The following is a 110,087-nucleotide window of genomic DNA, read 5'->3' as shown; positions in this document are numbered from 1 at the left end:
GGCCACTCCCTATTTCCTGCCGACCTGGGGCGTTCGGCGTGCCTTGCGCCGAGCGGCGGGGCGCGGCGTGGACGTGCGCTTGCTGCTCACCGGGCCCCGCACCGATCACCCGTCCGTGCGCTACGCCGGACATCGGTATTACCCGCGTTTGCTGCGTTCAGGCGTACAGATCTTTGAATACCAGCCGTGCTTCCTGCACCTGAAGATGGTGCTGGTGGACGACTGGGTAAGCATCGGCTCGTGCAATTTCGATCACTGGAACCTGCGCTTCAACTTGGAAGCCAATCTGGAAGCACTGGACCCCGAGCTGACCCAGGCGGTGGTGGCGAGTTTTACGGCGGATTTTGCCCAGAGCCAAACGGTGAGCCTGGAGGCGTGGAAAGCCCGGCCATTGTGGCGACGGGTCAAGCAGCGCGTCTGGGGGTGGATAGATCGGTTGGTGGTGAACTTGCTGGACCGGCGAGGCTAGCAAGAACACTGAGATCAAATGTGGGAGGGGGCAAGCTCCTCCCACATTTTTTGACCGGGTCAGGCTTAGAGCAGTTCGAAGCTCTGTTGCTGTACATCCTGAGAGTCCAGGCCGATCTGCACATTGAACTCGCCCGGTTCAGCGGCGTACTTGAGCTGTGTGTTGTAGAACTTCAAGTCGTCTTCGGTGATGGTGAAGTGCAGCGTGCGCTCTTCACCGGCCTTGAGCATGACTTTCTGGAAGTTCTTCAACTCCTTGATCGGGCGGATCATCGAGCCGGCCACGTCCTGGATATACAGCTGCACCACGGTTTCGCCGTCGACCTTGCCGGTGTTTTTCACGGTGACGCTGGCGTCGAGCTTGCCGGTCTTGTTCAGGGTGGTGGACGACAGGGCCATGTCCGACAGGCTGAACGTGGTGTAGCTCAGGCCATAACCAAACGGAAACAGCGGCCCGGTGGTGTCATCGAAGTACTGCGAGGTGTAGTTACCCGGTTTGCCGGGTGTGAAGGGGCGGCCGATGGTCAGGTGGTTGTAGTAGGTCGGAATCTGCCCTACCGAACGTGGGAAAGTGATCGGCAGTTTGCCCGACGGGTTGTAGTCGCCGAACAGCACATCCGCAATTGCATTACCGCCTTCGGTGCCGGCGAACCAGGTTTCCAGAATCGCATCGGCCTGTTGGTTCTCTTCCAGGATCGACAGCGGGCGGCCGTTCATCAGCACCAGGACCAGCGGTTTGCCGGTGGCCTTGAGCGCCTTGATCAGGTCGCGCTGGCTTTGCGGGATGTTCAGGTCGGTGCGGCTCGACGACTCGTGGGACATGCCACGGGACTCGCCCACTGCGGCGACGATCACGTCGGCCTGCTTGGCCGCTTGGACCGCCTCGTCGATCATGGCCTGGGGCGAGCGCTTGTCATCCACCACTTCCGGCGCATCGAAGTTAAGGAAATTGAGGTAATCGACTACGGCTTTGTCGTTGGTGATGTTGGCGCCGCGGGCGTAGATCACTTTGCCTTTTTCACCGATCACGGCGTTGAGGCCGTCCTGCAGAGTCACCGATTGCGCCGGGCGGCCGGCGGCGGCCCAACTGCCCATCATGTCGATAGGCGCCTTGGCCAGTGGGCCGACCAGGGCGATGGTGGCGGATTTCTTCAGGGGCAGGGTGTCGTTGTGGTTCTTCAACAGCACCAGGCTGCGACGGGCGATGTCGCGCGCCTCGGCGCGGTGCAGGCGGCTGTCGGCATAGGTGTCGACCGGGTCGTCCTCGGCCTTGCCGATGCGCAGGTACGGGTCCTTGAACAGGCCCATGTCGTACTTGGCGCCTAGCACTTCGCGCACGGCGTTGTCGATGTCGCTCTGTTCGATCTCGCCGGACTTGAGCAGTCCCGGCAGTTCTTTGCCATACAGCGAGTCGTTCATGCTCATGTCGATGCCGGCCTTGATCGCCAGCTTCGCGGCTTCACGCCCGTCCTTGGCCACGCCGTGTTTGATCAGTTCGAAGATCGCGCCGTGGTCGCTGACGGTCAGGCCCTTGAAGCCCCAGTCCTTGCGCAGCAGGTCGTTCATCAGCCAGGTGTTGGCGGTGGCGGGCACGCCGTTGATCGAGTTGAGCGCCACCATCACACCGCCGGAACCGGCCTTGATCGCGGCGTGGTAGGGCGGCAGGTAATCCTGGTACATCTTGACCGGGCTCATGTCGACCACGTTGTAGTCGCGACCGCCTTCCACCGCGCCGTACAGGGCGAAGTGCTTGACGCTGGCCATAAGGCTGTCGGCATTGGCCGGGCTGGTGCCCTGGAACGCCTTGACCATCACTTCGGCGATGCGCGAGACCAGGTAAGTGTCTTCGCCGAAGCCTTCGGAGGTGCGGCCCCAGCGCGGGTCGCGGGAGATGTCGACCATCGGCGCGAAGGTGATGTCGAGGCTGTCGGCGGCGGCTTCCTGGGCGGCGATGCGCCCGGAGCGGCCGATGGCATCCATGTCCCAGCTGGAGGCCAGGGCCAGGCTGATTGGGAAAATGGTGCGGTGGCCGTGGATCACGTCGTAGGCGAAGAACATCGGGATCTTCAGGCGGCTGCGCATGGCCGCGTCCTGCATCGGACGGTTTTCCGGGCGGGTGATGGAGTTGAACGTGCCGCCGATGCGGCCGGCGGCGATTTCCTTGCGGATCAGCTCGCGGGGCATTTCGGGGCCGATGCTGATCAGGCGCAACTGGCCGATCTTTTCATCCAGGGTCATCTGCTTGAGCAGGTCGCTGACGAAAGCGTCCTTGTCCTTAAGCGCAGCAGGCTTTGTTTCTGCCCATACGGGGTGACTGGCCAGAGTGGCAACAAGGCCGAGCAAACACAGCTTTTTCATGAATATCCTTTTTCGGCTCACTGCACAGCGCTTGCGCTGATCGGCCAAAATGTGGGGAGCGTCTATTGTTGTTCGGGTGTTGTTCAGATAAATGCAGCACACTCTGAACTCTTATTCGCGCTGGGCATCTTTGTAGCTGATTGGCTCGATGCGTACCAGTGGTGGCGGATTATGCCCCAAGCGCGCGGTTTATAGGGCAGGTCATCCAATTCCATCCAGTTTGGGCAGGAGATACACCATGCAAGCAGCACAGGTTAACCGCTGGGGCCTCAAGGCCGCGGCTCTGCTATTGATCAGCACGGTGCTGAGCGGTTGCGGCATCAACAACATTCCCACCCTGGACGAGCAGGCCAAAGCAGCCTGGGGCCAAGTGCAGAACCAGTACCAACGTCGTGCCGACCTGATCCCCAACCTGGTGGAAGTGGTCAAAGGCTATGCCGCCCATGAGCAGGACACCCTGACCGCCGTGATCGAAGCGCGGGCCAAGGCCACGTCGATCCAGGTCGATGCCAGCACCCTCGACAACCCGGAAAAACTCAAGCAGTTCCAGCAGGCCCAGGACGGCTTGACCGGTGCCCTCAATCGCTTGATGGTGGTCTCCGAACGCTACCCGGATCTGAAAGCCAACCAGAACTTCCTGGCCCTGCAATCTCAACTGGAAGGCACCGAAAACCGCATCGCCGTGGCGCGCCGCGACTTTATCCAGGCCGTGCAGGCGTACAACACCGAGATCCGCACCTTCCCGGGCCGCCTGTGGCACAGCGTGATGTACAGCGATTTGCCGATCCGCGCCACGTTCGAAGCCACCAGTGTCGATGCCGATAAAGCGCCGCAAGTGAAGTTCAAATAAGGCTGCACTGAGGTGTCGATGCGTTTATTAAGGATAGGCCTGGCGCTGTGGCTGTTGGCCTGCGTGGGCGTGGCCCAGGCGGCGTTGACCTTCCCGGCGCTGACCGGGCGGGTGGTGGATAACGCCCAAATGATCGACCCGGCGGTGCGCGCGCAGTTGACCCAGCAGTTGCAGGCGCTGGAGCAGAAGAGCGGCGATCAGATCGTGGTGGTTACCGTACCCGACTTGCAAGGCGTGCCGATCGAGGACTTCGGTTATCAATTGGGGCGCCAGTGGGGCATCGGCCAGAAGGGCAAGGACAACGGCGCGCTGTTGATCGTTGCCCGCGATGAGCGCAAGTTGCGCATCGAAGTCGGCTACGGCCTGGAAGGTGTACTGACCGATGCGCAGTCCTGGGTGATCATCAATCAGGTGATCGCGCCCAAGTTCAAGGCCGGCCAGTACAGCCAGGGCATCAGCGACGGTGTGGCCGCGATGATCCAAGTGGTCGGCGGTGAACCGCTGGCGGTGCCCGCCCATGTGGCGGATGGCAACTTTGCCAAGGATAATCCGCGGCTCTCCATTGGCCTGTTCGTGTTGCTGATCGGCGTGTTGTGGCTGTGCAATCGCTTGGGCCTGCCGGTGGGCGCGATCCTGTTGGCGATCCTCAGCAGCAGCGGACGCGGCGGTGGCGGCGGCGGAGGGGGCGGTGGTTTCCGGGGCGGCGGCGGTGGCTTCGGCGGCGGCGGGGCCTCGGGCGGATGGTAATGACAATAACGAGAAAAGAGCATCTACAACCATGGCACTACTGAGTGAACACGAACAACGCCAGGTCGCCGAAGCGATCGCCCGGGTCGAGCAGCAGACCGACGCCGAGCTGGTGACGGTGCTGGCCGCCCGTGCCGATGACTACGCGTACATCCCGTTGTTGTGGGCCAGCCTGATCGCCCTGGTGGTGCCGGGCGTGGTGCATTACCTGTCTGGCTACCTGACCATGTACACCTTGCTGTTGGCGCAGTGGGCGACGTTCATTGTGCTGTGCCTGGTGTTTCGCTTGCCCAAAGTCACCACGCGCCTGATCCCACGCTCGGTGCGGCATTGGCGCGCGTCCAACCTGGCGCGTCGGCAGTTTCTGGAGCAGAACCTGCACCACACAGTGGGCAGTACCGGGGTGCTGATTTTTGTCAGCGAGGCTGAGCGCTACGTGGAAATCCTGGTGGATGAAGGCATTTCCAAGCGCCTGGACGACAGCCGTTGGGACGCCATCGTCCAAGCCTTCACCCAGCAGGTCAAACAAGGCCAGACCCTGGCCGGGTTCATTGCCTGCATCGAGGCCTGTGGCGAGTTGCTCAAGGTGCATGTGCCGGTGACCCAGGCGCGCAATGAACTGCCCAATCGCCTGGTGGTACTTGAGTAGCCCAAACACCGCGATCAAAAAGTGTGGGGGCTTGCCCCCGATGGCGGCGTGTCAGCTGGCTCATCCATTACTGAGCCGGCCTGATCGGGGGCAAGCCCCCTCCCACATGGCGCTGTGCTGAGTGAGCGAATTGTGTTGCAAAGGCCAGGTTTGCAGCAGTCCAGCGCCACCCCCAACACCAAGCCCGGCACAGATAAAACTGTGGGAGGGGGCTTGCCCCCGATGGCGGCGTGTCAGCTGGCTCATCCATTACTGAGCCGGCCTGATCGGGGGCAAGCCCCCTCCCACATGGCGCTTTACTGAGTGAGCGAATTGTGTTGCAAAGGCCAGGTTTGCAGCAGTCCAGCGCCACCCCCGACACCAAGCCCGGCACAGATAAAACTGTGGGAGGGGGCTTGCCCCCGATGGCGGCGTGTCAGCTGGCTCATCCATTACTGAGCCGGCCTGATCGGGGGCAAGCCCCCTCCCACATGGCGCTGTGCTGAGTGAGCGAATTGTGTTGCAAAGGCTAGGTTTGCGGCAGTCCAGCGCCACCCCCGACACCAAGCCCGGCACAGATAAAATTGTGGGGGCTTGTCCCCTCCCACATTTAGCCCCAGCAGTGTTCAAGTGCAGTACCGTTGATCAAATAACTCCGTGCCCTGAGCCTCCATCCCCCCTAAAATGCCCGGCATTCCCAGCCCGAGGCGTTTTTGTTCATGTCCGTCACCGCTCAACCCGCCCGCCCTGCGCCGGATCATCACGCCCAGTTCATCGAACTGCTCGGCGAAAGCCTCGCGCACAATGCCTTTATCAAGCTGGTGCTGGCCAAGTACGTCGGTGACGAAGCCGAGCTGCAACGGCTGATCATCAAACCGGTGACCGTCAAGGAGCAGGCGTGCCTGTCCTTTGTGTACCGCTACAAAACCCGCGACATCACCAAGAACCTGCCCCTAGCCGAAGGCGTCGCGGCCATTGCCGCACTGTTGCCGACGTCGTTCAAGAACGCGCACTTGCTGGCGCTGACCGACGAAGCCCAGCTGGAATACAGCAAGAAGAACAAAAGTTCGCTGTTCAAGAGCAAGCCGCAGCAACTGCGTGAGGCGCCGTCGGCCGAGCATAACCGCGAAAAAAATCGCTTCCTCGACCTGAGCCGGCCGTTTCTGGCCGACCTGGGCGTGACCGATGCCAAGCAGGCGCTGATCCCATCGATGTCGCGCAAGTGGAAGCAGATCAACAAATTCATCGAGGTGTTCAGCCATGCGCTGACCTCGTCGCCGCTGAAACTCGATCAGCCGGTGCGGGTCGCCGATTTCGGTTCGGGCAAGGGCTACCTGACGTTTGCCATCCACGATTACCTGCGCAATACCCTCAACGCTGAAGCCCAGGTCACCGGCGTCGAACTGCGCGAAGACATGGTGACCCTGTGCAACAGCGCGGCTGCACGCCTGGAACATCCCGGGCTGGTGTTCAAATGCGGCGATGTGCGCAGCGTGGCGCCCAGCGAGCTGGACGTGATGATCGCGCTGCACGCCTGCGACATCGCCACCGACTACGCGATCCACACCGGCATCCGTTCCGGCGCATCGATCATCATGTGCTCGCCGTGCTGCCATAAGCAGATTCGCCTGCAGATCCAGAGCCCGGCGCTGCTCAAGCCGATGCTGCAATACGGTCTGCACCTGGGCCAGCAGGCGGAAATGGTCACCGACAGTCTGCGTGCGCTGTTCCTCGAAGCCTGTGGCTACGAGACCAAAGTGTTCGAGTTCATCTCGCTGGAACACACCAACAAGAACAAGATGATCCTGGCGGTCAAACGCGCCGAGCCGGTGGATAACGCCTCGTTACTGGAGAAAATCCAGGCCCTCAAGGCGTACTACCACATCACCGAGCACTGCCTGGAAACCCTGCTGCGCGCGGATGGTTACCTGGGCACCCGCCGTTAAACTGCGCTGGGCTTGGGCACTGGCGCAGGCTGCACCGCTGTCTTGCGCCCCAGCATCACCGTCACGATCACCCCGCAGGCGAACACCCACGTGATCGGCTCGATCTGTTCGCCGAAGAACAGCGCCGAGAACGCAATGGTGAAGAAGATCTGCAGCAGTTGAATCTGGCTGACCCGTGCGATGCCGCCCATGGCCAGCCCGGCGTACCAGGCGAAGAAACCGAGGAACTGCGAGAACAGCGACACATAGCCGAACGCCCACCAGGTGCGCGCCGAGATCGCGCCCTGATGCTGCGCCGCCAGGTACCACACCGGGCCGATCAGCAACGGTGTCGACAGCACCAATGCCCAGCAGATCACCTGCCAGCCGCCCATCTCCTTGGCCAATCGGCCGCCTTCGGCATATCCCAAGCCGCCCACGGCAATGGCGCCGAGCATCAGCAGGTCGCCGGCTTGAATACTGCCGGCGCCGGTAATCAGCGCATAACTGAGCACCAGCCCACTGCCCAGCGCTGCGCAGGCCCAGAAGGCTTTGGACGGTCGTTCATGGGACAGCCACGCCGCATACAGCGCCACGCACAAGGGTTGCAAGCCGTTGACCAGCGCACCGTGGGACGCCGGTAAGGTTTGCATGGCCCAGGCCGACAACACCGGAAAACCCAGGATCACCCCGGCGATCACCAGGCCCAGGCCGCGCACTTGACGCCAAGTGGGCCAACGCTCGCGGCGCCACAGCAACAGCGCTGCCGCCGGCACCGCAGCGAATAACGCGCGGCCCAGGCCGTTGAGCAACGGGTGCATGTCCTGCACCACGATGCGGGTGAAGGGCAGGGTCAGGCTGAAGATGATGACGCCCAGCATGCCGAGGGCCATGCCGGTGTTTTCGCGCGAACTCATAAGGGGGGGCCGGAATCAAGAGAGCTTCATGGAATGCCCATCTAGCCACAACCCCCGCCGATCAAGGGCCTACAGCTGCGTGCGGATTTATCCGTACAGTTGTTCAGAAAAAACGCGTGACGCTGATCTTCGCATCGCGGCCCTTGGTGTAGGCCCGGTCGCCGCTCAGGGCCGGGCGGTAGTTATTGTTGAACATATTGTCGAGGGTGAAGTTGACTTCGGTGCCCTTGAGGTAAGCCTGCTGCGGTTTCCATTTGGCGAACAGGCCCTGGGTGTTGTAGCGCTTGTTGTTGTATTGGTCGTAAAAGGTATCGCCGACGCTGCTGCCGGGGCCGCCGGAGTATTTGTCGCTGGGCAGGCGGTCGGTGGCGCCGATGAACTGGCCCATCCACCCTACTTGGGCATCCCACGCCGGAATATGGGTGCCGAGCACCAGTACCCATTTGGTCGGCGGGATGTCCCGCGCCGATACGTTCGGCCCCCAAGGGTTGGTGTAGGCGCCTTCATGCTGGCCGGTGGTGTAGGCGTAGGACACCGAACCGAACAGGTACGTGGAGTTATAGAACGATTCCACCTCGAAACCCTTGATGGTCACGCCGCCGATATTGCGGTAGTTGGATATCGGCCCCGGCGGGCAGGCCGTGGAAATCGTGCCGCCATTGATTGCCTGGTTCTGGCAGCCGACGCCGGTGGCCTTGAAGATTTCGTCTTCGACTTTGTTGTGGAACAGCGTGGTACGCACTTGCAGACTGTCGTCCTGGGCGATCAGGTTATCGAAACTGGTGATGTTGCCCACGGTGATCGACGTGATGCGTTCCGGGTCCAGATCGACGCTGGTGGCGGTGCGACTGCCCACGCCCTGCACTTCATATTGTTCGTCGATCACCGGGGCGCGCCAGGTCTGACTCCAGTTGGCGAACAGCCCGACCTGCGGGGTGACGGTCCAGAACACCGCCAGACGGGGCGACCAGCCGGTGTAGGTGCGGTCGCTGTAGTCATGGCCGACTGCCGGGTTGGGGTTGCTGTAGTACGGCGCATCGTTGGCCTCGCCACGGTTGCGCACATGGTCGTAGCGCAAGGACGGAGTGACCGTCACGTCGCCAAGGGTTACCGCATCCTGAATGAAGAAACTGTTGGTATCGACCTTGCCGTGAGGCATGAAGCCCGGCTGGAAATGCCCGTAGTTGTAGCGCGGCGTGTTGTAGGTGGCGCCAGGCATCCACATCTCGGTTTCCCGCGTGTGTTTGCGGATCTGCGTGCCGACGGTGACCGCGTGCTGCAGCGGCCCGGTGTCGAACAGGCTGACGTTGCGGATGTCGAGGTTTTTGTCGGTGTAGGCGGTGTCCATCCGGCGCCCGCCGCTGGCCAGTTGGAAAAACGCCGTGGCGGTGCGCTCGTCGGTTTGCTCGGTGTCGGACTGCGAATATTTGACGGTCAGATCCACCAGCGGGTTATCCAGGGGCTGGTATTCGTACTTGCCGGACCAAGTGGTGTCGACCGTATCGCGGTTGGCCAGGAAACGCTTCAACGCGCCTTCGTAGCCATAGCGGTCAATATTGGCCTGGGTCGGTGGCGTGGGGTAGCTGGCGGCGGAAAAGGGCGTCCAGCGATCGCTATGGGAACGCGAGTAGGACAGGCCCACGCTGTGTTCATCGGTGAAGTGCGCATTGACCTTGAACAGCTGCCCGTCGACGTTCTGCGCAGAGTTGGGCAGGCGCTGGGGGTTGATCGGGTACTGGTTATTCTCGTTGGGCAACTTGCCGGCAACCTTCATGTCGTCGCCATCGCGCTTGGTCAGGTAGGCCAGGGCGTCGAAACGGCCGTCGTCGGTGCGACCGAACACGGCACTGCTGTAGACCTGCTCGTGGTCGTTACTGGAGTAACCGTACTTGAGCATCGCGCCGCTGTTGCGACCGTCTTGCAGCAAGTCCGGGGCGTCCTTGGTGGTCATGTTGACCGTGCCGCCAAAGCCGCCGTTACCAGTGAAGGGCGAGTTGGGGCCTTTCTCTACTTCGATGCTCTTGATCAGCTCAGGCTCGATAAACACCGTGCCCTGTTGGTAGCGTTCGAAGCCGCTCTTGGTGGCGCCGTCGACGGTGAGCGGCACGTCTTCGGCATCGCCGAAACCGCGAATGTTGATGGTCTGGCCACCGGGTTTGAGCGAGCCACCTTGGCTGACCCCGGGCAGGGTCTGCAGCAGGCTGGGAATGTTATTGGCTTGGTAGCGCTCGATATCCGCCTGGCTCAAGGTGGAGCGGCCGACGGTGCTGGAGTCGACTTCATTGCCGGTGCCGATCACGCTCAGGGCTTCCAGCTGGATGGCGCCGCTGGTGGTGGTCCTGGCCTCTTCGGGTTTGACCACGTAAGTGCTGCCGACTTTGATCAGGATGAACTCGCCATTGGACAGCAAGTTGCGGATTGCCGTCTCTGCGCTGTAGTCACCGTTGAGTGCCGGCGCCTGCACGTTCTTGAGCTGGGCCTCGTCGAACAGCAACTGGATTTTGGTCTGCTGCGCCACTTGGCTCAGGGACGCGGCCAACGGCTGGGCGGGCAGGTGCAGGGTGAACGATTCGGCCTGGGCGCCGAGGCTGAATGCCAGGCAGGTGACGGCAAGGGTCGGTCGAAACAACGGCAGAGCAAGGCAAGGCGCGCGAAACATGAAATCCCCCAGGGTGGCTAAATGGCCAAAAAGGCGTGCGTATCAAACGCAGACGGGAGGAAGACGGGGCTGCAGAAAAAATCCACACATGCGAATGCAAAATATTCTCAAGTGTGGCGCTCTGCGGATTAACGGTTCGGTTCGATCCTGATCGCGCCGTCGGCCAGGATCACGGTTTTCACTGGCAGCAGCGCGGGCAGGGCGTTGAGTAGCGCATCGGGGTCATTCACATCCAGGTTGCCCGATACCTTCAACTGCGCCACCGCCTGACTGACCTGCAACGGTGCCTGAGGGCGGTACAGGCTCACTTCGTCGATCAGGCTGGCCAGCTCGCGATTGCGAAACGCCAGGTGCCCGCTGCGCCAGTCCGCCACCGTTTCGTCGGTGAGGGAGGATTGCACCAGCGTGCCTTTGGCGTAGTTGTAACCGGCGCGTTGCTGCGCCCCGAGCATGGCGACCGGGCTTTTGGCCGTGGGTTCGAACGCGACCTGACCGTGGGCAACGCTGACCACCAGTTGTTGCGGGCTGCGGCGCACATCGAAACCGGTGCCGACCACCCGCACGCGGGCTTCCCCCGCCTGCACGAACAATGGCCGTTCCTTGTCGGCGGCCACTTCGATATACAGCTGGCCCTGATCCAAGTGCACGATGCGCTGGTGGGCGCTGAAGTCCACGCGCAGGCGGGTGTTAGCGTTCACGTACAGCGTGCTGCCATCCGGCAGGTTCAGGGTGCGCGTGCCTTTGGCTTGGGCCGCCACCTGGGTGTGATACAGCTCGCGGGGCGCGCCGAGGTGCGTCGCCATCACCGCGCACAACACGGCGGCGGCCACCGCCAGCGCCGGACGCCACGGGGACGATTTACGGGGCGCCAGCGCCACGGGTTTGTTCAGTTGCTGCAATTGGGCCAGGTCGGCCCACAATTGTTCGAACTCGGCATAAGCACGGGCATGTGCTGGCACCGCGTACCAGGCTGCGAAGGCCTTGCGGTCGGCACGGCCGGTGTCTTCACGGTTGCGTGCAAACCAACTGGCGGCTTGGGCATCGATGGAATCGCTGGCTTCGATATCCAGGCTGTCGGTGTCGCTCAGGCGGTTCATTCTGGCTGCTCCGTGCCGGGGTCGTGTTGAAGGCGTCGCTTGCAATGCAGCAGGGCAAAGGCAATGTGCTTTTCCACCATGCTGGTCGAAATGCCCATGCGCTCAGCGATCTGCGCCTGGCTCAGGCCTTCGAAGCGGTGCAGCATAAGGGCTTCTCGTCGGCGGGGCGAGAGTTCGGCGAGGACTTCTTTCAACTGTTCCAGGCGTTGCAGGCGCAGGGCGGCGGCCATGGGTTCGTTTTGCTCGTCGGTGAGTGCCTCGCAGGGCTTGTCGGCTTGTTCGCCATGCACGCTCTGGCGCACCTTTTGTTTGCGCCAGTGGTCACGCAGCAGGTTGCGCGCCATCTGGAACAGAAACGCCCGAGGCTGCTCGACCTTGGCTCGGTCGCGGTAATCCAGCCATTGGGTGAACACGTCCTGAGTCATGTCCGCCGCGTCGCTGACGTTGTCGGTGCGCTTGCGCAGGAAATGCAGAATGTCTGCATAAAACCCGCGAAAGGCATCGGCCGACAGCGGGTCGGGCTTGGGACGAGACATGGATATCCTTCTTGACGACGTAGGCTGTGGAAAACGTCGCGAATGATATCGAGAACTATTGTCATTTGTCTCCAGGTAAATACCAGACGCCTGTTCAGGCTGGCAATACGGGGTGCTTAGCCTTTACTCCTACGAGCTGGTAAACGAAATCCCACTTCGAAGGAACACAATCATGGCTGGATGGTATGAGTTGAGTAAAAGCAGCAACGGGCAGTTTCGTTTTGTGCTGAAGGCGGCGAACGCAGAAACCATTTTGACCAGCGAGCTTTACGCCACCCGCAGCGCTGCAGAAAACGGCATCGCTTCCGTGCAGACCAACAGCCCGCATGACGAGCGCTATGAGCGAAAGCTGGCCCAGAACGGTAAGCCGTACTTCAACCTTAAGGCGGCCAATCACCAAGTGATTGGCACCAGTGAGCAGTACTCTTCAGAAGCGGCGCGGGACCAGGGTATTGCCAGCGTCAAGAGCAATGGCCCAAGCACCACGATCAAGGACAAGACCTGACGTTTGCAGAGGTATAGCCAACGCCCCGGCTCGCAGGAACCGGGGCGTTTTGATTCAAACGGCTTCCAGCAAGCCCTTGAGTTGATTGCGTGCGTTATCGCCCAGCGGGAACACCGGTAACCGCGGGTCTCCCACCTCCAAACCGGTCAAGCCCAAGCCCGCCTTGATCGTCGCCGGCAGCCCGCCCTTGAGGATGAAGTCCAGCAACGGCAACTGTTGATAGAACAGGGCCTGCGCCTGGCTCAGGTCATTGGCCAGCACCGCGTCATACAACGCCAGGTTCAGCGCTGGGATCAGGTTCGGCGCCGCCGTGCACCAGCCCTTGGCGCCGGCCACGAAGGCTTCAAGCGCCAGTGGGTTGCAGCCGTTGTAGAACGGCACATCGCTGCGACGGCGCAGCTGATGCATGCGCTGGATATCGCCGGTGCTCTCCTTGACCATGGTCACGTTGTCGACCTGTTCCACGATACGCAGGATCAAGTCCACCGACATGTCCGTACCGCTGGTGGCCGGGTTGTTGTAAAGCATGATGGGCACGCCGATGCTGGCGCCGATCGCGGCGTAGTGGGCGAGGATTTCGGCTTCGCTGAGTTTCCAGTAGGAGGCAGGCAGCACCATCACGACGTCGGCGCCATGGGCTTCGGCGTAGCGCGCGCGGCGCACGGCTTTGGCGGTGGTCAGGTCGGACACGCTGACGATGGTCGGCACGCGTTTGCCGACTTTTTCCAGGCTGTAGGCGCTGACTTCGTCCCACTCGGTGTCGCTCAGATACGCGCCTTCTCCGGTGCTGCCCAAGGGCGCGATGGCATGCACACCGCCGGCGATCAAGCGGTCGATGGAGCGGCCGAGCGCGTCGAAGTCGATGCGTTGCCCATCGGCACTGAACGGGGTGATGGTGTAGCCGATGATGCCGTGAATGTTGAGGCTGGACATGGGAATTCTCCGGTCAAAAAGGGGGGCTTCAGTTCAGGCAATCGACGTGCTGGCGCAGGGTCTGCCGTGCGTAGTAGTTGAACGCGGCGCCGTGGCGCTTGGGTTTGGAGATCCAGTCATGGGCCTCGCGCCCCAGTTCCGGCAAGATCGGTTGGATCGTCCCGGCCGCCATTGCCAGCAACTGCAACTTGGCCGCGCGTTCGATCAACTGCGCGATCACGCAGGCCTCCTCGATGGCTGCCCCGGTCGACAACTGGCCGTGGTGCGAGAGCAGAATCGCGCGCTTGTCCCCCAGGGCCGTGGTGATGATTGCCCCTTCCTCATTGCCCACCGGCACACCCGGCCAGGTTTGCAGGAATGCGCAGTCGTCGTACAGCGGGCAGAGGTCCATGTGCGAGACCTGCAACGGCACTTCCAGCATCGACAGCGCGGCAACATGGGTAGGGTGGGTGTGGATGATGCAATTCACATCCGGGCGGCCACGGTATACCCAGGTGTGAAAGCGGTTGGCCGGGTTGGGAATGCCGTGGCCTTCCAGCACTTCCAGGTCTTCGTTGACCAGCAGTAGGTTGCTGGCGGTGATCTCGTCAAACCCCAGGCCTAACGGCTGGGTGTAATAGGTGCCTGGCATTGGTCCGCGTGCGGTGATCTGCCCGGCCAGGCCGGAGTCGTGGCCATGGTCGAACAGGATGCGACAAGTGAGCGCCAGCTTTTGCCGGTCGGTCCACGTATTATCCGCCAGGGTGTTTTGCATCTGGGTCAGTGCATGCTTGACCAGTTGGTCTTTGGGGAGCGCTAATGTCTTGGCCATATCGGTGTCCTTTGAGGGTTGCAATGGACGTCGGATTTGCTGGTCTCCCGCTGCTCGCAAGGTCGTTGGGTGAACGCAAATGACACTAAAGATGCTATATGACACAAAGTGTCATTGGCAAGCACGGCTCATCGTTTCCTGCATGGATTAAACGCAGCGCATGTCTATCCGTTTGAAATTATTGAGAAAAAAACTTGGCGTTACGTTGGAGACCCTGGCGGAAAAGTCCGGGATGACCAAAAGTTACCTGTCCAAGGTGGAGCGCGGGCTCAACACGCCGTCCATCGCCGCCGCGCTGAAATTGGCCAAGGCCCTCAACGTGAACGTCGAGGAGTTGTTCAGCGAGGAGCGCGCAAGTCTCGACAGCTACAGCCTGGTGCGCAGCCATGAGCGCCCCGACACGTCACCGGGCTATGCCGTGCTTGCCCACCAGGTCAGCGAACGCAGCCTGTTGCCCTTTATCATCTACCCGCCCGCGGAGTTCTCCGACAAGACCTTCAAGGAACACGTGGGGGAAGAGTTTCTGTTCGTGCACGAAGGCCAGGTGGAAGTGGATTTCATGAACGAACGCGTGATCCTCGAGCGCGGCGATGCGCTGCATTTCAACGCGCAGAAGCCGCACCGCATCCGCTCGGTGGGGCCGGTGCAGGCGCAGCTGTTGGTGGTGGTTCACAGTACTGATGAGTGAGGTTCTTGCAGTAAGCAGGGCTGTCCCGCGCTGGACCGCGAAATGGCTCCCAAGCCAAGCGCCCGCCAGGTAACCACGTTGTCTGGAGTGGGGCTGCTCCACAGCCCAGCGCAGGGCAAGCCTGCTCATCACAGCGTACGCATCAGCCTTTGAGATGTGTGTAGAGTCCTGTGTCAGCCAGCTCATGGGTAACTGACACGCCGCTATCGGAGGCATGGGTATCTACATCTCTTCGGTGAAAACATCACCAGAAAAATGCGGTTTTAGTGGTGAGCAGGCTTGCCCTGCGCGAGGCAAGCCCGTTCACCACAACGCTATAGGGCCGCTTTAGGATATCTATGTCTCCACGGGGACCGACAACGCCGAGTTACCCAATGCATGGGTGCGCGCCGCATAGAACTTCAGCGCGACTCCAGTGCCGTCGAACAACTGCGAATACCGGCGCTTCTGCTGACGAATGAACCCTTCACTGCGCCCCGACACCGAGATCGCCAATGTGCTGGGGCGGGCGTGGCGAATCGCGTCCACCAGGTGGCTGTCCTGCGTGCCCAGCTCGTGGCCGAAGACGCACAACGCACCCTGATGGTTGAGCAGTTGGGCGTAACAGTACGACAGGTAATCCGAACTGCGGATGGTCTTGAGCTTCTCCTGAACGCTGCCTTCGCTGACGAACAGCGGCACATCGTCCAGGGTCTTGAGGGTGTTGTTGATCGCGAAACTGCTGAGCAGGGTGCTGTCGGTACTCGGCAGTTTGCGCGCGGTGCCGTCGAGGTTGCGCACCAGATGCAGGCCGCCATGCAGGTAGAGGATACGCGTGGCGTCGGTGCGGGTGTCACGTAGATCGAAGCAAGCTTCGGCGCCGCGAAACAGGTCATCGATGCCCGGGGCGTGCAGGATCGCCCAATAGTTGAGCAAGTCGTAATTGCTGGTGAACACCGTGGGGTAGCGGGCCAGCTCGCCATTGATCGCCGCCAGGGTCGAGGGCTGCACCAGGCGCCATGGGATATGCACGGCGTGGATGGTATTGATCAGCGCTTCCTTGATCGCGTAATAGCGATTGCGTGGCGCGGCTGAGCTGACTGCCAGCGCTTTGTTGACCCGGCTGGTGGTTTTCAACGCGCCCAGGGCTTGCTCGAAGCTGCGGGTCTGTAACGCATCAAACACACTGAGTTCGGAGGCGCTCAAGGGTTTTTCTTCGACGGTGCGGGCGTTTTCGAACAGTGAGTCGTAGGCAAAGTCTTCCCAGATCGCCCGGCTGGCGCCGTTGCCGATCAGTATCGCGCTGAAGTCGTGGGTGCTACCCAGCGCGCTCCAGTCTTCAAGGTGGGCGTCAATATCCTGGAAATCCTTCATTGCGGCGGGTCTACTCAAAATCGGCTGGGCGGTGACTTTATCACGAGCCGGCGTTGATCTTGATCAAGGTGCGCCAGGCGGCTGAGGTTGATGCTGTACCTATAACGTCATCCGAGGATTCGCCATGAGCAGCACTTTCTTTATTCCCGCCGTCAACATCATGGGCACCGATTGCCTCGACGAAGCCATGAACGCCATTCGCAACTATGGTTTTCGCAAGGCCCTGATCGTCACCGACGCAGGGCTTGCCAAGGCCGGCGTGGCCGCGATGATCGCCGAGAAACTGGCGATGCAGGACATCGACTCGGTGATCTACGACGGCGCCAAACCCAACCCCAATGTGGAAAACGTCGAGAAAGGCCTGGCGCTGTTGCAGCACAGCGCCTGTGACTTTGTGGTGTCCCTGGGCGGCGGCTCGCCCCATGACTGCGCCAAGGGCATTGCACTGTGCGCCACCAACGGTGGGCATATCGGCGACTACGAAGGTGTCGACCGATCCAGCAAACCGCAACTGCCGCTGGTGGCCATCAACACCACCGCCGGCACCGCCAGCGAAATGACCCGGTTCTGCATCATCACCGACGAAACCCGCCACGTGAAAATGGCCATTGTCGACCGTAACGTCACGCCGCTGCTGTCGGTCAACGACCCATCGCTGATGGTCGGCATGCCCAAGGGCCTCACTGCCGCCACCGGCATGGACGCCCTGACCCACGCCATCGAAGCCTACGTGTCCACTGCCGCCACGCCGATCACCGACGCTTGCGCGATCAAGGCCATTGAACTGATCAGCGCCAACCTGCGCCTGGCCGTACGTGACGGCAGCGACAAAGTTGCGCGGGAGAACATGGCCTACGCGCAGTTCCTCGCCGGCATGGCCTTCAACAACGCGTCCCTGGGCTTCGTGCACGCCATGGCGCACCAGTTGGGCGGTTTCTACGATCTGCCCCACGGCGTGTGCAACGCGGTATTGCTGCCTCACGTACAAAGCTTCAACGCCAGCGTCAGCGCCAAACGCCTGAGCGACGTCGGCCGCGCCCTGGGCGCCGATACCCAAGGCGTCAGCGATGAAGAGGGCGCCCAAATCGCCATCGCCGCCATCCGCAGCCTGGCCCACGACGTGGAAATCCCCGCCGGCCTGCGCGAACTGGGCGCCAAGTTGCAGGACATTCCCCTGCTGGCCACCAACGCACTCAAGGACGCCTGCGGGCTGACCAACCCACGCCGGGCCGATCAGCGTCAGATTGAGGAGATCTTTCGCAGCGCGTTTTGAGAGGGGTAGGCGTAAGCCGCAAGCGTTAAGCTATAAGTTGCCAAGGTGTGATACTTACACTGCGATCACTATGTGGTTTATAGCTTGCGGCTTAACGCTGAGGTCCCTTTATGAGAGTTCTGTTATTCGGCGCCACTGGCATGGTCGGCCAGGGCGTGTTGCGCGAGTGCCTGCTGGCGGCGGATGTGCAGGAGGTCGTCGCGGTTGGCCGTACGCCGCTGCCTCAGGTGCATGGCAAGCTGCATCAGGTGTTGCACGCCGATATGCTGGATTTCCAGCCGTTGGAAAATCTGTTGCAGGGCTTCGATGCGTGTTTCTTCTGCCTGGGTGTTTCTTCGGCGGGCATGAGTGAAGCGCGCTACACCCATCTGACTTACGACCTGACCCTCGTCGCCGCCAGTACCCTGGCGCGGCTCAATCCGCAGATGACGTTTATCTACGTGTCCGGCGCCGGCACCGACAGCACCGAGATGGGCAAGTCGATGTGGGCGCGGGTCAAGGGCAAGACCGAGAATGCTTTGCTGCGCTTGCCGTTCAAGGCGGTCTACCTGTTCCGCCCCGGGGTCATTCAGCCGTTGCATGGCGTGCGTTCCAAAACGCCGCTGTATCAGGCGTTCTACAGGCTGTTCGGGCCGTTGCTTTCGCTGGTGCGTCGGATAAAACCCGAATGGGTAGTGAGCACCGAGTCATTGGGGCGTGGGATGCTGGCGGCGGTACGCCATGGCGCGCCGCAGGCAGTGGTGGAACAGGCCCAGATCCAGCGTCTGGCCAGCGAGCGTGTGTGATGTTGCACAAGAGCCTGGTGCGGCGCCTGGACCTGATCACCCTGCAGCTATTCGTCGCGGTGTTCGAAGAGGGCACGCTGACCCGCGCCGCCACTCGTGAAGCCATCGCAGTGTCCGCCGCCAGCAAACGCTTGATGGAATTGGAGCAGGTGCTCGGAGTCAGTCTGTTTGTGCGCCGGGCCAAAGGCATGGAGCTGACGGCAGCCGGCGAGACCCTGCTTCACCATGCGCGCAGGATGCTGTTCAACGTCGAAAAAATGGGCCTGGAGCTGGGCGAACACAGCCATGGTGTGCGCGGTTATGTGCGGATGCTGGCCAATCTGTCCGCGATCATTCAGTTCCTGCCCGAAGACCTGCGGGATTTTTCCGAGCTGCACCCTGAAGTCAAAACCGATCTGGAAGAGCGCCCCAGCAACGGCGTAGTGCAAGGTGTACTGGACGGGGTGGCGGACCTGGGAATCTGCTCCTGCGACACCGACACCAAGGGCCTGCCCAGCGTGACCTATCGCCACGACAAACTGGTGGTGCTGATGCCGGCCGATCATCCGCTCGCGGCCCGGCCGGCCCTGGCGTTCGCCGACACCCTGGGCAGCGATCACATCGGCCTGCACGCCGCCAGCTCGATCAACATGCGCACCCATGCCGCCGCGCGCGAGGCTGGCCAGATGCTGCGCCTGCGCATTCATGTGCCGGGGTTCGATGCGATGTGTCGCATGGTCCAGGCCAAGATGGGCATCGGCATCCTGCCGCGCAAAGCCTATGAGCTGTTCGGCCGCCCGCTGGGCCTGCACGCCGTGGCGCTGACGGACGCCTGGTCGGACCGCAGTCTGATCCTGGTCGTACGTGATGAAACACAGTTGTCGCCCGTCAGCCGTTTACTGTTCGACTACCTGAGTCTCTCAGTGCCTTCCCTGGAGCGGCCTGACAGCCTAGTCCTACGGAAAAATCCCTGAGCGTTCGCGTTTAACGAACGTTCCTTGCCAACTGACGGTTGGATTTCTCCCGCGGCGGTCCTCTAGCCTTGGTCACTATTCCAAGAATAAGAGGGACTCCCGATGACGGCTCCACTAAGCGGAATCAAGGTGATCGAGATCGGCACGCTGATCGCAGCGCCGTTTGCCGCGCGGCTGATGGCAGAATTTGGCGCCGATGTGATCAAAATCGAATCCATGGGGCAGGGCGATCCGCTTCGCAAATGGCGAAAGCTGCACGAGGGCACTTCGCTGTGGTGGTACCTGCAATCGCGCAACAAGAAGTCCCTGGCCCTGGACCTCAAGTCCAGTGAAGGCCTGGACCTGATCAAGCAACTGCTCGGCGATGCCGACGTCCTGATCGAAAACCTGCGCCCCGGCGGCCTGGAAAAACTCGGCCTGGGCTGGGAGGTGCTGCACGCGCTGAACCCTAAGCTGACCCTGGTGCGCATCTCCGGCTACGGCCAGACCGGGCCGTACCGTGATCGTCCGGGCTTTGGTGCCATCGGCGAGGCCATGGGCGGCATTCGCTACACCACCGGCAACCCGGAATCGCCTCCGGCGCGGGTCGGGGTGAGCCTCGGCGATTCCCTGGCCTCGTTGCATGGAGTGATCGGCGCGTTGATGTCGTTGCTGCGGGTCAAAACCGGCCAGGGCGAGGGGCAGATCGTCGATGTGTCCCTGGCTGAAAGCGTGTTCAACGTGATGGAAAGCCTGGTGCCGGAATACGACATGCTCGGCCATGTGCGCGAGCGCAGCGGCGGTGCGTTGCCTGGCATCGCGCCATCTAATACCTACCCGACCGCCGACGGTGCCTACGTGGTGATCGCCGGCAACAGCGACCCGATCTACAAGCGTCTGATGCACGCCATCGGCCGCGCCGACCTGGCCGACGCGCCCGAACTTGCTCACAACGACGGCCGCGCCGCCCAAAGCGCCGTGCTGGACGCGGCCATCACCCGCTGGACCAGCAGCCAGCCCATCGACCGCGTGCTCAGCGCCCTGGAGGCTGCCGAAGTGCCGGCCGGTCGCATTTATTCAGTGGCGGATATCGTCAGTGATCCGCACTACCAGGCCCGCGACATGCTGCTCGATGCCCAGTTGCCCGGCGGTGTGTCGGTGAAGATGCCAGGCATCGTGCCCAAGCTCTCGCAAACCCCCGGCGGCGTGAATTGGCAGGGGCCCGCGCTGGGTCAGCACACCGACGAAATCCTCGGCAACCTGGGCTTGGGTGGTCCTGATATCCAACGCTTGAGAGATTCGGGGGTGGTGCAATGATCCAGCGTTATGACGACCCGTTGATCGTGCAGGAAGTGTCGCCGCGCGATGGCCTGCAGATCGAGCCGACCTGGGTCGAGACCGCCGATAAGATTGCCTTGATCGATCAGTTGTCCCTCGCCGGTTTTTCCCGCATCGAAGCCGGCTCGTTCGTGTCGCCCAAGGCCATCCCGGCGCTGCGCGACGGCGAGCAGGTGTTCCAGGGCATCGAACGTCGGCCGGGGGTGATCTACGTGGCGCTGATCCCCAACCTCAAGGGCGCTCAGCGTGCTATCGAATCCCGCGCCGATGAATTGAACCTGGTGATGTCCGCCAGCCAAACCCACAACCTGGCCAATATGCGCATGCGCTGCGAAGCGTCCTTGGCGGCGTTCGCCGATGTCGCGCGGTTCGCCGCCGAGCATCCGGTACGTCTCAACGCCAGCATCGCCACCACCTTTGGATGCCCGTTCGAAGGCAAGATCGACGAAGACCGGGTGCTGCAGATTGTCGAGGCGTACCAGACGCTGGGTATCCAGGGCATCAGCCTGGCCGACACCACCGGCATGGCCAACCCACGTCAGGTGACGCGCCTGGTCAAACGCGTGTTGCAGCGGGTTTCTGCGCGGGATCTGACCCTGCATTTTCATAACACCCGCGGCCTGGGCCTGTGCAATGTGCTGGCGGCCTATGACGCTGGCGCGCGTCGCTTCGATGCGGCGCTCGGCGGCCTGGGCGGCTGCCCGTTTGCGCCGGGGGCGTCGGGCAATATCTGCACTGAAGATTTGGTCAACCTGTGTGATGAAGTGGGCATTCACACCGGTATCGACCTGCCGCACCTGTTGCAGTTGTCCCGGCGCTTGCCGGCGCTGCTGGGTCACGAATTGCCCGGCCAGGTGGTCAAGGCTGGGCGTAATTGCGACCTGCATCCACCACCGGCGTACACCGCCGCGTTGTAACGCTACACCAGACAACAAAAACAATCGGACGCCGTAGAGCGATCCGCTGGGAGAAAACAATGAGCACCAATACAGTAGAGACCGGCGCGCGCCCGGTCGGTGATGTCGATCCGGTCAAAGCGGTGGTTCACAAGGTTGCGTGGCGCCTGATGCCGCTGATCATGGTGTGCTACCTGTTCGCCTTTTTCGATCGCATCAATATCAGCTTCGCCAAGTTCCAGCTGCAGGCCGACCTGGGCCTGAGTAACACCGCCTACGGTCTGGGCGCGGGGCTGTTCGTGATCGGCTACGTGATCTTCGAGGTGCCGAGCAACATGATGCTGTACCGGGTCGGCGCGCGCCGCTGGATCGCGCGGATCATGGTGTCCTGGGGCCTGGCCACGGCGGCCATGGTGTTCGTCACGGCCGAGTGGCAGTTCTACGCCCTGCGCTTTCTGATCGGGGCGATGGAGGCCGGGTTTGCCCCTGGCGTGCTGTATTACCTGACCTTGTGGTTTCCCCAGGACTTCCGTGGGCGTATCACCTCGATGCTGTTTCTCGCCTCGGCGTTTTCCGGGCTGGTAGGCGCGCCGTTCTCCGGCCTGGTGCTGGAGCATATGGACGGCGTGCTGCAAATGCGCGGCTGGCACTGGCTGTTCCTGCTCGGCGGTCTGCCGTGCGTGGGGCTGGCGTGGATGGTACTCACCCAATTCAAGGACCGCATTGAGGATGCGCCCTGGCTCAGCGCCGAAGAGAAAACCTTGCTGGCCAGCCGCATCGCGGTGCACGAAGTGCACAAGAAAGGCTCGCTGCTGCAAGCCTTGCGGATTCCCGGATTCCTGATGTTGGGACTGATCTACTTCCTGATCCAGGTGGCGTCCTACGGCCTCAACTTCTGGGCGCCGCAATTGATCCGCAGCGCGGGTATCGAAAGCGCGGTGGTGATCGGCCTGCTGACCGCCATTCCGTATATCTGCGGGGCTATCACCATGGTGGTGGTGGGGCGTTGGTCGGATGCCACCGGCGAGCGGCGCAAGTTCGTTAGCGGCTTGGTGGTCATGGGCGCGGTCGGGTTTTTCTGCGCGGGCATCTTCGATGATCAGCAGGTGTTTCTGATTATAGCGTTGGGCCTTTTGGGCGCCGGCATCATTGCCTCGATCCCGACGTTCTGGACCTTACCGCCCAAATTGTTGGCCGGTGCCGGGGCGGGCGCGGCGGGCGGGATTGCGCTGATCAACACGCTGGGGCAACTGGGTGGGATCGTCAGCCCGGTGATGGTGGGACGCATCAAGGACATCACCGGCAGCACCACGCCGGCGCTGTATGTGATCGGCGTGTGTGCGTTGATCGCCGCTGCGTTGCTGATGTGGGGCCTGCCGCAGAAAATGCGCACGTCCGACAAGCGCTGACGCGGGTTCACGCGGACGCCAGCGCTTTGGCTGGCGCGCCGCCGAACTGAATCAACGCCACACCCCCCATCAGCAACAACGCCCCGACCACCCGGGGCGTTGTCAGCTGACGCTCTGCCAGACCGAACAGGCCGAAGTGGTCGAGCATCAGCGAGGCCAGCATCTGCCCGGCCAACGCCAGCGCGACAAACCCCGACGCGCCCAATTTGGGCAGCAGCATCAGTGCCAGGGAAATAAAACACACACCAAAGGCACCACCGGCCCACATCCACAGGGGCGCCTGGGTGATAAAGGCCAGGCTCGGCAACGGTAGGCGCAGCGCCAATATCACCGGCAGCAGCACCCCAATGCTCACCAGCAGCGAGGCCAGCGTGGCCCACAGCGGGTGGCCGAGGCCGCGCCCGAGGTTGGCGTTGATCGCGCTCTGAAATGGCACCACCGCGCCGGCGATCACGGCCAGCACTATCAGCCCAAGCCAATGCAAAGGGGTCATCTCGAATCTCCTGAATGGTTTCGCTGGACTCTAGGGTATTCGTCACGCAAATTTAAATTCCAAGTTCTTATGATGAGCATGCAGCTGATGAATGATCTGCGTCGCATCGACCTCAATCTGCTGGTGATCCTCGATGCGTTGCTCACTGAGCAGCACGTCACCCGCGCCGCCGAGCGCCTGCACCTGAGCCAGCCGGCGGTCAGCCATGCGCTGGCGCGTTTGCGCGATGTACTGGATGACCCGTTGCTGGTGCGCCAAGGCGGCACGCTGGTGCCCACGGCCCGGGCCCTTGAGCTGGCTACGCCGCTGGCCGAAGCCTTGGCACAGGTGCAGGCGCTGCTGGCACCGAATCAATTTGACCCAGCATCGGCCAAGCGCCGGTTTCGCGTGGCGATGTCGGACTACAGCGCGGCGATTTTCCTACCGAGCCTGGTGCGCACTTTGCGCAGCGAAGGGCCCGGTATCGATCTGCAAATCGTGCAAACCAGCCGCGAAGGCATGGTCGACGGCATACTCAACGGCGACCTCGACCTGGCCGCCGGTGTGTTCCCCGATATCCCTGGGGAACTGCGCACCACGGCGCTGTTCGATGAGCACTACACCTGCCTGATCGATCGCGACAGCCTGCCGGACAACGCCACGCTCGACCTGCCCACTTACCTGGCACGCCCCCACGTGCTGCTGGAAATGCGCGGCAGCGGCACCCCGGAAATCGAGCGGGCGCTGAGGGCGATCCGCCAGCGCCGACATGTGGCGATCAGCCTGCCGCACTGGGGCGTGGCGCCCCAGTTGATCCTGGGCACGGACCTGATCCTGACGGTGTCTGCCCGTGGCGTGCAGAACGTTGATCATCGGCAATTGCTCACCCTGCCACCGCCGTTCGCTATTCCATCGTTTGCCTTCGAACTGGCCTGGCATGCGCGGCGGGGCGGGGATACGGGGCTGCAATGGCTGATTGGGCGTATACAAGCGGTGGTGGGTTGAGATCCGCTCGTTTCATAATCTGCGCTCGCACTGTTGGATCTTGCTCAAGCTATTGCGCCGAGGAAATATCATGCTTTCTGGCTTCAACCACCTGACTCTGGCCGTCACCGACGTGCCGCGCAGCGTCAATTTCTACCATGATGTGCTGGGGCTTGAGCTTGATGCCACGTGGGATAGTGGCGCGTATCTATCATTGCCGGGGTTGTGGTTGTGCCTGTCCCTCGACAGCTCATGCGGGTCGGAGCCGGCTGCGGACTACACGCATTATGCGTTCTCGGCTGAGCCTCAGGGGTTCACCGCGCTGGTCGAACGTCTGCGTACCGCCGGTGTGCAGGAATGGCGCGATAACCGCAGCGAGGGCGCCTCGTTCTATTTTCTCGACCCTGACGGCCATAAGCTCGAAGTCCACGTCGGCGATCTGGCGTCGCGCCTGCGAGCCTGTCGCACGCGGCCTTATACCGGCATGACGTTTTACCCGTAAGGCCGGAACGTGCAAAATCCTTGCACCCTTCACTGATCAGAGTCGCGCCATGACCCCTTCCTTGCTGCTCGCTGTGCTTGCTTCGGGTTTTATCTACGGGATTACCCCTGGCCCCGGTGTACTGGCCGTGTTCGGCATCGGTGCCGCCCGTGGTCGGCGGGCCGGGGCGGGTTTTTTGTGCGGGCATTTGCTGGGTGACGTGGTGTGGTGCAGCACTGCGTTGATTGCCATCGTCGGTGCGCGGGAGGTGGGCAGCAGCGCCTTCGATGTGCTGGGCGTGCTCAGCGGTGCGTATCTGTTCTGGCTGGGCTGGCGCGCGATTCGCACCCAGCGTCGCAGCAGCGATGCTCCCGAGGGCGCGGCGCGGCATCCGTTCTGGCACGGCATTCTGTTCGGCTTGACCAACCCCAAGGCCTACCCGGTGGCGGTGGCCACCTTTACTGCGTTGTTGTCCAGCCGTGCCGAGCTGCTGACCTGGTCGATGCTGCCGTGGTTGATCGTGTTGAGTTTTATCGGCGGGTTGCTGGCTTATGGGATTCTGGTCGGCGTGGTCGGCGCTCACGGGGTGCGCACCCTGTACCAACGCCATGAAATCCTTATCACCCGTCTCTGTGGCGTGATGTTTATCGGCTTCGCCATTAACGCACTGGCCCATGCCTTGCCCGGCTTGTTTGGCAGCAAAGCGGCCTGACGAGCCGATGACCGTTCGTCGCACTGGTAAGTTTTTTCTAAACCTTTACTCCTGTGAAAATTCGAATTCAGGGCGGGGCCTGTGCCCCGCCCTAATTTTTGCTCTGGAGGAACCCATCATGAGCCGCATGGCTATCCGGTTACGCACCGCCAGTTTCGCGATGCTGCTGGGCCTCGGCGCCAGCAGTGCTTTCGCCCAGTCGCCTGCCGAATTCATCGAGAAGGCGTCGGCCAAGGGCATGGCCGATATCGAAACCAGTCGCATGGCCCACGCCAAAACCTCGTCCCAGGAAATCAAGGACTACACCATCGAAGTCATCAACGAGCGCACCCTGGCCAATCAGCACCTGGCGGCGATTGCCAAGAAGCTCGATCTGCCTGTGGCCCCGCGTGAACAGATCGTGGATAAAGCCGAGACCTTGATGCCCGAACTCAAGGACGGCGACTCTTTCGATGCCGCCTACACGGCCCAGCAGGTCAAGGAGAACGAAGAGGCCATCGCGCTGTTCAAGCAAGAAGGTGCCGCCTCGGATGTACCGGAAATAAAAGCGCTGGTGGATGAAACGTTGCCACGCTTGGAAGAGCGTCTGCAAAAGGCCCGCGCGCTGGCCTCGACCTATGGCAAAGGTCATCAAGGCGATGGTTGAAACCTAAGCCTGAACCGAAAAACGGCGGCTGGATCACATCCGGCCGCCGTTTTTTTATGCCTGATTCAGGTCGGTTTTACTCGGCGCCGCATCGTCGGCGGCGTGCCCGCAGCTGCTGTTGAGATTCATCGAGGCCGTTTTGCCGATGCTGCGGTATTCCTGGCGCAGTTTTTCCAGCTCTTTGCGGTCAAGGCCGTCCAGGCTCAGTACGGCATTCTGTGCATCCTTGGTCACCCGCAGCAGTTCGTCGATCTTGATGTGCAGGATGTCGTTATCGCGGTTTTGCGTATTCTGAATCAGGAACACCATCAGGAACGTGATGATGGTGGTCGATGTGTTGATGATCAGTTGCCAGGTGTCGTTGTAATGAAAATACGGCCCGCTCAGGCTCCATAGGCCGATCAACGCGACCGCCGCGTAGAACGTGCGCGCGCTGCCCGCCCAGCGAGACAGAGATTGGGAGACTGCAGAGAATTTCATGACCGGTTTCCTTAAAAAATACAGATGATGAAATTCAGACCGCAGCCGCGCTCTAAAATTTATTTTTACAATTTTGCGATTGAATGCAGCGGAGTACTTGTCCGACACGTTTTCGGAGTGGGCCTACGGTTCCCTGCTGCCAGGCACTCAAGACTGGGCTTTTCCACCGGATATGTCCCATGCACCTCGATGCCCCTTGTGACCTGCACACACTCTATCGCCGCACCGAAGATTATTTTTTTGCGCTGTTATGCCTGCTGCATCGGCGCTTCAGTGCCGATACCTGCGCCTATTTCACCGCGCAAAAATCAAGCCCGTTTAACGTCATGTTTATCCGTGTCGGTAGCCACACGCCGGATGACGCAATGGGGGCCGCCCTGGACCTGATGCGCCATACCTCGCTGGAAATCCGTGCGGTGCTTCACGAGCAAAAGGTTGCGGCTCTTTACGAGGTGCTTACGAGCCTGGGTTTTCATGCGGCTGAAACGACGACCGCGATGGTTTTGCGACTGTCGGACTTTGTATCGTTGCCAAGTGAGCGCGCAGAGCAAGTGGGGCTAACCCGGGATTTGAATGAATGGATCGTTCCGGTGGGCAATGCGTTTTCGCTGGCGCCCGAGGTGGCGGCGCATTATCAGGCGCGGCATCAGCAAGCTCTGGATACGGAGCAAGCCCTTTATCACTTCAGCTTGTCCACCGAAGGGCAGATCCGCTGTTCGTTGACGTTATCCATGTGCGAAGGCGAGGCTCGGCTTAGCGATGTGGCCACCCTGGCGGATGTTCGGGGAAAAGGGTATGGCACTCGATTGATTCAGGCGGCCCTGCTTCACGCCGCGAGTCTGGGGGCTCAACGATGCTTTCTGGAGGCTACAGCGAGTGGCATTTCGGTGTATCGAAAGCTGGGGTTCGAACCGTTATACAACTGCCAGGCCTTTGTCCGAGGGCCCATCTTGCCCGCTTGATCAGAAGCTCTTTGTTGTCTGGCCGCGATCCTCAAGGGCCAACAGATACTGCTTGGCCTCCAGCCCGCCGGCAAACCCGGTCAAACCGCCTGACGCACCGATGACGCGATGGCAGGGGGCGATGATCGAAATGGGGTTTCGACCATTGGCCGCGCCCACGGCGCGTACCGCGCTTGGGTTGCCGATTTGCTGGGCGATCTGGCTGTAGCTGCGGGTTTCGCCGAAAGGGATGGTCAACAGCGCCCGCCACACCTGCTTCTGGAAGTCGGTGCCGGTGAACTCCAGTTCCAGCTCGAACCTATCGCGCCGGCCCGCGAAGTATTCCGTCAACTGGCGCTTGGTTTCCAACAGCACCGGGTTGTCGTCAGCAGCGCGTAACTCGCCGAGTCGAACCCGATTGGCGCGTTCGGTTTCCCACAAAATGGCACTGAGCTTGTCGTGGCGGGCCACCAGGGTGAGCTGGCCGACGGGGGAGGGCATGAACATGTAGTCGTAGGACATAGGCGAACTCCTGGGAGGGCGACAGTTTAACGGCGCATCCCAACAGTAGCGCCAGCAGACTAAGCAGGCACTACGTTTCTTGCGCTCGAATTTGCGCCCCTCTAGAAATTCCAATACACCCAGTTGGAGTAATAGGGGGCTACGTACCACCAGGCGATCAGGAACGGCACCTTCACTATCGTCGGTTGCCCTACGGCAAACAGCGAGAGGGTATTAAGCACAGTGACGACCAGCGCAAACAGGCTGGCGCGCCGGCTGGCGTGGCGTCTGGCAAATCGTACGCCATACACCGACCCCGCAAGGGAGGCCAACACCAGTAGCAGCCCAAACGGCACCGGCAACCTCAGGAACGATACCAGCAAGGGCAGCACCACCACCCAGCCCACCACCTGATGCAGGATGGGCCTGGGCGTGGTTTGTGGGTATTCAGGCATGGCGGTCATCTTGCTTCCGGGGGCAGGGGTGGCATCATCCTTACCGGAATCTTTCAGCGCATCCAGATTTTTCCGAATGTGAGTGACCGCTGCTAGAAGGTCGCCTCCAGGGAAAACCGCACGCGCAACGCTTCGATGGGCCCATCGCGTACCCCGCACATTTCGTCATGGGCGCACTGTTGCACCAGCACGCAGGGGAAGGGTGCCACGCCTTGCAGCAGGTCGCGCAAGTGTGTGGTGGAGCGGATACGCAAAGGCTGGCCGTCCTCGCCCAACAACGTCATCTCGCCGTGAACCAGCCTGATGCGTGCCACATAGAAACCGCCCTCCAGCGACAGCAATTCCAGTTCGCGGACTTCGCCTTTTGCAGCCACATCCGACAGCATTTGCATATTCATCATTCATCCCCACGCCTGTCAGGCAGGCTGAAAAACCCGTTTATTGGCGACGGAAAAACAGCGTGACCTGGCCCCATTCCACGCCGAACTTGGACATGCTGGAGCGGTTGATCAGGGTGTCTTCGTCCATCAGGTACATCCAGTCGTCGAAGCTGACTTCATACACCGAACCGTCCACCGGCAAGTTGAGCCGATAGCGCCAGCGCAACGCGTTGCCCGCCACCTCACCGATCGCCTCGCCGACCACATCGCCGGCGCGCCCACGCCAGCGCCCGGGGCCGTCCGGGGTGAGTGTCCATACGCGACGCTGGCGGGTGCCATCGCTGTACACGAAGCGCTCATCGAGAATCAGCTGGTTGCCCTCGCGCCGGCTGTCGATCTGCACTTCAAAGCGCTTGGCTACTTCGCCGGAACGTTTCTCGAAAATGCCCCAGGCCTTGACCGGCTTGCTGAAAAAACGCTCCAGATCCAGCTTGGGTTGCTGATCGGCATAGTGATCCACCCCCACGCCCGTGCAACTGCACAGACTTGCGACCAGCAATAGAGAAACCAGTAAACGCACCATGGCGGGGCTCCGTGATCGTGCGAGGCGAAGTGCCCCTATCGCCATTGATACTTGTACAAAATAATTGATTTGTACAGGTTTGCGCTGCGTCGTGATGCGCAAAGGTCGCAAGATCGGGTGGTATCACTGAATTTCGCCCATAAAAAAACCGGCCACCAAGGGCCGGTTTTCTTATGCACCCCCGTCAGCAACGGCGTGACGGGGAGCGAATCTGAGTGGAGCGGGTGAAGGGAATCGAACCCTCGTTATCAGCTTGGGAAGCTGGAGTAATGCCATTATACGACACCCGCTCAGAGCGGCTGACTTTGTACCAGATGTGCGCTGGGATTTGAAGTTTTTCTTTGGAAAATGTGCAGGTTGCGTGCATCTGTCGAGGTGACGAACGGGCTTCTTGCCGGCTTACCATGGCGAACACGTGCGGTCGCCATGGTAAGCCGGCAAGGCTTCTGCGGTTCAGAGTGCGAACGCATGTTGCGTTTGGCCTCGGTCGTAACGCGGCCGGTTGATGCGCTGCTCCGGTTTCAAGAAACCCACCACGGCGTCACGGCTGTCCCGACACGCGGCTTTGTGTTCCATGTCCAGAAAGTGACCGGTGGCCTGGATGCTGCTGAAGCTGCTGTTCTTCACGTATTGACCGAACAGCCTGGCATCGTCGGCGCTGGTGTATTCGTCCCATTCGCCGTTGACGAACAGCACCGGAATGTCGATCTGCTTGGCCGCCTTGAGGTAGCACAACCGGTCGCTGTCGAGCACTTGGCTGATGTGGAAATGCATCTGCCCGTATTCATGCTCGGCCAGGCTGCTCACATGCTTGTGGTTGAACCGTTTGAACAGCGAAGGCAGGTGTTTGCCGATGGTGCTATTGACCAAGTGGCCGACGCGGTCGCGGTCGAGGTTACTCAGGTAATCGACGCCGCGTTCCAGGTAGTCGCGCATGGGCGCATTGATCACCGGTGAGAATGAGCTGATCACGGCTTTTTCCACCCGGCGCGGGCGCTGGGAGAGGGCGACCAGGGTGGCGGCGCCGCCCCAGGAAAACGACAACACATGTTCGGCGGCGAAGTGCTCGATCAGCTCCAGCAGGATCTGGCCTTCGACGTCCTTTGTGAGCATATGCTCATGGCGGTTATGGAGTTTGGAACGGCCGGCGTAGGGTTGGTCGTATAACACCACATTGAATTGCGGGTGCAGGCTTTTCACGGTTTGGGCGAAGGATGCCGTGGTGGCCATCGAGCCGTTGACCAGAATGATGGTCTTTGCAGCGGCATCCGCGCGATAGAACTCCGTGTAAACCCGATACTGACCCTGTATATCCAACACAGCGATTTCTGGCCTCATGTCGTAAGACTCCTGGCAAGCGGGTAGGGCGCGCAGAACACTCTGCACGAGCTTTGTGACAGGTAGGCATACGCCTGGAAAAGGAAGGCCCATGTCGGTCCGATAACGGCTGGCCGGCGGGTGTTGTTATGGCGGGCAGTTTGCCTGGAGGGCCCGTGGATCAAGCGCGGGCAGGGCAAGGTGGGTCTTGGAGGTTATAGGCGACTCGTCAGTCATATTGCGGCTGACGGTTTGATTCAAGCAGCAGACTTCGAATGCCGCAAGGCGCTCAAATAGGTTTTTGCAGTCCCCGGCTGAATGGTCGTCAGACCTGTCTGATTTCTGCGTCGGTCAATGCCCGGTACTCCCCCGGCGCAAGGGTCGCGTCCAGCACCAGCGGGCCCATGCGCTCACGATGCAGGTCGATCACTTTATTGTCGAAATGCCCGAACATGCGTTTGACCTGGTGGTAGCGGCCCTCGACGATGCTCAACCGCGCGGTCCTCGGCCCCAGCAGCGTCAGTTCGGCGGGTTGGGTGGTGAGGTCTTCGAAGGCAAAGTACAAGCCTGCGGCGAACGTCGGCGCGTACTCGGGGCCGATGTCCTGTTGCGTCTCGACCCGGTACACCTTGGGCAACTTGGTCTGCGGTTGGGTCAGCCGGCGCGACCATTGGCCGTCATTGGTGATCACCAGCAAGCCCGTGGTGTTGAAGTCCAGCCGCCCGGCAATATGCAGCTCGCCCTTATCCGGCTCATCGAGCCAATCGAGTACGGTCGGGTGTTCAGGATCCGACGTCGCGCTCACACAGCCCCTGGGTTTGTGGAGCATGAAATAACGCGCCGGTTTGCCCGCCTGCAGCACCTCATCGTCCAGGCATACCCGGCTGAATTCGCGCACTTCATGGTGAGGATCGCTGACGGCAACGCCATCGACCCGGATCCGCCGCTCCACCAGTAACAGGCGTACTTGTTTTCGATTGAAGCGCGGCAGGTTGCTGAGGAAACGATCGACACGCATCAGGATCGCTCGGCGTCGCGCAACTGTTGGTCGACCTGGGCACAGCGCGGGCAAAGGCAGGCTTGGTTACGCAGGGCGTCCGGCAGGGCTTGCAGCACCGCCGGATCGATGGTGACGCTGTAGCACCAGCAGGCTTGGTCGACGCGGCGAGGGTCGGCCAGGGCGCAGTCGTTGCGGGCGCCGCAGGCGGGGCAGAGGGTGGGCGTGGTCATCGGTCGGTTCGGGCGGTATCGGGCAAGGAGCCGGTCCATTCCGGCGTGCCTTGCACGATACAGGGCCGACCTTGCCTCGGCTACTCAGAGCTGGAACTTGCTGACCAGCACATTGAACGAGGTAGCCAGGCGCGACAGGTCCTGGCTGGAGGCATTGGTCTGGTGCGCGCCGGCCGCTGTCTGAGTGGACAGGTCCTGAATGTTAAGCAGGTTGCGATCCACTTCACGGGCCACCTGGGCCTGTTCTTCCGATGCGGACGCAATGACCAGATTGCGTTCGTTGATCTTGGCCACGCTGGCGGTAATGCGTTGCAGCGCTTCACCGGCACTTTGCGCCAGGGTCTGGGTATTGTTGGCCCAGGTCAGGCTCTTGTTCATTGCCGCCACCGCGCCGTCGGCGCCCACCTGCACTTCGCCGATCATTTTTTCGATGTCGACCGTGGAGGTCTGGGTGCGATGGGCCAATGCCCGCACCTCGTCGGCAACCACCGCAAAACCGCGACCCTGCTCACCGGCCCGCGCCGCCTCGATGGCAGCATTGAGTGCCAGCAGGTTGGTCTGGTCGGCGATGCTGCGGATCACATCGATCACCTTGCCGATCTCGCGCACCTGGTTGGCCAGGTCGACGACCGATTGCGTCGAGTCGTTGATCTCCACCACCATCGACGACATGCCGGATACCGCCTGCTCCACCTGCTGGCGGCCGTCTTCGGCTTCGGCGGTGGCCTGGCGCGAGGCTTCGGAGGTGGACACGGCATTGCCGGCCACTTCGTCCACCGCGGCGGTCATCTGGTTGACGGCGGTGGCAGCCTGTTGGATCTCGTCATTCTGACGGGTCAGGCCACGGGTGCTTTCATCAGTGACCGCACTCAGTTCTTCGGCGGCCGAGGCCAGTTGATCCGAAGCATTGGCAATTTCCATCAGGGTGCTTTTCAGGCCGCCCTGCATGTCCGACAGTGCCATCAACAGTTGCCCGGCTTCGTCGGTACGTTCGGTGAGGATGGCGCGGGTCAGGTCACCACTGGCAATGCGTTGGGCGCTCTGCACCGCTTGTGCGATGGGGCGGGTGATCAAGCGCGTAATCAGCACGCCCACGGTGATGGCGATGATGAACGCCAGTACGATGCCACTGATCATCCACGTCAAGGCGCTGTTGCGCAGCTCGTCGGCGGCGATGGCGCCTTCTTTGATCTGGCGGTTGTTGGACTCGATGATCACGCGGATCAATTCGCGGGCCTGGCGGAACAGTTCGTTGTTGGTGGTGTTGAGTTCAGCCCGAGCCTGATCGATCTTGCCGCTGTCGAGCATCGCTGTAATGCGTTCGGCACTGCTGATATAGCTCGGCAGCACTTTATCCAGTTTGTCACCCGCTGCCCGTTCGTCATCTGCCAGTGGCGTTGCGCGGTAGGTGGCGTAGGCATCCTGGCTGCGCTTGAGTTCGTTGGCGATGTCTTGGCGTACGCGGTCGCGGTCTTGCTGGGACACATCGCCCTGGCTGGCGTCCATCAGGCGGTACAAGCCTCGGTTGTGCGCGACGATCCCATTGAGGGTGGCGGCCGTGGTGCTCACAGATACAAGGTTGTTGGAAAACGTGAGTTCCAATGCCGTGGAGAGCCTGACCACGCCCTTGATACCCAGCAAGCCAACCCCGAGGGTGACCAGCGCACACAGTAAAAATGAAAGCAGCAGCTTGGTTGAAATTTTCATGGTTCGAATCCGGGGATGTTAGCGAAGGATGCACGCTAGAGCCTCCCTGGCTGTGCGCGACATCATAGTGACATCATGGTAAAGCGAAGAGTTTCAACATCCAAAAATTAACTGAAACGTTAAAGCTCAACATTGGATTCGAGCTGCGGAAGGGCAGCGTCCATAGGCAGTTAACAGAGGCGGCCTAGGTGTATCAAGTTGTTACAGGAACGCACCAGATTCCGTTTTTGATGTCAGATACTTCGTCATTCAGTGAAAGCTGAATGCCGCCCTTCAGCGTCGCTGAAGGTGCTCTTTCGCGGTCCCAGGAGGCCGCCATGTATCGACGAATGCTGCTCAGCGCTTTACTCGGTCTGACCCTTTCCGCTTGCGTGCCCTATTACGAGGGAGGCCAGAGCTACTACCGTTCCGAGGTCTATACCTCACCCGCGCCGACGTACTACTACGGGGGCGGCTCGGTGTATCAATACCGGCGTGATTACTACCCTGCGCCCCGTTACTACGCACCGGCACCGCGTTATTACTCTGCGCCGCGCTACTACCAGCCGGCCCCGCGCTATTACTCTGCGCCGCGTTACTACCCGTCCGGGCCGCGCGCCGGCTACCGGCCTTATCCCAATCAGGGCTGGGGGGATCGCGGTGGGCATGACCGTCGAGGCGACCGTGGCGATCGTGGTGGCGGACGCGGCGGTCATTGGTAAGTTTCCCACTATCGAGCGGCGCATCTAGCGCCGCTTTTTTTCGCCTGCCGTTTGTCGGAACTGTCATATTTGACAGGTATCCTCCGCGCTCCAGATGTATTTCACTCACAGGGATCAGAGTGCCGGTCAGGCATGGAGCGTCCAGTGATTAAGCGATCGATCTGCCTGCTTGTGGTGATGACCTGCGGCGTTATGCACGCGAACGCGAAGCAGGGGTGTCCGTACGCGTCCTCCGTTCAATTAAAAGAGGGGCGTTTCCAGGTGCGCGATGGGCAGCTCCTGTGGCAAAGCCCGAAAGTTAAACAACTGGATTTCGTCAGCGGATTCGTCGGCGCATTGTTCATCCCTGCCCAGGGACAGGCGCGGGAAAACGGCTACGTTGAAAAGTGCATCTACCGAACCAACGGCGATCAAGTAATTGCACTGCGTTATGGCGGCTCGGAGGAGGTCGACAGCGTGTCGCTGACCAGCAGTCTGCATTGGCGCCTGGCCAAGGATCCCTTCGGCCAGGACGTGTATATCTGCGATGACAGCCAGCCCGATAACTGCTCCTTCACCATCGACCGCTCCAAGCGCTGAGCTGTCAAAAATCGGAAAGGTCTGCCAGAGGATGCCTACCTTCCCACGCCTTGTTGAAGTGCGCCTGCACCACGGCGTCCGGGATCGCATTGATATCCGGCCAGTGCCAATGAGGCGTCTGGTCCTTGTCGATCAACCGCGCACGCACGCCTTCGGCGAATTCCGGGTGACGGCAGCAATTGAGGCTGAGGGTGTATTCCATCTGGAACACCTGGGCCAGGGACAAATGCCGCGCGCGCTGGATCTGCTCCCACACCAAGTGCGCCGTCAGCGGGCAACCTTCACTCAACGTTTTGCCCGCGCGGTGGAACAGCGGGTCGGCATGCTCGCGCAATGCACTCAGGGCGCGCCACGCACAGCGCACATCGCCCACGTCCAGCCAAGCGTCGATCTGCGCGCGACGCGGCAGCCATTGCGCGTCGGGTTGCTGGTCGTGCGCCTCCTGGGCCAGGGCCTTGAGCAGGCTGTTGAGCTGCATCGCGGTCTGTTCCTGCCAATTCAATTGCAATAGGCCCTGGAGCAACTGATCTTGCTGGTCGTCCCGTAGGAAACGGTCGGCCAAACCCAGGTCCAGCGCATCACGCCCATTGATATGCGCTCCGGTCAGGCCCAGAAACAAACCGAGTTTGCCCGGCAGGCGCGACAGGAACCAACTGGCCCCCACGTCCGGGTACAGGCCGATGCTGATTTCCGGCATGGCCAGCCGGCTGCTGGGCGTGACGATGCGCACCGTCGCGCTTTGCAGCAGGCCCATGCCGCCGCCCAGCACATAACCGTGACCCCAGCAGATAAGCGGTTTGGGGTAGGTGTGCAGGCGATAGTCGAGGCGATATTCGGCGGCAAAAAACTGTGCGCCAAGGGCGGGTACTTCGCCCGGGTGTTCAAGGCACGCCTGGGCCAGGCTGCGTACCTCGCCACCGGCGCAGAACGCCTTGGCGCCGTTGCCGCGCAGCAACACACAGACGATTTGCGGGTCTTTGGCCCAGGCCTCCAGGCGGTCGCCGAGGGCCAGGATCATCGGCAGGGAGAGGGCGTTGAGCGACTTTTCAGCGTCCAGGCTGGCGATGCCGATACGGGCACCGCCGCTGCCGGTGAGTTCTTCGAAGTGCAGATTCATCGTGACCTCAATCGAGAAAGTGAAGGATCAGTATGATCCTTTGGTGGGAAAGTGCCGGTGGTGTGTCAGATCAATTGACAAGCGGGGGCGGCTTTCCTAGGGTTCGCCTCATTCTTTTTTTACAAGACACTTCAACGATGACCGACGGCGACCGCATCAAACTCGAACCCAGCTGGAAACACGCCCTGCGCGATGAGTTCGACAAGCCCTACATGGCCCAGCTGCGCGAATTCCTGCGTCAGGAGCATGCCGCCGGTAAACAGATCTACCCGCCTGGCCCGCTGATTTTCAACGCCCTCAACTCCACGCCGCTGGACAAAGTAAAAGTGGTAATCCTCGGCCAAGACCCTTACCACGGCCCCGGCCAGGCCCATGGCCTGTGCTTCTCGGTGCAGCCGGGGGTGCCGGCGCCGCCGTCGCTGGTCAATATCTATAAAGAACTCAAGCGTGACTTGAACATCGACATTCCCAACCACGGCTACCTGCAGAGCTGGGCCGAGCAGGGCGTGCTGATGCTCAACACCACCATGACGGTGGAGCGTGCCAACGCCAACGCCCATGCCGGCAAGGGTTGGCAGTTCTTTACCGACCGGATTATCGAAGTGGTCAGTGAGCACCAGCTGCACTTGGTGTTTCTGCTGTGGGGCGCCCACGCCCAGAGCAAGCAGAAACTGATCGATGCCACCAAGCATCTGGTGCTGACATCGGTGCATCCGTCGCCGCTGTCGGCGTATCGCGGGTTTATCGGTTGTGGGCATTTCAGCCGCGCTAACAAGTTTCTTGAGCAGAGCGGCGAAACACCGATTGAGTGGCGATTGCCGCCACTCTAAGGCCAAGCCTATTCAAAAGGTGGGAAGGTTTAGAGGGTTTCTGGCTGACGATTCCAATACCTGAACAACGGCTCCGCCAGAAACAGCACAAACAACAAGCGCATCACCTGCATCGCCGTCACTAGCGGCACTGACAGTTGCAGGGTTTCGGCCGTAAGACTCATCTCGGCAATGCCACCCGGCATCATGCCCAGGGTCAGCGAGCGCAGGTCCAAGTGGGTGAGGGCGCTCAGGCCCACGGCGGCCAGGGTCGCCAGCGCCATGGTTAGAGCGGTGCCGACTAAAGTACGAGCCATGAACGATGGCGCGCGACGGAAGAACTGACGGTTGAAATGGCAACCCAGGCCGCTGCCGATCAGCCATTGGCCGATCTGGCTACCGCCGTCGGGCAGGCCGATATGCAAATCCCAGACAACGCTGGCGGTCGCGCTGACCAATAACGGGCCGAACAACCATGGGTTTGGCTGACGCAGGCGCTGCCAAACCCAGGCCACCAGGGCTCCCAGCGCAAACAGCATCGCCAGCCAGGCCCAACTCACTGGTGCCGGATGAAACTGCGGCGCGCCGCCCCCCAGCACATACTTGAAGATCGCCGGTACGCACAGCACCACCGCCAGCACGCGCAGGCTCTGCCCCGCCGCGACACGGCTGAGCACCGCGCCGTTGCGTGCGCCGAGGTTGACCATCTCACCGGACCCGCCCGGCATGCTGGAGAAAAACGCGGTGGCGCGATCTTCACCGCTGCGGCGCATCAGCCACACGCCCACCACGCTCGACAGGCTGGTGACCAGCGCGCCGAAGAAGATCAGGCCGAAGTGGCTCATCACCTGCTCGATCACCACTGGGGTGAAGTGCAGGCCGATGCCGATCCCCACCACCCATTGGCCGCATTTACGCCCGCCGGGAATCTCCGCCAACTGCCAGGGCGTGATGCAACGCACCAGAATGATCGCCAGCAACGAGCCGACCATGTACGGCAATGGCCAGCCGATCAGGCTGGCCAGGTAACCGCCGGCCAGGCCGACCAGCGGTGTTCCCCACCAATGTTTAAGGGTGACCTCAGACATTGGCCACAGCGCGGCGCTGTTGGGCGCGCTTACGCCAGATCCGCAGCAGCGGCACGAACAACATGATCGCGGTCAGTACCCAGACGCCAAAGGTGATCGGGCTCGACCACAGAATCTCCAGTGCACCGTTGGAGATCGACAGCGCACGGCGCAGGTTCTGCTCCATCAGGCCGCCGAGGATAAAGCCCAGCAGCACCGGCGACAGCGGGAAGTCCAGCTTGCGCAGGATGTACCCGAAGATGCCGATCCCGACCATCAGGAACAGGTCGAAAGTGGTGGCATGCACCGCGTACACACCGATCGCGGTGATGATGGCGATCACCGGCACCAGCGCCCAGTTCGGCACGGCGAGGATGCGCGTGAAGATCCGGATCATCGGGATGTTGAGGATCACCAGCATGATGTTGGCGATAAACAATGAAGCGATCAGGCCCCAGACAATGTCCGGTTGCTGTTGGAACAGCAGCGGGCCGGGGGTGATGTTGTACAGCGACAGCGCGCCGATCATCACCGCAGTGGTGCCCGAGCCGGGTACGCCCAGGGTCAGCATCGGCACCAGAGCGCCGCAGGCGGATGCGCCGATCGCGGTTTCCGGCGCGGCGAGGCCGCGCATGTCGCCCTGGCCGAACTTGCCGCTGGCACCAGCCATGCGTTTCTCGGTCATGTAGGCCACGGCCGATGCCAGCGTTGCACCGGCGCCCGGCAACACGCCCATGATGAAGCCCAGCAGGCCGCAGCGGATATTCACCACGAATACCGACGCCGCTTCCTTGACGTTGAACATCATGCGCCCGGTGGCCTTGACCGCTTCCTGGCCACGGTGGGTTTTTTCCAGCAGCAACAGGATCTCGCTGATGGAGAACAGGCCCAGCACCAGCACGACGAATTGGATGCCGTCGGTGAGGTGGATGTTGTCGCCGGTAAAACGGTACACGCCGCTGTTGGCATCAATGCCGACCGCCGACAGGAACAAGCCGATCAACGCCGCGACGAAGGTCTTCAACGGCTTGTCACCGGCCATGCCGCCCAGGCAGACAATCGCGAACACCATCAGTACGAAATATTCCGCCGGGCCGAAGGCAATCGCCCATTTAGCCAGCAGCGGCGCAAACAGCACCATGCCGCAGGTGGCGATGAACGCACCGATGAACGAACTCCATGCCGACAACGACAGCGCCACACCGGCCAGGCCTTTGCGGGCCATCGGGTAGCCGTCCAGGGTGGTCATTACGGTGGAAGCTTCGCCCGGGATGTTAAGCAGGATCGAACTGATCCGGCCGCCGTATTCGCAGCCCAGGTACACCGCCGCCAGCAGGATCAGCGCCGATTCCGGCGGCAGGCCCAGGGCGAACGCGATGGGGATCAACAGCGCCACACCGTTGATCGGGCCCAGGCCCGGCAGCAGGCCGACCACGGTGCCGATCAACGTGCCGCACAGCGCGGTCACCAGGTTGTAAGGGGACAGCGCCACGCCGAAGCCCTGGCCCAAGTAGCCAAAAGTATCCATATCAGTTCTCCAGAACGTCGAGCAGGCCAAGGGGCAACGGCACATCCATGACCTTATCGAACAGCAGGTACAAACCGATGGCCATCAGGGAGACGATCACTACGCTGGGCATCCAGCGGCCGCCGTACAGGCGCGCCATCGGGATGCCGATCAGCATGCTGCTGAGGATGAAACCCAGCGGTTCGAAAGTGGCGGCGAACACAATCAGCAGGACCACGCAGAGGCTGATCTTGATCAGGGTTTCGCGATCCAGCGCCGGTTCTTCTTCGGTGTGCTTGGTGGCCTGCGGGCGAATCAGCATGTAGATCAGCGCCAGGCTCATCAGCCCGAGTATCAGCAGCGGGTAGGCGCGGGGCCCTACCGGCTCGTAGGAAAACGACGCCTGATAGGGCCAGGCCATCAGCGCCAGACCGGCACAGGCCAGCAGCAGCGCGGCCGCGAATATGCGTTGTAAGAGCATGTTGAACTCCTGGGCCATGCCTGGGGTTTTGCCAGGCATGGCCGCGCGACAGAGGGGGCGATTACTGGATCAGGCCGAACTCTTTGGCCAGCACTTTGTAGTCAGCCACCTGTTTCTTCACATAGGTGTCCAGCTCCGGGCCGGTCATGGCAAACGGGAACAGCTCGCGCTGGTCACGCAGCTTGGCGAACTCTTCGGAGGCCAGCAGTTTGTCGAACGCGTCTTTCCACCAGGCGTACTCGGCATCGCTGACTTTTGGCCCGAGGTAGAAGCCGCGCACCACTGGCCACACGATGTCGTAGCCTTGCTCTTTGGCTGTCGGGATATCCTTCATTTCCGGCTCGTCCAGACGCTGCTCGGAGAACACCGCCAGCAGACGCATGTCGCCGCTGAGGATGTGCGGCATGGAGTCGGAGATGTCGGTACTGCCCACTTGAATATGACCACCAAGCAGGGCCGTGGCGATTTCACCGCCGCCTTCGAGGGCCACATAGCGCAGCTCGCGCGGGTTGATCCCGGCGGCTTTGGCGATCAGGGCGGTTTGCATCCAGTCCTGGCTACCGACGGTGCCGCCGGAACCGATCACCACGCTGCCCGGATCTTTCTTCAGGGCTTTGACCAAATCATCGAGGGTCTTGTAGGGCGAATCGCTTTTTACCGCGATGGCGCCGTAACTGGTGCCGACCGCGGCCAGCCAACGTACGGCGCTTTCATCGAAACGCCCGAACTTGCCCTGGGCCAGGTTCAGCAGCGAGCCGCTGGACCAGGCCACCAGCGTACCGGCATCCGCCGGACGCTGGGCGACCACGGCGTTGTAGGCCACCGCGCCTACGCCGCCGGGCATGTAGGTCACGCGCATCGGTTTGCTCAGCAATTTTTCGTTGACCAGTGCGCTTTGCGCCAGTTTGCAGGTCAGGTCGAAACCACCGCCGGGGGAGGCCGGGGCGATGCATTCCGGGCGCTTGGGCTCGTCAGCGGCCAGCAATTGACCGGCGAACAACATGCAGCCGGCGGTGAGGGCCAATTTACGCAATGAAAGGGTCATGAGTGTCTCCGTCGTTTTTGTTATGAGGTTCTACTGCCAGGCACTGCTTACCAGAGCGCGACGCTGTAGCTGACCAGCAGGCGCATTTCATCCGCATCGCGGGCTGAATAGTTGGAGCGGTAAGTGGCGTTACGCAGGCGCACGGCCACGTCCTTGAACGTGCCGGTCTGCACCACATACTTGATCTCGCTGTTACGCTCCCATTCTTTGCCGGTGTCGCCGTTCCTGAGCTTGATGTTGTCACCGGACAGGTAACGGCTCATGAAACTCAGGCCTGGGATGCCCAGCTTGGCGAAGTCGTAGTCGTAGCGCGCTTGCCAGGAACGTTCCTCGGCACCGGCGAAATCGTTGATCTGTACAAAGTTGACCAGGTACGGGTCGCTGCCATCCACATACGGAAAGGCACTGTCACCGGACATGTGCTGGTAACCGGCGCTGAGCTTGTGGCCGTTGAGGGCATAGCTGAACAGACCGTTGAGGGAGGTGTTGTCGATCTTGCCGCCTCGGGCGCTGCCGGTGTCGTCGCTGATGGCCAGGCGCAGGTCGGCGCCGAAGGTGCCTGGGCCCATCGGGCGCGCGGCCACCAGGCCAAGGAAGTGTTGACGGTAGACATCATCGAGTTGGGCGAAGTGGTAGCTGCCGGTGATCTTGTCGGCGAATTTGTAGTCCACGCCGCCGAAGTTGAAGTGCTTACCGGTAGCCCCGCTGAGGAAGCGGCTGTTCTTGTTATTGAGGGCGATATCTTCGTAGTTGGTATCGTCGCGGTCCTTGGCTTTATCCAGGCGGCCGCCGGTGAATACCAGATTCTTGAATTCCTTGGACGTCAGCAACCCACCATTGAAGGTCTGCGGCAGAATGCGCCCGTCGTTGGGTTTGAGGATCGGCAGCTCGGGCATTAGCGCACCGATTTTCAACTCGGTGGCGGAGATTTTTACTTTGCCGGTCAGGCCCAACTTGGAGTATTCGTCGGCGGCGCGGCCGTCATCATGGGTCGGCAGCAGTCCGGTGCCGGTGCGGTCGGGGCTGGAGTCGAGCTTGATCCCGAGCATGCCCAACGCATCCACGCCAAAGCCCACGGTGCCATCGGTGTAACCCGACTGCAGGTTGAGCATAAAGCCCTGGGCCCATTCGTCGCGCTTGGATTGCTGGGCACTGGTGCCGTCGCGAAAGTCGCGATTGAAGTACATGTTGCGGGTTTCCAGGGTCGCGCTGCTGTCTTCGAAGAAGGCGGCTTGGCTGAGCGGCGTGAAGCCGGCAAGGGCGGCGGCGCTGGCAAGGGTGGTTTGGGTCAGGCGGGAAAAACGAACAGACGGACGAGCCTGGGGCTGTGTCGACAGCATGGTGATGCACTCCGATATTGTTTTTATTGTGACGAAAACGCATCGAGGCGTTTTTCGGGCACTGCGGATCAGGCAGCTGGGTGGGCAAGGCTCACCGTGAGCTGGATGCTAAAGCGCGAAGCTTTCACTAACCTTTCAGTCACCTTTCAATGTTTTCGGGCTTCACAGGGCACCGGGCGCCTGTAAACTCCCCGCCAAAGCGTGGCATCGACCACTCCTGAATGAGGCAGAAAACCATGCGTGTCCTTCTGGTTGAAGACCATTTGCAACTCGCCGACAGTGTGGCCCAGGCGCTCAAGAGCACGGGTTTGACCGTCGACGTGCTGCACGACGGCGTTGCCGCCGACCTGGCCTTGAGCAGCGAGGACTACGCGGTGGCCATCCTCGATGTGGGGCTGCCGCGCATGGATGGTTTCGAGGTGCTCGCACGTTTGCGAGCCCGTGGGAAAAATCTGCCGGTGCTGATGCTGACCGCGCGAAGTGACGTCAAAGACCGTGTGCATGGCCTGAACCTGGGCGCCGACGACTATCTGGCCAAGCCTTTCGAACTGACGGAACTGGAAGCACGGGTCAAGGCCCTGTTGCGTCGCAGCGTGCTGGGCGGCGAGCGCCAGCAAACCTGCGGCGTGCTGGTGTACGACTTGGACACCCGGCGCTTCACGTTGGGTGGCGAACTGCTGACATTGACCTCTCGGGAGCAGGCGGTGCTTGAAGCGCTGATCGCGCGTCCGGGCCGGGTGATGAGCAAAGAGCAACTGGCCTCCCATGTGTTTGGCCTGGACGAGGAAGCCAGCCCCGATGCGATCGAAATCTACGTGCATCGCCTGCGCAAAAAACTCGATGGGCAACCGATCGCCATCGTGACGTTCCGCGGCCTTGGCTACCTGCTGGAAGCCCGCGATGCATAAGCCCAGCAGCCTGCGCTGGCGCCTGCTGTGGAACCTGGCGCTGTTGCTGGTGCTGTTGATGTTGGCCAGCGGCATGAGCGCCTACTGGAACGGTCGCGAAGCAGCCGATACCGCCTACGACCGTACGCTGCTGGCGTCGGCACGAACCATCGCGGCCGGCCTGACCCAGGTGGACGGCACTCTCAGCGCCAATGTGCCCTATGTGGCCCTGGACACCTTCGCCTACGACAGCGCCGGGCGCATTTACTACCAGGTCAACGACATCGATCAGAAGCTGATATCTGGTTACGAAAACCTGCCCGGCCCGCCGCCCGGCACACCGCGTACCGATGATTACCCGGCCCTGGCGCGTTTCTACAACGCCAAGTACCAGGGCCAGGAAGTGCGGGTGGTCAGCCTGCTTAAAGCGGTTTCCGAGCCGAACATGAACGGTATGGCGGAAATCCGCGTGGCCGAGACCGACGAAGCAAGGGTCAGCATGGCCCGTAGCCTGATGGCCGATACCCTGCTGCGCCTGGGCATGCTCGCGATCGGTGCGTTGCTGCTGGTGTGGTTTGCCGTGAGCGCCGCGCTCCGCCCGCTGGATCGTCTGCGTAAAGCCGTGGAGGAGCGCCAGCCCGACGATCTGCGGCCGTTGCCATTGGTGGAGGTGCAACATGAATTCGGCCCGTTGGTCAGCTCACTCAATCACTTCACCGAGCGCCTGCGCGGGCAATTCCAACGCCAGGCGCAGTTTATCGCCGATGCGTCCCACGAACTGCGCACTCCGCTGGCAGCACTCAAGGCCCGTCTGGAGTTGGGGTTGCGCGTCGAAGACCCGGCGACCTGGCGCAGCACCTTGGAAACCGCGGCTCAGGGCACTGATCGCCTGACCCATCTGGCCAATCAGTTGCTGTCCCTGGCGCGCATCGAGAACGGCGCCCGGGCGATTGCCGAAGGCGGCGCGCAGTTGTTGGATCTGAGCCAGTTGGCCCGCGAACTGGGCATGGCCATGGCGCCCCTGGCCCATGCGCGCGGCGTGGCCCTGGCGCTGGAAGCCGACGAGCCGGTGTGGCTGCGCGGCGAACCGACACTGTTGAACGAACTGCTGAGTAACCTGGTGGACAATGCCCTGGCGCACACGCCGCCTGGTGGCAACGTGATTCTACGGGTGATGGCGCCGGCGGTGCTGGAAGTGGAAGACGATGGCCCGGGCATCCCGCTGGATGAGCGGGATCGGGTGTTCGAGCGGTTCTATCGGCGTAGCCAACAGGGCATGGGCTCGGGCCTGGGCTTGGCGATTGTCGGGGAAATATGCCGGGCGCATCTGGCGCAGATCAGTCTGCATGACGGCGAGCGCGCTGGGTTGAAAGTTCGGGTGAGTTTTATCGCCGGTTGATCAGTAGAACATCGAACGCGCTTCATCCAGCTCTGCGCGCAGGCTGTCGCTATAGGGGTCTACGCGCAGCTTTTTCATCGCGGGGATCTCGGAAACTACCACGTTTGCCAGAGGGTGATGGGTGCCGCGATGGCAGTACAGCACGGCAATTTGCACCAGATCGATATAGTCGAGACGGTCGGAGTCGCGCTCGAAGTTCAGGTATTGCCCCGGCAGTTTCGCCAGCATCTCGGGAAAGTCCCAGCCGCTGAGTAACTTGTCGCCCAGCTTAGGGTGGATGCTGTCGATCACATGATTGAGGCTGACCGGGTCTGCCAGCAGCTCGTAGTGGTCTTCGGCGTAGGTGAGAATCGGCAGTACGCCGATCTGGTGCACCAGGCCACCGAGGGCCGCTTGGTCCGGCTTGAGCTGGCTGTGGCTGCGACACAAGGCATAGCTCACGCCCGCCACTTCCAGGCTGCGGCGCCAGACGTCGCGCATTTTCTGTTCGACGACTTCGGAGCGGGCGTGAAAGATCTGCTCCATCACCAGGCCAATCGCCAGGTTGCTGCTGTAATTGGTGCCCAGCCGCGTGATGGCGGTGTGCAGGTCGGTGACTTCCTGCGTGGCGCGCAGCAGCGGGCTGTTGACCACTTTGATCAGGCGCGCGGACAGGGCGGTATCGCGACCGATCACTTTGCTCAAGTGGCTGATGCTGATTTCCGGGTCTTCGGCGGCCTGACGAATCCCCAGGGCCACTTCCGGTAATGTCGGCAGAACCAGGTCATCGTTATCGATGGCCTTGACCAAAGCCTGTTGGACTTTTTCCGCCAGCTTGTTCATTCATGATCTCTAGGGTGTTGCAAAAAAGTACGGCGACTAACGCTGGATCTCTCGATCACGGTCGAGGGTATAAGGCAGGTCAAGCAGTTGCAGACCCGGGCCTTCAAGCATGCCTAGATGCACATCGCCACTATCGGCAGCTTCGGCTTGCAATACGGCCAGAAGTTCAATGACCTGGTCAGCTTTTGCTGCGATCACCACTTCACCGATCGAGCTGTTGTGGCTACGCGAAAACAGAGGAGTGCCTGGCTCGGGCATTTGCGCCGAATCAAGGCTTAAGCGGTACAAGCGGCGCTTGAGTTTGCCCAGGTACTGCATACGCGCGACGATTTCCTGGCCGGTGTAGCAGCCTTTCTTGAAACTCACACCGCCCACGGCTTGCAAGTTGAGCATCTGCGGGATGAACAGCTCGCGGGTTTGCGCCATGACTTGGCCGATACCGGCGCGAATCTGGCCCAGCAGCCATTCATTCAGATCGGCAGAGTCAAGGGTTGAACTCAATTGGGCTTTGACGGCGTCGGCTCGATCCGAAGGTACCCAGAGTTCGCTGCGGCCGGGTGAGACCCGAATGGCGATCAAGTGCTCATTGCGGGCTACGCTGTCGGTCTCGGCCGGTAGCTCAAGCCCGAGGCTGGCCAGGGCCGAATCCGCATTCACCAGACCGAAGCGGACCCAAGCGGCACTTTCGTCGGTCAGCTTGGACTTGGAGAACACCGCGTATTTTTTCAGGTCGGCCAGTTGCGGTTCCAGCAGCTCGGCCGCCATCGCCAGCAACACCCCATCACCTTGCAACAAGATGCGAAAGCTCGACTGCATGCGCCCTTTTTGCGTGCAGCGCGCGCCCAGGCTGGCCTGGGTATCACTCAGGTAATTGAGGTTGCAGGTCAATTGGCCCTGCAGGAATTTGGCAGCATCGGCGCCGCGGACGGCGAGGACACCTTCGTGGATCAGGGGGCAGAAGAAAGCAGAGTCAGCCATGGTTCATCGCAGGTCAAAAAGTCATGGGTGCATCATAGAGGGGCGCCCGGCAAATGGATAGTTTCCGTAGGGGCGACCAAAGCCGACTGTTCCACTGCTGTCGGGCCTGTATACTTGCGCTCTATTTGAGGAGCGCTCCATGGTCGAAGATGTAGAACTCAATCGCCTCTACTGGCACAGCCGTCGCGGCATGCTTGAGCTGGATGTGTTGCTGGTGCCTTTCGTCAAAGAGGTTTATTCCACCCTTAATGAAGTGGACCGCAAGGTGTATGTGCGTCTGCTGGAGTGCGAAGACCAGGATATGTTCGGCTGGTTCATGGAGCGCGCCGAGTCGGACGATCCGGAACTGCAGCGGATGGTTCGGATGATTCTGGACCGTGTCCAGCCTAAGTAATCGCTTCGAATGCCGCTGGCAGCCGTCACGGCGGCTGCTGGCGGCGTATCTGTTCGCCCAACTGTTCGCGTTGGGTGCGTTGGCATTGATTGATCTCGCTTTCTCAACTCTGGCGATAGTGCTGTGTCTGGGGCATGCCGCCTGGGTGTTGCCGCGACACATTCTGTTGTCACACCGTTCGTCGATTCGTGGCCTGCGACGCGATGAGGACGGCTGGCAATTGTTCAGTGAGCAGCGTGGCTGGCACGCCGTGCAGTTGTGTCCGGACAGTCTGGCGTTGCCCCTGATTGTGGTGCTGCGATATCGGGTCAAGGGGCAGTGGTGGGCGCGTTCGATCTGTGTGCCCAAGGACGCGCAGGCGGCGGATACACACCGGCGCCTGCGGGTACGCTTGAAGTTCAGCCGGCGTAGGTGGCTGGCACCAGGATAGTGTCGCGGGCTTCGGGGAGCATCTGCGGGTAGTCGAGGGTGTAATGCAGGCCTCGGCTTTCCTTGCGTTCCATGGCCGAGCGGATCATCAGCTCGGCCACCTGGGCCAAGTTGCGCAACTCGATCAGGTCACGGCTGACTTTATAGTTGCTGTAGAACTCGTCGATTTCATCCAGTAGCAACCGCACCCGATGTTGTGCCCGTTGCAGGCGCTTGTTGGTGCGCACGATGCCCACGTAGTCCCACATGAAGCGCCGCAGCTCATCCCAGTTGTGGGCGATGATCACGTCCTCGTCCGAGTCGGTGACTTGGCTGGCGTCCCAGCGGGGCAGGGCGGCCGGCACCGGAATTCGTGGCAGTTGCTCAAGGATATCCGCCGCCGCTGAGCGGGCATATACGAAGCACTCAAGCAGCGAGTTGCTAGCCATGCGATTGGCACCATGCAGGCCGGTGAAGCTGGTTTCACCAATGGCATAAAGGCCGGGTACGTCAGTGCGGCCATGCTGGTCAACCATTACGCCGCCGCAGGTGTAGTGCGCGGCCGGTACGACGGGTATCGGGCCTTTGGTGATATCGATATTGAAGGCCAGGCAGCGCTCGTAGACGGTGGGGAAGTGCGTCTTGATGAATGCCTCGGGTTGATGGCTGATGTCCAAGTAGACGCAGTCGATGCCCAGGCGCTTCATTTCATGGTCGATGGCGCGGGCGACGATATCGCGCGGGGCCAGTTCGGCTCGGGGGTCGAAGCGCTGCATGAAGCGTTCGCCGTTCGGCAGTTTCAAGTGCGCGCCTTCGCCGCGCAGCGCTTCGGTGATCAGGAAACTCTTGGCCTGCGGGTGATACAGGCAGGTCGGGTGGAACTGATTGAACTCCAGGTTGGCCACTCGGCACCCCGAGCGCCAGGCCATGGCGATGCCATCGCCGCAGGCGCCGTCAGGGTTGCTGGTATAGAGATAGACCTTAGCCGCGCCGCCCGACGCGAGAATGGTGAAGCGCGCGCCGTAGGTGTCGACCTCGCCGCTGCCGCGGTTGAGCACGTAGGCGCCGAGACAGCGCTCGCCTTCCAGGCCCAGGCGCTTTTCGGTGATCAGATCGACGGCGACGCGTTGCTCCAGCAGTTCAATGTTGGGGCGTTGACGGGCCTGATCCAGCAATGTCCTGAAAATAGCCGCGCCGGTAGCATCGGCGGCATGAATGATGCGGCGATGGCTGTGGCCGCCTTCACGGGTCAGATGGAACTCGAAGCCGCCGTCGTCGGCGCTGGCGTGTTCGTCACGGGTGAAGGGTACGCCTTGATCGATCAGCCATTGGATCGCTTCGCGGCTGTGCTCAACGGTGAAACGCACCGCTTCTTCATTACACAGCCCGCCACCGGCGTTGAGGGTGTCTTCGACGTGGGACTGCACCGTGTCGGTGTCATCCAGCACGGCGGCAACACCGCCCTGGGCCCAGAATGTCGAGCCGTTGGCCAGGTCGCCCTTGCTCAGTACGGCGATGCGCAGGTGGCTGGGGAGGGTCAGGGCAAGACTCAATCCGGCTGCGCCGCTGCCAATCACCAGAACATCGTGTTGAAACTGTTGGCTCATTTGAAGGATTCCGCAAAAAGCGATCCAAGGGCTAGTGGCGCTGACGGGACGCCTGGATCGGCGAATCAAAGGGTCACACGGCCCACTAGTATATAGAGGGGGGGAGCGGCACAATAGCCAGGCATTCGTGGCAATGTGAGATTACGGTGCGCGGCTTGGGTATAATCCGTCGGTTATTGGATTGGGAACTTTTTGCATAAGCCCCGACTCAATAGCAGGTTGCCCGAAAGCTGGGAAAACGTTGAGTTTATTGGCCCGTCGGGAGCATTGGACGCGTCAGGAAACCGACGACAAGATTATTCGCGCAGCCGGCGTTGCCCGCGCTGCGTTTTTCGTGTGTGCCAAATCAGTGCATGCCGGAAACTTGCTTGGAGGGGGAGAACTTTTGCGAAAAGTCCGAGTCTATGTTTGCAAGCCTGATCGTTTAGTTATGCAAGCCTCCTTCAAGTACAACGAGGAGTGTTCATGCTAACCCAGGAAGAGGATCAGCAGCTGGTCGAGCGCGTACAACGCGGCGACAAGCGCGCATTTGATCTGCTAGTGCTGAAATACCAGCACAAAATTCTCGGGTTGATCGTGCGGTTTGTGCACGACACCCATGAAGCGCAGGACGTTGCACAGGAGGCCTTTATCAAGGCGTACCGTGCACTCGGTAATTTCCGCGGTGACAGTGCGTTTTATACGTGGCTGTACCGCATCGCCATCAACACGGCGAAGAACTATCTGGTGTCTCGCGGACGCCGCCCACCAGATAGTGATGTAAGTTCAGAAGATGCAGAATTTTACGATGGTGATCACGGCCTCAAAGATCTCGAGTCGCCGGAGCGTGCATTGCTGCGCGACGAGATCGAAGGAACCGTTCATCGCACAATTCAGCAACTGCCAGAAGATTTGCGTACGGCGTTAACTTTACGTGAATTCGACGGTCTGAGTTATGAAGACATTGCGAGCGTCATGCAATGTCCGGTGGGGACTGTTAGGTCACGGATTTTCCGGGCCCGGGAAGCCATCGACAAAGCCTTGCAACCGTTGTTGCAGGAAAACTAAAGACAGCGGCGACAGCCAAGAGAGGAACCGCCATGAGTCGTGATGCCCTGCAGGAATCGCTGTCCGCAGTGATGGATAACGAAGCGGATGAACTGGAACTTCGTCGAGTGCTCAACGCGTTCGATGATGCCGAAACCCGTGATACCTGGTCTCGTTACCAAGTCGCTCGGGCGGTGATGCACAAGGATCTTCTAATCCCTCGTCTGGATATTGCTGCGGCCGTTTCTGCCGCGTTGGCTGATGAAGCCGTTCCGGCAAAAGCTGTTCGCGGTCCGTGGCGTAGCCTGGGTCGCCTTGCGGTTGCTGCCTCGGTGACTGTTGCCGTGCTGGCGGGTGTTCGTCTTTACAATCAGGACGAAATTGCCGGTGCCGAACTGGCCCAGCAGACTCAGCAACCGGTCATGGCCGGTCCTCAAGTTAAAGGTCCGGCAGTATTGGCCGGCTACAAGGAAAGTTCCGACGCCGCCGGCCCTATGGCCAACGGTGTATTGCAGGGGCAATCCGGTTGGCAGGATCAGCGTCTCCCAGGTTACCTGCGCCAACATGCACAGGAATCGGCCCTGAAAGGCACTGAAAGCGCATTGCCGTACGCTCGCGCCGCTAGTCTGGAAAACCGTTGAACCGCTAAGGAGCTATATGCGCGCCATACCGCTCCTTACGCTTTTGCTCAGTGGTTGGTTGGTACTTCCCGCCCATGCCGATGAAGCCCAAGAGTGGCTGAGTCGACTTGGGCGCGCAGAGCAGCAGCAAAGCTTTGAAGGTACGTTCGTGTATGAACGTAACGGCAGCTTTTCCACCCATGACATCTGGCACCTTGTCCAGAATGGACAAGTCCGAGAGCGGCTTTTGCAGCTTGATGGTTCTGCTCAGGAAGTGGTGCGAGTGGATGGCCGCACGCAATGCGTGAGTGGCACATTAGTCGCCGGCCTTGGCAATTCTCGAGAAGCCCCTTCCCGCGCGCTCGATCCCTCGAAACTCAATCAATTCTATGAACTGGCCGTGATCGGAAAATCCCGTGTTGCTGGCCGTGACGCTGTGATTGTGTCCATTACCCCCCGTGACCAATACCGCTACGGATTTGAGCTACATCTGGACCGTGAAACGGCCTTGCCGCTCAAATCGTTATTGCTCAACGATCAAGGGCAGTTGCTGGAGCGCTTCCAGTTCACCCGCTTGAATACATCGACTCTGCCTGACGATCGCAACTTGCGGCCGAGCAAGGATTGCACGCCTATCGGAGCGGTAAATGACAGCCATTCAGAGGTACAGCCGACCCAAGCTTGGCACTTGGAGTGGTTGCCACCGGGGTTTGAATTGACGAGCGCCACTGCGCGAGCGGACACCCGCACCAAGACCACCATCGACAGTTTGATGTATGAAGATGGTCTGGCGCGATTTTCGGTATTCCTTGAACCCATCAGTGAGGGGGGCGTGACGGAAAACCGTACGCAGCTAGGCCCCACTGTTGCGGTCTCCCGTCGCTTGAATACGGTTGACGGTGAAATGATGGTGACGGTTGTTGGAGAAATCCCTATCGGTACCGCCGAGCGTATTGCGCTTTCGGTGCGCAGTGAAAAAAAGGCAACCGCTAAGCCCTTGCCGTGAGTTGTTAATCCTATGTTCATCCTGACCTTTCAATTTACAACCACTCACGCTTGTTTGCCGAGAGTATGAAATGTCTGGACCAGGATTTTCACTTGCAAAAAACGTCAATCTTTTTTATAGGTCAGAGCTTGTCGGCTCTGGCCTTGTTTTGTTCGCGGAACAAAAACGGCGGTCGCAGTTTCCGGCGTTTCTTGAACCCTGTCGCTCAACCCTGCTCGTCGTAACGGGAGCTGTATGTCGATACCTCGTTTGAAATCCTACCTATCCATAGTCGCCACGGTACTGGTGCTGGGTCAGGCTGTGACCGCGCAAGCGGCTGAGTTGCCTGACTTCACCCAATTGGTTGAGCAAGCCTCGCCGGCCGTGGTGAACATCAGTACCACGCAAAAGCTGCCTGATCGCAAAGTGTCGAACCAGCAGATGCCGGACCTTGAGGGCCTGCCGCCGATGTTGCGTGAGTTCTTCGAGCGTGGCATGCCACAGCCGCGTGCGCCCCGGGGGGGCGGCGGTGGTCAACGTGAAGCTCAATCTCTGGGTTCGGGCTTCATTATTTCGCCGGACGGCTACATTCTCACCAATAACCATGTCATCGCCGACGCAGACGAAATTCTCGTCCGCCTGGCCGATCGCAGTGAGCTCAAGGCCAAGTTGGTCGGTACCGACCCACGCTCCGATGTGGCCTTGCTGAAAATCGACGGCAAGGACCTGCCTGTGCTGAAGCTGGGCAAATCCCAGGATCTGAAGGCCGGCCAGTGGGTCGTCGCCATCGGTTCTCCATTTGGCTTTGACCACACAGTCACCCAAGGCATCGTCAGCGCCATCGGTCGTAGCCTTCCTAATGAAAACTATGTGCCGTTCATCCAGACCGACGTGCCGATCAACCCGGGTAACTCCGGCGGCCCGCTGTTCAACCTGGCTGGCGAAGTCGTGGGGATCAACTCGCAGATCTATACCCGCTCCGGTGGGTTTATGGGCGTATCGTTCGCTATCCCGATCGATGTGGCCATGGACGTATCCAATCAGTTGAAAAGCGGCGGCAAGGTCAGCCGTGGTTGGTTGGGCGTAGTGATCCAGGAAGTGAACAAGGATTTGGCTGAATCCTTCGGCCTCGATAAGCCGGCGGGTGCGCTGGTGGCGCAGATCCAAGACGGTGGCCCCGCCGCCAAGGGTGGTCTGCAAGTTGGTGACGTGATCCTGAGCATGAATGGCCAGCCAATCATTATGTCCGCCGACCTGCCGCATTTGGTCGGCGCACTCAAGGCTGGCAGCAAAGCCAAGTTGGAAGTGATTCGTGGCGGCAAGCGCCAGAACGTTGAGCTGACTGTCGGTGCGATTCCTGAAGAAGGCGCCACCCTCGATGCCCTGGGCAACACCAAGCCAGGCGCCGAGCGCAGCAGCAACCGTCTGGGGATTGCCGTAGCCGAGCTGACGGACGAGCAGAAAAAAGCCTTCGACCTCAAGAGCGGCGTGGTAATCAAAGAGGTGCAGGATGGGCCCGCTGCGTTGATTGGTCTGCAGCCGGGCGACGTGATCACTCACCTGAACAACCAGGCGATCGAAAGCACCAAGCAATTCACCGATATCGCCAAGGCGTTGCCGAAGAATCGTTCGGTATCGATGCGTGTCTTGCGTCAGGGCCGTGCGAGCTTTATCACCTTCAAGCTGGCCGAGTAACCCGCCAGCTCAATAAAAAGCCCCGCTTTCGTTTAACGAAGGCGGGGCTTTTTTGTGGGTGATGGGGTTAGCTCATCATGCCTTTGACCAGTCTTTCCTGCTCGATCAACTCACGCTGGCGTGCGTCGATACGTGACGACAGTGGGAAGTTGTTGCCGGCGCGACGCTTGGCAAAGTCCAGTTGCTGAATGGCCTGCTGGAAATCGCCCACCAGTGCGAAGTATTCGGCACGAGCCTGGTGCAGGCCGATGATGTTGCCGGACAACCCGCGGGTCTCCGCGACCTGATACCACACATCCGGGTCATCCGGGCGCGATTTGAGCAGCCCATCCAGCGCCTTTTCCGCATCGGCGGTGCGATTCTGCTTGAGCAGCAGGTCGACCCGAACTTGATTCAGCGGGTAATTGCTGGGGTATTGGGTCAACATCCTATCTGTGCGTTGCTGGGCGTCGGGCAGGCGGTTGTTGATGATGTCCAGCTCGATCTGCGCCAGGTTGTAGGTGATGTCGTTGGGTGCCTTGGCCAGCAGCGGCGCCAGGTTTTCCCGTGCTTCCTTGAGTTTGGTGCCCTTGATCTGCGCGATGGCCAGGCCGTAGCGCGCTACATCGTTCTTTGGGTTCTCGTCGAGTTGCGCCTGGAAGCGTTTGGCGGCGAGGCCAGGGGTGTCTTCGTATTTCAATTGCACCCGTGCACGTATCAATTGGTAGCGCAGGCTGTCTTCCTTGCCGCCTGGTTTGGCCTGTTCGGCACGGTTACGGGTGTCGGCGATCCGTGACTCAGTTACCGGGTGGGTCAGCAGGAATTCCGGCGGTTTGGCATCGAAGCGGTATTGGCGCATCAAGCGCTCGAACATGGTCGGCATGGAGCGTGGGTCATAACCGGCTTTTTCGAGATTGACGATACCGATGCGGTCCGCCTCTTGTTCGTTCTGCCGGGAGAAACGACGCTGCTCTTGGATCGCGGCGGCCTGGGTGCCAGCGATCGCTGCGATGCCAGCATCGCCTGCGCCCGCTGCGGCAGCAATAATGCCGCCCAATAGCGCAGCCATCATCGGCACCTGCATGCGCTGTTGCGCTTCAACGCCTCGTGCGAAGTGGCGTTGGGACAAGTGCGCCAATTCGTGGGCCAGCACCGAGGCGTATTCTCCTTCGGTCTGGGCGTTGAGAAACAGCCCGCCGTTGACCCCAATGATCCCACCCGGTGCGGCAAAGGCGTTCAGTTGCGGGCTGTTGATCAGGATGAATTCCAGGCGCCGGTCGTTGACCTGGCTGGTCTCCACCAGTTTGTAGACACTGGTCTCGACATAATCCTTGAGTTGCGGGTCGTTGAGTTGCGACACCTGGCCCCGCAAGTACGCCAGCCAGGCGCGGCCCAGTTGGTACTCCTGCTGCGGCGAGACAATGGCAGAACTGGCGTCGCCCAGCGACGGCAGGTCATCGGCGAAGCCTGGGGAGGCCAGCAGGCAAGCCAGCGTCAGCAGGGTAGGGCGCAAAAAATTCATGCACAGGGCCTTTCGACAAAGAGCTTACTGTAGCCGGACACTGAGCTTCGGACCAGATATTCTAAGCACCCCCGAACGCTTGACCCGGAGTAAACCTATGACCGACACCGTCGCTTTTGACGCCGAACTTGATGCCAGTGGGCTCAATTGCCCGTTGCCCTTGCTCAAGGCCAAGTTGGAGCTCAACCGAATGGCCAGCGGTGCGGTGCTCAAAGTGATTGCCACCGACGCGGGCTCTCAGCGTGATTTCCGCACATTTGCCAAACTGGCTGGGCACACCCTGTTGCACGAAGAAGACGCCGCCGGTGTGTACCGTTACTGGTTGCGCAAGGCCTGAACCGTTTGTTCCCACAGCCCGAGGTTGATTGATGTTCAAAGTGTTACGTGACTGGATTCAGCGCTACTTCTCCGATGAAGAGGCGGTGGTGCTGGCGGTCTTGTTATTCCTGGCCTTTACGGCGGTGTTGACCTTGGGTGGCATGCTGGCTCCGGTGCTAGCGGGCATGGTGTTGGCGTATCTGATGCAGGGATTGGTGACGACGTTGGAGCGCCTGCGCGTACCCGGCGGGGTAGCGGTTGGGTTGGTGTTCGCGTTGTTCATGGGCCTGCTGGTGGTGTTTATCGTGGTGGTGTTGCCATTGCTCTGGCATCAGCTGATCACGCTGTTCAACGAATTACCGGGGATGCTAGCCAAGTGGCAATCGCTGTTGCTCCTGTTACCGGAGCGTTATCCCCATCTGGTATCGGATGAGCAAGTGCTGCAGGCCATCGAAGTGGCGCGCGGTGAAATCGGGAAATTCGGGCAATGGGCGCTGACGTTCTCCCTATCCAGCCTGCCGTTGCTGGTCAACATCATGATCTATTTGGTACTGGTGCCGATCCTGGTGTTTTTCTTTCTCAAGGATCGCGTAATGATCAGTCGCTGGGTACGCAGCTATCTGCCGCGGGAGCGGGCGTTGATTACCCGTGTGGCGCAGGAAATGAACCGGCAGATCGCCAACTACATCCGTGGCAAGGTGATCGAGATCTTTATTTGTGGCGGTGTGACCTACATCGCCTTCATCGCCCTGGACCTCAACTATGCCGCGTTGCTGGCATTGCTGGTCGGCGTGTCAGTGGTGGTGCCGTATGTGGGCGCGGTGGTGGTGACGGTGCCGGTGACGTTGATCGCACTGTTCCAGTGGGGCTGGAGTGATCAATTCATCTACCTGATGGCGGTGTACGGGATCATCCAGACCCTGGACGGCAACGTACTGGTGCCGCTGCTGTTTTCCGAAGCGGTCAACCTTCATCCGGTGGCGATTATCTGCGCGGTGCTGCTATTTGGTGGGCTGTGGGGGTTCTGGGGGGTGTTCTTTGCAATACCCCTGGCCACGCTGTTCAAGGCCGTGCTGGATGCCTGGCCGCGACAGGAGCCGGTGGTGGCGCCGCTGTTGTAGGGGCGAGCAAGCCCGCCCCGCAGCGTTTGCTCAGGCCTTGTTCAAGGCTTGGGCGGCGGCCAGGACGGCATCTACATGGCCTGGCACTTTGACGCCCCGCCATTCCTGACGCAGCACGCCATTTTTGTCGATCAGGAAGGTGCTGCGATCCACTCCCAGGTATTCCTTGCCGTACAGCTTTTTCAGCTTGATCACATCAAACAGCTGGCAGACTGTCTCATCTTTGTCGCTGATCAGCTCAAAAGGGAACTGCTGCTTGGCCTTGAAGTTCTCGTGGGACTTCACGCTGTCGCGCGACACGCCGAATATTTCCGTATTGGCTGCCTGGAACGCCGCGTGTTGGTCACGAAAACCCTGGCCCTCGGTGGTGCAGCCTGGTGTGCTGTCCTTCGGATAGAAGTAGATCACCACTTGCTTGCCCTTGAGGGCGGCCAAGCTGAAGGTCTGGCCACTGGTGGCCTGGGCTTCGAAGTCGGCTACGGGTTGGTCGATGACTACCGCCATGGGTACTTCCTTACATTGGGTTCTGTGGGCGCCACGGTTCGATCAGGGCGTCGAGGTTCAACGCATCGGCGAAATCCAGGAACTGATCGCGCAGCCAGCTGATCTGCACTCCAGCCGGCAAAGTGACGGTAAAGGTGGCGTTGAGCATGGTGCCGCCGGTCTGGGGCGCCTGGTAGGTGTCACAGGTCAGGTTCTCCAACTCGACGTTATGGTCGATGAAGAACTGGCACAGTTCATTGACGATGTCCGAGCGGTAGGCCGAACTGACGTAGGCAACGTATGGCAGGGCCTGTGGGCGATTCTCCAGAGCGGCGCTGCGTACCACATTAACGGTGAAATCATGCTTCTTGGCCAGGCCCGGCAGGCCAGTCTCCAGGCGCGCCAGAGCGTCCCAGCTCCCGGAGATCTGCAACACCAGGGCGCTGCACTCGCCGTGGCGGGTCAGGCGAGAGGTCACTACGGCGCAGCGGTTTTCATGGCTGGCGCGGCACAGGACGTTGGTCAGCTCCATGGGGTTGGCGCCGAGGGCACTGATAACAAGGAATTGTTCGCGAACTGTGGGGGTGGACATGCAGCCTTCCTAAAGCGATGAGCGGTCGATACCGAGAGGGCCGTATCGATCAAAGGATCAAGGGTAGCGAAAAGCGTCGCCAAGGGCTAGGAGGTGGCGTTTTCATTGCGTCGTTCTGCGGTTTTCAGTGCTCGTCAAACCGTGCTCAGGCCCGATGATGGCGTTGATCGATGTTTAGTTGCGTCAGAACGCATCCTCACGCGGTACTTCGCTTGTGCAAGCATCTTGGCGCCAGTACCATTACGGCTCTCTTTTTCCGGCAGGAGCGGTTGCATGATTGCGGGCAGTATGGTGGCACTGGTCACACCCATGGATGCACAAGGTCATCTCGACTGGGACAGCCTGGGCAAACTGGTGGACTTCCACCTGCAAGAAGGCACCAACGCGATCGTTGCGGTCGGCACCACGGGTGAATCGGCCACGCTCGATGTGGAAGAGCACATCCAGGTCATCGAGTTCGTGGTCAAGCGCGTTGCCGGTCGTATCGCGGTCATCGCCGGTACGGGCGCCAATTCGACGCGTGAGGCGATCGAACTGACCAAAAACGCCAAGAAAGCCGGTGCCGATGCCTGCTTGCTGGTGACCCCGTACTACAACAAGCCGACCCAGGAAGGCCTTTACCAGCACTTCCGCACCATTGCCGAAGCCGTCGACATTCCGCAGATCCTCTATAACGTGCCGGGCCGTACCGCCTGTGACATGAAGGCCGAGACCGTGATCCGCCTGTCCACCGTGCCGAACATCGTCGGCATCAAGGAAGCTACTGGTGACCTGCAGCGCGCCAAGGACATCCTGGCCGGCGTGAGCAGTGACTTCCTGTTGTATTCCGGTGACGACGCCACCGCGGTCGAGCTGATTCTACTGGGCGGCAAAGGCAATATCTCCGTGACCGCCAACGTGGCCCCCCGCGCCATGAGCGACATGTGCGCCGCCGCACTCGCCGGCGATGCCGACAAAGCCCGCGCGATCCACGAGAAGCTGATGCCGCTCAACAAAGAACTGTTTATCGAATCCAACCCTATTCCCGTGAAATGGGCTCTGTACGAGATGGGCATGATGCCGGACGGTATCCGTCTGCCGCTCACCCGCCTCAGCGAAGCCTGTCACGAACCGCTGCGACAGGCCCTGCGCCAGTCCGGCGTCCTGGTTTAATTGAGGAAGCACTACGCATGAAGCGATTGGCCGGACTTTCCGCACTTGCCTTGATTATCTCCAGCACCAGTGGCTGCGGTTGGATCTGGGGCCCGGAAGGCTACTTCCGTGACCGCGGCAGCGATTATCTGGAAGCACAAGCAACCAAACCGATGCAATTGCCGCCGGACGTCAATGTCGCCAAGCGCCTTGACCCGTTGCTGCCGATTCCACGCAACGTTGCCGATGACACCGCCAAAGGTGAGTTCGTGGTACCACGTCCACAGCCGATCACGGCCGTGGCCGATGCCAGCGACTACAGCCTGCAAAAAAGCGGCGACTCGCGCTGGATCGTGGCGCAGCGCCCACCTGCCGAAGTCTGGCCGGTGGCGGTGCAGTTCTTCCAGGACAACGGTTTCCGCATTGACGAACAGCGCCCGCAGACCGGTGAATTCACCACTGCCTGGCAGCAGGGCAATGAGTTGTCCGCCAGTATGGCTAAGCGCCTGCAGGCCGGCGGTGTCGCCTCCGACAGCGAAACGCGCGTCCGTGTGCGCATTGAGCCAGGCGTGCAGCGCAATACCAGTGAAGTCTATGTGGTGAGCGCCGAGCGTCCTGCCGGCAGCACAGCCAACGTCGATTTCACCAACCGCTCGGTCAACACCGGTGTCGACTCGGCATTGGTCGATGAAATGCTGGCCAGCATGAGCCGTATTTCCGAGAAGGGCGGTTCGGTTTCCCTGCTCGCTGCGCGAGATTACGATACCCCGAGCCGCGTCAGCCTCACCGAGGACGGCAGCGGTAACGTGGTGCTGAACCTGGGTGAAGACCTGGATCGTGCCTGGGCCAGCGTAGGCCGCGCGTTGGAGCAAGGCCCGTGGCGTGTTGAGGACATCAACCGGAGCCTGGGTCTGTACTACATCAACGTGGCGGAAAAGGCCGAACGTAAAGACGACGAACCGGGCTTCTTCGGCAAGCTGTTCGGCAGCAAGCCGACCAAGGAAGAAGTCGAGACCCGCGCGGAGCGTTATCAGGTGCGTTTGAGCAAGGTTGGCGACGCGGTGCAAGTCACGGTCGAGAAGAACATCAACACCGTAGCGCCAGCTGAAACAGCGCGCAAAGTGTTGGGCGTGATTCAGGACAACCTGGGCTGATCCGATGCGTTTTGCCGTTCTCGGCAGCGGAAGCCAAGGGAACGGCACGCTCGTCGCCCATGACGACACCTATGTGCTGGTCGATTGTGGTTTCTCGTTAAGAGAAACCGAGCGGCGCTTGCTGCGCCTGGGGGTTCACCCTACGCAGCTGAGCGCGATTCTGGTGACCCACGAACATGCCGACCATGTGCATGGCGTGGGTTTGCTGTCTCGGCGCTACAATCTTCCGGTGTATCTGAGTCGCGGTACCTTGCGCGGGATGCGCAAACCCATTGAGCCTGCGGGTTTCCTGGCCGGCGGCGAGACCTTTCGGATCGGTGCCTTGAGCATTGATGTGGTCGCCGTAGCGCATGACGCCCAGGAACCCACGCAGTATGTGTTCAGTGATGGCGAGCGACGTTTTGGCGTGCTCACTGACCTGGGTTCGTATTGCGCCAGGGTGCTGGACGGCTACCGGAATCTCGATGCCTTGATGATCGAGTCCAATCACTGCCGTGACCTGCTGGCTCGTGGTCACTACCCGTACTTTCTCAAGCAGCGGGTGGGCGGCGAACTGGGGCATTTGAACAACCACCAGGCGGCGTACCTGGTGTATGAGTTGGGCTGGCAAGACCTGCAACACCTGGTCCTGGCCCACTTGAGCAGCAAGAACAACCTGCCGACGCTTGCCCGGCAATGTTTTGTCGACACCCTTGGGTGCGACCCGGACTGGCTGCAACTGGCCGATCAAGATTCAGGGCTCGACTGGCGACATATCGCCTAGCCCACCTCACTCAAAGCGGAGCCCATCATGGAAAAACGTGAAGAACTCTACCGCGGCAAAGCCAAGTCGGTGTACAAGACCGACGACGCCAACCGCCTGATCCTGCTGTTTCGCAACGACACCTCGGCGTTCGACGGCAAGCGCATCGAACAGCTCGATCGCAAGGGCATGGTGAACAACAAGTTCAACGCCTTCATCATGCAGAAGCTCGAAGCGGCCGGTATTCCGACCCAGTTCGACAAGCTGCTGAGCGACAACGAGTGCCTGGTCAAGAAACTGGACATGATCCCGGTCGAGTGCGTTGTGCGTAACTACGCCGCCGGCAGCCTGGTCAAGCGCCTGGGTGTGGAAGAGGGCATGAAGCTCAATCCGTACACCTTCGAGCTGTTCCTGAAGGACGATGCCAAAGGCGATCCCTTCATCAACGAATCCCACGTCGTGGCCTTCGGTTGGGGCACCGCTGAGCAACTGGCGCGCATGAAGGAGTTGTCCCTCAAGGTCAACGACGTGCTGAGCAAGCTGTTCGACGACGCTGGCCTGTTGCTGGTGGACTTCAAGCTGGAATTCGGTGTGTTCCACGACGGTTCCATCGTCTTGGGCGACGAATTCAGCCCGGACGGCTGCCGCCTGTGGGACAAGGCCACCAAGAAGAAGATGGACAAAGACCGCTTCCGCCAGGGCCTCGGTGACGTGATCGAAGCCTACGAAGAAGTCGCCAACCGTCTTGGCGTACCGCTGTAATCGACGCAAGCATCTGATAGCACGGAAAAAAATCTCGTAAGAGCTTTGCTTCCATGAAACAGGCTGTTATGATGCGCGCCGTTGGAGAGATGCCAGAGTGGCCGAATGGGACGGATTCGAAATCCGTTGTACCTTCACCGGTACCTAGGGTTCGAATCCCTATCTCTCCGCCATCATTGAATAACCAAAAGCCCCTGAAAGGTTTAATCCTTTCAGGGGCTTTTGCGTTTCCGATGGCTTCATTTTAGAGGTGGGTTGTGTCCAGTGCGAGCACCAGCGTCCTTCACTTAAACACTAGCCCCTCACTCCCCAAAGCCTGCGCCATTTGCGCAAACTGCGGCAGCCGCGCGACATATTCCGTTTCGAACGCCAAATACCGATCCTGCGCCGCCACGTAACGGATCTGCGGTTTAACCCGCGGGATGTCCTTGGAGGACAGTTTCAATACATCGTTGCTGCACTGGTTCCACAACCACGCCAAGGTGTGGGCGCCGAAGGTTTGCGTGTGATAACTCCATACCCACCAATCACCGTGGCCACGGGCAACGTCCAACCGACCGTGAAAGGTGCGCAGGGTGATGACTTGCTTGGGCTGAGTGATCAGCAGGCGCGTGTCCTGGCGCACTTCGCTGCCGAAGCCGTCCAGTACCGCCTGGGTGCTGGTGCCGGTGATGAAGTTAAAGCGCCATGCTAGCAGTACGCTTTCCTGGTAGCCGGGGTGTTCGGGGTTGGGGCGCGCGCCTTCACTGAATAACAGCACCTCATCGCCTCCCAGGTAAGCGGTGGCTGCGCGCAATTGATAGGCTTCAGCCGGCATCGGTTTGGCGGCAATGGTGACCGGTTGTGCAAGGTATTGACTCCAAATCCAGCAGCACGGGCCGTTGTGCTGCATAAACAGCAAACGGTTGGGGCCGATGGGCAGGAGGGTCAGTTCATCGGGGTGTTCGAAAATGATCTCGCTGGTCTGCGCGGTGATGCGCCAGATCCGCGTCAATGCCCCGGGTTCGTAGAGGCGTTGACGCTCGAAGACCTGATCCTCGACCACCACGCAGGGATCTTCAAACGCCGGCCATTGCGTCTCGACGGGGCCGAAAACTTCAACGCTGTTGCCCTTGCGGATCTCGTACTGATAGCGATCATCCGAACGGTACGCGCCGCGCGTTACCTGACGTTTCCACAGGCTGCGTTGAACGTTGGCATCGATCAGTTGCAGATCGGCGCCGTCCACGCCGTCTTTGCGGAGTTCGAGCATGTCCTGCTCGGTAGGCGGCCAGGCGTTGTAATCGATCAGGAAGCATAACCAGCTATCGTCCTCCTGCTCAGTGATCGCGGCCCAGCCGTTGCGATAGTTGCCTTCGTGCACATACGTTGGGCCTGGGTATTCATGTACGTCCTGCAGCCACTGGAGCTTGCTGCGTTTGGGCTTGGCTGCGGGCGGTATTTGCGCTTGGATGAGTGTCGGCTTGAAATGCAGGGCTGTCTTCTGTCCGCACCAATGTTGGGTAAACCGCTCGCGCTGATTGGCGGGGACAATCACCGGGCGGTAATCGTCACCCCCCGCGTCGAGGTTCCACAGGTCGAAGCCTTCGCGCGCCAGTGCAGTGGCCAGCGCTTCGAAGCACACCTCGGGCATTTCATTGCAGAGTTCATCCAGCAGCGTTTCGAAGGCCGCGCCGGAAAACACGCTGATGTGGGGGTAGACAGGTGGCAGCAGTGACAGCCATTCGCCGCCGGGGGTTTTCCAATCGATATGCACTAACGGGTTAAAACCAGCAGTCATCACATCAGCCTCCCCCTGGAATTTTGTACCTGTGCATCATAGAGCAAGAATGCAAGGCCAAGTGGCCGAGGCTCAATACAGCCGCTCGCGCAACATGGTGTTCGGGGTTGTGCTTCTGACCGGTTTGAGCACGGTGGTGCTGGCCTGGTTGTTGACGCGCAGTATGTTCGGTCCGCTGGGCCAGTCGATGCGCGCCGCGCAAGCGTCGCTCGGGGCGATCTGACCCAGACCTTGCAGGTCAGTGGCACCGATGAAGTGACCCGCTGGTTCGTGGGGCGCTTTTGCGCTAGTTCACGGTGACGTCCTTCACGATCTCGATATTGATCGCCTGCCACTCACCGCCCGGACCTCTGACCCGTTCGTAAGTCACGATTTGTCCAGGGCGCAACGCCGGCCCACCGTCATAGCTGAAGAAAATCTCTTGCTCACCGTAGGGATTTGTCTCGTTGCTGGTGGGAATTGCAGTCTGTGGAGTTTCAATGGGCATGGCCGTTCTCCTTTTTCAGTGCAATACGTGGCCGGTTATGGCCGGTAAGCGTGTGGGGGTTATTTTTCGATTTGGACTTTGTCCGCCTGCAGGCCTTTTTGTCCTTGCACGGTCTCGAACGTGACCTTTTGCCCTTCGGTCAGCGTTTTGAAGCCGGTGCCCATAATCGCTCTGAAATGCACGAACAGGTCAGGCCCACTCTCCGGGCTAATAAAGCCGAAGCCCTTGGTTTCGTTGAACCACTTCACAGTGCCGTGTTGTCTGTCGCTCATTGCTCATATCCTCGAAACCCTGGTGTCCACCGTCAGTCGAGTCGACCTGACGACGGTATCCATAATCAAAGTTCCGATGAGGCTGGGCGTCAACGCGCCACAAGACCGGCGGTACTGTCATTATTGACAGGTTCGCCGCCCTTGGAAATGCGCCAGACTACGCAGTTAAGGCCTGGAAAATCAGGTTGAGGACCCAGGTTTGGACGGTTCCAGCCCCTGGTGAATTTTTTCCAGCAATTGATCGATATGAAATGGCTTGGTGATCAGGTCCATGCGTTCGCCGAGAAACTCCTGTCGGTTCGCCGCATTCTCGGCGTAACCGGTCATGAACAGGATTGGTAACTCCTGGCGCAGAGCCCGCGCGTGATCGGCCAGTTCGCGGCCGGTCATGTACGGCAGACCGAAATCGGTGAGCAGCAAGTTAATCGTCGGGTCGGCTCGTAGCATGGCGATGGCTTCGTCGCCGTCCGCCGCCAGGCTGCAACGGTAACCGGCATCCACCAGCACTTCGGCCACGAAACCGCGCACTGACGGCATGTCTTCGACCACCAGGATATGTTCGCCGTGACTCACGCCCGGCATCGCCTCGACCTTGGTGGCCAGGGCTGGGGGGCCGTCGGCAGCGGGCAGCATGATGGTCACTTCGGTGCCCTGGCGGGTCACGCTGCGGATCTGTGCGTCGCCGCCGGACTGGCGCGCGACCCCGTAGATAGTCGACAGGCCCAGGCCGGTGCCTTGGCCCAGCGGTTTGGTGGTGAAGAACGGGTCGAACACTTTGTCGATGACGCTGGGTTCGATGCCCACACCGTTGTCGCGTACCGACAGGGCAATGTACGGGCCGTTTTCCAGCTTGGGGTTACCGGTGGAATACGCCGGGTAGGTGGTGACCCAGATGATCCCGCCTTGTGGCAGGGCGTCCCGGGCGTTGATCACCAGGTTGAGCACGGCGCTTTCCAGTTGGATCGGGTCCACCATCGCCACAGCCGGGTTGTTGGTCAGCTCCAGATTCAGCGCGATGTGCTCGCCGATGGTGCGCATCAGCAACTCTTCCAGGGAACGGATATGCGCGTTGATATCGGTAGGGTGCGTATCCAGTGGCTGCTGGCGCGCGAATGCGAGCAGGCGGTTGGTCAGCCCGGCCGCGCTCAGGGCGGAGTTCAGCGCGGCGTCGGCGTAGCCCAGTACTTTGTCGGTGCGCTGGCTCTGGATGCGTTTTTTGATCAGTTCCAGGCTGGTGATGATCCCGGTCAGCAGGTTGTTGAAGTCGTGGGCGATACCCCCAGTGAGCTTGCCCAGCGCATCCATCTTCTGCGCCTGCAGCAATTGGGCTTCGGTGCGCGCCAGTTGGCTCGCGGCGTTGGCCAGTTCGGCCTGTTGATGCCGTTCGCGATGGCGATGCTCGGTCACGTCTTCAACAAACACCAGGCTCAGGCCGGCGCGGCGGTACGGTGAAATCTGCCACTCGGTCTCGCGCAACTGGTCGTCGACCTTCATCAGCAAGGTGCCTTTCCAGCGTTCACCAGCGGCCAGGCGCAGGCACAGCTCCTGGATCACGGCCAATTGATCGGCGGCGAAGCATTCCAGCAGAGCGTCCGGGTTGAGGTTGTCGTGAATCAGTTGAGCGAAGGCGTGGTTGCACTCGTGGACTTTGAGCTGCGCGTCCATCACTGCGATAGGCGCACTGATGTTGAAGAAAATCTCACGAAAGCGTGCCTCGCTCTCGCGCAAGGCGTACTCGGTATCGCGGACCCGCAACAAGGTGCGCAGGGTGGCCAGCAGTACTTCAGGGTCCACCGGGTGGATCAGGTACGCGTCGGCGCCGGCGTCCAGGCCGGTGATGATATCGCCGGTCTCGATCGAGGCCGCCGACACATGCACCACCGGCAGCAACGCGGTGGCGGGGTCAGCGCGCAGGCCGCGAACGATATCGAAGCCGCTCATGTCCGGCAGGTTGACGTCCAGGATCAGCGCATCGATGGTACGGCTGGCGATCAGGTCCAGGCCGTCCTGACCGGTGCCCGCTTCCAACACTTGGTAGTGATGGTTCTCCAGGCGCCGGCGCAGGGCGTAACGCGTGGCGGCGTTGTCGTCGACGATCAGCAGTTGGATGTCACGTTTCATCGACGGTCTCGTTGGCGATGGAAAGGGGAATGACCACAAAGAACAACGAACCCACGCCGGGCGTGCTTTCTACCCCAACCCGGCCGCCCAGCAACTCGGCGAAGCGCTTGCACAGCGACAGCCCCAGCCCGGTGCCGCGCAGGCGCTTTTGCAGCGGCGAGTCGATCTGCGAGAAATCCTCGAACAGGTTGCTATGCAGTTCGATGGGGATGCCAAGGCCAGTGTCCTGCACCGCGAAGCGGATCTCCCGCTCGTTCTCCATGCGCGCCGACACCCGCACCTCGCCCTGCAGCGTGAACTTCAGCGCGTTGGAGATAAAGTTGCGCAGGATCTGCGCGAGCTTTTTGTCATCGGTATAAAGCTTGGGGAGGCCGGCGGGCTCTTCGAAGATCAGGTCCACCGACGACGCATCCACGATCGGCCGGAACATGCCACGCAGGGCCGAGAATAGGTCGAACATATCGAACCAGGCCGGGGAGATGCTGATGCGCCCGGCCTCGATCTTGGCCAGGTCCAGCAGATCGTCGACCATCTCGCGCAGTTCTCTCGCCGAGCTGCGGATAAAGCCCACCTGGGTGTGTTGCTCGGGGCTGAGTGGGCCGTCGAGCTCATCGTCCAGCAGGCTGGTGATACTCAGGATCGAGCCCAATGGCGTGCGGAACTCGTGGCTCATATACGACAGGAAGCGGCTCTTGAGGTCCGAGGCCTGGCGCAGTTGATCGGCTTGGGTATCCAGCTCGGCATACAGCGCCAGCACGCCTTGGTTGGTCTCGTCCAATTCGGCGCGCAGCGCATCGGCCTCTTGACGCAAGCGCTGGACTTCTGCGGCGAGCGAGGCAGTGGTATCAGCCATCGATGGCCTCCAGGGCAATCACGAAAACGGTGACGTCATCCCGGCCGCGACAGAAGTCACGGTGCAGGATGGCGGCGATCAAAGCCGGGTGGCGGTGCGTCAGCCCGGGGTAGTCGGCCAGGTTCCAGCGTGACTGCAGGCCGTCGCTGAACAGGATCAGCAACTGGCCGCTGACCTCAGCGTAGTCGAATGGCTGCGCCTTGCGAAACTGCACGCCGACGATACCTGGATGAGACGCCAGACCGCGGGACTTGCCAGGGCCGATCAAGCTGGCGCCGATATTGCCTACGCCGGTAAAGCGCAGGCTGCCGGTCGCCGCGTTGTATTGCGCCACGGCCACGGCGCCGCCACGGGTACCGCTCATGCCGGCGTGCATATCTGCCATCAGCAGCGTCGCTTCGTCAAAGGCGCCCCGTGCGAACACCTTCTCACCGTCCCGCGCGGCGCGTTCGGCTTCGCTGCCATGGCCCAGCCCATCGCCCACCATCACACTGAAACGGCCGGGTTCGATTGCCAGGTGCCAGGCATCGCCGCAGGCCGGGTCGTCATGCAGGGAGTGTTGGCTGACCCCGTAGCGTATGTCCTTGGCCGTCGAGGCTCTCGGATACAGGCGCGCGAGCATCGCCGTACCGCGTGGGTCGGCGTACACATCGAACACCTGGGCCACCCGTGAAATGGCGCCCATGCCGATGCCCTGGGTACCGCCGGTGGAAAACCCGTCCACCAGGCAGCTGTCCAGGTCAAAGCCCTGGCCGCGATCCACGGCGATCATCTCCACGCCGCCGTTGCCGGTGGCGCGCAGGTGCAATTGGCCGTGGGCGGCATGCTTGAGGATATTGCTGCTCAGCTCGGTGGCCACCAGGGCCACGCGACCGGCGTCGGTTTCGTCGAAGCCCAAGTGTTCGGCGAGTTTCTGTGCGGTACGTCGGGCGTGACCAATCTGGCTCACATCCTCGATCAACAACACCTGCGTGAGAGCGCTGGGAATATTCAGGACCATCGAGTGATCGTCACGCGGGTGCCCTGGCCGGGTGCGGTGTCCAGTTCGAATTCGTCCACCAGGCGCTTGGCGCCGGTCAGCCCCAGGCCGAGCCCGCCGCCGGAGGTCCAGCCGTCGGTCATCGCCAGTTTGATATCGGGAATGCCCGGGCCTTCGTCGCGAAACGTCAGACGAACGCCGGAGCGCAGGTCTCTCTCGACTATTTCCCAATCCATATACCCGCCGCCGCCGTAGACCACCGTGTTACGCGCCAGCTCACTGACGGCCGTGACCAATTTGGTCAGGTCGATCAGGCGCATGCCGCAATCCTGGGCCAGTTTGCGGACCAGTTGTCGAGCCAGCACAACGTCCTGTTCGATCAGCACGGGATGAGTGCCATTGCTGGCCAGGGTCATGAGTTTTCTACCCGCTCGCGCAACAGCTTCATGCCGCGTTCGACATTGAGTGCGGTGGCGACTCCAGGCAAGGTCATGCCCAGCTCCACCAGGGTAATGGCCACTGCCGGCTGCATACCCACCAGCACGGTCTGTGCATCCATGATCCGCGAGAGCCCGGAGATGGTGCCGATCATGCGGCCGATAAAGGAGTCGACCATGTCCAGCGCCGAGATATCGATCAAGACGCCACGCGCCGAGGTGCGGTTGATGCGTTCGGACAGGTCGTCCTGCAGCGTCAACGCGAGCTGGTCGTGCATATCCACCTGAATGGTCACGAGCAGAAACTCGCCCATCTGCAAAATCGGGATGCGTTCCATGGTCAGACGGCCTTGGTCACGGTCACGCCCAGACGCTTGAGGGACAGGGCCAGGGCGTCGGCGAGATTGGCCTTGGTGACGACGCCTTGCAGGTCAAGGCCCAGGTGAACGATGGTCTGGGCGATTTGCGGACGCACACCGCTGATGATGCAATCGGCGCCCATCAGGCGAATGGCCGTCACGGTCTTGAGCAGATGCTGGGCCACCAGGGTATCGACGGTTGGCACGCCGGTGATGTCGATGATCGCAATTTCCGCGCCGGTGTCGACGATGCGTTGCAGCAGCGATTCCATCACCACCTGGGTGCGCTGGGAATCCAGGGTGCCGATCATCGGCAGGGCCAGCACGCCGTCCCACAACTTGACCACCGGCGTGGACAGTTCCAGCAGTTCTTCCTGCTGGCGTTTGATCACCAGCTCGCGGGACTTCTGGAAGGTACGGATGGTGTGCATGCCCAAGGCATCCAGCAGCTCGGAGATTTCCCATAGCTGTTCGGCCAGTTGCGCTGGCTGCTCGGCATATTCGCGTTGCAGCAGGGCGAAGAGCGGGCCTTTGAGGGCAAAGATGAAACTGGCGGTCTGTTGCGAGTCTTGGCCGACCAGTGCGCGGCTGTGGGACAGCTTTTCCAGGAGTACGCGGGTTTCGGCCCAGTTCTCGTGGTTAACATTCTGCGAACCGCCCTGTTCCAGGGCTGCAATCAGTGTGTTCAGGAAGTCGTTGGCCTGTTGTTTCAGGTCGGCTTCCTTGACGTTGCGGGTGGCACCCGAGGCTTCGAGGCTTTCGATCCATGTGGTCAACAAGCTGAGTTTGTTGCTTTGCAGCGCCTGAACGGTAGTCGCGTGAAGTGTCGCCATGGGAAAGCTCCTGGATGCCTGTTATATGCTGCGCGCAATCTATACCAAAATGTGTGGTTTGAAACGGTTTACGCTAATTATTCCGGGGGATGTCTACAAAGTGCGTCGCGCCACGTTCATGGCCCTCGGGTACTATAGATCGCCCCCCCTAGTCGGCCAGTGTTTCCCGTGATTATCAATTTCGATCTCAATGACCTTCAGGCCTTTCGTGCCGTGGTGGACAAAGGCAGTTTCCGCGGCGCTGCCGAGGCGATCCGCATCTCCCAACCGGCCTTGAGCCGCCGCATCGAAAAGCTCGAATCGGCGCTGGACGTGAAGCTGTTCGAGCGCACCACCCGGCGTGTCAGCCTGACCATGGTGGGACGCGCTTTTCTCCCGCAGGTCGAACGCATGCTCGACGACCTGGACCTCGCCCTGATGGGCATCAGCAACGTGGCATCGACGCGCATGGGCAACGTCACCATCGCCTGCGTGCCTTCTACCGCGTACTACTTCATGCCTCACGTGATCTCCGAATTCCACAAGCTCTACCCGAAGATTCGTCTGCGGGTGCTCGACGCCAGTGCCGGCGAGGTGTGCAGTGCGGTAGAAAGCGGCGAGGCGGATTTCGGCGTGAGTTTCAGCGGCAGCCTGGCCGATGAGGTGGAGTTCGAACTGTTGCTGCAAGAGCGCTACGTATTGGCGTGCCGGCGTGACCATCCGCTGGCCGGACGCGCCAGCGTGACGTGGGCCGAAGCCTATGAGCACGACTACATCAGCGTGGACAAGACCTCGGGCAACCGGTTTCTGCTCGACCAGGCCTTGCGTGGCGTGCGCGTTAAGAAGCTGAGTATTTGCGAGACCCACCACGTGACCACCATGATCGGGCTGGTAGAAGCGGGGCTGGGGGTGGCGATGGTGCCGTCGATTGCGATGCCAGCGTGCGAACACCCGATTCTGGTGAGCGTGCCGCTGGTGGAGCCGCAGGTGATGCGCAATGTGGGCTTGATCAAACGCCGCGGGCGGACTTTGCCGCCAGCGGCGCTGGAGTTGGAGCGCTTGGTGCGCGAGATGCCGTTTCGGTCAGCGTGACACCGAGTCCAGGCCGGTGGCCTGCACCGCCGGTTGCACCTCGGGGGAGGCGAGGAACTGCAGCAGCGCCTTGGCCTGCTTAGGGTGTTCGGCGTTCACCGGAATGCCCGCGGCGAAGCGCGTTACCGATTGCACGTCTTCAGGGATCTTGCCCACAAAGGTCACGCCCGGTACCGGCAACAGTTCCGCCACCTGCTGCAAGCCCACAGCGTAATCACCCTTGGCCACCTGCTCGGCCACCGGCAGGCGTTCGATCATGGTGCCCTTGGCCGGCATACCGAGTTTCTTGAACAACTCTTTTTCCACATACACGCCGCTGGCACTGTCGGAATACGCCACGGACTTGGCGTTGCTGAGCACCGCCTTTAGCTCGGCGTCGGTGCCGATCGCCGGTTTCGGCTGCCCTTGCTTGACCACCAGGCCAATGCGCGAGTCGGCCAGTTCCACCCGTGAAGCGGGGTCCACCTTACCTTGCTTGATCAACTCATCCAGGGCATAGCCGACCATGATCACCACGTCGGCATGTTCGCCGCGGGCCAGGCGGTTGGGAATCGCTTCCGGCGCCTTGCCCATGGACGGGCCGAGAATGGTGTCGAGGGTGTCGCCGCTGCGCTGGGCATATTGCGGGCCCAGCACTTTATAAGCTGCGGTGAAGCCGCCGGACGTCATCACCTTGAGCTGTTCGGCCTGGGCCGTCAGTGCCAGGGCGCCGAGGGCGAGGGCGGTCAGGGTTTTGAACATTGACTTCATCACACGGCCCCCTGCATTACTTGACCACGGGCGTTGGCGCGGCGGTACAGCGCCAGGGTCGAGCACAGCGCACACAGCGCGGCGAACATCATCCAATAGGCCGGCGAGGCTTTGTCTTCGGTGATGTGAATAAACCAGGTGGAGATCGCCGGGGTGAAGCCGCCGAAGATCGCGGTCGCCAGGCTGTAGGCCAGGGAGAAACCCGCCACACGCACTTCCACCGGCATGATTTCGGTCAGGGCCGGGATCATGGCGCCGTTGTACATGCCGTACAGGAAGGAGAACCACAGCAGGGTTTCCAGCATATGCGCAAAGCTCGGCGCGTTGACCACGTAGGACAATGCCGGATAGGCCGTGAGCACGGTCAGCGCAGTCATGGCGATCAGCACCGGTTTACGACCGAAACGGTCACTGAGAGTGCCGCCGATGGGCAGCCAGACAAAGTTGGAAATGGCCACCAGCAAGGTCACCAGCAGTGCGTCGGAAGTGCTCAGTTGCAGCACGGTCTTGCCGAAGGTCGGCGCGTACACGGTGATCAGATAGAACGCGGTGGTGGTCATGGCCACCATCAGCATGCCGCCGATGACCACGGTCCAGTTCTTTACCAGGGTTGCCAGCACTTCGCGCATGGTCGGGCGGTGCTTGCGGTTGGCGAATTCTTCGGTTTCCTGCAAGTTGCGACGCAGTACAAAGATAAACGGGATGATGACGCAACCCACCGCAAACGGAATGCGCCAGCCCCAGTCGGCCACCACCGACGGTTCCATCCACACGTTCAAGCCATAACCCAGCGCGGCGGCGACCACGATGGAGATCTGCTGGCTGCCCGATTGCCAGCTGGTATAGAAACCTTTGCGGCCTGGCGTGGCCATCTCGGCCAGGTACACCGACACACCGCCCAGTTCCGCGCCGGCCGAGAAGCCTTGCAGCAGGCGACCGAGCAGCACCAGCAGCGGCGCCCACAGACCAATGCTGTGATAGCCCGGCACCAGCACGATCAACAGCGTACCGCTGGCCATGATCGATAGCGTCACGATCAGGCCTTTGCGGCGACCCACGTCATCGATATAGGCACCCAAAACGATTGCACCCAGGGGCCGCATCAGGAAGCCTGCGCCGAACACGGCGAAGGTCATCATTAATGACGCAAACTCATTAGCGGCGGGGAAGAACGCGGCAGCAATGTAAGTGGCATAGAAGCCGAACAGAAAGAAGTCGAACTGTTCGAGGAAGTTACCCGAAGTAACGCGCAATACCGCGCCCACTTTGGAGTGGGCAGAGTCAGGCCGGGTTGAGCTAGTCATGGTGTTGTGTCTCCAGCGTTCTTTTTAAAGTGCTTGTTTCGCTTAAGACTTGGGATAGTGGCTGACACATTTAGAAATGATAAGTGAAAATTTTGGATTTATTGATGCGTCATAGCTATCAATCAAGCGGGCGGCCAAACCCTTTGTCCTGATCTATGCTTGTAGCTGTGTCCAATTCTTTGGGAGGGGAGGTGACAATGGGCAATGAACCGAAGCACCACGATGAACCGGAGCAGGAGCAGCCCCGGCAGCGCTACGAAGAGGAAAAACCGCAGACCTGGAAACATCCCGACGACGGCACGGAGCTGTCCGAGCGAGATCAGGAAATACCGCTCAAACCCTGATGACCCGGCCTGACCAGCACCGGCGGGCACCGACCTGCCGGTGTGTTTGGCGGCAATGCGCATAGACGCCCGCCGCGGCGCTTTCTACACTGCGGCTCGTCTAGGGCAAGGGGCAGGCGCCGATGAATCGCAATGAATTACGCAAGGCCGACATCAATCTGATGGTGGTTTTCGAAGCACTGATGCTTGAGCGCAACGTCACGCGGGTGGCGGAGAAGCTGTTTCTGGGCCAACCCACCATCAGTTCGGCGCTCAACCGATTGCGTACGCTGTTTAACGACCCGTTGTTTATTCGCGTTGGCCATCGCATGGAGCCAACTGCGCGGGCCGAGGAAATCATTCAGCACCTGTCACCGGCCCTGGATTCGTTGTCGTCGGCCTTGAGCCTGACCCACGATTTCGACCCGTCCATCAGCACCATGACGTTTCGCATCGGCCTGTCCGACGATGTGGAATTCGGCCTGTTGCCGCCGCTACTGCGCGCCTTGCGCCAGGAAGCGCCGAAGGTAGTGTTCGTGGTGCAGCATGTCGACTACTGGCGCATTCCCGATCTGTTGGCATCCGGCGACATTACCGTCGGCATCACCCAGACCCGTGGCCTGCCGGCCAATGCCAAGCGCAAATTGTTGCGTCATATCCGTCCGCGGCTGTTGCGCGCCGATGCCTCGGACACGCCGCTGACCCTCGATGAATATTGCGCACGGCCTCATGTGCTGGTGTCCCACACCGCCAACGTGTCGGGGTTCGCCGATGAGTGGCTGGCGGAAATCGGCCGCAAGCGTCAGGTGGTGTTGTCGGTGCCCCAGTACAGCGCCTTGCCAGCGCTGCTGGCCGGCACTGACTTGATCGCCAGCCTGCCGGACTACGCCGCCGAGGCCATGGCCGTGTCAGGCAATCTGTTCTGCGAGCCATTCCCGTTCGAAACGCCGACCTTGGATCTGTCGATGGTCTGGCTCAGCCATGTGGACACCGACCCGGCCGAGCGTTGGGTGCGTTCGCGCTTGGAAGCGTTTATGGGGGATCGCGGGCCGGTGAACCCAGCCTGATGGTTTTATCCGTGTTATATCTACGCGTCTTCCTACAAATAACTCGGAGCGATCAATGCCGCATCTGCACCTGGAATACACCGCGAACCTCACCGACCTGGCCGTCGAGAAAACCCTGTTGCGGCTCAATAACGTGCTGATGGCGTCCGGGCAGTTCGGTTCCGAGTTCGATATCAAAAGCCGCGCGTTGAAGGTCGAGAGTTTCCAGGTCGGCACCTCGCTGAGCCCGCGGGCCTTTATCGCGGTGAAACTGTCCTTGCTCAGCGGGCGCTCGCCTCAGGTTAAAAAGCAGTTGTCGGAGAGCCTGTTGGCGGCCTTGCAGGACGTGGGCGAGTGGCCGGCAGATATGCAGGTGCAACTCAGCGTGCAGTTGGTCGATATGGATCGCGAGTCCTACAGCAAAGTCGCCATCGGCTGATCACTGCCCCTAAGGTACGCGGGCGTCAGAGCAAGCCTTGCTCGGCGCAGACCTTCACCAGTTGTTCCCGGAACCAGGCATTGGCGCGGTCTTGCCCGCTGCTTTCATGCCACTGCATATCCAAAGTGAACCCCGGCAAGCCGTTGGGGGCTTCGCAGTGGCCGAAGGTGGTGGCCGGTGCCAGCAGTTTTTGCACGCGGCGGGGCAGGGTGACGACGTAGTCGGTGCCGCTGATCATCTTCAAGGCCGCGCTGTAGCTGTTGGCCCGCGCCACGACCTGGCGTTTGTGCGCCTGGCGCCCGAGCCAACCGTCGATCATGTTGGTATCGGATGTCCAGGGTGTTGGAAAAACATGGCGGCGTTCGACGAAGGATTGCAGGCTGAACGCCGATTCCCGTGGCGCGGCGTGTTTGTCGAACACACAGACCAGGTCATCCTCCAGCAGCATCTGGGTCTTGAAGTCTTTATGGGCGCGGTGGAAATGCGGGCCGAAACAGATCACCAGGTCCAAGCGGCCTTCGCGCAGGTCGTCGGCGGGGATATCGGTTTCCAGCTTGCGCACATTAACGATCACCGGCAGGTCGGCGCGATCGAATTGCTTGAGCAGGCGCGGCAGGATCAGCTGTTCGAAGTATTCCGGGGCGCACACATTGAAGGTCACCGCCTGCTGCCTGGGGTCGAAAGCCTGACCACCGGCGTGGCACAGGTTGATGCTTTCGAGGATCTTCTGCACATGCTCGTACATGGTGGTGGCCTTGTACGTCGGCCGCATGCCCGCGCGGGTGTTGATAAACAGCTCGTCCTCGAAACTGGTGCGCAGTTTCTTGAGGCTGTAGCTCACCGTGGACTGGCTGACAAACAGCGTTTCTGACACCTCGGTAACGCTGCTCTGGTCATAGACGGCGATAAACACCATCAAGTCCTGCATATCGAGTTTTCTGAGCAAGTTACTGTTTAACATCAGTTTCGTCCGTAAATCCCATGTACCGAATTCAGTACAAGACAGCGCAAAAGATTAACGGAACGGTCGTACCAATAGAAAGCTCTGTAGGGCGTTTCTATGTTTGTGGTGGGACATAAACTGTTGGCAATACGACCTCAGCGGAAATGGCGCGCGTAATGCTTCGGGTCGAAGCGCGTGACCATCAGCAGCATCACCACGATCACTCCGGTCAGTGCCCACCAAGCCCATTCGAAGCTGCCCAATCGGTCGCGAATCATCCCGGCGATTAGCGGCGACACACCGGCGATCAGGTAGCCGATGCCCTGCACAAAGGCGGTGAGGCCGCCGGCGCGGCGCGGATTGTCCAGGTGATCGAGGGACAGGATCAGGCTCATCGGGAACAACCCGCCGATGCCCAGGCCGAGTAGGCATGGCCACAGCAGGCTCACGTGTTGCGGTGCCAGAATCAGGCCGCAGAAACCGAGGATGATCAGCACCAGCAACGTCGCCACCACGCTGCGTTTATCCTGGCGGCGGTTGGCAATGGCCGGCGTGATCAGCCCCGACACCACTTCCATTGCGGTGAGAAAGCCCAGCACCAGGCCGGCGTTCTGTTCGCTCCAGCCTTGTTCCACGTAGTACGGCGCCAGCCAGGCGAGTACACAGGTGTAGGACGCGGTTCCGAGGCCGAAAAAGATCGCCAGCAACCAGGCGCGTGCGTTGCCGAAAAAGCGTTCCTGCGTGTCGGAGCCGGCCTGGGGCACTGGCGGCAGCGTCGAGCGCTGGGCATACCAGAACACCAGCGCCAACACGGCAAGCATCGCCCAGATGGCCAGGCCGATGCGCCAACTACCGGTCTGCACCTGCACGAACGGCGCGAATGAAGCGGCCAGCGCGGCGCCGCCCATGATCGCCGTGACGTACAGGCCCATGAACAGCGAGACGTTCTGGTTGAAGCGGGTCTTGATCAGCGCCGGCATCACCGCCTGGATCAGCGCAATCCCCACCCCGGCGGCGATGGCGCTGACGATCAGCTCCAGCGCCGAGTCCAGCCACAACCGCGACAACGTCGCTACGCCGATCACCCCCAGGGACAACACGATGCTGCGGTGCTCACCCACCCGCTTGGCCAGGCCCATGCCGAAAAACATCGCCAGCCCCATGGCCATCACCGGCAGCATGGTCAACAACGCCGCGCTGCTGAAACTCAACGGCACATCGCCGCGAATCGACGACAACAACGGCCCGACCGCCGCCATCGAAGGGCGCAGGTTAAGGGCGACCAGCACAACACTAAGCATCAGCCAGACGGCGGTAGTGGGTTTTGCGTGAACGTTTTCCATGGGCAAGCCTTGAGTGAACAAGCGCAGATCAGGCCATGGCGGGTGGCGGCGGAGCAAATGAGAAAGTCGCAAAGGCTATTGAAAAATTGCGCTGGGGTTAATGGGCTTGGTCCTTTCCTTGCCCCCTCGGCTCACATCGCCTTCATCCACAGCCCCTGATCGATTTCAATCAACGTTGGCCCTTGCCGTTGCACGGCGTTGTGCAAGGCAATGCGTAGCTGCTCAACGTCGTGTGCGCTGTCAGTGGCACTGCCAAGGGCCTTGGCCACGCCGATAAAGTCCGGGGTGTAGATGTCCACGCCCACCGGTTCGATGGCGCGGTTGAGCATGTAGCGCTTGATCTCTTCATAGCCCTGGTTGTTCCACAGCAGCACGATGATCGGCGTGCGGGCTTCCACGGCACTGGCCAGTTCCGGCAGGGTGAATTGCAGACCGCCGTCGCCGATCAGGCACACCACCGGCCGGCCATCGCCGCGTCCGAGCCAGGCGCCGATGGCGGCGGGCAGGGCATAGCCCAGGGTGCCGTAGCCGGTGGAGGCGTTGAACCAGCGACGCGGATGGTCGAGGTTCAGGGTCAGGTTGCCGCTGTACACCGGTTGGGTGGAATCGCCCACTAGCACGGCATCGGGCAAGGTCGCCAATACCGTGTTGAGGAACAGGGTCTGCGCGCGGGTGGCGGCGTCCCAGGTCGGCGCCAAGTCAGCCCACAACCGTGCGACGCGGTGCTGCCCCCAGTGTGGATCGCGGGCAGGCAGTGGCGTGAGGTTCAGTTCGGCCAGCACGGCCTCGGCGGCGATCCGCGCATCGGCCACCAACGCCACGGCGGGCCGATAGTTGCGCACGGTCTGGTCCGGGTCGATATCGATGCGCAGCAAGGTGCCAGGAATCTCGAAGCCGCCGGCGAAGGTGGTGTCGTAGTCGGTTTCCGCCAGCTCCGTGCCGATGGCCAGCACCACGTCGGCTTCGGCCACCAGGGCGCGGGTAGCGGGCAAGGTTTGGGTCGAGCCGATCAGCAGCGGGTGCGCGGCTGGCAGCAGGCCCTTTGCGTTGATGGTCAACGCGACCGGCGCGCCGAGGGTGTCGGCCAGTGTGGTCAGTGCCGCAGCGGCTTCAATGGCACCGCCGCCGGCCAGGATCAACGGACGCTTGGCTGTGGCGAGTAAGCGACCCATCTGCACGACGGACGCCGGTGCGGCACCGGCGCGGGCCACGCTGATCGGCGCGCAGCCCAGCAGCGCATCGGCGTTTTCCACCAGTACGTCCAGGGGGATTTCAATATGCACTGGGCGCGGCCGCCCGGCCTGGAACAGCGCAAACGCCCGCGCCAGCACACTGGGCAGTTCCGCCGCCGACATCACGGTCTGGGAAAACGCCGCCACCCCAGCCACCAGCGCACTCTGGTTCGGCAACTCATGCAACTTACCGCGCCCACCGCCCAGCTGACTGCGCGACTGCACGCTGGAAATCACCAGCATCGGGATCGAGTCGGCATAGGCTTGGCCCATGGCCGTGGTGATATTGGTCATGCCGGGGCCGGTGATGATGAAACACACACCGGGCTTACCACGGGTGCGCGCGTAACCGTCGGCCATAAAACCGGCACCCTGTTCGTGGCGCGGGGTGATATGGCGGATGCTGGAACGGGCCAGGCCGCGATACAGCTCCACGGTGTGCACGCCGGGGATGCCGAACACATGGTCCACGCCATAGCCTTCCAAAAGGTTGACCAACACTTCGCCGCAGGTCGCCATACAGGTCGCTCTTGTGAGTGAGAGAAGGCGGTATTGGAACGGTTGGCCCATGGCGCCCACAATCGATAAAACGTCATACTCGCCATGTTCCCACGTCATGGCTCATCGCATGAAACGCCTTCCGCCGCTGCCTGCGCTGCACACCTTTTGGGTCACGGCCCACTGCTGCAACTTCACCCGCGCCGCCGAACATCTGCATATCACCCAGGGCGCGGTGAGCCGGCAGATCGCCGGGCTGGAGCGCCACTTGGGCTACCCATTGTTTCTGCGCCAGGCGCGAGGCTTGAGCCTCACGGAGCAGGGCCGCGCGTGGCAGCACTGCGCGCAGCAGGTGTTTGGCCTGATCGGCGACGCGGTGGAGCACATCGGTCGGCGCCAGCAAACCCTGCAACTCAAGGCCTCCACCTGTGTGATGCGCTGGCTGCTGCCACGCCTGATGCAATGGCAACGGGAACGCCCGGATGTGCCGGTTGAACTCACTACCACCGTGGCCAACACCGTGGACTTTCTTCGCGAGCCTTTCGATGCGGCAGTGATTTACGCGCCCATCGCCGCGCAGCCCGCCGAGGTCCGGCATTTATTCGATGAACGACTCACCCCGGTCTGCGCCCCGGCCTTGCTCGCGACGCTGCGCACACCGGCGGACCTGCAACACCAGGTGCTGCTACATCCCACGCGAGACGAGCGGGATTGGACGCTCTGGCTGAAGGCGGCGGATGTGCGCTTGAGCATGCTCAGCCAAGGTCATCATTTCGAAACCCTGGACTTGGCGATGACGGTGGCGTCCCAAGGCTCTGGCGTGGCGATCGGCGACTGCGCGCTGATTGGCGAGGATGTGAAGGCAGGGCGGCTGGCCATGCCATTTGAACGGCGGGTGCCGACGGGGATGGGATATTACCTGGTGTCTGCGCCGGGTACACAGCCACTGCCGGAGCTTGAGGCATTGATGAATTGGCTGCAGAGCCAGGCCCACTCTTCAGATCAGGGGTGGGGCAGCGGTACTTGAACTGACCGATCGATCGCCATCGGGGGCAAGCCCCCTCCCACAGTTTTGATCTGGTTTCCTCAGTCCATGTGGGAGGGGGCTTGCCCCCGATAGCGATGAATCAGTCAATACATCATTCAGTAACCGACCGTAAAACGCTGGCGCGGGTGCTGATGCTTTTCCACTTCATCGATCATCGCGATGGCGTAGTCGGCAAAGCTGATCCAGCTGCGGCCTTCGGCGCTCACCAGCAAATGGTCCTGACCCAGGCGGAACGTGCCGGTGCGCTCGGTCTCGACAAATTCCGCCGACGGCGACAGGAAGGTCCAGTCCAGTTCCCGTTCCTGGCGCAGGGCCTCCAGGAACTCGGCGCCGGCGCTGGCTTCGGCTTTGTATTCGGCCGGGAAGCCCTGGCTGTCGATCACGCGGCTACCGTCCGGCAACAACAGTGAGCCCGCGCCGCCCACCACCAGCAGGCGTTTGACCCCGGCTTTTTTCACCGGACCGAGCACCGCCGCAGCGGGCAAGGTGGCGAAGTGCGCCGCGCTGATCACCACGTCGCAGCCGCTGACGGCCTGTTGCAGGGCCTCGGCATTCAGGGCGTCGACCTGCTTGACGCTGACGCCGTCGCGCGCCGGCAAGGCGTCGGTATTGCGGGCGATGGCGACCACGCTATGGCCGCGACGCAGGGCTTCTTCCAGCAGTTGGCTACCGGCACGACCGGTGGCGCCAATGATTGCGATCTTGCTCATGATGTTCTCCAAGTAAAGGTCAGGTTCTACAACGGTTCACCACTTCATTTCGCCCTTGGCGACTTTGGCGCTCAGCTCCAGCGAGCTGTCGTCGGCGAGGGTCGGGTAACGCTTTTTCATGGCCGCGATCAGCGCGGCGGAGTCCTTGGCCTTGGCGGTTTCCAGGTCAAAAGCCTTGATGTAGTCGGCGGTGAAGGCCACCGACGCCAGCGACGGCGTGCCCAGGTAGTGCCCCGGAATCACCGTGCGCGGTTGCAGCTGTTGGATGCGTTGCAGAGTCGCCAGCCAGTCTTTGTGAGACTGCGCGCTTTGGGTGTCGGCCATCCACACATGAATGTGCTCGGCGACCACCACACCACCCACCACAGCCTTGATCGACGGGATCCACACAAAGCTGCGATCCGGCTGCGGGCCGTCCAGGCCGATCACCTCCAGTGTCTGGCCTTCCAGGCTCAGGCTATGACCTTCAAGCACCTGGGGCACGATGATCTTGGCCGGTTTGTCGGCGCCCATTTTCGGGCCCCAGTAGGCCAATTTGCCGGCCTCGGTGGCTTTGATGTGCTCGACCACCGGTTGTGGGGCCAGCACTTTGGCGTCGGGGAAGGCCGCAGTGAGGGTGTCGAGGCCGAAGTAGTAGTCCGGGTCGCCATGGCTGATGTAGATGGTGGTCAGGTGCTTGCCGCTGGCGCGGATTTTTTGCACCAGTTGCTCGGCCTGGCCTTTGCCGAATTGTGCGTCCACCAGGATTGCGTCCTTGGCGCCGCTGACCAGTACCGAACTGACCGGGAAAATCGCTGCTTCACCGGGGTTGTACAGGTCCAGGCTCAGGTCGGCCGCTGTCGCATGGGCCGCGAAAGCCAGGGCGGCGCTGGCCAGAGTCAGGCGCTTGAAAATTGAGAACATCGGGTAGCTCCAGCATCGATTCAAAGAATGCACAGAGCTTAGTTGCACCAAACCAGACTAAAAATGCGATGCTGGAACATAGTTTGTTTCTAAAAGCGGACAGATCATGGATCGTCTTCAAGCAATGCGTGTGTTTGTCACCGTGGTCGACCTGGGCAGCCAATCCGCCGCCGCCGATCATTTGGACTTGTCGCGCCCGGTGGTATCGCGCTACCTGGCCGAGTTGGAGGATTGGGTCGGCGCGCGCCTGCTGCACCGCACCACGCGCAAGCTCAGCCTCACGGCGGCCGGCAGCGAAACCCTGCCCCGTTGCCGGCAAATGCTGGAGTTGAGTGCCGATATGCAGGCCGCCGTCAGCGAACCGGACGATGCGCCCCGTGGCCTGTTGCGCCTGAGTGTGAGTACCTCGTTCGGCCAGGCGCAACTGGCCGAGGCCATCGCCGAGTACGTCAAGCGCTACCCGTTGGTCACGGTCGATCTGCAGATGCTTGACCGCACCGTCAACCTGGTGGATGAGCGCATCGATTTGGCGATCCGCATGAGCAACGACCTGGACCCCAACCTGATCGCCCGGCGGCTTACGGTTTGCCGCTCGGTGGTGTGCGCCACCCCGGCGTACTTGCGTGAGCATGCGGCGCCGCACAACGTTGAGGACCTGGCGCGACACAACTGCCTGACCCACTCGTATTTCGGTAAGAGCTTGTGGCATTTCGAAGAGCGGGGCGAACCTGTCTCTGTGCCGGTGAGTGGCACCATCACCGCCAACGAGGCCAGCACTCTGCTGCGTGTCACTCTGGCCAGCGCCGGGGTGGCGATGCTGCCCAGCTATCAGGCCGGCGACTACATCCGCCGTGGCGAACTGGTGCGCCTGCTGCCCAGCGCCGAACCCCGGCAGATGAACATCTATGCGGTCTACGCGTCGCGCAAGCACATGCCTTCGGCGCTGCGCAGCCTGCTGGATTTTCTGGTGTCGCGCTTTCCCGAAGAGCCGGCGTGGGATGAGGGTTTATACGCGACATAAACGGGTTGAATGGCGTCCAATAATGGCATCCTGCCCCGGCTGACCTATGCTTTAAACAGCACCGTGTATATCTGTGCAGAGGTCAGTGCCATGAGCATCAAAACCCGCAAGTACCTGATGATTTTCGCCCTCAGCGCGTTGGTCAGTGCGCTCTACGGGACGGCCGCCTACCGCGTCGAGCAGACCCGCATGCAACCGACCTTTGCGATCAGTTGCCATCAGGATCAGTGCATTCCCCACAGCGGCAGTTTCAGCGCGCTCAGGTAGGCTGCTGCGCTTTTAACTGTTCACGAAATGCCTTGGGTGAGAACCCGACCCGGCGGCGGAACAGCCGCGAGAAATTGGTCGGGTCGGAAAAACCCAACACCTCCGACATCTCATTGATGGTCATGCTGGTGTACGTCAGCAGGCGCTTGGCTTCCAGCAACTGGCGGTCATGCATGATCTGCAGCGCGGGCTGCCCGGCCAATTCACGGCAGGTACCGTTCAGGTGCGACACCGAGATCCCCAGTTTGTGGGCCAGGTCCTCGATTTTGGGATGCTCGCGGTAGTGCTGTTCCACCAGCTGAGTGAAGCGTCGGAAATACTCACGACCCCGTGGTGCCCGTGGATGGCGGCGCTGGATCGCCTGGCGGCTGATCCACACCAGCAGCACGCTGACCAGGGCGTGCATCAGCATGTCCCGTGCCGGTTGCTCATCGGCGTATTCATCCTGCAGGCGCGCGAACAAGCTATTGAGGTAATCGCTGTCCTTGCCCGCTGGGTAATTGCCCAACGTCTGCAAGGCATCGACCGTTGAACCCAGTTGCGCCTGCATGTGGTCCACCAATGGCGCGGCAAGGGTCACCACATAGCCTTCGACATCTTCACTGAAGCGAAACCCATGCACGCACAGCGGCGGAAGGACCTGCAGCGTGGCTTCGTTGAGTGTGGTGCGCTGACCTTCGATTTCCAGCTGGGCCTGGCCTTTGTGCACATACAGCAACTGGCACAGATCCGCGTGCCGGTGGGGCTGGATCTCCCACTGGTATTCCCGGCTGCGTCGGGAAATAGTTTCGCAGTGCAACAAATCGGGCGTCGGCCATTGCTGACTTTCCCCGTAAAGCTTGAAGACCGGAATCGCGGTTTTGGTCATGTTTTCAATCCGATACTCAGGATAGGGGTGCGGTAATCGCCCCGATTGGTAAAAAGCGCAGGCTTTGGCGCAGTTTTCACCTTCTTATGCCGTGCACTCAAGTGAAAAATGTCAGCTACAAGATCAATGACAACTCTTTCACTCAATCCGTTCGAGTGGAACTTGCGGGCGATAAAAATAATGAAAACCCTAAATACCCAAGTCGCCATTATCGGCGCCGGTCCGTCCGGACTGTTGCTCGGTCAGCTGCTGCACAACGCCGGCATCCAGACCTTGATCCTTGAGCGTCAGAGCGCCGATTACGTGGCGGGACGCATCCGCGCCGGGGTGCTGGAGCAGGGCATGGTTGACCTGCTGCGCGAGGCCGGCGTGAGCCAGCGCATGGATCGCGAAGGCATGGTGCACGACGGCTTCGCGCTGGCGCTCGACGGTCAACTGACCCCTATCGATCTCAAGGCGTTGACCGGCGGCCAATCGGTGATGGTTTATGGCCAGACCGAAGTCACCCGCGACCTGATGGCCGCGCGCGCGGAAGCGGGCGCCACCACCCTGTATGAAGTGCGCGACGTACAGCCCCATGACCTCAAAAGTGATCGACCCTGGCTTACCTTCGAACACCAGGGCCAAGCGTTTCGGCTGGAGTGCGATTACATCGCCGGTTGCGACGGTTTTCACGGCGTGGCACGTCAGTCGATTCCGCCTGAATCATTGAACATCTTTGAACGGGTCTACCCCTTCGGTTGGCTGGGCATCCTCGCCGACACACCGCCGGTGCACGAGGAACTGGTGTACGCCAAGCACTCTCGCGGGTTCGCCTTATGCAGCATGCGGTCGCCGACCCGCAGCCGCTATTACCTGCAAGTGCCGGCGGACGAAGACCTGGAGCAATGGTCGGATGCGCGCTTCTGGGAGGAACTCAAACGGCGCTTGCCTGCGGCATTGGCCGAGCAACTGGTTACTGGGCCGTCCATCGAAAAAAGCATCGCCCCGCTGCGCAGCTTTGTGGTGGAACCCATGCAGTACGGGCGCTTGTTCCTGGTCGGCGACGCCGCCCATATCGTGCCGCCCACCGGGGCCAAGGGTTTGAACCTGGCGGCCAGTGACGTGAGTACGTTATTCAGGATCTTGCTTAAGGTTTACCGCGAAGGCCGCGTGGATTTGTTGGAGCGCTATTCCGCCATTTGCCTGCGCCGCGTGTGGAAGGCCGAGCGGTTTTCCTGGTGGATGACCTCCATGCTGCATACATTCGCCGAAGCAGATGGCTTCAGCCAACGCATCGCCCAAAGCGAGTTGGAGTATTTCGTCGGCTCCGAAGCCGGGCGCAAAACCATCGCAGAAAATTACGTCGGACTTCCTTACGAGGCTATTGAATAGCCTGCTATCGTATTGCGCATTGCCGTGGGCGCCTTTCCCACGGCCTTGCTCGAAGGTTCCTGCGTGACTCAGCTTAATCACTCGACCCCACCTGTTCCCGCCGTGCGCAGTATTCTGATTGCGCTGATGATGGCCATCTTTCTTGGCGCCCTCGACCAGACCATAGTTGCGGTGTCCATGCCTGCCATCTCGGCGCGCTTCCACGACGTCAACCTGCTGGCCTGGGTGATTTCCGGCTACATGGTGGCGATGACGGTGGCGGTGCCGATCTACGGCAAGCTCGGCGACCTGTACGGGCGTCGGCCGATGATGCTGATTGGCATGGGGCTGTTCACCCTGGCCTCGCTGTTGTGCGGCATGGCGCAAAGCATGGAACAACTGGTGCTGGCGCGGGTGCTGCAGGGGATCGGCGCCGGGGGCATGATCTCGGTGAGCCAGGCGATCATCGGCGACATCATCCCGCCTCGCGAGCGCGGGCGTTATCAGGGCTATTTCAGCAGCATGTATGCGGTGGCCAGCGTGGCCGGGCCGGTGTTGGGCGGTTACATGACCGAGTACTTGTCGTGGCGCTGGGTGTTTCTGATCAATTTGCCCCTGGGCGCTGGCGCCTGGTATGTGGCCCATCGCACTCTGGTGGGGCTGCCGGTGCCGCAACGCAAGCCGATCATCGATTACCTCGGCACTGTGCTGATGATCGTTGGCCTGACCGCGTTGCTGCTGGGCATCACCGAAATCGGCCAGGGCCATTCGTGGCGTGATTCGCAGGTGTTGGGGCTGCTGGGCGGTGCGCTGGTGGTGCTGACGCTGTTCGTGTGCCATGAACGCCGCGCGCGCGAACCGCTGCTGCCGATGCATCTGTTTGCCAACGCCAGCGCGGTGCTGTGCTGGTGCACGATTTTTTTCACCAGCTTCCAGGCGATTTCCCTGACGGTGCTGATGCCCCTACGCTTTCAGACCGTGACCGGCGCCGGTGCCGACAGCGCCGCTCTGCATCTGCTTCCTCTGGCTATGGGCCTGCCGATCGGTGCTTACTGCGCCGGGCGCCGCACGTCGGTGACCGGGCGCTACAAACCGATGATCCTCAGCGGTGCGCTGTTGAGCCCGCTGGCGATCCTCGGCATGGCCTACAGCGCGCCGCAGGCGGTGGGGTTGACGGCGGTGTTTATGCTGTTGTGCGGGATCGCCGCCGGCATGCAGTTCCCCACCTCCCTGGTGGGCGCGCAGAACTCGGTGGCACAGCTGGATATCGGTGTAGCCACCAGCACCACCAACCTGTTCCGCTCCTTGGGCGGTGCGGTGGGGGTGGCCTGTATGTCGGCGCTGCTACTGGCGTTGCTACAGGATTCCAGTTTCGCTCACCTGGCCAGCGGCGCACTGGTGGCCGAGGGCGCGTCCGGCAACGTGCTGCTCGACGGCCTCAACGCCGCCCCCGGCCCGGCGCAAGACACCCTGCGCGCGGAACTGGCGGTGACGTTCCGGCATTTGCTGATGGTGAGTGCAGCGGTGTCGTTGCTGGGGCTGGCCGCCGCCGTGGCCATGCCTGATCGCATACTGCGCGGGCGTGAGGACAAGGCCAAGTAACGGGAACCCTGAACGACAAACTGTGGGAAGGTTTATTCCCTCCCACACATGCATGCAGTCCAATTCAGATCACGGGCTGTAGTAGCCCACCGCAACCATGAAATGCCCGGCCTTGCGCACATACACATGCTTGTTCTCGATTTTGCCGGTCACCGGGTTTTTCCAGCGGTATTTGTATTCGCCCTGATCCTGCTCCGCCATCATCTTAAGCATCGGTTCGCCCACCGGTTTGCCGTCCGGGTCCTTGACCTTGCTGAAGTCGGTGTTGATCAGCCGCAATGTGGTGCCGTGGGCCACGTAGCGGTGGGTATTGAGGTCGACCACAAACACGTACAGGTCATCCTGTAGAAAACCGCCCTGCAGTGAGTTGATCGCCTTGAGTGTGCCGGTCTCGTCCTTGAGTAACGCGTTCACCGCTTTATTGCGCAGCGCCCGCGCTTGTTCCGGCGTGGCCCTTGGCAGGTAGTAGCCCACCGCCAGGATGCGTTCGCCGACGCGCTGGTAGAACACATGTTTGTGCTCGACCTTGCCGTCGTTCCAGTTCTGCCAACGATAGTCAGCCTGCTGGATGCCCTGGCCTTCCGGCACCTTGAGCGCTTGCTTGAATGACTCACGCAGGTCCGGCCCGAGCACCTCGGACACATCGCGGCCGATCAACGCTGAAGACGGGCCGCCACTGGCCAGCAATACGCCTTTGGTGTCCACCACGAACACATAACGGTCATGGTCGACAAACTCGCCCTGGCGACTGAACGCGGCGAACGCCTTATCGCCATTGCTCTGGTAATAAACCAGGGCTTTTTCCAGCAGCGCCTTGGCCGCCTGGGCGTCTTCATCCCGAGCGGTATCGGCATGCACCTGACTGAAACCCAACAGCAGCAACCAGGTGATGCGCAGCAGTCCCTTCATGAGCCAATCCTCGTTCTTGTTGATGTGAGCACAGCGTAGACGCCTATGGCTCAGGGCGCCGCCAGCCATTGATTGACGATGCCTTGGTACACCCCGGTGGCCACACTCAGGTGCAACCATTGGTCGACATAGCTTTTCCACGCCACGTCATCGCGGGGCAGCAGGAAGGCTTTTTCGCTGTACTGCATCTGCTTGTCCGGGTTGACCGCGCACAGCCCCGGCTTGAGTTTCTGCTGGAAGCGCGCCTCGCTGGCATCGGTGATCATCACGTCGGCCTTGCCCGCCAGCAACTCGTCGAAAATCGTCACGTTGTCATGCAGGCGAATCTGCGCTTTGCCCAAATGCGTGCGGGCGAACACTTCGTTGGTCCCGCCCGCCGGTTCGATCACCCGCACCTGGGGCTGGTTGATCTGCTCGACGCTCTGGTAACGCTGCACGTCGGCGCAGCGCACCAGCGGGATCTTGCCGTCGACCCCGAGGGACTGGCTGAAAAAGGCTTTTTTCTGGCGCTCCAACGACACTGAAATGCCGCCCACCGCGATATCGCAGCGTTGGGCCAGGAAGTCTGGCATCAGGGTTTTCCAAGTGGTGGGCACCCATTGGATCTTGGCGTTGAGGCTCTTGGCCAGGGATTCGGCCATGGCAATGTCGATGCCTTCGTAGCCGCCATCGGCGCGCAGGGAGGTGTAGGGCTTGTAGTCGCCGGTGGTGCACACGCTGAGGGTGCCACGCTGCAACACTTCATCGAGGCGCGACGGGGCGGTGTCGGCCAGAGCCGGCGCGGCGAGGCTGGCCAATACACCGAGGGCTAATAGAGCTTTCATGCAGTCGCGTCCTTGGGGCGGGGTCGGGCGGCCATTATTTCCAGCGCGGGGCAGGGTGGCAAGGCGTGACGATTGTTTAGCCGGGCTGCAACCATACTCCGCCAACCGTGAATTTAACCGGCGCTCGCGGCATGTGAGGCTGGCGCGCATCCCACCAGTGTGATTCGCCCATGGCCGCTTCCCCCGACGCCCACCTCGCGACACTGCCGTCTGCGCTGGCGTTCTGGGCGCTGTTCCATTGCCGCCACGCGCGCCCGCCGGATACCGCTCTCCTACGTTGATTGGCCCATTGGATGACGCACGCCTGTGCCCATCTGCCCGGCGGCGCCCGCGCGCCTGCCAGACCCCTACGTATGAGAGCCCCCATGAGTGTTTTCGCCAGCCTGCACGAAGCCCAGTCCTTTCTTGAACACAACCCGGACATCGAACTGTTCGAGCTATTTATTCTCGACAACAACGGTGTGCCCCGCGGCAAGCTGCTGCACCGCGATGAACTGCTGGCGGTGTATGAAAGCGGCCGCCCGCTGCCCAGTACCATCCTCGGCCTGACCATCAACGGCGACGACGTGGAAAACTCCGGGCTGGTTTGGGAGGTCGGCGATATCGACTGCCGCGCCTACCCGATCAGCGGCAGTTTGCAGCGTATGCCGTGGCGGTTGATCCCCACGGCGGCGGTGCAGGTCAGCATGCACCCCAGCGAAGGCCTGCCCGCCACCGTGGCCGACCCGCGCCAGGTGCTGGCCAAGGTGATCGACGCACTCAAGGCCGACGGCTATTACCCGGTGATGGCTGCCGAGCTGGAGTTCTACCTGCTCGATCAGAAACCCGACAGTCATGGCCGCCCGCAACCGGCGCTGGATCAGGACGGCGGCCGGCCGCGCGCGACCCAGGTCTACGGCCTGCGGGAACTGGAGCAGATCGAACCCTTCCTCGCCGACCTCTACAGCGCCTGCAAACTGCAAGGTATTCCGGCGCGCACGGCGATTTCCGAATATGCTCCGGGGCAGGTCGAGATCACCCTGGAGCACCGCTCCGACGCTCTGCAAGCCATGGACGAAGCGGTGCGCTACAAGCGCCTGGTCAAGGGTGTGGCACACAAACACGGCATGACCGCCTGTTTTATGGCTAAACCGTTCGACGACCTGGCAGGCACCGGGCTGCATATGCACGTCAGCCTGGCGGATGCCGAAGGCCGCAATTTATTTGCCAGCGCCGCCGCCGATGGCACGCCGCTGTTGCGCCACGCGGTGGGCGGCATGCTCAGCACCTTGCTGGATTCGCTGCTGATGTTCTGCCCCAACGCCAACTCCTACCGGCGCTTCCAGGCCAACAGCTATGCGCCGTTGGCCGCCACCTGGGGGGTGGACAATCGCACCGTCAGCCTGCGTATTCCCGGCGGGCCAGCGCCCTCGCGGCATATCGAACATCGCATCTGCGGCGCCGACGCCAACCCGTACCTGGCCGCCGCCGCGATCCTGGCCGGCATCCATAGCGGCATTCGTGAGCAGCGCGACCCCGGCGCTCCGGTGGAAGGCAACGGTTACGCCCAGGCCAAAGAGCGGTTGCCCACCGACTGGCTCACCACCCTGCGCGCACTGGAAGGGTCGCATTGGGCGCGGGAAGCGTTCGGGCCTGAGTTTCTCGGCGTGTACCTGGCGGTCAAGCGCGCCGAATACCGCCAGTTCATGGGGCAAGTCGGTGAACAGGATTGGCGCTGGTATTTGCATCAAGCATGACGGGATTAACGGTAGTGTCTTCGACCTTTTTTTCACGTTGCCGCCGTTAAGCTGCCAATCAAGGTCGTTCACTACCGTTTCACCCAGATGAGCCCATAGATGTCGTCACAACCTCCATCCTCCATCGAGATTGAATACGCCGAACGCTGTGGTCGTGAGCACGCCCGTGTCTGCGGCGATACGCGCCCGCCTGGGCTGCGCCGGCGTCTGGTGGCGTGGCGCGACGCCTGGCTGGTGCGCCAGGCGTTGAAAGTGGCCGGCGAGCCGGGGCTGATCCTCGACCTGGCCTGCGGCTCTGGGCGGTTTTGGCCGGTGCTGGCCGAGCACGTCAACCGGGTGATCCTGGCCTCGGATAATTCCCAGGCCATGCTCGACCATGCTCGCACCCACTACCCGGCGTCGTTGCTCAAGCGCGTCAAGACGTTCCAGGGGTCGGCGTTTTCCATTGGCTTGTCGGAAAACGCGGTGGATTGCATCTTCTGCCTGGAATTGTTTCGTCATGTGCCCGACAGCGAAGGGCGCCTGGCGTTGCTGCGCGAGTTTCATCGGGTCAGTCGCGACACCGTGATTGTTTCGGTCAACTCCCGCGCCGTCGTCGAGGCAGAGTTTCGTCAGGCGGGGTTCAACGTGCTGCATCATCAGGAATTCGTGCCGGGCTCGGCGGTATGGCGGGTCTACGTACTGCGTAAGAGATGATAACTCCCATCTGTCGGACTATTCTTCAACTCCTGTCTGAGTTTTCATGATCGGCTGTGCACTGTGGATGCTCGCAAGCCTCTTGCGCGATATATACTGCGCGCCATTCTTCAAGGGAGAGCCGTGTGGCCATCGATATTCACTGGATCTGCGACAACGATAGCCTCGGCCAGCATTGCGCCGAATGGCAGCAGTTGCCATTCGTCGCCCTCGACACCGAATTCATGCGGGTCGATACCTTTTACCCCATTGCCGGGCTGATCCAGATCGGTGATGGCGTTCGCGCCTACCTGATCGATCCCCTGACCATCGACAACTGGCAACCCCTGGCCGCCTTGCTGGAAAACCCAGCCGTGATCAAGGTGGTGCATGCCTGCAGCGAAGACCTCGAAGTACTGCTGCGCCTGACCGGCAGCCTGCCGGTGCCGTTGTTCGACACCCAACTGGCGGCGGCTTACCTGAACCTCGGTTTCTCCATGGGCTATTCGCGTCTGGTGCAAGCCGTGTTGGATATCGAGCTGCCCAAGGGCGAAACCCGCTCGGACTGGCTGCAGCGGCCCTTGTCCGAAACCCAGATCAGCTACGCCGCCGAAGACGCGGTGCACTTGGCCGAGGTCTACACACGCTTGCGCCCACGGCTGTCGGACGACAAATACGCCTGGGTATTGGAGGACGGTGCCGAACTGGTGGCCAACCTGCGCCGCGAAGTCGACCCGTACGAGGTGTACCGCGAAGCCAAGCTGGCGTGGAAACTGTCCCGCGCGCAACTGGCCGTATTGCGTGAGCTGTGCGCCTGGCGCGAGCAACAGGCCCGTGCCCGTGACCTGCCGCGCAACCGCATCATTCGTGAACATTCGCTCTGGCCCCTGGCCAAGTCCCAGCCGGATAACCTCGCCGCCCTGGGCAAGATCGAAGACATGCACCCGCGCACCGTGCGCCAGGACGGCCAGTTCCTGCTGGATCTGATCAAGCGTGCCGGCAGTGTGCCCGCCGATCAATGGCCGCCGGCCATCGCCGAGCCGTTGCCGGTGGACGCCGCCGCGCTGATCAAGCAACTGCGCGCCCTCGGCCAGGCCGAAGCCGAACGCCTGGACATGGCGCCGGAGCTGATGCTGCGCAAGAAAACCCTCGAAGCCCTGGTTAAAAGCGGCTACCCCGATGGGCCTTACCAATTGCCAGACTCGCTGCGTGGCTGGCGCCGCGAGTTGATGGGCCAGGCGCTGCTCGACAGCCTGGCCACTGCCGGAGAACAGCCTTGAAACGTATTTGCTCCATCTACCGCAGCCCCAAACGCGCCGGCATGTACCTGTACGTGCTCAAGAGCGATGCCCTCGAACGCGTACCCGAAGGTTTGGTGAGCGTATTCGGCAAACCGGTGCATGCCTTCGACCTGGTGCTGACGCCCGAGCGCAAGCTGCAACAGGAAGACATCCACCAGGTACTGGAAAACCTCGACAAGCAGGGCTACCACCTGCAAATGCCGCCGGCCGAGGACGAGTACATCGAACACTTGCCCGAAGAGCTGCTGCGTCGCAATGACCCGATGTGATCGGTAGGTGCCCTGTCCGGGGCACATTTTCAATGAAATCGTATGAGTTGGCGGTGGCCGTAAGGATGCGGGCGGCCGTCTGCACTGTTTTTGAAAGGTTTGAACCATGCGTGTTCTGATTGCTGAACAGGATCACCCGCTCTATGCGCGACTGCTGCGCGAAGCCGCGCCGGACCTGGAGGTGCTGACCAGCGGCGACTCCGCCGAGTTATCGCGCCTGGCCGCCGATTGCCCGGTGTGGCTGGGCCAGCCGGACCTGCTGGCGACGCTGTTGCGCCAGGGCCATCAGCCGCAATGGCTGCAATCGACCTGGGCCGGCATCACGCCACTGTTGGCCGATGGCTTGCCGCGCAACTATCGCCTGACCCGTGCGGTAGGCATCTATGGCCAGGTGATGGCCGAGTTTGTGCTCACCTATATGCTTGGCCACGAGCGTGAAGTGCTGGCACGTCTGGTCAGCCAGGTCGAGCGCAAGTGGGACAACCGCATGGGCCAGAGCCTGGCGGGGCGCACGGTGCTGATCGTCGGCTGCGGGGATATCGGCCAAAGCGTGGCGCAGTTTCTGCTGCCGTTCGGCGTCAAGTTGTACGGCATCGCCAGCACTGCGCGGGAGCAGGCGCCGTTTATCGAAGTGGCCGGCCTGGACCAACTGGGGCGCTTGGTGGGGGAGGCCGACTACGTGATCAACCTGCTGCCGAACACGCCCAACACCCACGACCTGTACGACGCGGCGCTGTTCAAGCAATTCAAGCCGACCGGGCTGTTTATCAACGTCGGGCGCGGCGTGGCGGTGGTCGATGCCGACCTGGTCGAAGCCCTCAAGGAAGGGCATCTGGCGGGTGCGGTGATCGATGTATGCCGCCAGGAGCCGTTGCCGCAGCGCCATCCGTTCTGGACCGCCTGGGGCCTATTGTTGACCGGGCACAGTTCGGCGCCGACCTCGCCGCCGATGATGGTGGATTTGTTTATCGAAAATTTACGCGCGTATCAGGCCAGTGGGCCCTTGCGCGGCACCGTGAGTTTCGACCGCGGCTATTGAATACACAGGGTCGCGGCCGTTCGGCCATGCGGCGGTCGAGGGTGGGGCTCACGGAGTTTAAAAACGTCTGCTCACACTCAGTCGATTTCGCCGTTTATCGCCCTGTGTGAGGCTGGCGCTCTTTGCCAAAAAGAGTGCCCGCCCATGCTCAGTTCCGGTGCTGTTTCCTCATCTTCTGGCGTTACTCCGTTATTCCCCGCGCCGGCTGCCGACGCGGTCATTCCCCCGTCCCAGGTACCGGCGGCGTTGCCCACCGCTAATGCTCACCTGCGCACGGCGTTGGGCGACCGGCATAACTGGAAAGTCCTCGGGCAACAGCTCGCAGCCATGGCGACCCGGCTTGGCCCGGCGGCCACGCCACAGGCTGTGCAGGCTGCGTTGCGGCAGACACGGATGGACCTGCATCCCGACTCCTCAAGCCTTGCGCAGCTCGGTGCCGCCCCAACACTTGAGGCTTTTATCCAGGCCAACGGTCTGCGCCTGCCGGCCAGGTTCTTTCACCTGACAAGCCTGGCGGACGCGGTCAGCGAGCGCGCCCTGGCGCATCCCTTGGGTAATTTCGGCGGTGGCCTGTCCTGGCCTGTCGCGCTGACGAGCGATGCACAGCGCAAATTGCTGCGCGCCGCCACCGACTATGCCGCGCGTCACCCGAATAATCCCCAGACGGGCCCCAGTGCAGGGGTGCTGGAGTACCTCAACGGCAACCGTCCGCTCCCCAGCGATGCCGCCGACGATCCGGCGAAGGCGTTGCAAATGCTGGTCGGTTCCGCCCGTGGCCAGGCACTGGGCCAGGCCATGCAGCAACAGTTGAATGGCATCGCCACCGACACCAGCGTCAACGATTACACGCTGGCGGCCATCAACGTGGTGCTCGATCCCCAATCGGTCGCCGCACCTCGTCGCAATACAGTCGCAGGCTTCGATTTGGCTCTGCCGCGCTACTGGGGCAGGCCCATCGCCGAGATACGCGCCGGGCTGAAGCAGCATTTGGTGGACAGCGGCCAGACCAGCGCCGGCATGGCCAATGTGGGCGCCTACGCGCTACTGGCCCGCACCGCCCCGCAGCTTCTGGTCAAGGATCTGCCTGACAACGTGACCTTTGGCAGTCCGGCCTGGGTCAGCCTGTCGATTGCGGCGGCGGCCATTGAGGCCCAGGCGCCGGGGTCGGTGCCGAATATGACGTTTGCCCAGGTCATGCTCCAGGCCAAGCGTGCCGCCATGACCGATCCGCTAGTCACCCAACACGCCCAGAGCGCCGCTTTGCTGGATTGGGGCGTGGTCAACGGCGTGGTGTCGGTCAAACCCGACGAGCGCTACACCCCAGCCGAGATCGAGCGGGTCAGAACCGCTTTCAATCGCCAGTTGGATGAGCGTGTGCAGGCTTCCAGCCTGGTGGAAACCGAGCTGCCGAACCGCAAGGAGATTGCGTTGGCCAAGCTCAAGGAGCGGTTCGGCGAGGGCCTGCCCTTCGAGGCCAAGCGCCTGAGCGTCAAAGACCCGAGGCCCGGATTCGACCAGCCACTGTACGACCCGAACCGCGCGCCAGCGGGGCTGCATTCGATGCTCGATATTGCCATGGGCGGGTTGCACAACTATGCCTGGGAAACCCGCGACCCACGCCTGAGCAAGGCGATCAAGGGCAAGTCCCTGAAGCTGGACGCCCATGGGGTTTTCAATAACCAACTCAACCAGGCAATCGCTGCGCGCAAGCAGGGCATAGGCACGACCATCAAACACCTGGTGGCGCAATTGCCGTTGGCTGATCGACAAAACCTCGAATATGGAAAACTCGAATTTTTCCAGAACCATACATACGCGCTGGGGCTGGGCTTGACCGGCAGGACCCTGGAGCACAAGAACCCCACGCTACTGATCAAGGCCACCCGGCCCCATGGCGTCAGCGTTTACGCCCTGGATCTGAAGCAAGGCGCTATTCGAACGATGCCGGCTTCGTTGCTGACCCGCGAGCGTGAGCGCGAGGCCAACCGGGTCTTCCCTATCGAACCCTTCACACCGCGGCATAACAGCGGTGCTGCGCCGAATCGGATAGAGCAGACCGTTCCGTCAAGTTTTGAGAGTGCGCGAACACAGTTCATCGCCGACGCCTTTGTCGAACATTTGGATATCGACAATGACGAAGCGGTCAAGCAGGCCAAGGGCGTCACGACCTACGATCGGCAGATGGAGAACGAATGGAAGCTGGCGGATTTTTTCCTGAATCTGCTGCCGCTCCGGTCGGCGATCGGCAATTTTAAGCAGGGCAATTACCTGGATGGCGCATTGGACCTGGGTATGGATGTCTTCGGTTTTGTCACCGCCGGCGCAGGGGCCTCAACCAGGTTGGCGAAAGTGGGCGCCACGGCGGCGTCTGCTGGGGTCAAGGCGTTGAAGGTGGCCAGGATCATCGGCACTACCGCAATCGGTGCATTCAACCCGGCCAGTGGCCTGGGCGATTTGATCGGTCAAGGCGCGGGTTTGATCCGTCGGGGTGGCAGTTACCTGCTGGGCAAGGCGTTGAGCGGGGTCAATCAGCTCAAGGGCGCCGCCGGCAGCTATGACCTGTTGAAGACGGTCAGCAAGCAGTACGACGCAGCGGCAACCGGCACGTTCAAGGTGGCGGGCCAGGCAGTCGAGGGGGGCGCGGTACTTAATAACGGTCGTTGGTATGCCTTTGATGTCGACCACCTGCGCCCATATGGGCCCCCGCTGGAGGAGTTCACCGCGCAGACCAAAGCGGTAGGCGGGGCCTTGACCACCGTAAGACGCGATCCGGGTAGCGAGCTGAGTAACCTAGCCCTGAGGCAGTACAGCGTGCCCGAGTCCAGGATTGCCGGGCTTACGCGCAACAGTCGAGGGGTTTATACGGGAGCGGATGGCCATCTGTCCTTTATCCGCCAAACCGACAGCACCGGTGCAACCGCTGTGTATGAGGTTCGGCAAGTCACCCGTACCCAAGACGGTGCGGTGCAGGCGAGGATTTACCACAACAATCGCCAGACGCCGGTGATGGTGCAGCATGTCGAAGGCGACCTGTGGCTGCGGCTGGGGGCTCGCGGCGGTAATCCACCTACGGTTGCCGAGGATCTCGGGCCCATCATCGGCGCAGGTGGCGAAGGCACAATTTACGAAAGCCTTGACGGCAAGAGTGTCTATAAAGAGTTCGTTGATCCCGTCCGTGGCTATATCCCCAGTTATGTGCAGATAGAAACTGACTGCCTGAACACCTATTACGGCGCTGGCTTTGCAACGGCGATTATCGAAGGCGAGCAGGCCTATATAAAAATGGGCAAGTTGGATGGCGTTGCGCTCAGCACCGTCGGCGGCCGCAGCTTGCCGCCGCAGGCCAGAACCTTACTGGAGGACGCACTGCGGCGAATGGAGGAAAAAGGCATCTATCACCAGGACTTGCAGCTCAAGAACTTCCTGTATTCGGCCCGCGATAAAGTGGTGTATCCGGTGGATATCCAATCGATGCCGGCGGAGTTCGTAGTCGGCCCCGTTCTGGATGCCTACAACGACATGAAGAGCACCTTGCTTTGGCAGTTCAGTGGGTTGATTGGCTCATGACACGACGGGGGCGGGCGTAGGTTTGAGCCCAGGTGGCGTCACAGCACGCCCTGCCGTTGAGCGGCAGGGCGTACGGGCTTACAGGCTGAAATCACCTTCGGATACCAACTCGCTCAACGGCCGGCGCGGGCTCGGCAGTTCGCGGCCTTGCAGGTATTCCGGCAGGCTCGATTTGTCGCCCAGCTTGCCCACGGCCACCGCCGCATGCAGTGCGTACCCCTGGGGAATCTTCAACTCTTTACGGGTCAGTTCCTGATCGAAACCGGCCATGCCATGGGTGTACCAACCGCTGAGGCTGGCTTGCAGTGCCAGATGGCCCCAGGCCGAGCCGGTGTCGAAGGTGTGCCACAGCGCCGGGGTTTCCTCGCTGGCGCCAGGGGCAATGAAGTCGGTTTTCGAGGCGATGATCACCAGGGCCGAGGCATGCTGTGCCCAGCCGCGATTGAATTCATTGAGCAGGCCCAGAAAGCGCTCCCAGTCCGGCGTGTCGCGGCGTGCGTAGAGAAAGCGCCACGGTTGGGAGTTGTAGGCTGATGGCGCCCAGCGTGCGGCCTCGAAGAAACTCAGCAAGGTCTCCTTCGGGATGCTCTCGCCGGTAAACGCGCGGGGCGACCAGCGTTCGGTGAACTGGGGATGGATCGGGTAGTCGGCAACGCGGGTCATGGGCGGGCTCCTGATGGTCAATTCGGCGCTCCAAGCTACTGCGCGCCCGCTAGACTGACAAGTCTTGCAACACCGCCAGTCGTAAGCGCTTGGCCCCGAGGGGCGAGGGCACTAGACTGGCGGCCTTTTCACAGACCGATACCGATGCAGACCCATGGCCGCCAAAGTCGAACCCTTCTGGATACGCAAAACCCTCGATCAACTCGACCAGGAGGAATGGGAGTCGTTGTGCGACGGCTGTGGCTTGTGCTGCCTGCAAAAGCTTGAAGACGAAGATGACAACAGCGTTTATTACACGCGCATCGCCTGCAAGTTGCTGGACCTGAAAACCTGCCAGTGCACTGACTACCCCAACCGCCGCGCCTCGGTGCCGGACTGTATCCAACTCACGCCAGGCCAGGCCGACCAGTTCAAGTGGCTGCCGCCCACCTGCGGCTATCGCCTGGTGAGTGAGCGCAAGGATTTGCCGCTTTGGCACCATCTCGTCTGCGGTGACCGCGACGCCGTGCACCATGAACGTATTTCCCAGTCCGGGCGCATGCTCAGCGAAGGCAGCGTGCCCGAAGACGACTGGGAGGATTACCTGATTTTCCGCGCTGGCTGAGGGGAGTGTGTATGACAGTTGCAGCCAAGTGGGCGGCAGGTCTGGTGATGCTGGCCATCAGCGGCGCGGCGTGGAGCGCCAGGAAAGTCGACCTGGACTACCACGTCAAACTGCTGCCGCAGACCGAACAGGCCGAGGTGCGTATCAGCCTGTCCCAGGGCTCGGCAGTGCGCAGTCTGGATTTCGATTTGGGCAGCGGCGGCGACTACAGCGACTTCAAGGCTGAAGGGCAGTGGAAAGTCACTGGTCACCGTGGCCTGTGGCAGCCCGGCGCGGACAAAGCCAGCCTGACCTACCGGGTCCGCCTTACGCATACACGCAAGCCGGGTGTGTATGACACGCGGCTCACGCCGAGCTGGGCGGTGTTTCGCGGCGAGGATCTGGTGCCGCCCGCGCGGCTCGATCAGCAGGACGGGGTTGAGTTGATCTCGCGCCTGGTATTCGACCTGCCGGCCGCCTGGAAGAGCGTCGAAACCGCCTGGCCACGGATCGGTAAGAATAAATTCCGTATCGACAATGTCTCGCGCCTGTTCGACCGTCCCACTGGCTGGATGCTCGCCGGCAACCTGGGCAGTCGTCGCGTGCGCCTGGGGGAGACCGACGTCACCGTGGCGTCACCAAAGGGGCAGGCCATGCGGCGCATGGATGTGCTGACGCTGCTGACTTTTGTCTGGCCGCAGGTGGAAGCGGCATTCCCGCGCCACCCGGCGAAACTGCTGGTGGTGGGCGCCAGTGATCCGATGCGCCGAGGTGCATTCGCGGCGCGTGACTCGATCTTTCTCAACAGCCGCACGCCGTTGGTCAGCGAAAACGGCAGCAGCCCGTTGTTGCGCGAGGTGGTGCAGGCGGTTGGTCGCTTCAATGACCATGACACCAGCGACTGGATCAGCGAAGGGTTGGCGGAGTTTTACGCCATCGAATTGCTGCGCCGTGGCGGTGGTATCACCGATGAGCGCTACGCGGCGATTCAGGCGCGGCTGACCAAGGAAGGCAAGGACGTGACCAGCCTGCGCGGCGACCATGTCAGCGGTGCGACGGTTTCCCGGGCGGTACTGGTGATGCAAGAGCTGGATCGCGAGATCCGCGTGAAAACCCACAACAAGCGCTCACTGGATGACTTGGCACAGGCAGTAATGCGCGCCGATAGCATCACCACTGCGGAATTTGTGCAGTTGGCCGACAGCATCATCGGCGAATCGTCGGTAGTGCTCGACTCCAAGCTTTTACGCTGATCCTCAGCCCTGCACGCACAGATTTAACTGTGGGAGTGGGCAATGCTCCTCCCACAGTTAAATCTCCACGACGTCGAAACGCTGTATCAGTCGGCAGTCTTAACTGCTTTCTCCGCCGCCACTTCGGCACGGGTCTTGAGGTTCTTCAACTCTTCACCGGCGCGCTCGATCTTTGTGCGCACGGCGTTCATTTCCTGGCGGCCTTGTTCCAGTTTGTCCTTGAGCGAGCTGTGCCCGGTGAAGCCGCGCGCCAGGGCGACGCCGCCGATTGCCACTTGGATCAGGCCGAAAATCCCGCCGCGGCGCAGGCCTTTGCCGACCATCACGACGCCACCGGCCACGGAGCCGATGCGCTCCCAGCCGTGTACGTTCTGGGTGGGCTGAGTCTGGAACGGCGTGTGTTCGATGACAGGGCGCAAGGTTTTGCTGTCGCTCATGATCTCTCTCCAACAAGGGCAAGTGTCTGCAACTGACTGCTCGCAGACGCTGGATGTTCCGAAAAAATCAGTACTTGGGGCCCGAACGGGTGTTGTTGCCCTTGGCCAAGCGGTCGTACAGCACCACGTTGACCGTGGCGGCGAGGTTCATGCAGCCGGTGGTGGGGATGTACACCACGTCTTCGCACCAGTCGCGGATGTCTTTATCCAGGGAGCCGTCTTCCGGGCCGAAGATATACAGCGCGCGGTCGGGATGGGTGTACTCCGGCAACGGGCGGGCGCCGTCCACCAGTTCCACGGCCACCGGAATGCAGCCCAGCGGCAGGATTTTTTTCAGGTCATCGATGCCGATCAGCGGGATGTCGTGATGGACCTTCTTGGTGTCGGTGATGAAGTCCCGGGCGCGCTCGTAACGCACGCCGGTGTAAAACACCGAAGCCACGCCATAGCAGCCGGCGGCACGCATCACCGAACCGACGTTTTCGGGGGATTTGGGGTTATACAGACCGATGCAGCTGTAGCGTTTATTGCCCACGGGGAAGGGTGCCTTGAAGAAAAGCGGTGATTATACGGCTTGGAGGGCATGTATTGCTTGGGCCCGCGTTATCGGGGGCAAGCGCCCTCCCACATTTCGCTTGTGAGCCCGCTAGAAATGTGGGAAGCGGGAGGGAACAGGCGACGGCAATGTTCAGTCGTCTTTCTTCATCAAGCCCGCCAATGCCGCGAACGGGTTGTGGGTGGCCTTGGCAATCGTCGGGCTGCTGGTCGAGCCTTCGCCGAAGTACTGCTGGTCGGTATAACGCGAGTGTTCGTTGTCGTGGCAATACAGGCACAGCAATTCCCAGTTGGAACCGTCCTGGGGATTGTCATCATGGTTGTGGTTGCGGTGGTGTACCGTCAGTTCACTCAGGCGCTTGCCGGAGAATTCGCGGGCGCAGCGGCCGCATACGTGGGGGTACATCTTCAGCGCTTTGTCGCGGTAGCCCATTTCACGGTCGCGCTGGGCATCGGCGAGGATGCGGTCCAGCTTGGCGGTGTGGGAGGGCGGGTTAGTCGAGCTCATCATGGCTCCTGGCTATTAGGTGGGTCACGGATAGGGTTGATTCTAGCTGCTTGAGGGCAGTCACTGCACCTGGCACCGATAGACCGCTATCGGGGGCAAGCCCCAACCACAAGGGGATTCAGCCCTTAAGCTTTTCCGCAATCCAGATGGTATGCCGCGTGCCTTTGTTGCCATGGGCGAACACCTGCACTTCCTCGGCCTTGAAGCCGGCCTTGCGCAGTTTATCGCTGAACAGCTTATCCGCACTGGCCGACCACACCGCCAGCACCCCCTTGGGGCGCAGCGCCTTGGCGCAGGCGGCCAGGCCACCGGCGGAATACAGCCAGCTATTGGCCTTTTGCGTCAGGCCTTCGGGGCCGTTGTCGACGTCGAGCATGATCGCGTCAAACCCTTGGGGCTCGGCCTGCAGTACCTTGGCCACGTCTTCCTGGCGGATCACCGTGCGTGGGTCCAGCAATGGCCGGCCGGATTTTTCCCCCAGCGGTCCACGGTTCCATTCCACGACCCCAGGCACCAGTTCGGCCACCACCACTTCGGCATTTTTGCCCAGATGCTTGAGGGCCGAGGCCAGGGTGAAGCCCATGCCCAGACCGCCGATCAACACCCGCGAGTTCGGGCGGCCGGCAACTTTGCGGCAGGGGATCTCGGCCAGCGCGTCCTCGGAACCGTGCATGCGCGTGTTCATCAACTGGCCACCGTCGCCGCCCTGGATCTTGATGACAAAATCCTCGCCGTATTCGAACAGGCACAAGGCACCGCCGTTGTCAGGGATTGGGGTGGTGTCCAGCAGAACGAAACGTTTCATGGAAATCTCATTGGGAAGGGCATTCTTGCGCGGTTGGGAGTAGCCTTACGACATTCCGGTCAGGCCATGGAGCCATCGATGAAGTGCAGCATTCTAACGGTCATTGTGTTGAGCGCGCTCGCATTGGGTGCGGCGCAGGCTCAGGAGTTGCAAACCGTACCGGTCGCCCCCGCGCCAACTCCCGGCGCACCGGGCACGCCAACGCCCACCCTGTATCCCCAGGTCACCCCGCCGGTGGTGCCCAAGACCAACGGCTCGCCGCCCCTGGCGCCCATCGTCTTGCCCGCACCGCCAAAAGACCAGACAGTGCCCGGTTTGCAGCAGAACGACAGTAAACCCAAGACACCCGGCGGCTAGAACTGCTGCGATAGCAGTTGCCCGTCAGCCATGCGCAGGCGCTTGGACAAGGCAATCGCAATCGCGCGGATAATCTTGGCAGCGACCCGTGGCGCTTCGTTGAGCATTTTCTCCAGGGAGTCCTTGCCCAGGTTCAACAGCACGCAAGCACTGGCGGCCACGCAACTGGCCGAGCGTCGCTCGCCGTCGAGCACCGCCATCTCGCCAAAGGCCCGGCCGCTGCGCAGGGTGGCGATGGTCACGGGTTGGCCGTCGTGATGAGCCTTCTGCACCGCCACTTGGCCGCTGTGGAGGATGCACATGAAGGTGCCCGCATCGCCTTCGAGAAAGATCACCTCGCCCTGGGCAATGGTGCTGATGTTGAAGTAGCCGGCAGCGATATGAAAATCCTCCGGCAACAAAGGATCGAACAATCCGCAGTCCATGAGCATGTCGCGGATTTCATTATTGAGTTGTGTCGGTGGTGGCATGGCAGCAATTGGGTCCATCAAAACAGGGGCGGTCCTGTGTTCAGACCGAACCGCCGCACTAAGTTCCTAAATCAACCCGAGCGCCTTGAACACAAATGCATATTCGAGCGCTACGTCACGTAATCCCTGATAGCGACCGCTCATTCCACCGTGACCGGCGCCCAGTTCGGTCTTGAGCAATAGCAGGTTGTCGTCGGTCTTGGTGTCGCGCAGCTTGGCCACCCACTTGGCCGCTTCCCAGTACTGCACGCGACTGTCGTTGTAGCCGGCAATCACCAGCATGGCCGGGTAAGCCTGGGCGCGGACGTTTTCGTACGGCGCGTAGGCTTTGATGCGTGCGTAGACATCCGGGTCTTCGGGGTTGCCCCATTCGTCGTATTCGGTGACGGTCAGCGGCAGTTCCGGGTCGAGCATGGTGTTCAGCACATCCACGAACGGCACTTCGGCAATCGCCGCCTGGAACAGCTCGGGACGTTGGTTGAGTACCGCGCCGATCAACAAACCGCCGGCACTGCCGCCGCTGATGACCAGTTGCTTGGACGTGGTCAGGCCCTGGGCGATCAAGTGTTCGGCGCAGGCGATAAAGTCGCTGAAAGTGTTCTGCTTGTGTTCCTGCTTGCCGTTGCGATACCAGGCCTCGCCCAACTCGCCACCGCCGCGCACATGCGCAATGGCAAATGCGACGCCCCGGTCCAACAGGCTCAGGCGCGCATGGGAGAACCACGGGTCCAGGCTCGAACCGTAGGCGCCGTAGCCATACAGGTACAACGGTGTCGGCTTGCCCACCTGATCGCGCTTGACCACCAGGCTGATCGGCACCTGGGTGCCATCGGCCGACGTGGCCCACAGGCGCTGGCTCACATAGTCGTCGGCATTGAACACGCCGAGTACCGGGGTTTCCTTGAGCACCTGTTGCGCGCCACTGGCCAGCTCCAACTGCCGCACTTGGGCCGGACGGTTCAGTGCTTCGTAGCGCAGACGGATGCGGTCGCTGGGAAACTCCAGGCTGTTTTGTACGTAGAGGCTGTACGCGGCGTCGGGCAATTCCACACGGTAGGCCGCCAGGTCCTGGGGATGCACTTCGATCACCGGCAGGCCGCCGATGCGCAGGCTCAGGGTCATGGCGCGGGCGTTCAGGCTCACGCCGTCGAGCATCACGTCGTCGCGGTGCGGGATCAGGTTGTGCCAATCGGCTTCGGTAGGCACGTCGCCGGTGTCGGCGGCGACGAACAGCGCGTAGTTGATGCCGTCGCGGTTGCTGCGGATAAACCAGGTCCACTGGCCATTGAGCTGGCCGTGGTCCACATCGTATTCGTGATCCTCCACCCGAGGCGCCAGGCAGGTGAAGTCCAGGTGCGGCTGGTTGGCGTCCAGCGCCCAGATTTCGCTGGTGGTCTTGCTGCCCAGGGCCAGCAGCAACTGGCGTTCGGAGCTTGAGCGGTAGCAATGCAGGAAGAACCGTCCGTCAGGCTCGTGGAACACTTCCTGCGCCGCCGTGCCATCCAGGCGATAGCGATACAGCTTGTGCGGGCGGTGGGTGTCGTCCAATTCGCCGAAGAACAGGGTCAGGCTGTCGTTGGCCCAGGTCATGCTGCCGTCGCAGTGATCGAATTCCAGTTCGCTGACTTTGTCGGTGGCCAATTCCTTCACGAACAGGGTGTAGATCTCATCGCCACTGGTATCGAGGCTGTAGGCCAGGCGCTGATGGTCGGGGCTGATGCTGAACGCGCCGAGGGAGAAGAAGCCGCCGTTGGCCAGGGCGTTCGGGTCCAGCAACAGTTCTTCGCTGCTGTCATCCACCTGGTTGCTGTCGTCGGCGGGGCGACGGCAGCGGTAGTGGCGCGCATATTCGTCACCGGCGGTGGTGCGCGTGTAATACAGGTACGGGCCCCAGGGGGAGGGCAGGGACAGGTCGGTTTCGAGGATGCGCCCCTTGATCTCGTCGAACAGGCTTTCGCGCAGGGCCGCTTGATCGGCGAGCTGGGCTTGCTGCCAGGCATTTTCCGCTTTGAGGTAATCAAGCACTTCGGCGCTGTCACGCTCTTGCAGCCAGGCGTACGGGTCCTGGCCGCGGGCCTTGCGGGCAATCGGGGCGGCAGTGATGTGGGTCGATGACGGCATGGATCACTCTCTGTCTGGCGGAAGGTGGCGGGCATTGCAGCCGTGACACGCAAAAGCCGTTATGATAGCCGTCTGTTTGCCAACCTTGCCATGGACACCATGACCGAGAACGACTATCTGACCGCTTGGGGCCTTTACGCCTTCGCCGCTTTGGGCTGCCTGTTGGTGTGGTGGCGCATGACCCGCTGGATCTGGCGCTGGCTGCGCGAGCCGCTGCAACTGCTGATGGCGGTGCTGTTGTTCAGCCCGACCATTGTCGACCCGGTCAAGACCCAGTTCGCGCCGGCCGTGGCCATTACGGCGATGGACCTGGTGCTCAAGGTCGGCAATAACGCCTGGCGTGCCATCTCCGATTTGTTCATGTACACGATGATCGCGTTCGGCGTGTACCTGGTGTTCGTGCTGATCCGCTGGCCCATCGAGCGTGCCGCCAAGGCGCGCCGCGAGCGCAAGGCCGCCACCGACGCCGCCCTGGCCGCCGAAGACCAGGACGATGACGAACCTTTCCGGCGCCCGGCGCCCGTCAGCGGTATGCGAGTCGAACCGCGTCTTTAACGTTGTAAGCCCTGCAGCGAGAGCCCTGGCATGTGTGAATTATTGGGCATGAGTGCCAACGTCCCCACCGATATCGTGTTCAGCTTTACCGGGCTGATGCAGCGCGGTGGGCGCACCGGGCCGCACCGCGACGGTTGGGGTATCGCGTTCTACGAAGGCCGTGGCCTGCGTCTGTTTCAGGACCCGGCCGCGAGCAGCGAATCGGAAGTCGCCCTGCTGGTGCAGCGTTATCCCATCAAAAGCGAAGTGGTGATTGGCCATATCCGCCAGGCCAATGTCGGCAAGGTGAGCCTGGCCAATACCCACCCGTTCGTGCGCGAATTGTGGGGGCGCAACTGGTGTTTTGCCCATAACGGCCAACTGGCGGATTTTGCCCCGCGAGCCACGTTCTACCGGCCGGTGGGGGATACCGACAGCGAAGCGGCGTTCTGCGATCTGCTCAACCGCGTGCGCGAAGCCTTCCCCGAGCCGGTGGGCATCGAGCAAATGCTGCCGGACCTGATCGCCGCTTGCGCCGAGTACCGCAGCAAAGGCGTCTTCAACTGCCTGCTCAGCGATGGCGACTGGCTGTTCTGCTATTGCTCGACCAAACTGGCCCAGATCACCCGGCGTGCTCCGTTCGGCCCGGCGCGCTTGAAAGATGTCGACGTGATCGTCGATTTTCAGGCCGAAACCACGCCCAACGACGTGGTTACGGTGATTGCCACCGAACCCCTGACCGACAACGAAAACTGGACCCGCTACGAACCGGGTCAATGGAGCCTATGGCGACGCGGAGAATGCGTCAGCCAGGGCATTACCGAGTAAGGACATCGACTATGTTGCTCAGCTATCTGCGGTTGGTGCTGTTTGCCATTGGCCTGTTGGTCGGTGTGCAAGTGCCGGGGTTTATCAGCGATTACGCCAAGCGCGTCGAAGCCCACCTGATCGAGGCCCAGACCAGCCTGCGTGGCTTCGAAACCACGGCGCAGCAGTTCTTCAAGGGGGACATGCACGCCCTGGTCGAGCATTACCGCGCCAGCGATGACCCGGTGTTCCAGAGCGATGCCAGCAGCCTGGGCGCTTTGCTCGATCGCCAAGTGGCGTTGGACAAGCAATTCCAGGCCATGCAGGGCCCCTGGTATATCCGCGCGCTGCAAGTGGCGGTGGCCGCCGACCCGGATATCCGCCAGGAAACCTGGAACGGCTACAGCTACCAGATCCTGCTGACCCCCGAAGCCATGGGCTGGGGCCTGGGTGGGGCGATGCTGTTGTCGTTCGGCCTGGAATGCCTGTACCGCTTGATCGACTGGATCGTGCTGGGCGGCAAGCGCCTGCGCCAGAGCCGGCCGATTGAAGAGCGGGACCTCAAGGGCCTGTAACGCCCATCTCGAGCAAATGTGGAAGGGGGGCTTGCCCCTGATAGCAGTGGATCAGTCAGCCGAACTGTCACTGACGCTATCGCGGGCAAGCCCGCTCCCACATTCGTATCCGGTTTATTCAGTTGCCAGCACCATCCGCTCTTCGCCGACTTCCTCGGCATACCGGGCCACTACTTTCTGGCATAACCCCACGATCTCCTCCACCAACTCCACACCCACGCGCCACGACACCACCACTTGCAGGTTCGGCAAACGTTGTTCCATGGGCAGCATCAGCAGTTCACCGCGGGCCAGTTCTTCGCCGACCAGCACCGGCGGCAGCGCGCCAATCCCGAAGCCGTCGCGCAGCAGGCGAGTGATCGCCGACACTGAGTTCACGCAGTTCATACGCGGCGCAGCAACGCCGTTGGCTTGCATCAGGCGGATCACGTCCTGGTGCGGGTGGGAATTTTTCGAATAAGTGATGATGCGTTCCTGGGCCAGGTCGGCAAGGGAGGCATAGTCACGGTTATAGATCGATTGGCTGGCGACGATCCAGGCCATCGGGTGGCTGCCCAGTTCCAGGCTGCGCACGGTTTCCAGGCGCAGCAGGTCGGTTTGCAGGATCAGATCGAGAAAGCCTTTTTGCAGCTGATCGCTGAGGTTCAGCGCGGTATCGGCGACCAATTCGATTTCCACCAGCGGGAAATGGTCCATCAATTCCGCCACCAACGGGCTGAGCCAGGTGTGGATCACCGTGTCCATGGCACCGATCCGAATCCGTCCGACCTTGCTGCTGGTGGTCTCCAGGGATTGTTTCAAACCTTGCAGGGTCACCATCATCTGCTCGGCATAGTCGAGCACCTTGACGCCTTCCGGGGTCAGGCTCACCCCCCGGGAATCGCGCAGGAACAGCTTCACCCCCAGTTCGCTTTCCAGCACGGCGATGCGGCTGGAGATCGACGCCTGGGTGGTAAAGAGCTTTTCGGCGGTCAGGCGAAAGCTCTTGAGCCTGGCGACCCAAACGAAGGTTTCGAGGAACTTCAAATTCATGGGATCAACTTTTTCTTATGCTTGGATCGGTTTTTATTAGTTGGACGCCGCATGGGGCGAGCGCCAAAAATCGAGTCGTTCCACGATAAGCGGCGTGGGGGTGCCAGGACAAGTTGCGTGTCCGACGGTAAAAATCCCACACTACAAAAAAACAAAGCCTACAGGAGCGACCACCGTGAGCCGCCTGCTACTGAATTGTGATATCGGCGAAAGCTTTGGCAACTGGACCATGGGCCTGGATGCCGAGGTCATGCCGTTCATCGATTGCGCCAACGTGGCCTGCGGGTTTCATGCCGGCGACCCGAGCATCATGCGCAAGACTGTCAGCCTGGCGCTCAAGCATGGCGTGCAAATCGGTGCGCATCCGGCGTACCAGGACCTCCAAGGGTTCGGTCGCCGCTCGATGGCTTACAGCCCTGAAGAAATCCAGGACCTGTTGCACTACCAGATCGGCGCTCTCGATGGCATTTGCCGTGCCCAGGGCGCTCGCGTCAGCTATGTCAAACCCCACGGTGCGTTGTACAACGACATGATGGCCAAACCCGCCCAACTGCGCGCGGTGATGCAGGCCATTGCGGCCTACGATGCCAGCTTGCCGTTGATGCTGCTGGCCACCCGTGATAACAGCGCAGCCCAGGTGATGGGCGACGAATACGGCCTGACCTTGTGGTTCGAAGCGTTCGCCGACCGTGCTTACGACAGCCACGGCCACCTGGTATCGCGCCAACTGCCGGGCGCAGTGCATCACGACGCTGACACCGTGCTCCAGCAAGCCCTGACTATTGCTCGCGGCGAGCCGCTCACCGCCAGCGATGGCAGCGCCCTGGTGTTGCAGGCCAATACCTTGTGCGTCCATGGCGACAACGCCAGTTCCATCGCCGCCGTGCAACGTATCCGCGCGGCGTTGACGTCAGCATGAAGCCACGCATTGAAGTGGTGGCCATCGATTGCCTGATGGTGCGTCTGTTCGACGTGATCGCCGAAGCCAATATGCCGTGGATGCTCGCCGCTACCCAACGTTTGCGCAGCGCTTTCGGCACGGCGTTGGTGGATCTGGTGCCGTCCTATACCACCTTGATGGTGCATTACGACCTCACCGCGTTGAGCCCGGCCGAGGCGCGGCACCGCATCGATCAAGCCCTCGCCGACCTGCAACCCCAGGCCCAGGGCAGCGGCCAGTGCCATGTTTTGCCGGTGTGGTACGACCTGCGCGTCGGCCCGGAACTGAGCGTGCTCAGCCAGCGTAGCGGCTTGACGGTGGACGAGGTAATCCGCCGCCACAGCGCCCACGAATACCAGGTGTTCGCCCTTGGTTTCGCTCCCGGATTCGCCTTTATGGGCTTGGTGGATGAAGCCCTCGCCACTCCGCGCCTGAGCACCCCGCGCAAACGCGTGGCGGCCGGCAGTGTGGGGATCGCCGAGCGGCAGACGGCGGCCTACCCAGTGGTGTCGCCGGGCGGCTGGAACCTGATCGGCCGCACCCCAGCCAAACTCTTCGACCGCGAGCGCGACGGCTACAGCCTGATGCAGCCCGGCGACACGGTTCGTTTCCAGGCGGTGGATCACGCTGAATTTATCCGCTTGGGTGGCGATGACACACCGCTGGAGGCGCAGCCATGAGCCGCTTATCGATCGAGGCCAGCACCCCGCTGTGCCTGTTGCAGGACGCCGGGCGTTTTGGCGTGCGCCACTTGGGCGTCACCCAGGGCGGCGCGCTGGATTGGGTGTCGATGGCGTGGGCCAATTGGCTGCTGGGCAATGCGTTGAACGCAGCGGTGGTGGAAATCACCCTCGGCGGCTTCACCGTAAAGGCCGAGGACTATTGCCTGCTGGCTCTGGCCGGTGCAGACCTGGGGGCGCACATTGACGAGCGCGCCATCAGCCCTGGGCGCAGTATTGTCCTGCAAAAGGGCCAGCGCCTGCGCTTTACCCAACCGTCCGACGGTGCGCGGGCGTACCTGGCGGCGCCGGGCGGGTTTGATGCGCCGACGGTGCTGGGCAGTTGCGCGACGGTGGCCCGTGAAGCACTCGGAGGTGTGGATGGCTTGGGCAACGCACTGGCCGCAGGCGGTCGGTTGAGCTATTCCGGAACCGGCGGTGCCCTGCAGGAGTTGAGTCAGCCGGCGTTGCCAACCGGCGGCCCACTGGACGTGATTGTCGGCGCGCAGATCGGCCAGTTCAGCGGCCAGAGCCTGTTCGATGCGTTCAACACCGACTGGGCCTTGGACAGCCGTGCCGACCGCATGGGCATGCGCCTGCTGGGCACGCCGTTGCAGTATCAGGGGCCGTCGTTGATCTCCGAAGGGATTCCGCTGGGGGCGATCCAAGTGCCGCCGGATGGGCAGCCGATCGTATTGCTCAATGATCGCCAGACTATCGGCGGCTATCCACGGTTGGGCGCGCTGACACCCTTGGCCTTAGCCAGGCTGGCGCAATGTCTGCCGGGGCAGAAAGTACGACTGGCGCCGGTGGTGCAGGAAACGGCGCATCGGCAGCACATCGAGTATTTGCGCCGCTTCCAAACGGCGGGACGGGCTTGCTCCCGATAGAGTTCGGTCAGTCCATTCGTCAGTGACTGCACCACCGGAATCGGGGGCAAGCCCCCTCCCACATTGGATGTCGGTATTAAAAGTATCTGCGCCGCTTCCAACTTTGGGAGGGGGCTTGCCCTCGATGACGGCGCGTCAGTGACAGAGGGGCTAGCAGACTGCTAAAGGGGGCAAGCCCCACCCACATTGGATGTCGGTATTACTTGGAGAAAGCATTTGCGCCGCTTCCAAACTGTGGGAGGGGGCTTGCCCCCGATGACGGCGCGTCAGTGACAGAGGGGCAGGCAGACTGCTAAAGGGGGCAAGCCCCACCCACATTGGATGTCGGTATTACTTGGAGAAAGCAATTGCGCCGCTTCCAAACTGTGGGAGGGGGCTTGCCCCCGATGACGGCGCGTCAGTGACAGA

117 protein-coding genes and 2 tRNA genes (1 of these 119 running past the window's edge) are annotated in these 110,087 nt (G+C 61.4%); 61 read left to right on the top strand and 58 right to left on the bottom strand.

Annotated elements, in window-relative coordinates; translation table 11 throughout:
- Positions 1–469 carry the 3' portion of a phospholipase D-like domain-containing protein gene (locus FIV35_RS05235; RefSeq protein ID WP_034137312.1) on the top strand. Its footprint begins 689 nt before the window's first position, so the window shows 469 of its 1,158 coding nt (coding positions 690–1,158); its start codon lies off the left edge, out of view; the stop codon is at positions 467–469.
- Between the two features lie 65 nt (positions 470–534).
- Here the strand turns inward: FIV35_RS05235 and bglX are convergent, their stop codons facing one another.
- A complete protein-coding gene (gene bglX, locus FIV35_RS05230) occupies positions 535–2,826 on the bottom strand; it encodes a beta-glucosidase BglX (RefSeq protein WP_034137313.1) in 2,292 nt (763 codons plus the stop codon).
- A 238-nt stretch (positions 2,827–3,064) separates the two neighbouring features.
- On the opposite strand from bglX, the gene FIV35_RS05225 reads away from it, so the two are divergent.
- From FIV35_RS05225 to FIV35_RS05210, 4 genes are all read left to right on the top strand, one after another.
- The gene (locus FIV35_RS05225; protein ID WP_034137314.1) at positions 3,065–3,676 is read left to right on the top strand and encodes a LemA family protein; all 612 of its coding nucleotides are present in this window, start codon (positions 3,065–3,067) and stop codon (positions 3,674–3,676) included.
- Between the two features lie 18 nt (positions 3,677–3,694).
- Entirely contained in the window at positions 3,695–4,423 is a 729-nt protein-coding gene (locus tag FIV35_RS30070) for a TPM domain-containing protein (protein WP_034096342.1), read from the top strand.
- A 31-nt stretch (positions 4,424–4,454) separates the two neighbouring features.
- Positions 4,455–5,072 (top strand): TPM domain-containing protein, encoded by a 618-nt coding sequence (locus FIV35_RS05215; protein WP_034137315.1) that lies wholly within the window; start codon positions 4,455–4,457, stop codon positions 5,070–5,072.
- Positions 5,073–5,770: 698 nt separating this feature from the next.
- Positions 5,771–6,997: a class I SAM-dependent methyltransferase gene (locus tag FIV35_RS05210; RefSeq protein ID WP_034137316.1), complete on the top strand. Its 1,227-nt coding sequence runs from the start codon at positions 5,771–5,773 to the stop codon at positions 6,995–6,997.
- Here the strand turns inward: FIV35_RS05210 and FIV35_RS05205 are convergent.
- The 4 genes from FIV35_RS05205 to FIV35_RS05190 all read right to left on the bottom strand — a co-directional run bounded on the left by FIV35_RS05205 (position 6,994) and on the right by FIV35_RS05190 (position 12,185).
- Positions 6,994–7,893, bottom strand: coding sequence for a DMT family transporter (locus FIV35_RS05205; protein ID WP_034137317.1), 900 nt, complete (start codon positions 7,891–7,893; stop codon positions 6,994–6,996). The two genes, FIV35_RS05210 and FIV35_RS05205, sit on opposite strands and share 4 nt — an antisense overlap.
- Before the next feature lie 103 nt (positions 7,894–7,996).
- A complete protein-coding gene (locus tag FIV35_RS05200; protein WP_034137318.1) occupies positions 7,997–10,552 on the bottom strand; it encodes a TonB-dependent receptor in 2,556 nt (851 codons plus the stop codon).
- A 128-nt stretch (positions 10,553–10,680) separates the two neighbouring features.
- Positions 10,681–11,649: a FecR family protein gene (locus tag FIV35_RS05195; RefSeq protein WP_034137319.1), complete on the bottom strand. Its 969-nt coding sequence runs from the start codon at positions 11,647–11,649 to the stop codon at positions 10,681–10,683.
- Entirely contained in the window at positions 11,646–12,185 is a 540-nt protein-coding gene (locus tag FIV35_RS05190; RefSeq protein WP_034096348.1) for an RNA polymerase sigma factor, read from the bottom strand. The genes FIV35_RS05195 and FIV35_RS05190 overlap by 4 nt, the downstream gene beginning before the upstream one ends.
- 172 nt (positions 12,186–12,357) lie before the next feature.
- On the opposite strand from FIV35_RS05190, the gene FIV35_RS05185 reads away from it, so the two are divergent.
- The gene (locus FIV35_RS05185; protein ID WP_034096349.1) at positions 12,358–12,690 is read left to right on the top strand and encodes a YegP family protein; all 333 of its coding nucleotides are present in this window, start codon (positions 12,358–12,360) and stop codon (positions 12,688–12,690) included.
- Between the two features lie 54 nt (positions 12,691–12,744).
- On the opposite strand, the gene FIV35_RS05180 is transcribed toward FIV35_RS05185, so the two are convergent.
- Together FIV35_RS05180 and FIV35_RS05175 are read right to left on the bottom strand one after the other, a co-directional pair.
- The gene (locus FIV35_RS05180; RefSeq protein ID WP_034137320.1) at positions 12,745–13,623 is read right to left on the bottom strand and encodes a dihydrodipicolinate synthase family protein; all 879 of its coding nucleotides are present in this window, start codon (positions 13,621–13,623) and stop codon (positions 12,745–12,747) included.
- 28 nt (positions 13,624–13,651) lie between these two features.
- Positions 13,652–14,434 carry an aldolase gene (locus FIV35_RS05175; RefSeq protein ID WP_034137321.1) on the bottom strand — a complete coding sequence of 261 codons (783 nt, stop codon included), beginning with the start codon at positions 14,432–14,434 and terminating at the stop codon, positions 13,652–13,654.
- A 160-nt stretch (positions 14,435–14,594) separates the two neighbouring features.
- Here FIV35_RS05175 and FIV35_RS05170 point away from each other — a divergent pair, with 160 nt between their 5' ends.
- Complete coding sequence (locus tag FIV35_RS05170) at positions 14,595–15,122, top strand: helix-turn-helix domain-containing protein (RefSeq protein ID WP_034137322.1); 528 nt, start codon at positions 14,595–14,597, stop codon at positions 15,120–15,122.
- A 336-nt stretch (positions 15,123–15,458) separates the two neighbouring features.
- On the opposite strand, the gene FIV35_RS05165 is transcribed toward FIV35_RS05170, so the two are convergent.
- Entirely contained in the window at positions 15,459–16,475 is a 1,017-nt protein-coding gene (locus FIV35_RS05165) for a DUF4917 family protein (protein ID WP_034137323.1), read from the bottom strand.
- Positions 16,476–16,599: 124 nt separating this feature from the next.
- Between FIV35_RS05165 and yiaY the strand changes: the two genes are divergently transcribed.
- From yiaY to FIV35_RS05135, 6 genes are all read left to right on the top strand, one after another.
- Entirely contained in the window at positions 16,600–17,748 is a 1,149-nt protein-coding gene (gene yiaY, locus FIV35_RS05160; RefSeq protein WP_034137324.1) for an L-threonine dehydrogenase, read from the top strand.
- Between the two features lie 110 nt (positions 17,749–17,858).
- On the top strand, positions 17,859–18,533 hold the full coding sequence (locus FIV35_RS05155) for an NAD(P)H-binding protein (RefSeq protein ID WP_034137325.1): 675 nt from the start codon (positions 17,859–17,861) through the stop codon (positions 18,531–18,533).
- On the top strand, positions 18,533–19,486 hold the full coding sequence (locus FIV35_RS05150) for a LysR family transcriptional regulator (protein ID WP_034096357.1): 954 nt from the start codon (positions 18,533–18,535) through the stop codon (positions 19,484–19,486). The genes FIV35_RS05155 and FIV35_RS05150 overlap by 1 nt, the downstream gene beginning before the upstream one ends.
- 102 nt (positions 19,487–19,588) lie before the next feature.
- Positions 19,589–20,782, top strand: a complete 1,194-nt coding sequence (locus FIV35_RS05145; protein ID WP_034137326.1) for a CaiB/BaiF CoA transferase family protein — start codon at positions 19,589–19,591, stop codon at positions 20,780–20,782.
- Positions 20,779–21,720 carry a hydroxymethylglutaryl-CoA lyase gene (locus FIV35_RS05140; protein ID WP_034137327.1) on the top strand — a complete coding sequence of 314 codons (942 nt, stop codon included), beginning with the start codon at positions 20,779–20,781 and terminating at the stop codon, positions 21,718–21,720. The genes FIV35_RS05145 and FIV35_RS05140 overlap by 4 nt, the downstream gene beginning before the upstream one ends.
- 59 nt (positions 21,721–21,779) lie before the next feature.
- Positions 21,780–23,108, top strand: a complete 1,329-nt coding sequence (locus tag FIV35_RS05135; protein WP_034137328.1) for an MFS transporter — start codon at positions 21,780–21,782, stop codon at positions 23,106–23,108.
- Positions 23,109–23,115: 7 nt separating this feature from the next.
- Here the strand turns inward: FIV35_RS05135 and FIV35_RS05130 are convergent, their stop codons facing one another.
- On the bottom strand, positions 23,116–23,601 hold the full coding sequence (locus FIV35_RS05130) for a DMT family transporter (protein ID WP_034137329.1): 486 nt from the start codon (positions 23,599–23,601) through the stop codon (positions 23,116–23,118).
- A gap of 78 nt (positions 23,602–23,679) precedes the next feature.
- Here FIV35_RS05130 and FIV35_RS05125 point away from each other — a divergent pair, with 78 nt between their 5' ends.
- The 4 genes from FIV35_RS05125 to FIV35_RS05110 all read left to right on the top strand — a co-directional run bounded on the left by FIV35_RS05125 (position 23,680) and on the right by FIV35_RS05110 (position 26,403).
- Complete coding sequence (locus FIV35_RS05125) at positions 23,680–24,585, top strand: LysR substrate-binding domain-containing protein (protein ID WP_377731458.1); 906 nt, start codon at positions 23,680–23,682, stop codon at positions 24,583–24,585.
- A 70-nt stretch (positions 24,586–24,655) separates the two neighbouring features.
- Positions 24,656–25,066 carry a fosfomycin resistance glutathione transferase gene (fos, locus tag FIV35_RS05120; RefSeq protein WP_034137331.1) on the top strand — a complete coding sequence of 137 codons (411 nt, stop codon included), beginning with the start codon at positions 24,656–24,658 and terminating at the stop codon, positions 25,064–25,066.
- A gap of 49 nt (positions 25,067–25,115) precedes the next feature.
- Positions 25,116–25,757: a LysE family translocator gene (locus tag FIV35_RS05115; RefSeq protein WP_034137332.1), complete on the top strand. Its 642-nt coding sequence runs from the start codon at positions 25,116–25,118 to the stop codon at positions 25,755–25,757.
- Between the two features lie 118 nt (positions 25,758–25,875).
- The gene (locus FIV35_RS05110) at positions 25,876–26,403 is read left to right on the top strand and encodes a DUF4142 domain-containing protein (protein WP_034137333.1); all 528 of its coding nucleotides are present in this window, start codon (positions 25,876–25,878) and stop codon (positions 26,401–26,403) included.
- A gap of 54 nt (positions 26,404–26,457) precedes the next feature.
- Here FIV35_RS05110 and FIV35_RS05105 read toward each other — a convergent pair whose 3' ends face one another.
- Positions 26,458–26,883 (bottom strand): low affinity iron permease family protein, encoded by a 426-nt coding sequence (locus FIV35_RS05105; protein ID WP_034096366.1) that lies wholly within the window; start codon positions 26,881–26,883, stop codon positions 26,458–26,460.
- Between the two features lie 179 nt (positions 26,884–27,062).
- Here FIV35_RS05105 and FIV35_RS05100 point away from each other — a divergent pair, with 179 nt between their 5' ends.
- Positions 27,063–27,845 (top strand): GNAT family N-acetyltransferase, encoded by a 783-nt coding sequence (locus FIV35_RS05100; protein WP_034137334.1) that lies wholly within the window; start codon positions 27,063–27,065, stop codon positions 27,843–27,845.
- On the opposite strand, the gene FIV35_RS05095 is transcribed toward FIV35_RS05100, so the two are convergent.
- From FIV35_RS05095 to FIV35_RS05055, 9 genes are all read right to left on the bottom strand, one after another.
- The gene (locus FIV35_RS05095) at positions 27,846–28,346 is read right to left on the bottom strand and encodes a methylated-DNA--[protein]-cysteine S-methyltransferase (RefSeq protein ID WP_034137335.1); all 501 of its coding nucleotides are present in this window, start codon (positions 28,344–28,346) and stop codon (positions 27,846–27,848) included.
- Between the two features lie 101 nt (positions 28,347–28,447).
- On the bottom strand, positions 28,448–28,789 hold the full coding sequence (locus tag FIV35_RS05090; protein WP_318253814.1) for a hypothetical protein: 342 nt from the start codon (positions 28,787–28,789) through the stop codon (positions 28,448–28,450).
- 83 nt (positions 28,790–28,872) lie between these two features.
- Complete coding sequence (locus FIV35_RS05085; protein ID WP_034137481.1) at positions 28,873–29,178, bottom strand: DUF6482 family protein; 306 nt, start codon at positions 29,176–29,178, stop codon at positions 28,873–28,875.
- A gap of 40 nt (positions 29,179–29,218) precedes the next feature.
- Positions 29,219–29,743 carry a DUF3833 domain-containing protein gene (locus FIV35_RS05080; protein ID WP_034137336.1) on the bottom strand — a complete coding sequence of 175 codons (525 nt, stop codon included), beginning with the start codon at positions 29,741–29,743 and terminating at the stop codon, positions 29,219–29,221.
- Between the two features lie 216 nt (positions 29,744–29,959).
- Positions 29,960–30,033 (bottom strand) — tRNA-Gly (locus FIV35_RS05075).
- Between the two features lie 163 nt (positions 30,034–30,196).
- The gene (locus FIV35_RS05070) at positions 30,197–31,081 is read right to left on the bottom strand and encodes an alpha/beta fold hydrolase (RefSeq protein ID WP_034137337.1); all 885 of its coding nucleotides are present in this window, start codon (positions 31,079–31,081) and stop codon (positions 30,197–30,199) included.
- 304 nt (positions 31,082–31,385) lie between these two features.
- Positions 31,386–32,078: a pseudouridine synthase gene (locus tag FIV35_RS05065; RefSeq protein WP_034137338.1), complete on the bottom strand. Its 693-nt coding sequence runs from the start codon at positions 32,076–32,078 to the stop codon at positions 31,386–31,388.
- Complete coding sequence (locus tag FIV35_RS05060; RefSeq protein WP_034096371.1) at positions 32,078–32,290, bottom strand: cysteine-rich CWC family protein; 213 nt, start codon at positions 32,288–32,290, stop codon at positions 32,078–32,080. Before FIV35_RS05060 ends, FIV35_RS05065 begins: the two co-directional genes overlap by 1 nt.
- An 84-nt stretch (positions 32,291–32,374) precedes the next feature.
- Entirely contained in the window at positions 32,375–33,997 is a 1,623-nt protein-coding gene (locus FIV35_RS05055; protein ID WP_034137339.1) for a methyl-accepting chemotaxis protein, read from the bottom strand.
- 317 nt (positions 33,998–34,314) lie between these two features.
- On the opposite strand from FIV35_RS05055, the gene FIV35_RS05050 reads away from it, so the two are divergent.
- Both FIV35_RS05050 and FIV35_RS05045 read left to right on the top strand, forming a co-directional pair.
- The gene (locus tag FIV35_RS05050) at positions 34,315–34,698 is read left to right on the top strand and encodes a hypothetical protein (RefSeq protein WP_034137340.1); all 384 of its coding nucleotides are present in this window, start codon (positions 34,315–34,317) and stop codon (positions 34,696–34,698) included.
- Positions 34,699–34,842: 144 nt separating this feature from the next.
- Positions 34,843–35,277, top strand: coding sequence for a DUF3757 domain-containing protein (locus FIV35_RS05045; protein ID WP_034137341.1), 435 nt, complete (start codon positions 34,843–34,845; stop codon positions 35,275–35,277).
- 4 nt (positions 35,278–35,281) lie between these two features.
- Here FIV35_RS05045 and FIV35_RS05040 read toward each other — a convergent pair whose 3' ends face one another.
- Positions 35,282–36,394, bottom strand: a complete 1,113-nt coding sequence (locus FIV35_RS05040; RefSeq protein ID WP_034137342.1) for an enoyl-CoA hydratase/isomerase family protein — start codon at positions 36,392–36,394, stop codon at positions 35,282–35,284.
- 137 nt (positions 36,395–36,531) lie between these two features.
- On the opposite strand from FIV35_RS05040, the gene ung reads away from it, so the two are divergent.
- Positions 36,532–37,224 carry a uracil-DNA glycosylase gene (ung, locus tag FIV35_RS05035; protein WP_034137343.1) on the top strand — a complete coding sequence of 231 codons (693 nt, stop codon included), beginning with the start codon at positions 36,532–36,534 and terminating at the stop codon, positions 37,222–37,224.
- Between the two features lie 29 nt (positions 37,225–37,253).
- On the opposite strand, the gene FIV35_RS05030 is transcribed toward ung, so the two are convergent.
- The 5 genes from FIV35_RS05030 to FIV35_RS05010 all read right to left on the bottom strand — a co-directional run bounded on the left by FIV35_RS05030 (position 37,254) and on the right by FIV35_RS05010 (position 42,643).
- The gene (locus tag FIV35_RS05030) at positions 37,254–38,291 is read right to left on the bottom strand and encodes an AbrB family transcriptional regulator (RefSeq protein WP_034137344.1); all 1,038 of its coding nucleotides are present in this window, start codon (positions 38,289–38,291) and stop codon (positions 37,254–37,256) included.
- Positions 38,284–39,798 carry a tripartite tricarboxylate transporter permease gene (locus FIV35_RS05025; protein WP_034096383.1) on the bottom strand — a complete coding sequence of 505 codons (1,515 nt, stop codon included), beginning with the start codon at positions 39,796–39,798 and terminating at the stop codon, positions 38,284–38,286. The genes FIV35_RS05030 and FIV35_RS05025 overlap by 8 nt, the downstream gene beginning before the upstream one ends.
- A gap of 1 nt (position 39,799) precedes the next feature.
- Positions 39,800–40,258, bottom strand: coding sequence for a tripartite tricarboxylate transporter TctB family protein (locus FIV35_RS05020; protein WP_034096384.1), 459 nt, complete (start codon positions 40,256–40,258; stop codon positions 39,800–39,802).
- 61 nt (positions 40,259–40,319) lie between these two features.
- On the bottom strand, positions 40,320–41,303 hold the full coding sequence (locus FIV35_RS05015) for a Bug family tripartite tricarboxylate transporter substrate binding protein (protein ID WP_034137345.1): 984 nt from the start codon (positions 41,301–41,303) through the stop codon (positions 40,320–40,322).
- 47 nt (positions 41,304–41,350) lie between these two features.
- Positions 41,351–42,643 (bottom strand): OprD family porin, encoded by a 1,293-nt coding sequence (locus FIV35_RS05010; protein WP_034137346.1) that lies wholly within the window; start codon positions 42,641–42,643, stop codon positions 41,351–41,353.
- A 236-nt stretch (positions 42,644–42,879) separates the two neighbouring features.
- Between FIV35_RS05010 and FIV35_RS05005 the strand changes: the two genes are divergently transcribed.
- Together FIV35_RS05005 and FIV35_RS05000 are read left to right on the top strand one after the other, a co-directional pair.
- On the top strand, positions 42,880–43,551 hold the full coding sequence (locus FIV35_RS05005; RefSeq protein ID WP_034096386.1) for a response regulator: 672 nt from the start codon (positions 42,880–42,882) through the stop codon (positions 43,549–43,551).
- Positions 43,544–44,929, top strand: a complete 1,386-nt coding sequence (locus tag FIV35_RS05000; protein WP_034137347.1) for a sensor histidine kinase — start codon at positions 43,544–43,546, stop codon at positions 44,927–44,929. Before FIV35_RS05005 ends, FIV35_RS05000 begins: the two co-directional genes overlap by 8 nt.
- Here the strand turns inward: FIV35_RS05000 and FIV35_RS04995 are convergent, their stop codons facing one another.
- Positions 44,930–45,751, bottom strand: coding sequence for an HDOD domain-containing protein (locus tag FIV35_RS04995; RefSeq protein WP_034137348.1), 822 nt, complete (start codon positions 45,749–45,751; stop codon positions 44,930–44,932). It lies immediately after the preceding gene.
- 36 nt (positions 45,752–45,787) lie between these two features.
- Positions 45,788–46,729, bottom strand: a complete 942-nt coding sequence (gene ygfZ, locus FIV35_RS04990) for a CAF17-like 4Fe-4S cluster assembly/insertion protein YgfZ (protein WP_034137349.1) — start codon at positions 46,727–46,729, stop codon at positions 45,788–45,790.
- Between the two features lie 139 nt (positions 46,730–46,868).
- On the opposite strand from ygfZ, the gene FIV35_RS04985 reads away from it, so the two are divergent.
- Positions 46,869–47,123: an FAD assembly factor SdhE gene (locus FIV35_RS04985; protein WP_034096390.1), complete on the top strand. Its 255-nt coding sequence runs from the start codon at positions 46,869–46,871 to the stop codon at positions 47,121–47,123.
- Entirely contained in the window at positions 47,107–47,553 is a 447-nt protein-coding gene (locus FIV35_RS04980; RefSeq protein WP_034137482.1) for a protein YgfX, read from the top strand. The genes FIV35_RS04985 and FIV35_RS04980 overlap by 17 nt, the downstream gene beginning before the upstream one ends.
- On the opposite strand, the gene nadB is transcribed toward FIV35_RS04980, so the two are convergent.
- Positions 47,522–49,138, bottom strand: a complete 1,617-nt coding sequence (gene nadB, locus FIV35_RS04975) for an L-aspartate oxidase (RefSeq protein ID WP_034137350.1) — start codon at positions 49,136–49,138, stop codon at positions 47,522–47,524. The genes FIV35_RS04980 and nadB overlap by 32 nt on opposite strands.
- Positions 49,139–49,603: 465 nt before the next feature.
- On the opposite strand from nadB, the gene rpoE reads away from it, so the two are divergent.
- From rpoE to FIV35_RS04955, 4 genes are all read left to right on the top strand, one after another.
- Entirely contained in the window at positions 49,604–50,185 is a 582-nt protein-coding gene (gene rpoE / locus FIV35_RS04970; protein WP_003172477.1) for an RNA polymerase sigma factor RpoE/AlgU, read from the top strand.
- Between the two features lie 32 nt (positions 50,186–50,217).
- Entirely contained in the window at positions 50,218–50,805 is a 588-nt protein-coding gene (locus tag FIV35_RS04965) for a sigma-E factor negative regulatory protein (protein ID WP_034137351.1), read from the top strand.
- 16 nt (positions 50,806–50,821) lie between these two features.
- Positions 50,822–51,790 carry a MucB/RseB C-terminal domain-containing protein gene (locus FIV35_RS04960; RefSeq protein ID WP_034137352.1) on the top strand — a complete coding sequence of 323 codons (969 nt, stop codon included), beginning with the start codon at positions 50,822–50,824 and terminating at the stop codon, positions 51,788–51,790.
- A gap of 234 nt (positions 51,791–52,024) precedes the next feature.
- A complete protein-coding gene (locus FIV35_RS04955; protein ID WP_034137353.1) occupies positions 52,025–53,464 on the top strand; it encodes a DegQ family serine endoprotease in 1,440 nt (479 codons plus the stop codon).
- Between the two features lie 67 nt (positions 53,465–53,531).
- On the opposite strand, the gene FIV35_RS04950 is transcribed toward FIV35_RS04955, so the two are convergent.
- Entirely contained in the window at positions 53,532–54,965 is a 1,434-nt protein-coding gene (locus FIV35_RS04950) for a M48 family metalloprotease (RefSeq protein ID WP_034137354.1), read from the bottom strand.
- Between the two features lie 97 nt (positions 54,966–55,062).
- Here FIV35_RS04950 and FIV35_RS04945 point away from each other — a divergent pair, with 97 nt between their 5' ends.
- Complete coding sequence (locus FIV35_RS04945; protein ID WP_034137355.1) at positions 55,063–55,302, top strand: sulfurtransferase TusA family protein; 240 nt, start codon at positions 55,063–55,065, stop codon at positions 55,300–55,302.
- Between the two features lie 31 nt (positions 55,303–55,333).
- Positions 55,334–56,404, top strand: a complete 1,071-nt coding sequence (locus FIV35_RS04940) for an AI-2E family transporter (RefSeq protein WP_034137356.1) — start codon at positions 55,334–55,336, stop codon at positions 56,402–56,404.
- Positions 56,405–56,434: 30 nt separating this feature from the next.
- On the opposite strand, the gene FIV35_RS04935 is transcribed toward FIV35_RS04940, so the two are convergent.
- Positions 56,435–56,908 carry a peroxiredoxin gene (locus FIV35_RS04935; RefSeq protein WP_034137357.1) on the bottom strand — a complete coding sequence of 158 codons (474 nt, stop codon included), beginning with the start codon at positions 56,906–56,908 and terminating at the stop codon, positions 56,435–56,437.
- 10 nt (positions 56,909–56,918) lie between these two features.
- Complete coding sequence (locus FIV35_RS04930; RefSeq protein WP_003189463.1) at positions 56,919–57,479, bottom strand: glycine cleavage system transcriptional repressor; 561 nt, start codon at positions 57,477–57,479, stop codon at positions 56,919–56,921.
- 273 nt (positions 57,480–57,752) lie between these two features.
- On the opposite strand from FIV35_RS04930, the gene dapA reads away from it, so the two are divergent.
- The 5 genes from dapA (at position 57,753) to FIV35_RS04905 (ending at position 61,441) form a co-directional block, all read left to right on the top strand.
- Positions 57,753–58,631: a 4-hydroxy-tetrahydrodipicolinate synthase gene (gene dapA / locus FIV35_RS04925; RefSeq protein WP_034137358.1), complete on the top strand. Its 879-nt coding sequence runs from the start codon at positions 57,753–57,755 to the stop codon at positions 58,629–58,631.
- Positions 58,632–58,648: 17 nt separating this feature from the next.
- Positions 58,649–59,764 (top strand): NlpB/DapX family lipoprotein, encoded by a 1,116-nt coding sequence (gene bamC, locus FIV35_RS04920; protein ID WP_034137359.1) that lies wholly within the window; start codon positions 58,649–58,651, stop codon positions 59,762–59,764.
- Positions 59,765–59,768: 4 nt separating this feature from the next.
- Positions 59,769–60,527 (top strand): MBL fold metallo-hydrolase, encoded by a 759-nt coding sequence (locus tag FIV35_RS04915; RefSeq protein ID WP_034137360.1) that lies wholly within the window; start codon positions 59,769–59,771, stop codon positions 60,525–60,527.
- A 27-nt stretch (positions 60,528–60,554) separates the two neighbouring features.
- Positions 60,555–61,268 carry a phosphoribosylaminoimidazolesuccinocarboxamide synthase gene (gene purC / locus FIV35_RS04910; RefSeq protein WP_034096403.1) on the top strand — a complete coding sequence of 238 codons (714 nt, stop codon included), beginning with the start codon at positions 60,555–60,557 and terminating at the stop codon, positions 61,266–61,268.
- 83 nt (positions 61,269–61,351) lie between these two features.
- A tRNA-Ser gene (locus tag FIV35_RS04905) sits at positions 61,352–61,441 on the top strand.
- Positions 61,442–61,551: 110 nt separating this feature from the next.
- Here the strand turns inward: FIV35_RS04905 and FIV35_RS04900 are convergent.
- Complete coding sequence (locus tag FIV35_RS04900; protein WP_034137361.1) at positions 61,552–63,048, bottom strand: hypothetical protein; 1,497 nt, start codon at positions 63,046–63,048, stop codon at positions 61,552–61,554.
- Positions 63,049–63,097: 49 nt separating this feature from the next.
- Here FIV35_RS04900 and FIV35_RS04895 point away from each other — a divergent pair, with 49 nt between their 5' ends.
- On the top strand, positions 63,098–63,271 hold the full coding sequence (locus FIV35_RS04895) for a hypothetical protein (protein ID WP_175581879.1): 174 nt from the start codon (positions 63,098–63,100) through the stop codon (positions 63,269–63,271).
- A 63-nt stretch (positions 63,272–63,334) separates the two neighbouring features.
- On the opposite strand, the gene FIV35_RS04890 is transcribed toward FIV35_RS04895, so the two are convergent.
- From FIV35_RS04890 to FIV35_RS04855, 8 genes are all read right to left on the bottom strand, one after another.
- The gene (locus FIV35_RS04890) at positions 63,335–63,535 is read right to left on the bottom strand and encodes a cold-shock protein (RefSeq protein WP_034137362.1); all 201 of its coding nucleotides are present in this window, start codon (positions 63,533–63,535) and stop codon (positions 63,335–63,337) included.
- Positions 63,536–63,594: 59 nt separating this feature from the next.
- Positions 63,595–63,807, bottom strand: a complete 213-nt coding sequence (locus tag FIV35_RS04885) for a cold-shock protein (RefSeq protein WP_034137363.1) — start codon at positions 63,805–63,807, stop codon at positions 63,595–63,597.
- A gap of 180 nt (positions 63,808–63,987) precedes the next feature.
- Entirely contained in the window at positions 63,988–65,928 is a 1,941-nt protein-coding gene (locus tag FIV35_RS04880) for a response regulator (RefSeq protein WP_083377902.1), read from the bottom strand.
- A complete protein-coding gene (locus FIV35_RS04875; RefSeq protein WP_034096414.1) occupies positions 65,918–66,781 on the bottom strand; it encodes a sensor histidine kinase in 864 nt (287 codons plus the stop codon). Before FIV35_RS04875 ends, FIV35_RS04880 begins: the two co-directional genes overlap by 11 nt.
- Positions 66,774–67,781, bottom strand: coding sequence for an ATP-binding protein (locus FIV35_RS04870; RefSeq protein WP_080761405.1), 1,008 nt, complete (start codon positions 67,779–67,781; stop codon positions 66,774–66,776). The genes FIV35_RS04875 and FIV35_RS04870 overlap by 8 nt, the downstream gene beginning before the upstream one ends.
- Positions 67,772–68,176, bottom strand: a complete 405-nt coding sequence (locus tag FIV35_RS04865; RefSeq protein WP_034137365.1) for an anti-sigma regulatory factor — start codon at positions 68,174–68,176, stop codon at positions 67,772–67,774. Before FIV35_RS04865 ends, FIV35_RS04870 begins: the two co-directional genes overlap by 10 nt.
- Complete coding sequence (locus FIV35_RS04860) at positions 68,173–68,535, bottom strand: STAS domain-containing protein (protein WP_034096416.1); 363 nt, start codon at positions 68,533–68,535, stop codon at positions 68,173–68,175. Before FIV35_RS04860 ends, FIV35_RS04865 begins: the two co-directional genes overlap by 4 nt.
- A 2-nt stretch (positions 68,536–68,537) precedes the next feature.
- Positions 68,538–69,389 (bottom strand): STAS domain-containing protein, encoded by an 852-nt coding sequence (locus tag FIV35_RS04855; protein ID WP_034137366.1) that lies wholly within the window; start codon positions 69,387–69,389, stop codon positions 68,538–68,540.
- Between the two features lie 168 nt (positions 69,390–69,557).
- On the opposite strand from FIV35_RS04855, the gene FIV35_RS04845 reads away from it, so the two are divergent.
- Complete coding sequence (locus tag FIV35_RS04845) at positions 69,558–70,460, top strand: LysR family transcriptional regulator (RefSeq protein WP_034137367.1); 903 nt, start codon at positions 69,558–69,560, stop codon at positions 70,458–70,460.
- Here the strand turns inward: FIV35_RS04845 and FIV35_RS04840 are convergent.
- Both FIV35_RS04840 and tcuC read right to left on the bottom strand, forming a co-directional pair.
- On the bottom strand, positions 70,452–71,210 hold the full coding sequence (locus FIV35_RS04840) for a substrate-binding domain-containing protein (RefSeq protein WP_034137368.1): 759 nt from the start codon (positions 71,208–71,210) through the stop codon (positions 70,452–70,454). The genes FIV35_RS04845 and FIV35_RS04840 overlap by 9 nt on opposite strands.
- Entirely contained in the window at positions 71,210–72,514 is a 1,305-nt protein-coding gene (tcuC, locus tag FIV35_RS04835) for an MFS transporter (RefSeq protein ID WP_034137369.1), read from the bottom strand. The genes FIV35_RS04840 and tcuC overlap by 1 nt, the downstream gene beginning before the upstream one ends.
- A gap of 197 nt (positions 72,515–72,711) precedes the next feature.
- On the opposite strand from tcuC, the gene FIV35_RS29550 reads away from it, so the two are divergent.
- The 3 genes from FIV35_RS29550 to FIV35_RS04825 all read left to right on the top strand — a co-directional run bounded on the left by FIV35_RS29550 (position 72,712) and on the right by FIV35_RS04825 (position 74,322).
- Positions 72,712–72,858, top strand: coding sequence for a hypothetical protein (locus FIV35_RS29550; RefSeq protein WP_167416504.1), 147 nt, complete (start codon positions 72,712–72,714; stop codon positions 72,856–72,858).
- A gap of 122 nt (positions 72,859–72,980) precedes the next feature.
- Entirely contained in the window at positions 72,981–73,904 is a 924-nt protein-coding gene (locus FIV35_RS04830) for a LysR substrate-binding domain-containing protein (protein WP_034096422.1), read from the top strand.
- Between the two features lie 55 nt (positions 73,905–73,959).
- Positions 73,960–74,322: a 5-carboxymethyl-2-hydroxymuconate Delta-isomerase gene (locus FIV35_RS04825; protein WP_034112408.1), complete on the top strand. Its 363-nt coding sequence runs from the start codon at positions 73,960–73,962 to the stop codon at positions 74,320–74,322.
- A gap of 25 nt (positions 74,323–74,347) precedes the next feature.
- On the opposite strand, the gene FIV35_RS04820 is transcribed toward FIV35_RS04825, so the two are convergent.
- The 3 genes from FIV35_RS04820 to FIV35_RS04810 form a co-directional block, all read right to left on the bottom strand.
- Positions 74,348–75,283 carry a LysR family transcriptional regulator gene (locus FIV35_RS04820; RefSeq protein WP_034137370.1) on the bottom strand — a complete coding sequence of 312 codons (936 nt, stop codon included), beginning with the start codon at positions 75,281–75,283 and terminating at the stop codon, positions 74,348–74,350.
- Between the two features lie 137 nt (positions 75,284–75,420).
- A complete protein-coding gene (locus FIV35_RS04815) occupies positions 75,421–76,608 on the bottom strand; it encodes a cyanate transporter (protein WP_034137371.1) in 1,188 nt (395 codons plus the stop codon).
- Between the two features lie 131 nt (positions 76,609–76,739).
- A complete protein-coding gene (locus tag FIV35_RS04810) occupies positions 76,740–78,359 on the bottom strand; it encodes a 5-guanidino-2-oxopentanoate decarboxylase (protein ID WP_034137372.1) in 1,620 nt (539 codons plus the stop codon).
- A 109-nt stretch (positions 78,360–78,468) separates the two neighbouring features.
- Here FIV35_RS04810 and FIV35_RS04805 point away from each other — a divergent pair, with 109 nt between their 5' ends.
- Positions 78,469–79,365: a LysR substrate-binding domain-containing protein gene (locus FIV35_RS04805; protein ID WP_034137373.1), complete on the top strand. Its 897-nt coding sequence runs from the start codon at positions 78,469–78,471 to the stop codon at positions 79,363–79,365.
- Between the two features lie 116 nt (positions 79,366–79,481).
- Here the strand turns inward: FIV35_RS04805 and FIV35_RS04800 are convergent, their stop codons facing one another.
- Together FIV35_RS04800 and FIV35_RS04795 are read right to left on the bottom strand one after the other, a co-directional pair.
- Positions 79,482–80,096: an NAD(P)-dependent oxidoreductase gene (locus FIV35_RS04800; protein WP_034112413.1), complete on the bottom strand. Its 615-nt coding sequence runs from the start codon at positions 80,094–80,096 to the stop codon at positions 79,482–79,484.
- A gap of 36 nt (positions 80,097–80,132) precedes the next feature.
- Entirely contained in the window at positions 80,133–80,999 is an 867-nt protein-coding gene (locus FIV35_RS04795; protein WP_083377901.1) for an MBL fold metallo-hydrolase, read from the bottom strand.
- Positions 81,000–81,105: 106 nt separating this feature from the next.
- Here FIV35_RS04795 and FIV35_RS04790 point away from each other — a divergent pair, with 106 nt between their 5' ends.
- Positions 81,106–82,020 (top strand): LysR family transcriptional regulator, encoded by a 915-nt coding sequence (locus FIV35_RS04790; RefSeq protein ID WP_034137375.1) that lies wholly within the window; start codon positions 81,106–81,108, stop codon positions 82,018–82,020.
- 90 nt (positions 82,021–82,110) lie between these two features.
- A complete protein-coding gene (locus tag FIV35_RS29545; protein WP_170245400.1) occupies positions 82,111–82,287 on the top strand; it encodes a hypothetical protein in 177 nt (58 codons plus the stop codon).
- Here the strand turns inward: FIV35_RS29545 and FIV35_RS04785 are convergent.
- Positions 82,280–83,155 (bottom strand): helix-turn-helix domain-containing protein, encoded by an 876-nt coding sequence (locus FIV35_RS04785; RefSeq protein ID WP_034112419.1) that lies wholly within the window; start codon positions 83,153–83,155, stop codon positions 82,280–82,282. The two genes, FIV35_RS29545 and FIV35_RS04785, sit on opposite strands and share 8 nt — an antisense overlap.
- 180 nt (positions 83,156–83,335) lie before the next feature.
- Between FIV35_RS04785 and pobA the strand changes: the two genes are divergently transcribed.
- Entirely contained in the window at positions 83,336–84,529 is a 1,194-nt protein-coding gene (pobA, locus tag FIV35_RS04780) for a 4-hydroxybenzoate 3-monooxygenase (RefSeq protein WP_034137377.1), read from the top strand.
- Positions 84,530–84,592: 63 nt separating this feature from the next.
- On the top strand, positions 84,593–86,110 hold the full coding sequence (locus tag FIV35_RS04775) for an MDR family MFS transporter (RefSeq protein WP_052198938.1): 1,518 nt from the start codon (positions 84,593–84,595) through the stop codon (positions 86,108–86,110).
- Positions 86,111–86,179: 69 nt separating this feature from the next.
- Here the strand turns inward: FIV35_RS04775 and FIV35_RS04770 are convergent, their stop codons facing one another.
- The gene (locus tag FIV35_RS04770; protein WP_034096434.1) at positions 86,180–87,019 is read right to left on the bottom strand and encodes a cache domain-containing protein; all 840 of its coding nucleotides are present in this window, start codon (positions 87,017–87,019) and stop codon (positions 86,180–86,182) included.
- A gap of 50 nt (positions 87,020–87,069) precedes the next feature.
- The gene (locus tag FIV35_RS04765) at positions 87,070–87,843 is read right to left on the bottom strand and encodes a transporter substrate-binding domain-containing protein (protein WP_034137378.1); all 774 of its coding nucleotides are present in this window, start codon (positions 87,841–87,843) and stop codon (positions 87,070–87,072) included.
- 365 nt (positions 87,844–88,208) lie between these two features.
- On the opposite strand from FIV35_RS04765, the gene FIV35_RS04760 reads away from it, so the two are divergent.
- From FIV35_RS04760 to FIV35_RS04735, 6 genes are all read left to right on the top strand, one after another.
- Positions 88,209–89,579 (top strand): glutamine synthetase family protein, encoded by a 1,371-nt coding sequence (locus FIV35_RS04760; protein ID WP_034137379.1) that lies wholly within the window; start codon positions 88,209–88,211, stop codon positions 89,577–89,579.
- Positions 89,580–89,678: 99 nt separating this feature from the next.
- Positions 89,679–90,275 (top strand): class I SAM-dependent methyltransferase, encoded by a 597-nt coding sequence (locus FIV35_RS04755; RefSeq protein ID WP_034137380.1) that lies wholly within the window; start codon positions 89,679–89,681, stop codon positions 90,273–90,275.
- Positions 90,276–90,400: 125 nt separating this feature from the next.
- Complete coding sequence (rnd, locus tag FIV35_RS04750) at positions 90,401–91,534, top strand: ribonuclease D (RefSeq protein ID WP_034096438.1); 1,134 nt, start codon at positions 90,401–90,403, stop codon at positions 91,532–91,534.
- Positions 91,531–91,824, top strand: coding sequence for a YcgL domain-containing protein (locus tag FIV35_RS04745; protein ID WP_034096439.1), 294 nt, complete (start codon positions 91,531–91,533; stop codon positions 91,822–91,824). The genes rnd and FIV35_RS04745 overlap by 4 nt, the downstream gene beginning before the upstream one ends.
- 106 nt (positions 91,825–91,930) lie before the next feature.
- On the top strand, positions 91,931–92,863 hold the full coding sequence (locus FIV35_RS04740) for a D-2-hydroxyacid dehydrogenase (protein WP_034096440.1): 933 nt from the start codon (positions 91,931–91,933) through the stop codon (positions 92,861–92,863).
- A 144-nt stretch (positions 92,864–93,007) separates the two neighbouring features.
- Positions 93,008–96,430, top strand: a complete 3,423-nt coding sequence (locus FIV35_RS04735; protein ID WP_146374943.1) for an OspG family effector kinase — start codon at positions 93,008–93,010, stop codon at positions 96,428–96,430.
- 78 nt (positions 96,431–96,508) lie between these two features.
- Here FIV35_RS04735 and FIV35_RS04730 read toward each other — a convergent pair whose 3' ends face one another.
- Positions 96,509–97,093 carry a nitroreductase family protein gene (locus FIV35_RS04730; RefSeq protein WP_034137383.1) on the bottom strand — a complete coding sequence of 195 codons (585 nt, stop codon included), beginning with the start codon at positions 97,091–97,093 and terminating at the stop codon, positions 96,509–96,511.
- Between the two features lie 154 nt (positions 97,094–97,247).
- On the opposite strand from FIV35_RS04730, the gene FIV35_RS04725 reads away from it, so the two are divergent.
- A complete protein-coding gene (locus tag FIV35_RS04725; protein WP_034096443.1) occupies positions 97,248–97,697 on the top strand; it encodes a YcgN family cysteine cluster protein in 450 nt (149 codons plus the stop codon).
- Between the two features lie 11 nt (positions 97,698–97,708).
- The gene (locus FIV35_RS04720; protein WP_034137384.1) at positions 97,709–98,929 is read left to right on the top strand and encodes a hypothetical protein; all 1,221 of its coding nucleotides are present in this window, start codon (positions 97,709–97,711) and stop codon (positions 98,927–98,929) included.
- Positions 98,930–99,015: 86 nt separating this feature from the next.
- Here FIV35_RS04720 and FIV35_RS04715 read toward each other — a convergent pair whose 3' ends face one another.
- The 4 genes from FIV35_RS04715 to FIV35_RS04700 form a co-directional block, all read right to left on the bottom strand.
- A complete protein-coding gene (locus tag FIV35_RS04715; protein ID WP_034137385.1) occupies positions 99,016–99,366 on the bottom strand; it encodes a YgaP family membrane protein in 351 nt (116 codons plus the stop codon).
- 67 nt (positions 99,367–99,433) lie between these two features.
- A complete protein-coding gene (locus FIV35_RS04710) occupies positions 99,434–99,901 on the bottom strand; it encodes an RNA methyltransferase (protein ID WP_034096446.1) in 468 nt (155 codons plus the stop codon).
- 153 nt (positions 99,902–100,054) lie between these two features.
- Positions 100,055–100,429 carry a YajD family HNH nuclease gene (locus FIV35_RS04705; protein WP_025858458.1) on the bottom strand — a complete coding sequence of 125 codons (375 nt, stop codon included), beginning with the start codon at positions 100,427–100,429 and terminating at the stop codon, positions 100,055–100,057.
- 118 nt (positions 100,430–100,547) lie between these two features.
- The gene (locus tag FIV35_RS04700) at positions 100,548–101,234 is read right to left on the bottom strand and encodes a spermidine synthase (RefSeq protein ID WP_034137386.1); all 687 of its coding nucleotides are present in this window, start codon (positions 101,232–101,234) and stop codon (positions 100,548–100,550) included.
- A 78-nt stretch (positions 101,235–101,312) separates the two neighbouring features.
- On the opposite strand from FIV35_RS04700, the gene FIV35_RS04695 reads away from it, so the two are divergent.
- A complete protein-coding gene (locus FIV35_RS04695) occupies positions 101,313–101,591 on the top strand; it encodes a hypothetical protein (RefSeq protein WP_034137387.1) in 279 nt (92 codons plus the stop codon).
- Here the strand turns inward: FIV35_RS04695 and FIV35_RS04690 are convergent.
- Both FIV35_RS04690 and FIV35_RS04685 read right to left on the bottom strand, forming a co-directional pair.
- Positions 101,588–102,061: a cyclic nucleotide-binding domain-containing protein gene (locus FIV35_RS04690; RefSeq protein WP_034137485.1), complete on the bottom strand. Its 474-nt coding sequence runs from the start codon at positions 102,059–102,061 to the stop codon at positions 101,588–101,590. The two genes, FIV35_RS04695 and FIV35_RS04690, sit on opposite strands and share 4 nt — an antisense overlap.
- Positions 102,062–102,127: 66 nt before the next feature.
- Positions 102,128–104,182, bottom strand: a complete 2,055-nt coding sequence (locus FIV35_RS04685) for a S9 family peptidase (protein WP_034137388.1) — start codon at positions 104,180–104,182, stop codon at positions 102,128–102,130.
- Positions 104,183–104,206: 24 nt separating this feature from the next.
- On the opposite strand from FIV35_RS04685, the gene FIV35_RS04680 reads away from it, so the two are divergent.
- From FIV35_RS04680 to FIV35_RS04670, 3 genes are read left to right on the top strand one after another with little or no spacing between them, the layout of a single operon-like run.
- On the top strand, positions 104,207–104,737 hold the full coding sequence (locus FIV35_RS04680) for a hypothetical protein (RefSeq protein ID WP_034137389.1): 531 nt from the start codon (positions 104,207–104,209) through the stop codon (positions 104,735–104,737).
- A 30-nt stretch (positions 104,738–104,767) separates the two neighbouring features.
- Complete coding sequence (locus FIV35_RS04675; RefSeq protein ID WP_034137390.1) at positions 104,768–105,544, top strand: class II glutamine amidotransferase; 777 nt, start codon at positions 104,768–104,770, stop codon at positions 105,542–105,544.
- Positions 105,545–105,555: 11 nt separating this feature from the next.
- Complete coding sequence (locus FIV35_RS04670) at positions 105,556–106,098, top strand: DUF2937 family protein (protein WP_034096452.1); 543 nt, start codon at positions 105,556–105,558, stop codon at positions 106,096–106,098.
- Positions 106,099–106,212: 114 nt separating this feature from the next.
- On the opposite strand, the gene FIV35_RS04665 is transcribed toward FIV35_RS04670, so the two are convergent.
- A complete protein-coding gene (locus FIV35_RS04665) occupies positions 106,213–107,130 on the bottom strand; it encodes a LysR family transcriptional regulator (RefSeq protein ID WP_034137391.1) in 918 nt (305 codons plus the stop codon).
- 175 nt (positions 107,131–107,305) lie between these two features.
- Between FIV35_RS04665 and FIV35_RS04660 the strand changes: the two genes are divergently transcribed.
- From FIV35_RS04660 to FIV35_RS04650, 3 genes are read left to right on the top strand one after another with little or no spacing between them, the layout of a single operon-like run.
- The gene (locus FIV35_RS04660) at positions 107,306–108,049 is read left to right on the top strand and encodes a 5-oxoprolinase subunit PxpA (protein ID WP_034137392.1); all 744 of its coding nucleotides are present in this window, start codon (positions 107,306–107,308) and stop codon (positions 108,047–108,049) included.
- The gene (pxpB, locus tag FIV35_RS04655) at positions 108,046–108,750 is read left to right on the top strand and encodes a 5-oxoprolinase subunit PxpB (protein ID WP_034137393.1); all 705 of its coding nucleotides are present in this window, start codon (positions 108,046–108,048) and stop codon (positions 108,748–108,750) included. Before FIV35_RS04660 ends, pxpB begins: the two co-directional genes overlap by 4 nt.
- Positions 108,747–109,679, top strand: a complete 933-nt coding sequence (locus tag FIV35_RS04650; protein ID WP_034137394.1) for a 5-oxoprolinase subunit C family protein — start codon at positions 108,747–108,749, stop codon at positions 109,677–109,679. Before pxpB ends, FIV35_RS04650 begins: the two co-directional genes overlap by 4 nt.
- The last annotated feature ends 408 nt before the right edge of the window (positions 109,680–110,087 follow it).

The organism is Pseudomonas rhodesiae (genome assembly GCF_007858255.1).
Classification (GTDB): domain Bacteria; phylum Pseudomonadota; class Gammaproteobacteria; order Pseudomonadales; family Pseudomonadaceae; genus Aquipseudomonas; species Aquipseudomonas rhodesiae.
Note: the sequence above shows the minus strand (reverse complement) of the source record. Positions and strands in the feature narration are given on the sequence as shown.

Coding starts and splice junctions, on each gene's coding strand:
- bglX (WP_034137313.1), bottom strand. CDS start 2,826: ATGAAAAAGCTGTGTTTGCTCGGCCTTGTTGCCACTCTGGCCAGTCAC.
- FIV35_RS05225 (WP_034137314.1), top strand. CDS start 3,065: ATGCAAGCAGCACAGGTTAACCGCTGGGGCCTCAAGGCCGCGGCTCTG.
- FIV35_RS30070 (WP_034096342.1), top strand. CDS start 3,695: ATGCGTTTATTAAGGATAGGCCTGGCGCTGTGGCTGTTGGCCTGCGTG.
- FIV35_RS05215 (WP_034137315.1), top strand. CDS start 4,455: ATGGCACTACTGAGTGAACACGAACAACGCCAGGTCGCCGAAGCGATC.
- FIV35_RS05210 (WP_034137316.1), top strand. CDS start 5,771: ATGTCCGTCACCGCTCAACCCGCCCGCCCTGCGCCGGATCATCACGCC.
- FIV35_RS05205 (WP_034137317.1), bottom strand. CDS start 7,893: ATGAGTTCGCGCGAAAACACCGGCATGGCCCTCGGCATGCTGGGCGTC.
- FIV35_RS05200 (WP_034137318.1), bottom strand. CDS start 10,552: ATGTTTCGCGCGCCTTGCCTTGCTCTGCCGTTGTTTCGACCGACCCTT.
- FIV35_RS05195 (WP_034137319.1), bottom strand. CDS start 11,649: ATGAACCGCCTGAGCGACACCGACAGCCTGGATATCGAAGCCAGCGAT.
- FIV35_RS05190 (WP_034096348.1), bottom strand. CDS start 12,185: ATGTCTCGTCCCAAGCCCGACCCGCTGTCGGCCGATGCCTTTCGCGGG.
- FIV35_RS05185 (WP_034096349.1), top strand. CDS start 12,358: ATGGCTGGATGGTATGAGTTGAGTAAAAGCAGCAACGGGCAGTTTCGT.
- FIV35_RS05180 (WP_034137320.1), bottom strand. CDS start 13,623: ATGTCCAGCCTCAACATTCACGGCATCATCGGCTACACCATCACCCCG.
- FIV35_RS05175 (WP_034137321.1), bottom strand. CDS start 14,434: ATGGCCAAGACATTAGCGCTCCCCAAAGACCAACTGGTCAAGCATGCA.
- FIV35_RS05170 (WP_034137322.1), top strand. CDS start 14,595: ATGTCTATCCGTTTGAAATTATTGAGAAAAAAACTTGGCGTTACGTTG.
- FIV35_RS05165 (WP_034137323.1), bottom strand. CDS start 16,475: ATGAAGGATTTCCAGGATATTGACGCCCACCTTGAAGACTGGAGCGCG.
- yiaY (WP_034137324.1), top strand. CDS start 16,600: ATGAGCAGCACTTTCTTTATTCCCGCCGTCAACATCATGGGCACCGAT.
- FIV35_RS05155 (WP_034137325.1), top strand. CDS start 17,859: ATGAGAGTTCTGTTATTCGGCGCCACTGGCATGGTCGGCCAGGGCGTG.
- FIV35_RS05150 (WP_034096357.1), top strand. CDS start 18,533: ATGTTGCACAAGAGCCTGGTGCGGCGCCTGGACCTGATCACCCTGCAG.
- FIV35_RS05145 (WP_034137326.1), top strand. CDS start 19,589: ATGACGGCTCCACTAAGCGGAATCAAGGTGATCGAGATCGGCACGCTG.
- FIV35_RS05140 (WP_034137327.1), top strand. CDS start 20,779: ATGATCCAGCGTTATGACGACCCGTTGATCGTGCAGGAAGTGTCGCCG.
- FIV35_RS05135 (WP_034137328.1), top strand. CDS start 21,780: ATGAGCACCAATACAGTAGAGACCGGCGCGCGCCCGGTCGGTGATGTC.
- FIV35_RS05130 (WP_034137329.1), bottom strand. CDS start 23,601: ATGACCCCTTTGCATTGGCTTGGGCTGATAGTGCTGGCCGTGATCGCC.
- FIV35_RS05125 (WP_377731458.1), top strand. CDS start 23,680: ATGCAGCTGATGAATGATCTGCGTCGCATCGACCTCAATCTGCTGGTG.
- fos (WP_034137331.1), top strand. CDS start 24,656: ATGCTTTCTGGCTTCAACCACCTGACTCTGGCCGTCACCGACGTGCCG.
- FIV35_RS05115 (WP_034137332.1), top strand. CDS start 25,116: ATGACCCCTTCCTTGCTGCTCGCTGTGCTTGCTTCGGGTTTTATCTAC.
- FIV35_RS05110 (WP_034137333.1), top strand. CDS start 25,876: ATGAGCCGCATGGCTATCCGGTTACGCACCGCCAGTTTCGCGATGCTG.
- FIV35_RS05105 (WP_034096366.1), bottom strand. CDS start 26,883: ATGAAATTCTCTGCAGTCTCCCAATCTCTGTCTCGCTGGGCGGGCAGC.
- FIV35_RS05100 (WP_034137334.1), top strand. CDS start 27,063: ATGCACCTCGATGCCCCTTGTGACCTGCACACACTCTATCGCCGCACC.
- FIV35_RS05095 (WP_034137335.1), bottom strand. CDS start 28,346: ATGTCCTACGACTACATGTTCATGCCCTCCCCCGTCGGCCAGCTCACC.
- FIV35_RS05090 (WP_318253814.1), bottom strand. CDS start 28,789: ATGACCGCCATGCCTGAATACCCACAAACCACGCCCAGGCCCATCCTG.
- FIV35_RS05085 (WP_034137481.1), bottom strand. CDS start 29,178: ATGAATATGCAAATGCTGTCGGATGTGGCTGCAAAAGGCGAAGTCCGC.
- FIV35_RS05080 (WP_034137336.1), bottom strand. CDS start 29,743: ATGGTGCGTTTACTGGTTTCTCTATTGCTGGTCGCAAGTCTGTGCAGT.
- FIV35_RS05070 (WP_034137337.1), bottom strand. CDS start 31,081: ATGAGGCCAGAAATCGCTGTGTTGGATATACAGGGTCAGTATCGGGTT.
- FIV35_RS05065 (WP_034137338.1), bottom strand. CDS start 32,078: ATGCGTGTCGATCGTTTCCTCAGCAACCTGCCGCGCTTCAATCGAAAA.
- FIV35_RS05060 (WP_034096371.1), bottom strand. CDS start 32,290: ATGACCACGCCCACCCTCTGCCCCGCCTGCGGCGCCCGCAACGACTGC.
- FIV35_RS05055 (WP_034137339.1), bottom strand. CDS start 33,997: ATGAAAATTTCAACCAAGCTGCTGCTTTCATTTTTACTGTGTGCGCTG.
- FIV35_RS05050 (WP_034137340.1), top strand. CDS start 34,315: ATGTATCGACGAATGCTGCTCAGCGCTTTACTCGGTCTGACCCTTTCC.
- FIV35_RS05040 (WP_034137342.1), bottom strand. CDS start 36,394: ATGAATCTGCACTTCGAAGAACTCACCGGCAGCGGCGGTGCCCGTATC.
- ung (WP_034137343.1), top strand. CDS start 36,532: ATGACCGACGGCGACCGCATCAAACTCGAACCCAGCTGGAAACACGCC.
- FIV35_RS05030 (WP_034137344.1), bottom strand. CDS start 38,291: ATGTCTGAGGTCACCCTTAAACATTGGTGGGGAACACCGCTGGTCGGC.
- FIV35_RS05025 (WP_034096383.1), bottom strand. CDS start 39,798: ATGGATACTTTTGGCTACTTGGGCCAGGGCTTCGGCGTGGCGCTGTCC.
- FIV35_RS05020 (WP_034096384.1), bottom strand. CDS start 40,258: ATGCTCTTACAACGCATATTCGCGGCCGCGCTGCTGCTGGCCTGTGCC.
- FIV35_RS05015 (WP_034137345.1), bottom strand. CDS start 41,303: ATGACCCTTTCATTGCGTAAATTGGCCCTCACCGCCGGCTGCATGTTG.
- FIV35_RS05010 (WP_034137346.1), bottom strand. CDS start 42,643: ATGCTGTCGACACAGCCCCAGGCTCGTCCGTCTGTTCGTTTTTCCCGC.
- FIV35_RS05005 (WP_034096386.1), top strand. CDS start 42,880: ATGCGTGTCCTTCTGGTTGAAGACCATTTGCAACTCGCCGACAGTGTG.
- FIV35_RS05000 (WP_034137347.1), top strand. CDS start 43,544: ATGCATAAGCCCAGCAGCCTGCGCTGGCGCCTGCTGTGGAACCTGGCG.
- FIV35_RS04995 (WP_034137348.1), bottom strand. CDS start 45,751: ATGAACAAGCTGGCGGAAAAAGTCCAACAGGCTTTGGTCAAGGCCATC.
- ygfZ (WP_034137349.1), bottom strand. CDS start 46,729: ATGGCTGACTCTGCTTTCTTCTGCCCCCTGATCCACGAAGGTGTCCTC.
- FIV35_RS04985 (WP_034096390.1), top strand. CDS start 46,869: ATGGTCGAAGATGTAGAACTCAATCGCCTCTACTGGCACAGCCGTCGC.
- nadB (WP_034137350.1), bottom strand. CDS start 49,138: ATGAGCCAACAGTTTCAACACGATGTTCTGGTGATTGGCAGCGGCGCA.
- rpoE (WP_003172477.1), top strand. CDS start 49,604: ATGCTAACCCAGGAAGAGGATCAGCAGCTGGTCGAGCGCGTACAACGC.
- FIV35_RS04965 (WP_034137351.1), top strand. CDS start 50,218: ATGAGTCGTGATGCCCTGCAGGAATCGCTGTCCGCAGTGATGGATAAC.
- FIV35_RS04960 (WP_034137352.1), top strand. CDS start 50,822: ATGCGCGCCATACCGCTCCTTACGCTTTTGCTCAGTGGTTGGTTGGTA.
- FIV35_RS04955 (WP_034137353.1), top strand. CDS start 52,025: ATGTCGATACCTCGTTTGAAATCCTACCTATCCATAGTCGCCACGGTA.
- FIV35_RS04950 (WP_034137354.1), bottom strand. CDS start 54,965: ATGAATTTTTTGCGCCCTACCCTGCTGACGCTGGCTTGCCTGCTGGCC.
- FIV35_RS04945 (WP_034137355.1), top strand. CDS start 55,063: ATGACCGACACCGTCGCTTTTGACGCCGAACTTGATGCCAGTGGGCTC.
- FIV35_RS04940 (WP_034137356.1), top strand. CDS start 55,334: ATGTTCAAAGTGTTACGTGACTGGATTCAGCGCTACTTCTCCGATGAA.
- FIV35_RS04935 (WP_034137357.1), bottom strand. CDS start 56,908: ATGGCGGTAGTCATCGACCAACCCGTAGCCGACTTCGAAGCCCAGGCC.
- FIV35_RS04930 (WP_003189463.1), bottom strand. CDS start 57,479: ATGTCCACCCCCACAGTTCGCGAACAATTCCTTGTTATCAGTGCCCTC.
- dapA (WP_034137358.1), top strand. CDS start 57,753: ATGATTGCGGGCAGTATGGTGGCACTGGTCACACCCATGGATGCACAA.
- bamC (WP_034137359.1), top strand. CDS start 58,649: ATGAAGCGATTGGCCGGACTTTCCGCACTTGCCTTGATTATCTCCAGC.
- FIV35_RS04915 (WP_034137360.1), top strand. CDS start 59,769: ATGCGTTTTGCCGTTCTCGGCAGCGGAAGCCAAGGGAACGGCACGCTC.
- purC (WP_034096403.1), top strand. CDS start 60,555: ATGGAAAAACGTGAAGAACTCTACCGCGGCAAAGCCAAGTCGGTGTAC.
- FIV35_RS04900 (WP_034137361.1), bottom strand. CDS start 63,048: ATGACTGCTGGTTTTAACCCGTTAGTGCATATCGATTGGAAAACCCCC.
- FIV35_RS04895 (WP_175581879.1), top strand. CDS start 63,098: ATGCAAGGCCAAGTGGCCGAGGCTCAATACAGCCGCTCGCGCAACATG.
- FIV35_RS04890 (WP_034137362.1), bottom strand. CDS start 63,535: ATGCCCATTGAAACTCCACAGACTGCAATTCCCACCAGCAACGAGACA.
- FIV35_RS04885 (WP_034137363.1), bottom strand. CDS start 63,807: ATGAGCGACAGACAACACGGCACTGTGAAGTGGTTCAACGAAACCAAG.
- FIV35_RS04880 (WP_083377902.1), bottom strand. CDS start 65,928: ATGAAACGTGACATCCAACTGCTGATCGTCGACGACAACGCCGCCACG.
- FIV35_RS04875 (WP_034096414.1), bottom strand. CDS start 66,781: ATGGCTGATACCACTGCCTCGCTCGCCGCAGAAGTCCAGCGCTTGCGT.
- FIV35_RS04870 (WP_080761405.1), bottom strand. CDS start 67,781: ATGGTCCTGAATATTCCCAGCGCTCTCACGCAGGTGTTGTTGATCGAG.
- FIV35_RS04865 (WP_034137365.1), bottom strand. CDS start 68,176: ATGACCCTGGCCAGCAATGGCACTCATCCCGTGCTGATCGAACAGGAC.
- FIV35_RS04860 (WP_034096416.1), bottom strand. CDS start 68,535: ATGGAACGCATCCCGATTTTGCAGATGGGCGAGTTTCTGCTCGTGACC.
- FIV35_RS04855 (WP_034137366.1), bottom strand. CDS start 69,389: ATGGCGACACTTCACGCGACTACCGTTCAGGCGCTGCAAAGCAACAAA.
- FIV35_RS04840 (WP_034137368.1), bottom strand. CDS start 71,210: ATGAAGTCAATGTTCAAAACCCTGACCGCCCTCGCCCTCGGCGCCCTG.
- tcuC (WP_034137369.1), bottom strand. CDS start 72,514: ATGACTAGCTCAACCCGGCCTGACTCTGCCCACTCCAAAGTGGGCGCG.
- FIV35_RS29550 (WP_167416504.1), top strand. CDS start 72,712: ATGGGCAATGAACCGAAGCACCACGATGAACCGGAGCAGGAGCAGCCC.
- FIV35_RS04830 (WP_034096422.1), top strand. CDS start 72,981: ATGAATCGCAATGAATTACGCAAGGCCGACATCAATCTGATGGTGGTT.
- FIV35_RS04825 (WP_034112408.1), top strand. CDS start 73,960: ATGCCGCATCTGCACCTGGAATACACCGCGAACCTCACCGACCTGGCC.
- FIV35_RS04820 (WP_034137370.1), bottom strand. CDS start 75,283: ATGTTAAACAGTAACTTGCTCAGAAAACTCGATATGCAGGACTTGATG.
- FIV35_RS04815 (WP_034137371.1), bottom strand. CDS start 76,608: ATGGAAAACGTTCACGCAAAACCCACTACCGCCGTCTGGCTGATGCTT.
- FIV35_RS04810 (WP_034137372.1), bottom strand. CDS start 78,359: ATGGCGACCTGCGGCGAAGTGTTGGTCAACCTTTTGGAAGGCTATGGC.
- FIV35_RS04805 (WP_034137373.1), top strand. CDS start 78,469: ATGAAACGCCTTCCGCCGCTGCCTGCGCTGCACACCTTTTGGGTCACG.
- FIV35_RS04800 (WP_034112413.1), bottom strand. CDS start 80,096: ATGAGCAAGATCGCAATCATTGGCGCCACCGGTCGTGCCGGTAGCCAA.
- FIV35_RS04795 (WP_083377901.1), bottom strand. CDS start 80,999: ATGTTCTCAATTTTCAAGCGCCTGACTCTGGCCAGCGCCGCCCTGGCT.
- FIV35_RS04790 (WP_034137375.1), top strand. CDS start 81,106: ATGGATCGTCTTCAAGCAATGCGTGTGTTTGTCACCGTGGTCGACCTG.
- FIV35_RS29545 (WP_170245400.1), top strand. CDS start 82,111: ATGAGCATCAAAACCCGCAAGTACCTGATGATTTTCGCCCTCAGCGCG.
- FIV35_RS04785 (WP_034112419.1), bottom strand. CDS start 83,155: ATGACCAAAACCGCGATTCCGGTCTTCAAGCTTTACGGGGAAAGTCAG.
- pobA (WP_034137377.1), top strand. CDS start 83,336: ATGAAAACCCTAAATACCCAAGTCGCCATTATCGGCGCCGGTCCGTCC.
- FIV35_RS04770 (WP_034096434.1), bottom strand. CDS start 87,019: ATGAAGGGACTGCTGCGCATCACCTGGTTGCTGCTGTTGGGTTTCAGT.
- FIV35_RS04765 (WP_034137378.1), bottom strand. CDS start 87,843: ATGAAAGCTCTATTAGCCCTCGGTGTATTGGCCAGCCTCGCCGCGCCG.
- FIV35_RS04760 (WP_034137379.1), top strand. CDS start 88,209: ATGAGTGTTTTCGCCAGCCTGCACGAAGCCCAGTCCTTTCTTGAACAC.
- FIV35_RS04755 (WP_034137380.1), top strand. CDS start 89,679: ATGTCGTCACAACCTCCATCCTCCATCGAGATTGAATACGCCGAACGC.
- FIV35_RS04740 (WP_034096440.1), top strand. CDS start 91,931: ATGCGTGTTCTGATTGCTGAACAGGATCACCCGCTCTATGCGCGACTG.
- FIV35_RS04735 (WP_146374943.1), top strand. CDS start 93,008: ATGCTCAGTTCCGGTGCTGTTTCCTCATCTTCTGGCGTTACTCCGTTA.
- FIV35_RS04730 (WP_034137383.1), bottom strand. CDS start 97,093: ATGACCCGCGTTGCCGACTACCCGATCCATCCCCAGTTCACCGAACGC.
- FIV35_RS04725 (WP_034096443.1), top strand. CDS start 97,248: ATGGCCGCCAAAGTCGAACCCTTCTGGATACGCAAAACCCTCGATCAA.
- FIV35_RS04720 (WP_034137384.1), top strand. CDS start 97,709: ATGACAGTTGCAGCCAAGTGGGCGGCAGGTCTGGTGATGCTGGCCATC.
- FIV35_RS04715 (WP_034137385.1), bottom strand. CDS start 99,366: ATGAGCGACAGCAAAACCTTGCGCCCTGTCATCGAACACACGCCGTTC.
- FIV35_RS04705 (WP_025858458.1), bottom strand. CDS start 100,429: ATGAGCTCGACTAACCCGCCCTCCCACACCGCCAAGCTGGACCGCATC.
- FIV35_RS04700 (WP_034137386.1), bottom strand. CDS start 101,234: ATGAAACGTTTCGTTCTGCTGGACACCACCCCAATCCCTGACAACGGC.
- FIV35_RS04695 (WP_034137387.1), top strand. CDS start 101,313: ATGAAGTGCAGCATTCTAACGGTCATTGTGTTGAGCGCGCTCGCATTG.
- FIV35_RS04690 (WP_034137485.1), bottom strand. CDS start 102,061: ATGCCACCACCGACACAACTCAATAATGAAATCCGCGACATGCTCATG.
- FIV35_RS04685 (WP_034137388.1), bottom strand. CDS start 104,182: ATGCCGTCATCGACCCACATCACTGCCGCCCCGATTGCCCGCAAGGCC.
- FIV35_RS04675 (WP_034137390.1), top strand. CDS start 104,768: ATGTGTGAATTATTGGGCATGAGTGCCAACGTCCCCACCGATATCGTG.
- FIV35_RS04670 (WP_034096452.1), top strand. CDS start 105,556: ATGTTGCTCAGCTATCTGCGGTTGGTGCTGTTTGCCATTGGCCTGTTG.
- FIV35_RS04665 (WP_034137391.1), bottom strand. CDS start 107,130: ATGAATTTGAAGTTCCTCGAAACCTTCGTTTGGGTCGCCAGGCTCAAG.
- pxpB (WP_034137393.1), top strand. CDS start 108,046: ATGAAGCCACGCATTGAAGTGGTGGCCATCGATTGCCTGATGGTGCGT.
- FIV35_RS04650 (WP_034137394.1), top strand. CDS start 108,747: ATGAGCCGCTTATCGATCGAGGCCAGCACCCCGCTGTGCCTGTTGCAG.